General features: G+C 53.8%; 110 protein-coding genes, 1 pseudogene and 1 riboswitch (1 of these 112 running past the window's edge). Of the genes and pseudogenes, 31 read left to right on the top strand and 80 right to left on the bottom strand.

Going from position 1 to position 115,343, the window contains the following annotated elements:
• Positions 1 to 250: 250 nt before the first annotated feature.
• The 7 genes from C173_RS04010 to C173_RS04040 all read right to left on the bottom strand — a co-directional run bounded on the left by C173_RS04010 (position 251) and on the right by C173_RS04040 (position 7,149).
• Positions 251 to 550, bottom strand: coding sequence for a hypothetical protein (locus C173_RS04010; protein WP_036722712.1), 300 nt, complete (start codon positions 548 to 550; stop codon positions 251 to 253).
• A gap of 416 nt (positions 551 to 966) precedes the next feature.
• Positions 967 to 1,197, bottom strand: coding sequence for a cold-shock protein (locus C173_RS04015; protein ID WP_036722714.1), 231 nt, complete (start codon positions 1,195 to 1,197; stop codon positions 967 to 969).
• Positions 1,198 to 1,327: 130 nt separating this feature from the next.
• The gene (locus tag C173_RS04020) at positions 1,328 to 1,528 is read right to left on the bottom strand and encodes a cold-shock protein (protein ID WP_036722718.1); all 201 of its coding nucleotides are present in this window, start codon (positions 1,526 to 1,528) and stop codon (positions 1,328 to 1,330) included.
• Positions 1,529 to 1,806: 278 nt separating this feature from the next.
• Entirely contained in the window at positions 1,807 to 2,085 is a 279-nt protein-coding gene (locus C173_RS04025) for a hypothetical protein (protein ID WP_036722720.1), read from the bottom strand.
• Positions 2,086 to 2,154: 69 nt separating this feature from the next.
• Complete coding sequence (locus C173_RS04030; RefSeq protein WP_036722722.1) at positions 2,155 to 3,261, bottom strand: MBL fold metallo-hydrolase; 1,107 nt, start codon at positions 3,259 to 3,261, stop codon at positions 2,155 to 2,157.
• 38 nt (positions 3,262 to 3,299) lie between these two features.
• The gene (locus tag C173_RS04035; protein WP_036722724.1) at positions 3,300 to 4,613 is read right to left on the bottom strand and encodes a DUF3999 family protein; all 1,314 of its coding nucleotides are present in this window, start codon (positions 4,611 to 4,613) and stop codon (positions 3,300 to 3,302) included.
• Positions 4,579 to 7,149 carry a DUF2339 domain-containing protein gene (locus tag C173_RS04040; RefSeq protein ID WP_036722725.1) on the bottom strand — a complete coding sequence of 857 codons (2,571 nt, stop codon included), beginning with the start codon at positions 7,147 to 7,149 and terminating at the stop codon, positions 4,579 to 4,581. The genes C173_RS04035 and C173_RS04040 overlap by 35 nt, the downstream gene beginning before the upstream one ends.
• Before the next feature lie 184 nt (positions 7,150 to 7,333).
• Between C173_RS04040 and C173_RS04045 the strand changes: the two genes are divergently transcribed.
• On the top strand, positions 7,334 to 8,527 hold the full coding sequence (locus C173_RS04045) for a polysaccharide deacetylase family protein (RefSeq protein ID WP_081751002.1): 1,194 nt from the start codon (positions 7,334 to 7,336) through the stop codon (positions 8,525 to 8,527).
• On the opposite strand, the gene C173_RS04050 is transcribed toward C173_RS04045, so the two are convergent.
• The 18 genes from C173_RS04050 to C173_RS04135 all read right to left on the bottom strand — a co-directional run bounded on the left by C173_RS04050 (position 8,517) and on the right by C173_RS04135 (position 30,256).
• The gene (locus C173_RS04050; protein WP_036722726.1) at positions 8,517 to 10,091 is read right to left on the bottom strand and encodes a sensor domain-containing diguanylate cyclase; all 1,575 of its coding nucleotides are present in this window, start codon (positions 10,089 to 10,091) and stop codon (positions 8,517 to 8,519) included. The two genes, C173_RS04045 and C173_RS04050, sit on opposite strands and share 11 nt — an antisense overlap.
• A 172-nt stretch (positions 10,092 to 10,263) precedes the next feature.
• Positions 10,264 to 10,512 carry a type B 50S ribosomal protein L31 gene (locus tag C173_RS04055; protein ID WP_036722727.1) on the bottom strand — a complete coding sequence of 83 codons (249 nt, stop codon included), beginning with the start codon at positions 10,510 to 10,512 and terminating at the stop codon, positions 10,264 to 10,266.
• Between the two features lie 277 nt (positions 10,513 to 10,789).
• Positions 10,790 to 11,644: a diguanylate cyclase domain-containing protein gene (locus C173_RS04060; RefSeq protein ID WP_036722728.1), complete on the bottom strand. Its 855-nt coding sequence runs from the start codon at positions 11,642 to 11,644 to the stop codon at positions 10,790 to 10,792.
• Positions 11,641 to 13,725 (bottom strand): cellulose biosynthesis cyclic di-GMP-binding regulatory protein BcsB, encoded by a 2,085-nt coding sequence (locus C173_RS04065; RefSeq protein WP_051477810.1) that lies wholly within the window; start codon positions 13,723 to 13,725, stop codon positions 11,641 to 11,643. The genes C173_RS04060 and C173_RS04065 overlap by 4 nt, the downstream gene beginning before the upstream one ends.
• Before the next feature lie 42 nt (positions 13,726 to 13,767).
• Positions 13,768 to 15,018, bottom strand: a complete 1,251-nt coding sequence (locus C173_RS04070; protein WP_036722729.1) for a glycosyltransferase family 2 protein — start codon at positions 15,016 to 15,018, stop codon at positions 13,768 to 13,770.
• Positions 15,019 to 15,052: 34 nt separating this feature from the next.
• Positions 15,053 to 16,609, bottom strand: a complete 1,557-nt coding sequence (locus C173_RS04075) for a hypothetical protein (protein ID WP_036722731.1) — start codon at positions 16,607 to 16,609, stop codon at positions 15,053 to 15,055.
• Positions 16,606 to 18,153: a glycan biosynthesis hexose transferase WsfD gene (gene wsfD, locus C173_RS04080; protein WP_051477811.1), complete on the bottom strand. Its 1,548-nt coding sequence runs from the start codon at positions 18,151 to 18,153 to the stop codon at positions 16,606 to 16,608. The genes C173_RS04075 and wsfD overlap by 4 nt, the downstream gene beginning before the upstream one ends.
• 23 nt (positions 18,154 to 18,176) lie before the next feature.
• Positions 18,177 to 19,337: a hypothetical protein gene (locus C173_RS04085; protein ID WP_036722732.1), complete on the bottom strand. Its 1,161-nt coding sequence runs from the start codon at positions 19,335 to 19,337 to the stop codon at positions 18,177 to 18,179.
• A gap of 188 nt (positions 19,338 to 19,525) precedes the next feature.
• The gene (locus C173_RS04090; RefSeq protein WP_036722733.1) at positions 19,526 to 20,542 is read right to left on the bottom strand and encodes a potassium channel family protein; all 1,017 of its coding nucleotides are present in this window, start codon (positions 20,540 to 20,542) and stop codon (positions 19,526 to 19,528) included.
• 100 nt (positions 20,543 to 20,642) lie between these two features.
• Positions 20,643 to 21,035 carry a DUF350 domain-containing protein gene (locus C173_RS04095; protein WP_036722734.1) on the bottom strand — a complete coding sequence of 131 codons (393 nt, stop codon included), beginning with the start codon at positions 21,033 to 21,035 and terminating at the stop codon, positions 20,643 to 20,645.
• Positions 21,032 to 21,685 carry a hypothetical protein gene (locus C173_RS04100; protein ID WP_036722736.1) on the bottom strand — a complete coding sequence of 218 codons (654 nt, stop codon included), beginning with the start codon at positions 21,683 to 21,685 and terminating at the stop codon, positions 21,032 to 21,034. The genes C173_RS04095 and C173_RS04100 overlap by 4 nt, the downstream gene beginning before the upstream one ends.
• Positions 21,672 to 22,895, bottom strand: coding sequence for a glutathionylspermidine synthase family protein (locus C173_RS04105; RefSeq protein WP_036722738.1), 1,224 nt, complete (start codon positions 22,893 to 22,895; stop codon positions 21,672 to 21,674). Before C173_RS04105 ends, C173_RS04100 begins: the two co-directional genes overlap by 14 nt.
• A complete protein-coding gene (locus tag C173_RS04110; protein WP_036722739.1) occupies positions 22,892 to 23,575 on the bottom strand; it encodes a hypothetical protein in 684 nt (227 codons plus the stop codon). Before C173_RS04110 ends, C173_RS04105 begins: the two co-directional genes overlap by 4 nt.
• 29 nt (positions 23,576 to 23,604) lie before the next feature.
• Entirely contained in the window at positions 23,605 to 23,823 is a 219-nt protein-coding gene (locus C173_RS04115) for a hypothetical protein (RefSeq protein ID WP_036691939.1), read from the bottom strand.
• 146 nt (positions 23,824 to 23,969) lie between these two features.
• Positions 23,970 to 25,106 carry a response regulator gene (locus tag C173_RS04120; RefSeq protein ID WP_036722741.1) on the bottom strand — a complete coding sequence of 379 codons (1,137 nt, stop codon included), beginning with the start codon at positions 25,104 to 25,106 and terminating at the stop codon, positions 23,970 to 23,972.
• Positions 25,107 to 25,149: 43 nt separating this feature from the next.
• Positions 25,150 to 28,221, bottom strand: coding sequence for an ATP-binding protein (locus C173_RS04125; RefSeq protein WP_036722742.1), 3,072 nt, complete (start codon positions 28,219 to 28,221; stop codon positions 25,150 to 25,152).
• A gap of 137 nt (positions 28,222 to 28,358) precedes the next feature.
• Positions 28,359 to 29,657, bottom strand: coding sequence for a nucleobase:cation symporter-2 family protein (locus tag C173_RS04130; RefSeq protein WP_036722743.1), 1,299 nt, complete (start codon positions 29,655 to 29,657; stop codon positions 28,359 to 28,361).
• Positions 29,651 to 30,256, bottom strand: a complete 606-nt coding sequence (locus C173_RS04135) for a xanthine phosphoribosyltransferase (RefSeq protein WP_036722745.1) — start codon at positions 30,254 to 30,256, stop codon at positions 29,651 to 29,653. The genes C173_RS04130 and C173_RS04135 overlap by 7 nt, the downstream gene beginning before the upstream one ends.
• 183 nt (positions 30,257 to 30,439) lie before the next feature.
• Positions 30,440 to 30,543, bottom strand: a riboswitch (purine riboswitch).
• A 305-nt stretch (positions 30,544 to 30,848) separates the two neighbouring features.
• Here C173_RS04135 and C173_RS04140 point away from each other — a divergent pair.
• From C173_RS04140 to C173_RS04155, 4 genes are all read left to right on the top strand, one after another.
• Positions 30,849 to 34,394, top strand: coding sequence for a response regulator (locus tag C173_RS04140; RefSeq protein WP_235191762.1), 3,546 nt, complete (start codon positions 30,849 to 30,851; stop codon positions 34,392 to 34,394).
• Positions 34,395 to 34,402: 8 nt separating this feature from the next.
• Entirely contained in the window at positions 34,403 to 35,578 is a 1,176-nt protein-coding gene (locus C173_RS04145) for an ATP-binding response regulator (protein ID WP_036722748.1), read from the top strand.
• Between the two features lie 146 nt (positions 35,579 to 35,724).
• Positions 35,725 to 36,585 carry a helix-turn-helix domain-containing protein gene (locus C173_RS04150; protein ID WP_036722750.1) on the top strand — a complete coding sequence of 287 codons (861 nt, stop codon included), beginning with the start codon at positions 35,725 to 35,727 and terminating at the stop codon, positions 36,583 to 36,585.
• 80 nt (positions 36,586 to 36,665) lie between these two features.
• Positions 36,666 to 37,052 carry a VOC family protein gene (locus tag C173_RS04155; protein WP_036722752.1) on the top strand — a complete coding sequence of 129 codons (387 nt, stop codon included), beginning with the start codon at positions 36,666 to 36,668 and terminating at the stop codon, positions 37,050 to 37,052.
• Between the two features lie 64 nt (positions 37,053 to 37,116).
• On the opposite strand, the gene C173_RS04160 is transcribed toward C173_RS04155, so the two are convergent.
• The 3 genes from C173_RS04160 to C173_RS04170 form a co-directional block, all read right to left on the bottom strand.
• On the bottom strand, positions 37,117 to 38,043 hold the full coding sequence (locus C173_RS04160) for an AEC family transporter (protein ID WP_036722754.1): 927 nt from the start codon (positions 38,041 to 38,043) through the stop codon (positions 37,117 to 37,119).
• Between the two features lie 247 nt (positions 38,044 to 38,290).
• A complete protein-coding gene (gene greA, locus C173_RS04165) occupies positions 38,291 to 38,773 on the bottom strand; it encodes a transcription elongation factor GreA (protein WP_036691918.1) in 483 nt (160 codons plus the stop codon).
• 116 nt (positions 38,774 to 38,889) lie between these two features.
• Entirely contained in the window at positions 38,890 to 40,356 is a 1,467-nt protein-coding gene (locus C173_RS04170) for an MDR family MFS transporter (protein WP_036722755.1), read from the bottom strand.
• Between the two features lie 225 nt (positions 40,357 to 40,581).
• On the opposite strand from C173_RS04170, the gene C173_RS04175 reads away from it, so the two are divergent.
• The 3 genes from C173_RS04175 (at position 40,582) to C173_RS04185 (ending at position 43,045) form a co-directional block, all read left to right on the top strand.
• Positions 40,582 to 41,013, top strand: coding sequence for a MarR family winged helix-turn-helix transcriptional regulator (locus C173_RS04175; protein WP_036722756.1), 432 nt, complete (start codon positions 40,582 to 40,584; stop codon positions 41,011 to 41,013).
• A gap of 96 nt (positions 41,014 to 41,109) precedes the next feature.
• Entirely contained in the window at positions 41,110 to 42,279 is a 1,170-nt protein-coding gene (locus C173_RS04180; RefSeq protein ID WP_036722758.1) for an ATP-grasp domain-containing protein, read from the top strand.
• A gap of 13 nt (positions 42,280 to 42,292) precedes the next feature.
• Positions 42,293 to 43,045 carry an esterase family protein gene (locus C173_RS04185; RefSeq protein WP_036722761.1) on the top strand — a complete coding sequence of 251 codons (753 nt, stop codon included), beginning with the start codon at positions 42,293 to 42,295 and terminating at the stop codon, positions 43,043 to 43,045.
• A gap of 101 nt (positions 43,046 to 43,146) precedes the next feature.
• Here C173_RS04185 and C173_RS04190 read toward each other — a convergent pair whose 3' ends face one another.
• From C173_RS04190 to C173_RS04235, 10 genes are all read right to left on the bottom strand, one after another.
• The gene (locus C173_RS04190) at positions 43,147 to 43,434 is read right to left on the bottom strand and encodes a DUF6509 family protein (protein WP_036722763.1); all 288 of its coding nucleotides are present in this window, start codon (positions 43,432 to 43,434) and stop codon (positions 43,147 to 43,149) included.
• Positions 43,435 to 43,467: 33 nt separating this feature from the next.
• Complete coding sequence (gene rlmN / locus C173_RS04195; protein WP_036722765.1) at positions 43,468 to 44,556, bottom strand: 23S rRNA (adenine(2503)-C(2))-methyltransferase RlmN; 1,089 nt, start codon at positions 44,554 to 44,556, stop codon at positions 43,468 to 43,470.
• Positions 44,557 to 44,748: 192 nt separating this feature from the next.
• On the bottom strand, positions 44,749 to 45,105 hold the full coding sequence (locus C173_RS04200; protein ID WP_036722768.1) for a nucleotide excision repair endonuclease: 357 nt from the start codon (positions 45,103 to 45,105) through the stop codon (positions 44,749 to 44,751).
• A gap of 211 nt (positions 45,106 to 45,316) precedes the next feature.
• On the bottom strand, positions 45,317 to 46,504 hold the full coding sequence (locus tag C173_RS04205) for a nitric oxide synthase oxygenase (RefSeq protein ID WP_051477812.1): 1,188 nt from the start codon (positions 46,502 to 46,504) through the stop codon (positions 45,317 to 45,319).
• Positions 46,505 to 46,551: 47 nt separating this feature from the next.
• Positions 46,552 to 47,400, bottom strand: a complete 849-nt coding sequence (locus C173_RS04210; protein WP_081751003.1) for an EcsC family protein — start codon at positions 47,398 to 47,400, stop codon at positions 46,552 to 46,554.
• A gap of 162 nt (positions 47,401 to 47,562) precedes the next feature.
• Positions 47,563 to 47,844 (bottom strand): hypothetical protein, encoded by a 282-nt coding sequence (locus C173_RS04215; protein ID WP_036722771.1) that lies wholly within the window; start codon positions 47,842 to 47,844, stop codon positions 47,563 to 47,565.
• 559 nt (positions 47,845 to 48,403) lie between these two features.
• Positions 48,404 to 49,825, bottom strand: coding sequence for a hypothetical protein (locus tag C173_RS04220; protein WP_036722772.1), 1,422 nt, complete (start codon positions 49,823 to 49,825; stop codon positions 48,404 to 48,406).
• A 161-nt stretch (positions 49,826 to 49,986) separates the two neighbouring features.
• Positions 49,987 to 50,532, bottom strand: a complete 546-nt coding sequence (locus tag C173_RS04225; RefSeq protein WP_036722773.1) for a hypothetical protein — start codon at positions 50,530 to 50,532, stop codon at positions 49,987 to 49,989.
• Between the two features lie 76 nt (positions 50,533 to 50,608).
• On the bottom strand, positions 50,609 to 52,600 hold the full coding sequence (locus C173_RS04230; RefSeq protein ID WP_036722774.1) for an FAD-dependent oxidoreductase: 1,992 nt from the start codon (positions 52,598 to 52,600) through the stop codon (positions 50,609 to 50,611).
• 139 nt (positions 52,601 to 52,739) lie between these two features.
• Positions 52,740 to 53,561, bottom strand: a complete 822-nt coding sequence (locus C173_RS04235; protein ID WP_036722776.1) for a MerR family transcriptional regulator — start codon at positions 53,559 to 53,561, stop codon at positions 52,740 to 52,742.
• Positions 53,562 to 53,646: 85 nt separating this feature from the next.
• On the opposite strand from C173_RS04235, the gene C173_RS04240 reads away from it, so the two are divergent.
• Positions 53,647 to 54,870, top strand: coding sequence for a UvrB/UvrC motif-containing protein (locus C173_RS04240; RefSeq protein WP_235191763.1), 1,224 nt, complete (start codon positions 53,647 to 53,649; stop codon positions 54,868 to 54,870).
• Between the two features lie 96 nt (positions 54,871 to 54,966).
• Positions 54,967 to 55,794 carry a GNAT family N-acetyltransferase gene (locus C173_RS32655; protein WP_051477813.1) on the top strand — a complete coding sequence of 276 codons (828 nt, stop codon included), beginning with the start codon at positions 54,967 to 54,969 and terminating at the stop codon, positions 55,792 to 55,794.
• Between the two features lie 17 nt (positions 55,795 to 55,811).
• Here the strand turns inward: C173_RS32655 and C173_RS04250 are convergent, their stop codons facing one another.
• From C173_RS04250 to C173_RS04295, 10 genes are all read right to left on the bottom strand, one after another.
• Positions 55,812 to 57,047 carry an alpha/beta hydrolase family protein gene (locus C173_RS04250; RefSeq protein ID WP_051477814.1) on the bottom strand — a complete coding sequence of 412 codons (1,236 nt, stop codon included), beginning with the start codon at positions 57,045 to 57,047 and terminating at the stop codon, positions 55,812 to 55,814.
• Between the two features lie 132 nt (positions 57,048 to 57,179).
• Positions 57,180 to 57,614, bottom strand: coding sequence for a DUF3021 family protein (locus tag C173_RS04255; protein ID WP_036722777.1), 435 nt, complete (start codon positions 57,612 to 57,614; stop codon positions 57,180 to 57,182).
• A 16-nt stretch (positions 57,615 to 57,630) separates the two neighbouring features.
• Complete coding sequence (locus C173_RS04260) at positions 57,631 to 57,951, bottom strand: LytTR family DNA-binding domain-containing protein (protein ID WP_235191764.1); 321 nt, start codon at positions 57,949 to 57,951, stop codon at positions 57,631 to 57,633.
• A gap of 316 nt (positions 57,952 to 58,267) precedes the next feature.
• Positions 58,268 to 59,068, bottom strand: a complete 801-nt coding sequence (locus tag C173_RS04265) for an ABC transporter ATP-binding protein (protein WP_036722782.1) — start codon at positions 59,066 to 59,068, stop codon at positions 58,268 to 58,270.
• Entirely contained in the window at positions 59,068 to 60,099 is a 1,032-nt protein-coding gene (locus tag C173_RS04270) for a FecCD family ABC transporter permease (RefSeq protein WP_036722783.1), read from the bottom strand. The genes C173_RS04265 and C173_RS04270 overlap by 1 nt, the downstream gene beginning before the upstream one ends.
• Positions 60,096 to 61,136, bottom strand: a complete 1,041-nt coding sequence (locus C173_RS04275; protein ID WP_036722784.1) for a FecCD family ABC transporter permease — start codon at positions 61,134 to 61,136, stop codon at positions 60,096 to 60,098. The genes C173_RS04270 and C173_RS04275 overlap by 4 nt, the downstream gene beginning before the upstream one ends.
• On the bottom strand, positions 61,133 to 62,224 hold the full coding sequence (locus C173_RS04280; RefSeq protein ID WP_036722785.1) for an iron-siderophore ABC transporter substrate-binding protein: 1,092 nt from the start codon (positions 62,222 to 62,224) through the stop codon (positions 61,133 to 61,135). Before C173_RS04280 ends, C173_RS04275 begins: the two co-directional genes overlap by 4 nt.
• Positions 62,225 to 62,821: 597 nt before the next feature.
• Complete coding sequence (locus C173_RS04285; RefSeq protein WP_036722788.1) at positions 62,822 to 64,450, bottom strand: copper amine oxidase N-terminal domain-containing protein; 1,629 nt, start codon at positions 64,448 to 64,450, stop codon at positions 62,822 to 62,824.
• Between the two features lie 353 nt (positions 64,451 to 64,803).
• Complete coding sequence (locus tag C173_RS04290) at positions 64,804 to 65,658, bottom strand: SDR family oxidoreductase (protein WP_036722790.1); 855 nt, start codon at positions 65,656 to 65,658, stop codon at positions 64,804 to 64,806.
• 128 nt (positions 65,659 to 65,786) lie between these two features.
• Entirely contained in the window at positions 65,787 to 66,371 is a 585-nt protein-coding gene (locus tag C173_RS04295; protein ID WP_036722791.1) for an NAD(P)H-dependent oxidoreductase, read from the bottom strand.
• A gap of 121 nt (positions 66,372 to 66,492) precedes the next feature.
• Between C173_RS04295 and C173_RS04300 the strand changes: the two genes are divergently transcribed.
• Positions 66,493 to 66,927 (top strand): MarR family winged helix-turn-helix transcriptional regulator, encoded by a 435-nt coding sequence (locus C173_RS04300; RefSeq protein WP_036722792.1) that lies wholly within the window; start codon positions 66,493 to 66,495, stop codon positions 66,925 to 66,927.
• 34 nt (positions 66,928 to 66,961) lie between these two features.
• Here the strand turns inward: C173_RS04300 and C173_RS04305 are convergent, their stop codons facing one another.
• The 5 genes and pseudogenes from C173_RS04305 to C173_RS35610 all read right to left on the bottom strand — a co-directional run.
• Positions 66,962 to 67,870: an MFS transporter gene (locus C173_RS04305; RefSeq protein ID WP_235191765.1), complete on the bottom strand. Its 909-nt coding sequence runs from the start codon at positions 67,868 to 67,870 to the stop codon at positions 66,962 to 66,964.
• Positions 67,871 to 67,881: 11 nt separating this feature from the next.
• Complete coding sequence (locus C173_RS04310; RefSeq protein WP_051477816.1) at positions 67,882 to 68,631, bottom strand: ABC transporter permease; 750 nt, start codon at positions 68,629 to 68,631, stop codon at positions 67,882 to 67,884.
• Positions 68,628 to 69,554: an ABC transporter ATP-binding protein gene (locus C173_RS04315; protein WP_036722794.1), complete on the bottom strand. Its 927-nt coding sequence runs from the start codon at positions 69,552 to 69,554 to the stop codon at positions 68,628 to 68,630. Before C173_RS04315 ends, C173_RS04310 begins: the two co-directional genes overlap by 4 nt.
• A gap of 69 nt (positions 69,555 to 69,623) precedes the next feature.
• Positions 69,624 to 70,094: a hypothetical protein gene (locus C173_RS04320; protein WP_036722797.1), complete on the bottom strand. Its 471-nt coding sequence runs from the start codon at positions 70,092 to 70,094 to the stop codon at positions 69,624 to 69,626.
• A gap of 9 nt (positions 70,095 to 70,103) precedes the next feature.
• Positions 70,104 to 70,295 (bottom strand): annotated as a pseudogene (locus C173_RS35610) (TetR/AcrR family transcriptional regulator); the annotation flags it as partial.
• Between the two features lie 178 nt (positions 70,296 to 70,473).
• Here C173_RS35610 and C173_RS04325 point away from each other — a divergent pair.
• Positions 70,474 to 71,508, top strand: coding sequence for a C40 family peptidase (locus tag C173_RS04325; RefSeq protein WP_036722798.1), 1,035 nt, complete (start codon positions 70,474 to 70,476; stop codon positions 71,506 to 71,508).
• A gap of 65 nt (positions 71,509 to 71,573) precedes the next feature.
• Here the strand turns inward: C173_RS04325 and C173_RS04330 are convergent, their stop codons facing one another.
• Complete coding sequence (locus C173_RS04330) at positions 71,574 to 71,915, bottom strand: zinc ribbon domain-containing protein YjdM (protein WP_036722800.1); 342 nt, start codon at positions 71,913 to 71,915, stop codon at positions 71,574 to 71,576.
• Positions 71,916 to 72,050: 135 nt separating this feature from the next.
• On the opposite strand from C173_RS04330, the gene C173_RS04335 reads away from it, so the two are divergent.
• From C173_RS04335 to C173_RS04345, 3 genes are all read left to right on the top strand, one after another.
• Positions 72,051 to 72,536 (top strand): GNAT family N-acetyltransferase, encoded by a 486-nt coding sequence (locus C173_RS04335; RefSeq protein ID WP_036722803.1) that lies wholly within the window; start codon positions 72,051 to 72,053, stop codon positions 72,534 to 72,536.
• A gap of 72 nt (positions 72,537 to 72,608) precedes the next feature.
• Complete coding sequence (locus C173_RS04340; RefSeq protein ID WP_036722804.1) at positions 72,609 to 73,577, top strand: catalase family peroxidase; 969 nt, start codon at positions 72,609 to 72,611, stop codon at positions 73,575 to 73,577.
• A 128-nt stretch (positions 73,578 to 73,705) separates the two neighbouring features.
• On the top strand, positions 73,706 to 74,593 hold the full coding sequence (locus tag C173_RS04345; RefSeq protein ID WP_036722805.1) for a diacylglycerol/lipid kinase family protein: 888 nt from the start codon (positions 73,706 to 73,708) through the stop codon (positions 74,591 to 74,593).
• Between the two features lie 63 nt (positions 74,594 to 74,656).
• On the opposite strand, the gene C173_RS04350 is transcribed toward C173_RS04345, so the two are convergent.
• The 3 genes from C173_RS04350 to C173_RS04365 form a co-directional block, all read right to left on the bottom strand.
• A complete protein-coding gene (locus C173_RS04350; RefSeq protein ID WP_036722806.1) occupies positions 74,657 to 75,532 on the bottom strand; it encodes a phosphotransferase family protein in 876 nt (291 codons plus the stop codon).
• A gap of 314 nt (positions 75,533 to 75,846) precedes the next feature.
• Positions 75,847 to 76,329 (bottom strand): DinB family protein, encoded by a 483-nt coding sequence (locus tag C173_RS04360; RefSeq protein ID WP_036722810.1) that lies wholly within the window; start codon positions 76,327 to 76,329, stop codon positions 75,847 to 75,849.
• Positions 76,330 to 76,406: 77 nt separating this feature from the next.
• Entirely contained in the window at positions 76,407 to 76,952 is a 546-nt protein-coding gene (locus C173_RS04365) for a hypothetical protein (protein WP_036691837.1), read from the bottom strand.
• Between the two features lie 118 nt (positions 76,953 to 77,070).
• On the opposite strand from C173_RS04365, the gene C173_RS04370 reads away from it, so the two are divergent.
• Positions 77,071 to 77,985 carry a phosphatidate cytidylyltransferase gene (locus C173_RS04370; RefSeq protein WP_036722812.1) on the top strand — a complete coding sequence of 305 codons (915 nt, stop codon included), beginning with the start codon at positions 77,071 to 77,073 and terminating at the stop codon, positions 77,983 to 77,985.
• Positions 77,986 to 78,059: 74 nt separating this feature from the next.
• Here the strand turns inward: C173_RS04370 and C173_RS04375 are convergent, their stop codons facing one another.
• The 3 genes from C173_RS04375 to C173_RS04385 are packed head-to-tail and all read right to left on the bottom strand — an operon-like array spanning position 78,060 to position 81,696.
• Positions 78,060 to 80,249 carry a carbohydrate-binding domain-containing protein gene (locus tag C173_RS04375; protein ID WP_036722813.1) on the bottom strand — a complete coding sequence of 730 codons (2,190 nt, stop codon included), beginning with the start codon at positions 80,247 to 80,249 and terminating at the stop codon, positions 78,060 to 78,062.
• 27 nt (positions 80,250 to 80,276) lie between these two features.
• Positions 80,277 to 80,960, bottom strand: coding sequence for a DUF4956 domain-containing protein (locus C173_RS04380; RefSeq protein ID WP_036722815.1), 684 nt, complete (start codon positions 80,958 to 80,960; stop codon positions 80,277 to 80,279).
• Positions 80,953 to 81,696, bottom strand: coding sequence for a polyphosphate polymerase domain-containing protein (locus C173_RS04385; protein ID WP_036722816.1), 744 nt, complete (start codon positions 81,694 to 81,696; stop codon positions 80,953 to 80,955). The genes C173_RS04380 and C173_RS04385 overlap by 8 nt, the downstream gene beginning before the upstream one ends.
• A gap of 165 nt (positions 81,697 to 81,861) precedes the next feature.
• On the opposite strand from C173_RS04385, the gene C173_RS04390 reads away from it, so the two are divergent.
• Both C173_RS04390 and C173_RS04395 read left to right on the top strand, forming a co-directional pair.
• Positions 81,862 to 82,539 (top strand): response regulator transcription factor, encoded by a 678-nt coding sequence (locus C173_RS04390; RefSeq protein WP_036722818.1) that lies wholly within the window; start codon positions 81,862 to 81,864, stop codon positions 82,537 to 82,539.
• On the top strand, positions 82,539 to 83,822 hold the full coding sequence (locus C173_RS04395) for a sensor histidine kinase (RefSeq protein ID WP_036722820.1): 1,284 nt from the start codon (positions 82,539 to 82,541) through the stop codon (positions 83,820 to 83,822). The genes C173_RS04390 and C173_RS04395 overlap by 1 nt, the downstream gene beginning before the upstream one ends.
• Before the next feature lie 62 nt (positions 83,823 to 83,884).
• Here C173_RS04395 and C173_RS04400 read toward each other — a convergent pair whose 3' ends face one another.
• On the bottom strand, positions 83,885 to 84,103 hold the full coding sequence (locus C173_RS04400) for a hypothetical protein (RefSeq protein ID WP_036722821.1): 219 nt from the start codon (positions 84,101 to 84,103) through the stop codon (positions 83,885 to 83,887).
• A gap of 71 nt (positions 84,104 to 84,174) precedes the next feature.
• Positions 84,175 to 85,440 carry a YncE family protein gene (locus C173_RS04405; protein ID WP_036722822.1) on the bottom strand — a complete coding sequence of 422 codons (1,266 nt, stop codon included), beginning with the start codon at positions 85,438 to 85,440 and terminating at the stop codon, positions 84,175 to 84,177.
• A gap of 146 nt (positions 85,441 to 85,586) precedes the next feature.
• Between C173_RS04405 and C173_RS04410 the strand changes: the two genes are divergently transcribed.
• Positions 85,587 to 86,234, top strand: a complete 648-nt coding sequence (locus C173_RS04410) for a Vat family streptogramin A O-acetyltransferase (protein ID WP_036722824.1) — start codon at positions 85,587 to 85,589, stop codon at positions 86,232 to 86,234.
• 69 nt (positions 86,235 to 86,303) lie between these two features.
• Here the strand turns inward: C173_RS04410 and C173_RS04415 are convergent, their stop codons facing one another.
• Entirely contained in the window at positions 86,304 to 87,371 is a 1,068-nt protein-coding gene (locus C173_RS04415; RefSeq protein ID WP_036722825.1) for a polysaccharide deacetylase family protein, read from the bottom strand.
• A 339-nt stretch (positions 87,372 to 87,710) separates the two neighbouring features.
• On the opposite strand from C173_RS04415, the gene C173_RS04420 reads away from it, so the two are divergent.
• On the top strand, positions 87,711 to 89,366 hold the full coding sequence (locus C173_RS04420; RefSeq protein ID WP_036722826.1) for a cellulase family glycosylhydrolase: 1,656 nt from the start codon (positions 87,711 to 87,713) through the stop codon (positions 89,364 to 89,366).
• Between the two features lie 138 nt (positions 89,367 to 89,504).
• Here the strand turns inward: C173_RS04420 and C173_RS04425 are convergent, their stop codons facing one another.
• Positions 89,505 to 90,089 (bottom strand): TetR/AcrR family transcriptional regulator, encoded by a 585-nt coding sequence (locus C173_RS04425; RefSeq protein WP_036722827.1) that lies wholly within the window; start codon positions 90,087 to 90,089, stop codon positions 89,505 to 89,507.
• 219 nt (positions 90,090 to 90,308) lie between these two features.
• Between C173_RS04425 and C173_RS04430 the strand changes: the two genes are divergently transcribed.
• Positions 90,309 to 91,418 carry an NADH:flavin oxidoreductase gene (locus C173_RS04430; protein WP_036722829.1) on the top strand — a complete coding sequence of 370 codons (1,110 nt, stop codon included), beginning with the start codon at positions 90,309 to 90,311 and terminating at the stop codon, positions 91,416 to 91,418.
• A gap of 191 nt (positions 91,419 to 91,609) precedes the next feature.
• Here C173_RS04430 and C173_RS04435 read toward each other — a convergent pair whose 3' ends face one another.
• Together C173_RS04435 and C173_RS04440 are read right to left on the bottom strand one after the other, a co-directional pair.
• Complete coding sequence (locus C173_RS04435) at positions 91,610 to 92,356, bottom strand: nucleotidyltransferase family protein (RefSeq protein ID WP_036722831.1); 747 nt, start codon at positions 92,354 to 92,356, stop codon at positions 91,610 to 91,612.
• Entirely contained in the window at positions 92,353 to 93,048 is a 696-nt protein-coding gene (locus tag C173_RS04440; protein ID WP_036722832.1) for a TetR/AcrR family transcriptional regulator, read from the bottom strand. The genes C173_RS04435 and C173_RS04440 overlap by 4 nt, the downstream gene beginning before the upstream one ends.
• Positions 93,049 to 93,363: 315 nt before the next feature.
• Between C173_RS04440 and C173_RS04445 the strand changes: the two genes are divergently transcribed.
• On the top strand, positions 93,364 to 94,173 hold the full coding sequence (locus C173_RS04445) for an SDR family NAD(P)-dependent oxidoreductase (protein ID WP_036722833.1): 810 nt from the start codon (positions 93,364 to 93,366) through the stop codon (positions 94,171 to 94,173).
• A gap of 122 nt (positions 94,174 to 94,295) precedes the next feature.
• On the opposite strand, the gene C173_RS04450 is transcribed toward C173_RS04445, so the two are convergent.
• The gene (locus C173_RS04450; protein ID WP_036722834.1) at positions 94,296 to 94,667 is read right to left on the bottom strand and encodes a RidA family protein; all 372 of its coding nucleotides are present in this window, start codon (positions 94,665 to 94,667) and stop codon (positions 94,296 to 94,298) included.
• Between the two features lie 155 nt (positions 94,668 to 94,822).
• Between C173_RS04450 and C173_RS04455 the strand changes: the two genes are divergently transcribed.
• Positions 94,823 to 95,026, top strand: coding sequence for a hypothetical protein (locus tag C173_RS04455; RefSeq protein ID WP_036722835.1), 204 nt, complete (start codon positions 94,823 to 94,825; stop codon positions 95,024 to 95,026).
• A 2-nt stretch (positions 95,027 to 95,028) separates the two neighbouring features.
• Here C173_RS04455 and C173_RS04460 read toward each other — a convergent pair whose 3' ends face one another.
• Positions 95,029 to 95,877 carry a hypothetical protein gene (locus C173_RS04460; RefSeq protein ID WP_036722836.1) on the bottom strand — a complete coding sequence of 283 codons (849 nt, stop codon included), beginning with the start codon at positions 95,875 to 95,877 and terminating at the stop codon, positions 95,029 to 95,031.
• A 165-nt stretch (positions 95,878 to 96,042) separates the two neighbouring features.
• Here C173_RS04460 and C173_RS04465 point away from each other — a divergent pair, with 165 nt between their 5' ends.
• Complete coding sequence (locus C173_RS04465) at positions 96,043 to 96,393, top strand: helix-turn-helix domain-containing protein (RefSeq protein ID WP_036722837.1); 351 nt, start codon at positions 96,043 to 96,045, stop codon at positions 96,391 to 96,393.
• Positions 96,394 to 96,424: 31 nt separating this feature from the next.
• Positions 96,425 to 96,556, top strand: coding sequence for a helix-turn-helix domain-containing protein (locus C173_RS35300; protein WP_081751006.1), 132 nt, complete (start codon positions 96,425 to 96,427; stop codon positions 96,554 to 96,556).
• 84 nt (positions 96,557 to 96,640) lie between these two features.
• Here C173_RS35300 and C173_RS04470 read toward each other — a convergent pair whose 3' ends face one another.
• The 4 genes from C173_RS04470 to C173_RS04485 all read right to left on the bottom strand — a co-directional run bounded on the left by C173_RS04470 (position 96,641) and on the right by C173_RS04485 (position 101,138).
• The gene (locus C173_RS04470) at positions 96,641 to 97,567 is read right to left on the bottom strand and encodes a stalk domain-containing protein (protein WP_036722838.1); all 927 of its coding nucleotides are present in this window, start codon (positions 97,565 to 97,567) and stop codon (positions 96,641 to 96,643) included.
• 132 nt (positions 97,568 to 97,699) lie between these two features.
• On the bottom strand, positions 97,700 to 99,430 hold the full coding sequence (locus tag C173_RS04475) for an Imm51 family immunity protein (protein WP_036722839.1): 1,731 nt from the start codon (positions 99,428 to 99,430) through the stop codon (positions 97,700 to 97,702).
• A gap of 285 nt (positions 99,431 to 99,715) precedes the next feature.
• Positions 99,716 to 100,564: an anti-sigma factor gene (locus tag C173_RS04480; protein WP_036722840.1), complete on the bottom strand. Its 849-nt coding sequence runs from the start codon at positions 100,562 to 100,564 to the stop codon at positions 99,716 to 99,718.
• Complete coding sequence (locus C173_RS04485; RefSeq protein WP_036691711.1) at positions 100,557 to 101,138, bottom strand: RNA polymerase sigma factor; 582 nt, start codon at positions 101,136 to 101,138, stop codon at positions 100,557 to 100,559. Before C173_RS04485 ends, C173_RS04480 begins: the two co-directional genes overlap by 8 nt.
• Positions 101,139 to 101,340: 202 nt before the next feature.
• On the opposite strand from C173_RS04485, the gene infC reads away from it, so the two are divergent.
• Positions 101,341 to 101,859, top strand: coding sequence for a translation initiation factor IF-3 (infC, locus tag C173_RS04490; RefSeq protein ID WP_081751009.1), 519 nt, complete (start codon positions 101,341 to 101,343; stop codon positions 101,857 to 101,859).
• A 443-nt stretch (positions 101,860 to 102,302) separates the two neighbouring features.
• Here the strand turns inward: infC and C173_RS04495 are convergent, their stop codons facing one another.
• The 4 genes from C173_RS04495 to C173_RS04510 all read right to left on the bottom strand — a co-directional run bounded on the left by C173_RS04495 (position 102,303) and on the right by C173_RS04510 (position 106,749).
• On the bottom strand, positions 102,303 to 102,896 hold the full coding sequence (locus tag C173_RS04495) for a GNAT family N-acetyltransferase (protein WP_235191766.1): 594 nt from the start codon (positions 102,894 to 102,896) through the stop codon (positions 102,303 to 102,305).
• Positions 102,897 to 102,968: 72 nt separating this feature from the next.
• A complete protein-coding gene (locus C173_RS04500) occupies positions 102,969 to 104,675 on the bottom strand; it encodes an ABC transporter ATP-binding protein (RefSeq protein ID WP_036722841.1) in 1,707 nt (568 codons plus the stop codon).
• A 326-nt stretch (positions 104,676 to 105,001) separates the two neighbouring features.
• Entirely contained in the window at positions 105,002 to 105,469 is a 468-nt protein-coding gene (locus C173_RS04505; RefSeq protein ID WP_051477817.1) for a tetratricopeptide repeat protein, read from the bottom strand.
• A gap of 86 nt (positions 105,470 to 105,555) precedes the next feature.
• Positions 105,556 to 106,749, bottom strand: coding sequence for an ATP-binding protein (locus C173_RS04510; RefSeq protein ID WP_235191767.1), 1,194 nt, complete (start codon positions 106,747 to 106,749; stop codon positions 105,556 to 105,558).
• 268 nt (positions 106,750 to 107,017) lie between these two features.
• Here C173_RS04510 and C173_RS04515 point away from each other — a divergent pair, with 268 nt between their 5' ends.
• Positions 107,018 to 107,815: an AIM24 family protein gene (locus C173_RS04515; RefSeq protein WP_036722844.1), complete on the top strand. Its 798-nt coding sequence runs from the start codon at positions 107,018 to 107,020 to the stop codon at positions 107,813 to 107,815.
• Between the two features lie 57 nt (positions 107,816 to 107,872).
• Positions 107,873 to 109,378 (top strand): GNAT family N-acetyltransferase, encoded by a 1,506-nt coding sequence (locus tag C173_RS34435; RefSeq protein ID WP_063830874.1) that lies wholly within the window; start codon positions 107,873 to 107,875, stop codon positions 109,376 to 109,378.
• A gap of 99 nt (positions 109,379 to 109,477) precedes the next feature.
• On the opposite strand, the gene C173_RS04525 is transcribed toward C173_RS34435, so the two are convergent.
• Together C173_RS04525 and hprK are read right to left on the bottom strand one after the other, a co-directional pair.
• A complete protein-coding gene (locus C173_RS04525) occupies positions 109,478 to 109,762 on the bottom strand; it encodes an alpha/beta-type small acid-soluble spore protein (RefSeq protein ID WP_036722845.1) in 285 nt (94 codons plus the stop codon).
• 72 nt (positions 109,763 to 109,834) lie between these two features.
• Entirely contained in the window at positions 109,835 to 110,752 is a 918-nt protein-coding gene (hprK, locus tag C173_RS04530) for an HPr(Ser) kinase/phosphatase (RefSeq protein WP_036722846.1), read from the bottom strand.
• Positions 110,753 to 110,900: 148 nt separating this feature from the next.
• Between hprK and C173_RS04535 the strand changes: the two genes are divergently transcribed.
• On the top strand, positions 110,901 to 112,562 hold the full coding sequence (locus C173_RS04535) for a histidine kinase N-terminal 7TM domain-containing diguanylate cyclase (RefSeq protein ID WP_051477818.1): 1,662 nt from the start codon (positions 110,901 to 110,903) through the stop codon (positions 112,560 to 112,562).
• 161 nt (positions 112,563 to 112,723) lie between these two features.
• A complete protein-coding gene (locus C173_RS33320) occupies positions 112,724 to 114,127 on the top strand; it encodes an S-layer homology domain-containing protein (protein WP_063830875.1) in 1,404 nt (467 codons plus the stop codon).
• 61 nt (positions 114,128 to 114,188) lie between these two features.
• Here the strand turns inward: C173_RS33320 and C173_RS04545 are convergent, their stop codons facing one another.
• Complete coding sequence (locus C173_RS04545; protein WP_036722848.1) at positions 114,189 to 114,695, bottom strand: GNAT family N-acetyltransferase; 507 nt, start codon at positions 114,693 to 114,695, stop codon at positions 114,189 to 114,191.
• Positions 114,696 to 114,858: 163 nt separating this feature from the next.
• Here C173_RS04545 and C173_RS04550 point away from each other — a divergent pair, with 163 nt between their 5' ends.
• On the top strand, positions 114,859 to 115,227 hold the full coding sequence (locus C173_RS04550) for a DUF1304 domain-containing protein (RefSeq protein ID WP_036722850.1): 369 nt from the start codon (positions 114,859 to 114,861) through the stop codon (positions 115,225 to 115,227).
• Positions 115,228 to 115,269: 42 nt separating this feature from the next.
• Here the strand turns inward: C173_RS04550 and C173_RS04555 are convergent, their stop codons facing one another.
• Positions 115,270 to 115,343 carry the 3' end of a methyl-accepting chemotaxis protein gene (locus C173_RS04555; RefSeq protein WP_036722852.1) on the bottom strand. Its footprint extends 748 nt past the window's final position, so 74 of the gene's 822 nt are visible here — the last part of the coding sequence; its start codon lies off the right edge, out of view — the gene reads right to left on this strand; it ends in the stop codon at positions 115,270 to 115,272.

The following is a 115,343-nucleotide window of genomic DNA, read 5'->3' on the forward strand; positions in this document are numbered from 1 at the left end:
CGCAATCCCGAGGATACCCTACTTTTTTGGTGCCTGACTAGGCTCCAAATCTTGGTACACAACTTACTTTACGCCATCCGCGCCGCCACAATGTATGCTGTTTTCCGTATACATTCGGCCCATACGCCTGCGCGCCGCCACAATGTATGCTGTTTTCCGTATACATTTGGCCCATACGCCTGCGCGCCGCCACCTCGCCATCCTTTGTAAGCAGTGCGAAACCTATAAATTATATTTCAACAAAAAACCCTTAGCACAGTTCTCCCGGTTCGAGGAGCTGCCCTAAGGGCTTACACAGAAGACTACTTAGATGAACATTAACGGAGTGATCCATTCGAAATGCAGGGCCGCCCACAGCAGAGCCAGCAATACCGCGCCGATGCAGTAGCTTATCACCTTGTCGGCGGGTCGGCTCCAGATAAATATCCAGCGGAATCAAGATCAGAATCAGACCAATCGCGATAATGTTAAGCATAGGCTTATGATAAAAAATCCCCGCTGCATTTAAGGCAACCGCAAGTAACGTCAGGAGCAGAAAATATTTTCTCATAGCTCCATCATCCCTGTATTATCCATTATTGTCAACCCGCTGATCCGCCGGCGTTTAAGAATGGCTTTGCCGTCTTTTTCATGGATAGTACCGTTTTATAAAAGAGGTACTAAAGAAATTAACGAAAAGCAAAAAAAAAACGGAGGGGAAATTTGGAACTGTAGGAGCGATAGCGTCCGCCTTTGTCACCGGATTTCCACCGCGATTAGCGGTTAAAATCAAGAAATCTGGTGACAACAGCGGCCGGAAGTCCAAATGTTCACCGCAGTGACGACCAAGCTTCGAGTTCAAACTTTAAATGCCTTTTATATAGAGGTAAAAATCCAAAAAAAATAGCCCATTGCGGGCAAGAAACGGACAGCGGTATAGGGTTACTCTCCTCTAATTTCGTATAAACCGGTCAAAGAGCGACAGCCTTAGTGGATAGTCACACTCTTCTTAATAGCCTTCGCGTCCAAATTCTTATTAACGAGCGTAGGCAGCATCTTCATGCTCCGGGTCATGGGCGAATTACATTGCCAGCAGGTAGGCACATGTTGAAAGGCAAAGTTGTCGCGTATCCATCCGGTGCATTCTTCCTTGGTGCAGGACCAGATAGCCGTCTCTTCCTGCGGAAGATCTACCATTGCTTTTTTACGAAAATACATAAGTACCCCTCCTAATAGCTTGGTTAGTGCGTCCAACGGACTGTTATGGCAGAACGGAAGCTTGTTCTCTACTACATGGTCATAAAAAAAACTACCCTCAACTGGTGTTAAGGGCAGCTTATTTGTGGAATTACAGTTTTACAACGTTCTCAGCCTGTGGTCCACGAGCGCCTTGAGTTACGTTGAACTCAACGCGTTGGCCTTCGTCCAAAGACTTGAAGCCTTCGCCAGTGATTGCGGAGAAGTGTACGAATACGTCGCTTCCGCCTTCAACCTCGATAAAACCGAAACCTTTGTCTGCGTTGAACCATTTTACTGTACCTGTTTGCATGATATTACCTCCAAAGTTTATTTAACACATGTCCTTTTATTCCTACGTATTGTACGAACAAATAAAAATTCACACATTGGAAAAGGCTTCATACACAAATGCTAACCTTTTACAATATGTGAATTAAGGGTTAAATTTATGATTAACTTCATTGTAGCACACTATTTTCCCAAATGCAAAGGGTTACTGCCAATAACACAAAATAAATTTTAAATTTTAGAGAACCTTTGCCAGGGGCACGGCTTTGGGGGATCAGCCGCGCACCACCGGCTAAGGCTTCAGTCGATATATCCGGCCAGTCCCTTGTCCATCAGGTAATCCATTTCCGCATCCAGAATGGTCTCCACCGTCAGCTCGTCCAGCTTCACATCGCGCTGCGCAGTCACATAGTCAACCAGATCATCATTATCGATATCAACCTCGCCTTTGGCATTGGCCTTGGCCTTATTAATGAACGTCTGCTCATGCTTCAGCACCAGCCGGATAACGGCCGGATCCACCTTCGTCTGTGCAGACAATACCTCCACCAGTTCCTGCTCGTTCACTTCATTGCTCATCTTCGTTCGTCAGCTCCTTGGTATATATGAACCCTGATTGTACCACAAGTCCACTTCAGGCGGGCAGCCTCATCTCCACCAAGGAAGAACCGGATATCCGGCGGCCCCCGCGGTTACAGTCTCCCCGATTCTCGGCGTGGCCAGCCGTACCCCTCTCAGCGCCGCAGCAGCCGAGATCCGTTCTGCCGGATCAGTCCAGTCATGCATCGACAGGGTGAATGCACCCCAATGGATGGGGATCAGCAGACCTCCCTGCACATCGATGTGCGCCTCAACAGTCTGTTCCGGCAGCATATGGATATCCGCCCAGCGCGGATCATATTGGCCGCATTCCATCAGCGTAAGATCGAAGGGTCCATGAGTACGTCCGATCTCGGCAAAATGCGGACCATACCCGCTGTCTCCGCTGAAGAAGACCTTGGTCTTCTCCCCTTGAATAATCCAGGAGCACCACAGCGTGGTATTGCGGTCCAGCAGACTCCGCCCCGAGAAATGCCGCGCCGGAGCGCAGGTGAAGGTTATCCCCTCATAGGTAAGCGTATCTCCCCAGTCCTGCTCGCGGATCTTCTCTGCGGCCACCCCCCAGCGGCGCAGATGAGCGCCGACACCCAGCGGTACAATGAACAGTCCTACCTTATCCTTCAGCTGGCGGATGGTTCCATAGTCCAGATGATCATAATGATCATGGGAGAGCAGAACCGCATCCAGCTGCGGCAGGAGGGCAGCCTCCAGCGGAAGCTGCTTGCTGTAGCGGCGGCCGCCGATGAACGGAAACGGGGATGGGGCACGGCCCAGCATAGGGTCGAGGAACAGGGTCAAACCGTCCATCTCCAGAAGCACCGCTGAATGCCCGAACCAGGTAACCCGGGTGTCGCGTCCTGCTCCTATAGAGGACGGCAACAGCGGCTGCGGCTGAAGAGGCTCGGCAGGTCGGGAGTGGGGGTTACCCTTAATGAAGTCCTTCAGAATGGAGAGTCCGCTGCTTCCAGCCTTGTCACCGCTCAGTTCCGCAGTCTGCGGATAAGCAAATTTGCCCTTGCTGTAATGGGCGGAGCCGAGGTTACGGGCCCTCTCCTGCTCCCCGGCCCTGCGCCCGAACGCCGGATAGACAGTCATGATAAGATACGCAGCAGCAATAAGCAGGAGCAGTATAACGCAAATGGTAATCAGGGTCATGCAGTAATCCTTCTTTCTGCGGACTTGTGCCGCATCTCCTATTTCGCCTGGCCCAGCTTGCGGGCTACGATAAGAATAAGCAATAGCGAGACCACAATAATAATGGCATTGAAGCCCCAGCGGCCCTGAAGCCACCAGCTTGTGCCGGGCGGCTCTGCTGCCGTTACCGGTACCCGGGTCTCTGCGCCAAGCGCAGCCTGCACAAGCTTCTCCCCGCTGATCCGGTCTTTGAAATTAATAATATCATACTGCGGAGCGGTTGCCAGCGTGTTGCCATAGCGCAAGGAATACGGCGTCTTCTCCCCTCCCGCAAATACAAGCCGGTCTACCAGATATTCGATCTTAAGGTCCGTGATGGAGATGGGGGCATCGTCCAGATTGTAGATAACCACCCGCAGGGAATCAGAAGAGGCTGGCGTAACCGGCTGAATCTCTGTCCGGGAGATCTGGGTATCCTTGAAATCCAGCCGGTACAGCTCCCCGCTTCCGGTGACCGGGAGCTTGCTCCCGGCGCTGTCATACACCTCATAGCGCCGCAGGAAATTCCCGGTGCTGCCGAGCATCACCTTCCCAATCTTCAGCCGGTCCGTGTTGCTTATTATGATCTCGGTACGGTTCTCCACCTGCGTAATCTCCGTCTGCGGTGTCTTCTGCCGCATGAATGCAGCCGTGCTCCACTCCCGGCTGCTGTCCACCAGCGTCAGGCCGGGGAACTCCAGCCCCTCCGGGTTGTTCTTCACTACAAGCCGGTAATAGCCGAACTTGTAGCTGCGCTCCAGCGTAATGCTGTCCGCACTCAACCCGTTCGTGGCATACAGATCCCCTGTACCAAGCTGCTCCCAGGCCTGCCCGTCATAGCCGCCCCACACCTCCACATGCTTCAGGAAGGATTCTGCGGGCAATTCGAACACCAGGCGGTTCCCCTGAATATCGGCATGCTCGGTAAGCGGCTTAATCTGATAATCCAGCAGGGTATCCGTCCCTTTCACTGCCTTGTGGATCAATTCCGAGGCATAGATCGCGCTATGCTCCTTCACCGTCTCCGCTCCGCTCTCCATATAATAGGGAACCGGAGCGCCGGTGCTGTCCTGTATACGCAGATCGCGCAAGTCCTCTGCCGCCGAGCGGTACACCGCTTCATCCAAGTACAATTCATAGTAAGGAGCCGTCTCCGGGACGGAGATTTCGCGTGAGAACTTCCATTGTCCGCCGCCCGTCTTCTCCGCTTCGCCGGATGCCGCTGCTGCACTGTGCGGCGGGAAAGCGGCGGGACCCAGCAAGAGTCCGCCCAATACAGCGAGCAGCACAGCCGCCACTCTAGCTCTCTGTCCTGTCTTTCTCTTCGAGTGCATAAGCTTCCTCCATTCTGACCGATATCCGCTGGTAGAGGTAGGATATTCCCAGCAGGCAGAGTCCGAAGCTGAAGTACGCGATGATCTTGCTGCCGGTGTTCAGCAGGGTCAAATCATAGAGCAGCAGCTTGCCGGTTGCCAGCAGGGATAGCGCCAGTCCGAAGCGGCGGATATACAGGTATCTTTTCCAGAAGCCATACATAATGAACATCACAGCCAGCAGCAGATAGAGCAGACTGAAGGCCAGCCCGCCGTCACGCACCTGCATCTGCACCCCCAGGAACGCCGTAACCATCACCAGCAGATAGATGCCCATAGCTACCGGGTACAGCTCTATATTCTTGTAATCGCGCAGCAGCGTTGTCCGCAACAGCCTTGCACTGCTGAACCACACGAACACATTGAACAGAACAAGCAGACCCAGCGCCACAACATCTGCGGCAGTGCTGCCGGACCATCCTTCCGGAAGACTGGGCAGACCGAACGTGATGCCGATACAGACCGCATAGGCGATCCCGTGCAGCACCAGTACTATGATGCCGACCACCTTGTCATACAGAACGTTCACCTTCGGCAGCGCATAAGCGAGTCCAGAGGTAAGCAGACCTGCCAGCAGCAGCTTGTAAAAGGCATTGTGCGCCATATCCCCCGGCACCATCCAGTCATACAGGCGCAATGCTTCATACACCACATACCCGTAGAAATTAACGATAGCCGCATATTTGAACCAGACGGTAGCCTGCACCTCCGCAGGCGTGCTGCGGAGCAGCGTCTCCTGATTCGAATAACGGATGGCATACAATAAGGCTACAATCACCATACCCGCGGTAATAAATGTATACTTCAGATCGAAATAGGAGTTCGTGTAGTAGATTACCGCATGATAATCCGAGAGCTGCAGCAGAACGTCGAATCCGAAGAAGGTTAGCAGACAGAGGGAAAGGATGCCCCAGCCTGCACGTTCTACCATTTTGAAGCGGTACAGATGTCCGTAGACCGTAAGCGCCACGCCTTCCACCAGCCAGCCGATGGACCACCAGGCCGCTCCCAGCTGGAACGGAATCATCAGAATGGCGAAGGTCAGTGAGGTGACATAGAACAGCAGACGGCTCTCGCGTTCCTGCGGCATCTGTTTCTCCAGAAGGACACCAAGCCCCAGATACATCAGGCAGAAGGCCAGCGCCAGCGCGCCTGTAAAATCATCCAGCCCGGCATTCAGGAACAGAAGATACAGTGTCATGCAGCTAACGAGCGTGTTACAGCCCAGCAGGCCGAAGTCCAGCCAGGTAAGCTTCGTCTTGAACTTGAACGGATACCAGAGTGTAATCCCCAGATACATGGCGAAGGTCAGCACAGTGCAGAGAATGCCCGCAGCGTAGCTGTCTGCCAGATAAATCAGCACCAGGATAGACGGCGTGTTGAACAGGAAGCTGATGTAATTGACCACCACCCAGCGCTTGCGCAGAGAGATCAGCAGAATCAGCAGGTTCAGCACAAACAGATACCCCATCGCCGCATACACTGCACTGCCCTCCAGCCCGAAGGCTCCCATATAAGAGAAGAGCGGCAGATAACCCCCTACAAGCCCCATAGAACAGATCGTCCGTGACTCATAGCGCAGCGACAGCAGCACAGCGGACAGCGTGACCAGCACCGACAGGCCGATCCCGGCCCATAACCCGATAATCTCCAGCAGAAAATAACTGTAAAATATCGAGCCGTACAGCACCGACACCCCGCCGCCAATCAGCCCCAGTGCGAAGGCTCCCCGCCCCTTGCGGAACAGCCACTCCCCGCCCGCCAGCATGACTGCCCCCAGCAGGAAGAAGGCACTGCCCTTCATATAATCATTGAACCAGGTGGAGTAGGTGTATCTGAACCCGGCGCCCACTGCCAGGATCAGCAGCAGAATCCCCAGGCGGTTGATCCAATTCAGGCCAATCTTCATTTCGATCCGGTTCTGCTTGCGGCGGCGCAGCAGGGTCTCCTCGTCAACCCCTTCAGCAGCCAAATCATCCAGCCCGCTGTCCATCGTCCCCCTGAGCGAACGCTCTGCTTCCCGCTGCCATTGCCTGCGCAGCAGGATACTCTCATTCAGCTTCGCCTGCACCTCATCCAATATATAAGTGATCTGGGTCTTCTCCTGGCCCAGCTCGCGGGCCCCGATACTGTACATCTCCTCTATCCGCCGCTTGGCGTCCTGCTCGAAGGACGTAAGCCGGTCGAGGTACGCATGATCCCGTGAGGAAAAATAAGTCTGCAGCTTCTGCCGCGATACCCGGAGAATGCCCAGCTTCTCATCCAGAATCTGCTCCGCCAGCGCAGTCCGCAGCTCCGAGTTGTCGCGCTCAAGCCTCGCGGCCTGCGCCTTCAGCTCCGCCAGGCTCTGCCTGTTTGCCCCATTTTCCCTTCTTAACACTTCGTTCTCGCGGACGAGATCATTACTCTCGTATTCTTCAATCAAAGACTGGTATTCCTTCAAAAGCCCGTCCTGCTGCTGCTGCACAGCCCTCATCCGATCTCTGAAATCCTCCATAGCCGCCCCCCAGTATCTGCTAATCGGCAAATTGTTAATATATTGATATTACTATATTTCTAATTACCACCACAGACCTTACAAAAACCACACCGCTTAGTTAAGATCCTGTCACATTTTTGTCTTGGCAGACGTTATAGGTTTATTATTATCTTAATATTCGAGAGATGGGGAGAATCGGACATTGAAACTGAACCTGCACAAACCGCAAACACGTTATATCCTCATCCTGCTGCTGCTGGTGGTGGTCTTCCTGCCTGTGCCTTTTAGACATAAAGCAATGACCAAGCTGAGCATTACCGGCCTTGATGGAGTCGAATTCAAGACAGATGCCTATGCACTGACAGCGGATCATAAGCTGATGGTGGATAAAGACCTCGCTGAACGTATTCTTAATGCGCGTATTGGCTGGGAAAAGGAGGCTCCGCTCCCCAAGGGGGTGTACTATAAGGATCATGTGGCGGTACTCATGTATCACCATCTGGCGGAAACGCCGTTAACGCTCTATCCCGGCGTATTACCCGCCGCACAGTTCGATGAGCAGATGCAGCTCCTGAAGCAGGAGGGCTTCCATGTCATCACGATGAAGCAATACCGGCAGTTCATGCTGGACCGCGCGCCGGTTCCCGATAATGCAGTTCTATTGACGTTCGATGACGGCTATGAGAGCTTTTACAAGCTGGCGTTTCCCATTCTGCAAAAGTACGGCTACACCGCAGTGAACTTCATCATTGTCTCTGACGTAGACAACACTAGTAAGCGTCAGGTGCCCAAGCTGACCTGGGAGCAGATGCGGGAGATGAAGCGCGCCGGAATGGGCTTTTATAATCATACGTATAATCTGCATTATTACGCCGAAGTCGATGCAGAGGGCGGCACCCGCCCGGCGGCGAGCTCCCTGCTGTACATTCATGATGAGAACCGGAATGAACTGAATGAAGAATACTACAGAAGAGTAACCGGGGACCTGGCTCATGCAGAGCGCAGGCTGAAAGAAGAATTGGGCAATACCGATTCGGCTATCGCTTTCCCTTACGGCTCCTATAACGACAAGCTGCTGGAAGTCTGCGATTCACTCGGTATCCGTCTGAAATTCAATATCGGGCTGGGCCTGAGCTCCAGAACCACACTGAACGCTCCACGAATCAATGAAGGGAACCGGACCCTAACCCCAGAGCTGTCCATCCAGCAGCTGAAGCAATTCGAGCCGCCGATGATTCTGACCGTGAATGGGAAGAAGGTTCTCCTTACCGGAACTCCGCCGGAGCTGCGGAACGGGAAGGTCCTGGTTCCGCTGGATGCGCTATGCTCCGAGCTAGGCGTAGCGATGCATTACGACCGCAGCAGCGCGGTCCTGAAGCTGACGCCTACCCCTTAGCTGCCTGACGCACCATAGGCTCACGGCCTAAGGTTACCCGGTTCTTCCCCGTGGCCTTGGACAGGTACAGCGCCTCGTCCGCCTCGCGGTACAGGTCCTCGAAGGTCACATCTGCCTGATCCGTAAAAGCGATGCCGATGCTCACCGTAAGCTGGATGTGATGCCCCCCGTCCAGCTCCACGATGTGCTCGCCCATAGCGGTGCGGAAGCTCTCCGCCTCCTTCAAGGCCGCGGCTTCGCTGCCGGCGAAGAAGCAGACGGCGAACTCTTCGCCGCCTACGCGCCCGGCAATTCCTTTGTCATGATATACCTGCATAATCTTGCCCGACAAATCCACCAGTGCCTGATCACCGGCCATGTGTCCGTATGTATCATTAATTAATTTGAAATCATCGATGTCGAATAGCAGCAAGGCCATGCCCGCGCCGATCTGTGCGGAGTAACTCTGCACCAGCCTCATGAAATGCCTGCGGTTGTACAGCCCGGTCAGATCGTCCACCGTGGCCTGATGCAGCAGCTCCCGCTCATACCTCTTCTTCTCGCTAAGATCACTGAAGACCAGCAGCATTCCCGTACTCTTCGCCCGGACCTGCTCTGTGGCAATGAGCGCAACCCCATAACAGGACCCGCTCCGGCCGGGAGGCTCGATTTCGAACTGTCCCTCCCTCCGCTGCGCATAGCAGGCCGACAGCTGCCCGTGCTGCCTCAGCAGCGGCTGAATGCTTGTGCCCATCCAGGTCTCCGGCTTCTCCTCCAGCAGCTCGGAGAGCATAGCATCCGCCGCCTCATTGACATCCATTATGTAATCGTAGCGGTCTGTCAGGACGATGCCGTCCTTCATATTCTCGAAGATTTTATTCTTAGCCAGCGGATATAAGGACAGTCTGGGATCGCGGAACAAGGTGAGGTAAGCGGCCACGATGGGCGGCAGGTAAGTGAAGGCCGTGAAGCCTGTAATCGTAATCTGCAGCAGCGGAAGCAGGAACACCGACAGGACCGGGACCAGCAGACTGAATAACAGCAGCGCATTATGGCGGAAATAATACTTAGGCCCATTCAGGAGAGAGATGGCCAGCAGATATACAGCATACAGTCCGAATAACTGATCGTACGCGATGAGGATCATGCTGAGCACCGTGGGCTTCACTACGATTCCGGTAACACCGGCCACCGTAGCCAGTCCGACCTCACTGCGCATCAGATGATGGTAAGAGTCGGTGAAGATCAGCAGCACATCCACCGCCACCGGGATACAAAAATAAATAAGCCTCTTGGACAAACCCTCAGAGGAACGGGATACATACTCTTTAATAACCGCATAAGTGAAGATCGCACTCAAAAAAAGCGGGCCCTGCTGCACATTCTTCCACCATAGCTTCGCCTCGAAGGAATCCGTTAGAATCTCTCCGGCCGTAGCCGCGAAGATCATGCTGACCAGCAGCATCAATATCCATAAATAGCATCTTCCTGGTGTATGACGGTGCTTGTAAGAACCGATGCCCATGTAGAGACTTAGAACGCTGCCCATTACCAAGTAAAACGGATAACCCTGCATCCACGGCATGTCATATTTCTCCTATTTTTGAGATTGCTTTGCCTTATTATATCCTACTCTTTCGCACAAATGAATCATTCTGCCAAAAAATACTACCGGTACCTAAGGTTCCGGACAAAACAAAAGAGGATACTCCTTCACCATCTGCATGGATGCGGGAATATCCTCAATAGCAATACCATTATTTCTTCTGAGCGAGACGTTGTTTGAACTTGTCAACGCGGCCGCCAGTTTCGGTATCTCTTTGTTTACCTGTGTAGAACGGGTGGGATGCAGAGCTGGAGTCTACACGGATCACCGGGTAAGAGTTGCCGTCTTCCCATTCCATAGTTTCACCGGATGATTTGGTGGATGAGCTAAGGAATTTGTAGCCTACGCTAGCATCGAAGAAAATAACCTGGTTGAACTTAGGGTGTATGCCTTGTTTCATTGTAGTAACCTCCTTTCCATACGGATACAACTTATGAAGAATTATTGAAGCCATCTCTTGGTCTATTTAAAAATCCGGTTAGACAAAGGGAGATGCGTAAATCTTCCGATTTTTACACGCCATACTATCATACGTGAAATGAGCCGCTGAGTCAAGAGCCTGTCCTAGAGGGATTTCACCATTCCGCCGTCGATCAGCAGGGACTGTCCCCTCAAGACCCAAATCCATCGTCCATTCCTCCTGTCAGATTGGTTGCAGGACTTCCTGCTCCCACTCATTATACATCGTATTCCAGTTCCTTTTTGGCCTGGACGATGAAATCCAGCGGATTCTCGATGGTGTCCGCCGCATATTCCACTGCACCGATCTTCAGCCCCAGGGTGACCTTGTACTTGCCGGAGAACTCTGAGTCATTCAGCTCCTGCAGCCGCTGTTTGATCCGCTCAATGACAATCTTGGCCCCTTCCCGGTCCGTGAAGAGCAGAAGGCCCCAGGTAGCATCCTCCTTGTCCAGCAGATACAGCGCATCATTGGTACGAATGCTCGACTGGCTGAGCTGGGAGACATCATAGATGGCTTCGGACAGCTGCTCTTCCGGAATCAGGCGGCGGATTTCATTCCAGTACTTCACCTTCACCACAAGCAGCGTCAGCGGGATTTTATAACGGACCGAAATTCCGGTGAACAGGCTGGCGTCCTTCTGAAAAGAAATACTGTTGCGCAGATCCGTATTCTCATCCACCGCAGCCAGATTATTCGTGCGCTTCAGCAGCCGTTCATTCTCCGCCTGCAGCTCACGGGTGCTTGAGGTGAAGACCCACAGCACCACCGTAAGCAGCGGGGTCATAACCAGCCAGAAATACGTCTCTACACCGATCGATGCGCCCTGCGATACCGTCTGATAGACCACGAAGAAGCCGTAGCCGAAGACAAACGCCAGATTCAGCGTCAGTCCCGCCGTGACCGTGGTGAAATACGTGACCAGCGCCAGGATGAACGATACATTCAGAATAATAATGTTCTGGACGTAGTTATCCGGTGAGCCCGCGATATATACGATGCAGGCGAAGATCAGAACCAGAAAGGCCAGGAAGCCCAGATCCGAGGTTAGACTGCTGCGGTTACGTCTCACGCTTGATCACCACGTTTCTTCTTATGTTTGCGCAGCATCAGAATCAGCGCCACGACCACCAGCGTCACGATCATCACCGCTGCGGTCACGAAGCCCAGTACATCGCTGCGCTCCATCACCCGCGAGACCAGAGAGTCCGGCTTAGCGCCGGAGACCGTCTTGAAGCGGTAGGCATTCACCGTGCCGTCCTTATCCGCCACAACGCCGTCACCGTACACCCTCCACCTGTCCTTCTCGCTCCCGATCAGCTTGGAGACTACGAAGTAGCTCTCAGAGCTGACCGCAGTGACCGCAAGCAGGCCGCGTCCGCTCTCGTAAGGGGATTCCAGGAGCTGGAGCGTGCCGATGGCGGCTCCGTACTGCTCGTCGAGGGCGATTTTCTCATTGGAGAGGAGGGTTGACCCGTCCTTGTTATACTTGAAAAAGAGCTTGCCGTTGTTGTCACGGATCACCTTATTATTCTTATAGCTCCCGATCGCAATAATATTGTTGTCCTTCAGGTTATCCGCTCCTGCGTTATCGCTGTAAAAGTGGACATCACCGGTATTTCCTCCGGCAAACTGCCCGAGCATATTGAAGACATTCCCGAGGCTCCTGTAGGTGTAATCATCCCTCTCCTTCGGCAGCACCACCGCCACACGGTTGAAGATGCCGTCCCGCAGGAACGGATACGGGTAATTGCTCAGCAGGAGGTCGGTGCGGTCCTTCGTGTTCAGGCGCATGAGCGATTCCTTGCTGATATAAGCCCACGGCATCTCCTCTTTGTTCGGAGTACAGAGCATGCTCGCAAGCTCCAGATCGAAAGCCACCGTCACGGTGAAGTTGCCGGAGATATTCAGACTCTGCGGCACATTCAGATTCAGCACATCACCGTTGGCCAGCTCCTTCGTCAGCTTCTTGCTGCCGATGGGCGTATTATTGATGCTCACCGTCACCAGGGAACGGTTAAAGTCCAGATTCGCCGCATACCGGAAATCCAGGCTGATTCTGCCGTCATCCGCAATGGAGCGGTTGGACGGGAGAGAGACGAAATACGTCTGCTCCTGATGGTTGGGCCCGGTGAGCTTGTCCCCCGTCTCCGTGAACGTAATGTTCGAGCTGATGGCCGGCGCAGGGTTCACTACATCGGTAGCATTAGTAACAACCTTCAGATCCTTGCGGAGCTGGCTCATCAGCTCCCGGCTTGCCATCAGCCGTCCGGCCTTGATCAGCAGGCTCTCGTCCCTCGAGGTCACCACCAGTGTAGGCAGGGAATCCTTGTTCACCAGCTGAATGACCGCATGGGTGCCGAGGTCGTCCGCCGTACTCACCAGCTTCTTTATTCGTTCCGGCAGATGATCATACGTAGCTACCAGCACTACTGCACTCTTGTCCTTGACGGTATCTTCGCGATAAGGCAGCAGCGGAATGGTTCTGTCGTTCAGCGTGTTGCCTTTGGCGAATCCCGAGAGGGCGTAGGTAGCACTTTCCAGTTCTGCCCCGCTGGCATTCTGCGGGACGGCGAGCAGGCTTTGTTCATTTTTTACCGTATCCATTCCTGAGAATCTGGCACTGAAATCCTGAATGCCTCCAGTAATGGGCTTCGGTGTATAATTCACAGCAATGTTCGAGGTGTTGAACAGATGCAGCCAGCTGTCCTGCATATCATCGATATTACACAGTTCATAGCCGCCCGTCGTGGTTCTTAAGCTCCCTTGTATCCGCAGCGTATTGCTGCCCTTCGTCAGGAAGCCTTTGGGCGCCTCTACACTCAGGCTCTGCTGCCCGTTATTGTCCAGGGACGGCCGGAAGGAATAGAACGGAATGCCGTTCAGCGACAGTGTTACGCTCGACAGCTTATCCTCACTGATCTGTGAGGTCTGGAATTGCAGATTGATCATCACTTGATCCACATTCCAGTAATCCATGACTGTGAAGAACTGCTGCTGGGAGCTGGAGCCCCTCAGCGAGACATCGCTGGTGAACAGCGTCTCATACGTTGCTCCCGCTTCACCGGGAAGCACCGCCGCCTGTGCAGCAGGGATTTGAACCAGGAAGAGGGAGAGGCAGAGCAGCACTGTTAGGATCTGTTTTTTCATCATGTTCCGTATCTCCTGACATCTTATTTCTGGACCTCCGGCGCACTAGTACCGCTCGGTTTTGTACCACTTGGCTTCCCGTTTGAAGATAACGTCTTTGAAATAGTTGTACAGCCCGTAAGCGGCCACTACCATCCAGAGCTGGCAATACGAGACGTACATCAGCAGAATGATCCACAGGTTCGACAGGCTCATCTCACCCTTCTCTGTGGTCAGGGTAACGAAGATCCCCACCACGAACAGCACAATAGCGAGCAGCCACAGGAAGCTGCTGAGCCCGGCGATGGTGGTATGTACATACCCCATGGCATGCAGCACGAGCAGAATATCCGAGGTGACCAGCGAGATCAGCAGGAGGAAGTAGATCGAGACATAATACAGAATATCGAAGCGGATCTTCGCCGCCTTCCGGTCGATGAGGAGCGGAAGGTTCTTCACAATGACATAGATATTGCCCTTCGCCCAGCGTGTCCGCTGCTTGAACCATACCTTCACCGTCTGCGGCTCCTGCTCCCAGGTGACCGACTTCGGCTGGAACTTGATCCGGTAGCCCATCATATAAATGCGGAAGCTGATCTCTGTATCCTCGGCAATTGCCTTCACATCCCAGCCGCCGATGCTCTCGACAATGGTCCGGCGCATAATGAAGTTCGTTCCCGGGATCGTACAGAGCTTGAACAGCTTCCAGCGCCCTGCTTGCGCCATCCACTGGAAGGATAGAGTCTCGATATTAATGAACCGGGTCAGCAGGCTGGCATCCCGGTTGCGGGTTCTGAACTTGCCGATAACCGCCCCCAGGGAGGCATCATTCATAATCTCTGCCACCAGGTATTTCAGCGCCGTGCGCTCCGGCGTATTGTCGGCATCATAGATCGCAATCAGCTCCCCGCTACTGCGGGTGAAGCCGATGTTGAGCGCATTGGATTTCCCTTTGCCGCCTGTGACGGCGTCCGTATTGATAATGATCAGCTTGCGCTGCGGATTCCGCTGCTGGATAGCATCCAGCAGCTCAGCGCTGTTGTCTGACGAATTATCATTGATGACGATAATCTCATACCGGTCATGCGGGTAATCCAGTGCCAGCAAGGATTCCACGGTTTTGCTGATGACGACCCCCTCATTGTGGGCAGGAACCATAATCGTCACCATGGGATGCTCCCCGGTAATCTCAGGCACCGGTTCGTTTTCCGTTTGAATGTAGTACAGATACCCCGCTATAATCAGCATCACATTCACCAGCAGCAGGGACCAGATACAGATGACCGCGATCACCATCAACACGTCTGAGATCGTCATAGTATTCTCCTAAACTCGCTATATTTTTCCCGGATTACTTGTTCAAATATTTCCTGCGGTACATTCTGTAGCCGATAGTGAGCAGGCCGCCGAACAAGAGCAACGCAGCCAGGATCACGATGATGAAGAATTGATTCTGCACGCTGAACAGCCTGTTGAAGCTTGTCGCCTGCTTCTCCTTGTACTGGAAATCAACGGCGACCTTCTGCGGGGTATAATCGACATCCAGTGTGTTGCCATCCAAGCGGATCACCCCGTCAGCAGATTCAAGAGTGTGCTTATCCGTGCGGACCGTATGCGCCTCCTGCTTATAGTCTGCGAAGGTATACCATTCCGCATTCAGATTCTGCAGAAGTTCCTCCAGCCCGCGCTCATCCTCCGGCAGGTCCAGCGTCACCGCCGTATTCAGCGGAAGCTCCGGCATCGCCTTTCCTGTTCTGCCAACTCCCTGCAGCAGCGCCGGGGGCAGACTGTACAGAGAAGAAGAGAAGGCCGCTGAGGTGTCTGTCTGCTCCATATAATGGGTCTCTCCGTCCGGGAAGAGCACCGCCGAATTGAAGAACCCCATGCCTGCGGCCGAATACTCCTTGTCATACGTCCAGTAGCTCTCGGCAGCAACGCCGAGCGGTGCCACGCCCCCTTCCGCCAGCACATTAATGAACTGATTCATCTTCCCGCGCAGGGACCGGTCATTCGAATTAATCGGCGGTCTGACCGCAGGGGCATTGACCACGATGCTGCCGTTGCGGGACTGGACAGCTCTGAGCGCCTCCAGATACCGCTTCATAGCGGGGAAATCCGTATTCGCGAATACCGGACGGACACTGGCGATGAAGGGAATACCGCTTCTATACAGGCGGTCTGACATCTGCTCCAGCAGATTCAGATCCGAGAAGGGATAGATCTCCTTGATGACCAGATACATCTGCGGCTGTGCGGTATAGTGCAGCCAATCCTTCAGCACATAGGCCGCAGCTATGGCTGTGAAATCGCCCTGCTTCAGATAAGGCAGGTAAGCGGAGCGGCCGCTGCTTACCGCAAACGGCACCTGTGCTCCCGCATCTGATGAGGACCACGTTCCATAAGAACGCCCAGCATCGGAAGCTGTTATATAAGGCATCCCTTCGACCTCCAGCGGAATGCCGGTGAATCCGCCGATGGAGAGGCTTGCGCCCGCTTTATGCCATACCCCGGTCTTCAGCCGCAGCGTCTGCTGCATCCGGGCAGGCGGTCTATATCCAACATGCAGCATAGCCCCCTTGTACTTGGCTGCTTCCTGAAGGTAGGCTTGATTCGTAATCTCAAGCTCATCATTGTTAATCACAGTGATCACGCCGGAATAGCCCTTCATGCCGCCCGGCTCATAAGAGGAAATAGGCTTCAGCGTGACCTGTGCGCTGTAGGCGGCAAGCAGCCGTTGCAGCTCGGCCACATTCCCCTGCTGGCCTGAATTCTTCGCCAGACTGTCGAACAGCAGCAGAATCCGCTGCGCCGGAGCCGGAGAAGCGGCAGCGGATGCCGGACCGGCAGACGGCAGCAGATCGCCCGCCAATACAATGAACAGCAGAATGACGATTCCTCTGCGTCTCACATGCCCACCCCTTTATTCAGTGCCGGATATTCCTTGAGCGGCCGTGCAGACGGCGCAGACGGCACCGATCTGCGTGATGAGATTCCGCGGCCGATTACGCTCGCAGCCGTCTGGAAGATGATCAGGTCGAAGGCCAGGGTGAACAGGAATTCATGCTTGGCAATATCCGCGTCACCCGCCCCGATAATGGAGACTACGATACCCGACAGTCCGACCAGCATCGTTGCCAGAATCACCAGCAGACGCTGCATCCCCCGGAAATCCCGGGTACGGATGGACCGGACGAACGATGGCATATAGACCCCTATCGTTACGGCCATCCAGAGAAGAATGAAGGCGAAGGGACGAGGGGCCAGCTTCTCCTTAAGTGTGCTGTACAAGCTGAAGAAATGACTCTGTGCCCGGAACTCCTTGCCTGCGGACAGCTCATAGTTCCCCATAGCCGCCGGCTTAATTTTATAGGCACTCTCAGCAGCCGTATCCAGGATTGAGCCCAGCTCATTCGGGTGAGAAGCATAATATTTCAGAATGGAGACGAAGCCGTAACGGCTGTAGAAATTTTTATCCAGCAGCTCGGATTTCACATCCACCGTCCCGTATTGGTCATAGTACGTATTCTCTTTGAGAATCGCGTACTGTTCATTGATCCCGAAGGACCCGAGCGCGGTCTCCGGATTCTTGGATTCCATCAGCACCCCGCGCGTCATCGCATGATACTGGTTAATATTCACGAACTCTTTGGAGATATTAAGATACGTTGCAATTCCGGCGAACATCATCAGACCGGCCGACAGCAGTGTCACCCAGCGGAACAGCTTGTCCCGGCGGATCAGCACCAGCGGAATCGAGAGCAGGGAAATGACCATCCCCACCGGAGCATTCTGCTGCTTGGAGGTGGTCAGGATCAGGGTACTGATCAGCAGGATCGCCAGCATGGCATAATCGTTGTATCTCTTCCGGTACAGCAGCAGCCAGGAGGCGAACACCAGAATCATAGTCACCATCACCAGGCTCTCGCCGAAGAAGGAGCTGAAGTAGTTGGTGTAGCCTGTATCCCCAAAAATGAACACCGCAAGCGCCGCGACTGCCATCCCCCGCTTAAGTGACATTTTCAGCGTGATCGCTTCAACCAGCAAGTACACTGCGGCAACATACAGCACGGTGTAGATTGCAGCCTGGAAGCGGATATCGAAAACCTCGCGGCTGAAAAACAGCTTGTTAACGAAGATCGCCAGCTTGATGAACAGAGACTGGGAGGAGACCACCATCGTGCTGTTCTCGTTGAAATATTGAAAGATTCCGAACTGCTTCACGAAATAGCCGAAGTACTGGCTGTCATAGTCCGGAGCATTGAAATAAAGGCCGTTGCTATAGATAATCCGGTAAAAGTCTCCATTATCCGCCATGCCGATATAAGGGGAGGTAAACAGCGAAATAGCCGTCACCAGCAGCACGCAGAACGCGGCGGCAAAGGCCGGAGTAATCCGAAAGCCAGCCAACGTGATACCGGGCCGGGTCGATGTAAGCTCTAGGTTGTTTATCATTCCGATTCCCCTTTTTGGTTATATTATGGAGCCTTATAGGAGTACGCCAGCAGTGCCATCAGGTTGTCAAAAGAGTAGGCCTGCCCGGAGGCAGGATCACCGAAGCCGCCATATAGCGGACTCAGAGGATCTGTCACCCTGAATTCATTCATCCGGTCCATACTGGACTGATAGAGCTCACCATCCTCCAACACAGCTCCAATCATGGCTGTGAGCGCGTAGACCGCTGTTGAACGAATATCATTAGCCGGCTTGCCCTCACGTGTATATTGTCCGAACAAGGTTCCCGCTGCGACCTGAGCTTTGATGTAGCTGATGCTTGCCGGCCGCTCGCGGCCGATCTCTGCCAGATGAAGAATTGTCAGCAGAGATTCTACCGAGTTGATGCCTTCAGAGCTGTACTGTCCGCTCTTGTAATCGAAGCGGGTCTCATAGAATGGAAAAGAATCGGACAAATATCCCTCCTCCAAAATACCGCTCATATTCTTCAATAATTTCTCTTGTAATTCGCTAGATATCGACAATTTCTGCAATACACTCAGATCAATATAACACAAAGTTACGAATCCGTTGACCACTTTCAAATAATTGTCATAGATGTCATAAATGTAACTTTTTTTAGTGTTGTTTTTATAGAAACGTTCTCCATATTTATCGGCTTCTCTGGTATATTCCGGCTGGTTAAATGCCTGCCCCGCCTCATATAGCGCCCCGATCATCCGCAGGTCATCCACCGCTGCATTCACGGGGTAACGCTTCTGCTGCCTGGGACTGTAGCGGTAGCTGAAGCCGCCCTCCATATCGAAGATTCTGCGGGCCGTCTTCCACTGCCGGTCGAACAGCTCCTGATTGCGGGTCCGGACCGCAGTCTCCATCAGGAGAGAAGCGGACTCGCTCAGAATCTCATGACCGGTAGCCACCTCTGCCGATTCAGAGGTCTCCTTCAGATTCGTATATACCCCGTCGGGTCCTGTAAGCTGCGTATTTATGAAATGGTATAATTCCTGCTGTTCCAGTGTAGGCTCAAGCTGCGGCGCTTCATCCGGCCGTGTAGTCCCTGCGGGAGAGACCGCCGGAGTATAGACGGGAGAGGATGGCGCCGGTCCGGCCTGATTGCCGCCGCAGGAGGTTAGCAGGAGCAGCGACATCCCCAGAACAGCAGCCTTGCTATATCTGCTTTCCAATCGATCACATCCTTAAATGACAACTACCAATTGATCCATACTAATATAACGGTAATTATTGTCACATTATTTACTGTTTGTCCGAACATTATGTGTCGCCTTCACATATTTCTCCTTTTCCGCCAAAAAAAGAGCCGCTCCATGTCTTAACGACCGGAACAGCTCTTATGAATGCTTAGGTATTATCTCTAGCTCTCTTTAATTCTCCGGTACGTGGCCTCATCGGCGACGATGTAGAGTCTGGCGTCTGCCGGAATCGGCCGGTCAAGCTTGCGGTTAATGCCCAGGTCACCCCGGTCGGACAGCAGAGTCGCCCCCTGGCGCAGCAGATCCTGAAAGGCCTCCCCATAGGTTGTCCAGCCGCTGCGGCGGGGAATCTCATAGATATCATCCCCGTGCTCGCGGCTGAGCAGCTGGGTGATCACCTCAGAATTGCCCTCCTGCAGCGCAGAGCGCACCGCCAGTCTGGAGATCGCATCATGGGAGAGCACGAACTCGTTCACCTGCACATGCTTGAAGTTCTTAATGTTCTTCTCCTGCATAATCTCTACGGTAGTATGTACCTGCGGGGCAATCCGCTCAATGCTGGAAGCAATCAGCAGCGACTTGCCGTCGCTTAAGGAAGCTTCGTCGATACGGGTGTCGCTGAACACAATCGCTGCTCTGGCGCTCCCGATATTCGCCTTCAGCAGAATGTCATCGCTTGCCGCATCGCCGCTGATGAAGTGGACCTGCTCCATGGCTTCCAGCGGATGCCGTCCGTTCTCATCGATAATGACCACTTTGCATTCCCTGTCGTAACACAGAATCTCATCTACTGCCGCCTGTGTCTTGCGGTTCCAATTAATCAGCACGACATGATGTTGTCCGTGAAAGGTCAACGTTCCGGCTCCTCTCCTGCGCTGCATCTCGCCCATGGCCTCAACAACCTTGCCGATCACCAGACTGAGCAGACCGATGCCAAAGATATATAAGAAAATCGTAAACACCTTGCCGGTGACGGTAGCGGCAAAGTAATCGCCATACCCGACGGTAGCCATGGTGGTCATCACCCAATAAAAGGCGTTGAACCAGCTATGAAACGTGTCCGGCTCCAGCAGGAAGGCGATGGTTGCGCTGAGAAGAATGAAGGCCAGAATAATAAAGGCAATGGACTTCTTCTTGAGATGAAGCAGCTTGCCGGATAATTGGATTAGAAAATGCAATGCCCATCCCTGCCTCCCGGGTGAATTGAGCCGGCGGGCAGCAGCCTGCGCCGAGTCCCTTGCGGGGCACAGCCGCCGCCCGCCTGCCAATCGAGTCTACCTAAATAATCAGACTGCTGACCGCGAAGGCCGTCCCGATGAACACCATGCAGAGCATGACGCCGACCGCAACATTTCCCTTCTCCAGCTGCTCTGAAATCCGGAAGCCGGGCGTGAACAGCTCGAAGATCCAGTAAGAAGCGATCAGGCAGACATACCCCACAGCGAACCAGAGCATCATGAACCAGATGGAGGTATTGGTGTAAGCGGCCACGCCTAGAATTACCGCCGTAGCCAGGAACTTGCCGCCGAACGCCAGGCCTACCGCAATATTTCCCTTTTTCAGCTCCTCCATATCCTTGAATGGAGTCATGAGCGCGAAGATCACCATACCCAGCACCTGAAGCAGAACAATGGTCAGAATACTAACCACCAGATTAATTACGATCGTCATTTAGCCCACCCCCGAAATTTCGCATAGGCCGAATCATAGTCGGCGAAATCATGTACTTCCTCCAGCACCACTGAGACTTTCTTCTGCTTCTCCAGCGCGGTATAGCGCTTGTCGTCAATCGGCTGCTTGATCCGGTTGCCGGAAGGCAGCTCCAGCACTGCGAAATTTCTGGTCTTGCTCTGGTATTCCGTCTTGTACACCCCAACCAGGTCCACATCCGTTGTGATGGATACCTTAAGATTAGCCAGATCCTCCGTGGCCGCCTTCTGGTCGGCGTAAGACTTAAGCGTCGTCCAGGCGGACAGCTTGATCTCATTCTTCTGGTCAGCGTCCGTTATCAGCTCGGCGTCCACGAACTGGAGCGTCCAGACGGTGTCGCCTGTAGCATAATTCCCGTCGTTCGGGAGCAGCTCATTATCCGGCAATATAGTCATATCGCTGCCGACCAGATCGCCAACCTTGCCCTCCACCACCCGGTAATCCCAGGGTACACGCGATACGCTATCCGACGTATCAGTGCCGGTATGAAATACACTGCCGCTGTTCGCTGAGCATGCACTCAGCACCATAACCGCCAGCAGCAGCACTGTAGTCAGCAGGGTGCCCCGGGCTCTGCGCCCGGCAGCATGCCCCTCTCTATCCTTGAACATCTTCAAGCCCCCTCACTCCTAGCGCGATAAAATGACTGGCATTGCCTGTAATCGGCCCCCCGGCCCGGCCAAGCAGCCCGCAGGGCGTTCCGTTAATGACGAACATGCCGGTCAGCAGGTGCAGCTCACCCTCCGCCGTCATGATCCGGGCCATTTCGGCCCTTTTCTGATAGACCACGGGGAAGAGCTGGCTGCTGTCGTAGCCCTCCTCGTCCTCGATCTCAAGCGCGCCGCTGTCATCAAAGATCCGTACCGATCCGCCTTCGCGGCCGAATACAGATTTGGATACAAAGCTCTCTGAGAACACCGCCTTATTGTACGTCGGCAGGATGTACCGGGAGATTGCCTCGCGTTCCGGCTCCGTGAACAGCAGGCCAAGCTCATACATTCCCCAGACAGCGGCCATCAGCCCCTTGGACTGGAGGATGATGCTATGCGGTCCGTTGAACAGCTGGAGCTTCCCGCTCTCAATGGCGTAGGCCAGAGCCTCGCCGCCTTCATCTACGGCCATCCACTCCTTCGGATACAGCGCGAACATCCGCTCTATGATCCGGTTCTCTCCGTCCTTGACCACACCCTCATCAATCGACAAATCCAGGCAATCAACACAGCGGACATCCAGTCCGCTATGCGCGGCCAGAGCCTCAATCGTTCCGCTGTCCTCCTCATGGCTGCCATAATCCACACAGGCTACCGTGTCGGGGCGCTCCACGCTCCAGGCTGCGGCAAGCTGCTGCTTCATGGCCGCATTCGCGCTTCCGACGCCTGCTTCCGCGCAGATCCACGGCGTAGCAATGGATGCTTCCACATAGCCGGTCGGAGTATCCGCATTCAGCTCCAGCAGCTTGATCGTACCATCCCCTGCCACGGCAAAATCGAACCTGGCATACCGGCTGATCAGTCCCGGCTCCGGCAATGGGCAGTCATCCAGCATCTGCCACAGCACCGGAGGAATCCCCAGGAGATCGTACAGATCATGTCTGAGATGGACATAACGCACGGCCTTATCCAGAATCGCCCAGAGCGCGGCGGCGGCTTCCTTCAATTCCTGATAGGTCTCCCTGCGCATCACAGCCACCGCATCCAGCCAGTATTCCTCGTCCTCCAGATCGGCCCAGGTGAAGCCCAGCTCATGCAGCCGCTCAACACGTGGAGCACGCTCCAGACCAGACTGGTCTATATACTCGAATGCCTGCTCCGCCCGGATCATCCGCCGAACCCGCTCTTGCCGGAGCGCACCGAGCTTTTGCCGGAGCTTTTAGAGCCGGATTTGGATTTGCTCGAACCCAGCCCGCTGGAGGTGCCGCCGATACCACCCGATTTGGAAGAGGTATTCCTTCTGGTAATGGAGCCGGTGGATGAAGTTGAGGTCTTCGGCTTCACCACCGAGCCGGCCACCGGCTTGTTCTGGAATCGTCCGCTATTATAGGAGGGCGGCTTATAGGTATTGCGTGTACCTCCATAATAAGTAGGCCGGTCATTGTACCAGCCTCTGGAAGAGTAGAACGAACCGCTATTGAAAAGCATGTGGTACAGAAGCACATCATCCCAGCCGAACCCTGAGTTATACCCGCCGTAGTTGTTAATTACTGTCGTGCCGCCGGAGGTTACAGCCCCCTGCCCTTCCTGGACCTTCTCTTCCTGGTCTTCCGGATATGGAATACTCCAGTCTACATTCTTGTCGAAATATTGCTTAACCTCCTCGGTAGACCAGGAGACCAGCTTAGGCTCCTCGCCGCCTGTGCCGCTTGCGCCTGCGCCTCCCGGAATGAATAAAGCGTTAGCCAGCAGCGCAATGCCGAGCGAGGTGGATAATACGCGGACCGGTTTGCCGTCCGGCGTGAACAGCCTGCTGATCGCGGGTTCTTTAGCACTTTCGTCTTTTGCCAACTTGGGACCTCCTTTCCTGGTATTCATCCTTAACCTTCCGTACGCATGGGAACCAGCAGAAGCTCTAGCTTCCCTTCATCCACATTTAGTCTTCCCTCTACCGCCTCGAACTCACGTCCGCCAACGACAATATAATTGACATGCTCCAGTGCTGTAACCATATTCATGCTCCAGACGCGCTCTTCAATCATTTGCAGGTCGCCTTCAGGCAGCTTCTCGAACAGGATGACCTTCAACCCGTTATCCATTCCCACTCCATCTCCTCTTGAATATTCGTATGCTTCTGATACGCTGTCATTACGCTTTCGTTTCAACTCCCGCAGCCTTGAATATGTATACCACAGCATATAAATAATAATGACAACAAGCAGTTTTGCAGTGGCCGGCTACGGGCTTACAATACCTTCTGGACCCAGCTGTCCATGACCTGGTCAGGGCGGATGCCCAGCTCATTCTCCAGGAGCTCCTTGTATTTATCGTAGTGTGTCCTGAATCCGATGAAATCCCCCAGGTCGGCGTAACTTCGCAGAATCAGCCTGCAGAGCTGGTCGGAATAAGGATCGGCTGCCTGCAGATCTAACAGCCTCTCCAGTGCCAGCCGGGGCCGCCCGGAAGACAGCTCATATTCGGCGGAATGCAGCGCCATGCGGATATACCGGACCTGCAGCTCCTTGCGCCGGATCTCTGCCCAGTCGTAATGATGCTCCTGCAGGTAGTCTCCACGGTACAGCTTCAGTATCTTTTCCCGGCGCAGCCATTCCTCTTCTGACTCCACAGGCGTACCGGCATAGCCCAGCTCGAACTCCTCCACATCCAGCAGCACCTGCTCCTTGGTCAGCCTGTACCGCTCCTGCGAGAATTCGACGAGCACCTCCATATTCCAAGCCTTCAGCAGCTTGCGGATATGGTATACCGTGGTATGCAGGTTCGTTACGGCCTTCTCGGGCTTGAAATCAGGCCAGACGAGATCCACAATGGTGTCCTTGAGTATCCACTGGCCGCGGTTATGCAGCAGCAGGGCGAAGACCTCCTGCGCCTTGCTTGTTCTCCACTGCATTTTGCGCCCCGGCTCCGTGCTGTCTGTGAATTCAAGCCGGTGAAAGCAGAGGATTGACAGCTCCTTGACAGGCGCCGCAGACGCCGGTGTAGGCGGCATCTTCACTTCAGCGCTCTCCTTGCCGACTTCCAGCCGCTCAAGGGTCTTGCTTAACCGCTGGGAGGTCACCGGCTTCAGCAAATAATCCGCTGCATTGAGTTCAAAGGCTTCGATCGCATACTCGCTGTATGCGGTAATATAGACAATCCGGGTGTTCCGGTCCATACCGGCAATGTATTCACCTGCTTCCAGCCCGTTCATCTCCGGCATCCCGATATCCAGGAATACAATATCGGCCTTCTCCCGTTCCAGATGCGCAAGTCCCAGGCGTGCCGAGGTGAATTTCCCGGTGATTGTAAGACGCCCATCCTTCAGGAGCATACGCTCCAGATGCTGCAGCGCCGGCTTCTCATCGTCAATCAATATGGCCTTCATCAGTCGGACTCACCTCCTCTTCGTTCGTAGTTCTCAAATGCCTTTAGGTGGGGATGGTATATGATATAGCGGTTCCCCTTCCCGGTACACTGTCGATATTCAGGCCTGCTCCGTACATCTTGAGCAGACGGTGCTGAATATTGCGCAGCCCTATGCCCCCCTCTGTCCGCTCTTCCGAGAGGACCTCCGCAATCTTCTCCGGAGTCATTCCTACACCGTCATCCGTGACTGCTACCTTGAGGCAGCCGGGCAGCAGCTCAACTGTCAGCCGTACCGTCCCTCCGGCCTCCTTCTGCATCAGGCCATGATTAACGGCATTCTCCACAATCGGCTGGATGCTCAGTGGCGGAACCATCGCCATCACATCCTCCGGCACATCGAACTCGATGTTCAGCCGTTCATCGAACCGTGCCTGCTCCAGCGCAAGATAGGATTTGACGAGGCCCAGCTCCTTCTCCATAGAAACCGTCTGTCCCCGGTTCTGGAAGTCGAAGCTGCTCCGCAGGTATTGGCTGAGGTCCAGCAGCAGCTCCGTGGCCTTGTCCGGGTCCTCCGGACAGACCGAGATAATGGCATTCAGCGCATTATATAAGAAATGCGGCTTAATCTGCGCCTGCAGGAAGGCAATCTCCGACTGGACGGATACCCGGATCGACTTGCGCATATCCAGCAGGGTCTGCATCCGTGCCTTGAATTCGCGCACTTCCACCGGCTTGCTCAGATAATCATTCGCTCCGGCCTCGAAGGCTGCGAGGATATCATCAGGACGGCTGCTCGCCATCAGCACCAGAATCGGCAGCTCGGATAAGGTGAACCGTTCACGGATGGCCTTGCATAACAGAAGCCCGGGCATTTCCGGCATTACCCAGTCGGCAATCACCAGATCAAGCTCAGGATGCTGCTGGATGATCTGGATCGCCTCAGCCCCGCTGCTGGCGGTAATCACAGAATGGTTATCCAGCTGCAATACGCCTACCAGCACGCGGAGGTTAACGGGATCATTATCCACTACCAGAATGGAGCAGCAGTCTTCAGACGGCAGCTGCACAGGTTCTTCTCCGGGAAGCGGGTACGAAGGCGCTGTCTCCCAGCCGTGAAGCTCTCCGAATTCCTCCTCCAGCAGTGCATTACTCCTCTGCAGGATCGGCTGGGTGAAGCAGAAGACGGAGCCTTGCCCCAGTTCGGAATGTACCTCAATCTCCCCGCCCGTCAGTTCTACCAGCCTCTGGGTAATGCTGAGGCCAAGCCCGTTCTCACGGTAGACCTTACTGGCGGCAGGACCGCTTGGATCATTGGCATCGAAAATCGTACGCAGACGCTCAGGCGCGATACCCTGGCCAGTGTCTGTTATGATGATGGCAACATACTCTTCTTTAACCTCAGCAGACAGCGTTATCACGCCTCTGGGCGTATAATTCACTGCACTCGCGAGTAAATTATGCAGAATCTGAGCGAACCGCTGCTCATCCGTCTCCAGTAGCGGAAGCTGCTCCGGCAGACTCAGCTGGAATTCCAGCTGGCTGTTGCCGTAGACCTGACGGGTGACCGCCATAATGGAGGAAGCTGCCATGCGGAGATCGACGGCCTGCCGGCGCAGGAAGAGCGAGCCGTGATTCAGCTTCGCGAAGTCCGACATATCATGGATCAGGGCTGTAAGCCGCTTGCCCGTGGAGACAATCGTGAGCAGCTGATCCTGCTGGGCAGCGCTGATGGAGCCGGCCGTCCCCTGAGCCAGCACCTTGGCCATGTTGACAATCCCCTGCAGCGGCCTCCGCAGCTCCTGCGAGGTATCAGAGATGAAGTCATCCTTCAAGCCGTCAAGCGACAAAAGGCGGCGTGAGAGCTGTTCCACTTCGCGGAAGGAAGCTGCGTATTGCCGGGTCATAAGGATCGCCTGCACGAACCCGAACAGGAGTATCTCGTAGGAGATGATGAAATAGCTGAAGGTCATGCCCATGAAGCTGACCAGATAATAGATAATGACCACGCTCAGGCTCTCGATACTGACCATCATCAGGAACATATTCTTGGGATTTCGCCGGGTGCCCTGGACCATGGAGTAGAGCACGAAGCCCAGGCTCACCGAGCCCCAGGTCAGCAGCAGCACCTCCAGATAGCTGAACAGATAGGCCGGGACGAAGACAGCAATCAGCAGCAGGAATGCCGTAACCAGCCTGGAGGCCTTAATCATCCCAATGGACATCGGGTAGTTCACTGAATTGGCGACATAGTGCAGCAGATAATAATAGACCAGTGTAGAGGACGCAAGCTGCAGCTTGAGTACAATCTCGTAAGGGAAGCCGGGCAGCGCTGCCAGGATGAGCTTTTCGCCATGCGTAAAAATGTAGACAAAGGCCGCTATGCAGAACAAGCCCAGATACAGTGTGACCCCCCGGCTCTCCCTTACCTTGGAGAACATCAGCAGGAAGAGGGCTAGCACGAAGAATCCGATCAGTGCAGCCCCGTCTACAAACAGGGCAAATTCCCTGTGCTTCAAAATAGCGGCCTGATTACCGATCACAATCGGCTGAACGATCCCGCCTGAGGAGTAGCTGTAGTTAGCTACCTGCACAATAATCTCCATGGTATCCCCGGTTACCGAGGCGAATCCCATAAAAGGCATGTTATTCTGTCTGCCCTCAGAGGCCGAGGCTGCCGGGGTTCCGCTGCTTCCAATCTCCTGCCCGTTCAGATAGACCTTGCCGGCACTGCGGATGTTGCTGGTGCGCAGGCCGTAGACCATGGCTTCCCCTGGGGTAATCTTCGCCTGGAGGCGGTATGTAGCATAGCCTTTGGCTCTGCGCCCGCCCTGTTCAGAGATATCGTCGTTCCACTTCCCTGGGACCTGAATCATCGTAGAGGCGGCGGGGACCTCCTTACCAGCGTTCACCGGATGGAAATCCTCAGGCGACAGCAGCACATCCCGGTACAGCTCCCACTCTCCATCCAGCTTCATAATCCCGTCGTGGCGGGCGTCCCAGGAGCGAAGGTCAATCACACCCTGCACCGCCTGCGGCCTGTCTCCCTTAATCTGATGTGTCTGGAGGACCGAGAGCAGCGGAACGATCAACACCAGCACCAGACTGCCGAGAATGCTCAGCCAATACTTTCTCATGTCCTCTGCCAGTCCCTTCTAGTTGTCATTGTATAAATTATACAACAGGCTCCGTTCATATGAAGCAAAAAAAAGCCGAGTTCCATTTATTTCGGAATCGGCTGTTCATCTTATTAGAGCTACGCGGATGGAATATTTTACTTCGTTTCCGGAGCGGCTGCGGCAGGAACCGCACTCTCCTGGGTCTTCGACAAGAAGATATTCAGAATGATCGCTGTCAGCGACCCGGACACGATTCCGTTCTGCAGCAGCATCCGAGCGAATTCCGGCAGCTGGTCGAACATGGACGGAAGCACTGCAGAGCCGAGGCCCACCGCGATGCTGCAGGCAGCGATCAGCAGATTGCCGTCCTTGCGCAGATCCACATCGGACAGAATCGACATGCCGGAAGCAGCGACCGAGCCGAACATGACAATCATCGCCCCGCCCAGCACCGCATTCGGCACCACTGTAGTCAGTGCCGCCAGCTTAGGCAGCAGACCAAGTACGATCATAATTCCGCCTGCTGCAAAAATAACATTCCGCGTCTTCACCCGCGTTAGCGACAGTAAGCCGACATTCTGGGAGAATGCGGTGTACGGGAAGGCATTGAACAGGCCGCCCAGCATGATGGCCAGTCCCTCAGAACGCAGGCCGTTCACGATCTGCTTCTGCTCCACCTGCTGGTCCGTCGCCTTACCAACGGCAAAATAGACCCCGGTCGATTCGACCATAGACACGATATTCACGATAATCATTGTGAAGATTGCGGTGATGCTGAACTGCGGCCAGCCGAAGTAGAACGGCTGTGCAACGCTGACCCAGGAGGCTGTGGTCACGGTAGAGAAATGCACGATGCCCATGCCATAGCCGATTACTGTACCCACTACAAGTCCTACCAGCACCGATACGGAACGCAGGAACCCTGTAGTCAGCCGGTTCACGGCCAGAATAACGAGCAGAGTAATCAGAGCCAGCAGCAGATTGCGGGGCTGCCCGAAGTCGGCGCTTCCCTGGCCGCCGGCCACATTATTCATCGCAACAGGAATCAGCGACAGCCCGATAATTGTGACTACCGAGCCGGTGACCACGGTCGGGAAGAACTTCAGCAGCTTCCCGTACACCGGGGCTGCCAGCACCACGAACAACCCGGAGATAATGATCGCGCCGTAAGCTGTCGCCAGATTGGAGCCTGAAGCGATGGCGATAATCGGGCTGACCGCCGTGAAGGTACAGCCGAGCACCACCGGCAGCCCGCTCCCGAAATATTTGCTGCCCATAATCTGCAGCAGGGTCGCCAGCCCGCAGGTGAACAGATCCGCTGCTATCAGATACGCCATCTGCGTACCGTTCAAATTGAGTGCTCCCCCGACAACCAGCGGTACAATGACCGCTCCGGCATACATCGCCAGTACATGCTGAAGCCCTAGGGCCAGTATCTTCTGTTTGCTTAACATCCTGCACGCTCCTTGATTAATCCTTCATTATCTATGAAATGAATCTCACCCGGCGACATGGAAGCAATCCGTGCCAGGGAATACACCGGAACTCCGCGCTGCTCCAGCAGACCGCGTCCCTCCTGGAAGCTCTTCTCAATGACACAGCCGACCCCGGCCAGCTGCGCCCCGGACTCTGCTACGATATCGCATAGCCCTACAAGCGCCGCGCCGGTAGCCAGGAAATCGTCAACGATCAATACGGTATCGTCCGGCCCGAGATATTTCTGTGAGATGCTGATCTGGTAGTCCTCTTGACGGGTGAAGGAGTGAACCGGTGCCGAATACACCGCTTCGGACAAGGTGACTGCCTTCTTCTTCTTGGCATAGATGAACGGCACGCCCAGCGCAATTCCCGCCGCCATGGCGAACTGGATGCCGCTGGCCTCCACAGTCAGCACCTTGGTGATCTGCCGGTCCCCGAAGACCGCTGCAAATTCCTTCCCGATCGCAAGCGTCAGCGCCGTGTCTACCTGATGGTTCAGAAATGAGTCCACTTTCAGTACAGTCTCCGATAGAATTAAGCCCTCTTGTCTAATGCGTTCTTCCAATACTTTCATTACAGCGGATCTTCCTCCTTAGAAATAAAAAAGACAGATAAAATAAAAAGGACAGATTCCCTGAGTGTTTCTCTCAAGTGAATCTGTCCTTCTGGGTTTTTGTCCCTTGGTGGTGTAACACATATACGTGTCCGCATCGCTTGGACCAGTCTTTCCCGTGCCGCAGTACAAGAAACGGAACCCTAGATGCGCTATTTCACTCATAGTCGGATAATTACAGTGGCTATCCGGTAGAAACTTATGGGCCATATTCCCAAGATTATATGAGTTATATGAAATCTGTTATAAGAAATCTAATATGAAGCATGTCTGTTATCTTACACGCTCTACCCGCTGCTTACAAGCAAAATTTTAAGTAAATTGCGGTGATTTCAAAGTTTTCATGAAACCTCCTGCAAAAGCGGGCCCGCCTCCGGGAAGCCTTGTAAATTTTAGGTTTAAGGTGTTTTCTTCATGTCTTCTATATCACTGAAGCTCCATAAAAGCTATAATTATATAGCTAAACATTCTAACTGAACAAAGGCGGCGAACAATGAGAATAAAACAACAGGTTTGGTTAGCAACTTCAGCTACTATACTGCTGTTAGGCAGTATGATTACTATATCTTTCCTCTTTATGGAGGGAGGCTCGCGCCTGCTTGCAGCAGGATTAGGCGCAGGCGGCATTCTGGTCAGTATTGGACTTCTTTACAGTATCGGACGGAATGTTGACCGCGGCCTGAAGCAGATCAAGGAGATCTCGCAGGATATCGCCGCAGACCGTCTCAACCCTGCGGCGGCGGCTACTGTGCGGACGGATGAATTCGGGCAGCTGGCCGCTTCCTTTTTCAGGCTGGCGGCTGACCTTCACCATAGAACCGCCGATGAGCGCGAGCTGCGGCTTAGAGCCGAAGAACAGGCCTGGATTAATACCCAGGTATCTGAGATGGCGCTGCTGCTTCAAGGCTCTGTCCAGCTGAGGACGGCCTCGCGTGTGTTCATCGGCAGGCTGGCTACCGCTGTCGGCGGAAGCTACGGGGCGGTCTATCTGAAGCAGGGCGGTCAGCTGAACTTCGCGGCCGGCTATGCCTTCGATGATTCCGCCGGACAGCAGGAGTCCATACCACTGGGCAGCGGCCTGGTCGGACAATGCGCACTCGATGGGCAGATGATTGTTCTGCAGGATCTTCCAGAGCATTATATCAAGGTCCGTTCCAGTCTGGGGGAGGCTGCGCCTGCCTCACTGATTATAGTTCCTATTAAGCATGAGCAGGAAATTGTTGCTGTCATGGAGCTGGCGGCACTACGCCCGTTCAGCTCCAAGGAGATGCAGCTGATTGAACGCACCGGACAGAATATGGGCGTGCTGATTAATACACTGGCGGATGTCGCCCGGATCGAAGATCTGTTGAGTGAGACTCAGCTGCAGAAGGATGAACTGGAAGCCCAGACGGAAGAACTGACCGCCCAGACCCAGGAACTGGAAGCCCAGACCGAAGAGCTGATGGCCCAGACAGAGGAGCTGCGCCTGCAGACCGACCAGTTACAGGACCAGAAGACTGAACTGGAGGCGCAGTCCGAGAGCCTGCTGACCTCCAATGAACAGCTTCAGACACAAATGAAGCTCACAGAGGCCCAGAAGGACGAGATTGAAGCCCAGACGGAGGAACTGCGGCAGCAGACGGAAGAGCTGCATGCCTCCAACCTGGAATTGCAGAATCAGATGGAGATCTCCCGCCGGCAAACCATGGAGATCAAGGCCCAGGCCGACGAGATCTCTGCGGCAAACCGCGATATGCAGAAGCAGCTTCAAATCACCGAAATGCAAAAGTCCGAGATCGCAGATCAGGCCGAGGAGCTGCAAGCCCAGACGAGTGAATTGCTGGAGCAGAAGGAGCAGCTTCAGGCCCAGACAGAAGAGCTTCAGTCTCAGACGGAGGAGCTTCAGGCCCAGACCGATACATTGCAAACTCAGGCCGATGAACTGCTGATCCAGAAGGAGGAGCTGGCTGCCTCCCATGATCAGCTGCTGCTTCAAGTCGAGCTTACTGAGAAGCAGAAGGAGGAGATCCAGGCACAGGCGCAGGAGATCTTCATGGCCGCGCAGTACAAATCGGAATTCCTGGCCAATGTCTCCCATGAGCTGCGCACGCCGCTGAACAGCCTGCTGATCCTCTCGCAGATTCTTGCCGAGAACAAGGACGGCAATCTGGAAGCGAAGCAGCTGGAATACGTTCATACGATCTTCTCGGCAGGCAAGGATCTCCTGCAGCTGATCGATGAGATTCTCGATCTGGCGAAGCTGGAGGTCGGCAAAATGACCCCTGTCATCGAGCCGGTCTCCCCACAGGATCTCAGCAATCATGTCTTCCGCCACTTCGAACAGCAGGCCAAGAAGAAGAACCTGCGGTTCGATGTCCATTCCGACAACCGGCTGCCGGATTATCTGATGACCGACGGTCACAGATTGCAGCAGGTCTTGAATAATCTGTTATCCAACGCCATCAAATTCACACCGGAGCAAGGCTCCGTCTCCCTGTCGATCCGCACCAGCGGCGAAGAGGCCATCTTCGCCGTCAGTGATACCGGTATCGGCATTGCCGCTTCCAAGCTGGAGAGCATCTTCGAAGCGTTCCAGCAGGCAGACGGCACCACCAGCCGCAAATACGGCGGCACCGGTCTGGGCCTCACGATCTGCCGGGAGCTGGCAACCCTCCTCGGAGGAAGAATTGAGGTGGATTCCGTGGAAGGCAAGGGCAGCACCTTCTCCCTCATTATTCCCGCTGTGGAACCGGGAGAGGATGCCCAGACCCTTGCTGCCGCAGCCTATTCAGCAGCAGCCTCTCCGGAGATTCCAGCTTCCGAGCCTATCCGCCGTGAGAATCCTGCCTTCCGCGAGTCCTTCGTGCCCGACATTTCCATCTCTAATCCGAAGCTGCTGCAGTATGCGGAAATGGATGATGACCGCAGCAATTTGCTAAGCGGGGATATTACCCTGCTGATTATCGAGGAGGACGCCGAATTCGCCGCCCGGCTGCTGGAGCTGGCGCGCAGCCGGGGCTTCAAGGCCATCGTCGCCTTCCAGGGCGATCAGGGGCTTGCCCTGGCCCATGCCTACAAGCCTGATGCAATCCTGCTGGATCTGCATCTTCCCGTTCTGGACGGCTGGTCCATTATCAGCCGCCTGAAGAGCCGGCCGGAGCTGCGGCATATCCCTGTGCATGTGATTTCAACAGCCGAGGAGAACCAACAGAGCCTGTCGATGGGCGCTTTATCCTTCTGGAAGAAGCCGAATGATTATGCAGAGCTGGAAGCAGCCTTTCTCCAGATTGAGACTTATATCCGCCGTCCGGTGAAGAGTCTGCTGATTGTCGAAGACAACAAGGTTCTGCGCGGCAGTCTTGTCGAATTCATCGCCCATCCCGATGTGAACATTATTGCAGTGGGCACCGGAAGAGAAGCGATGGAGCATCTGGCCAGCCATCATTTTGACTGTATGGTGCTGGACCTGGGTCTCTCGGATATTTCCGGCTTCGACCTGCTGGAGCAGGTCAAGACCAACCGCAAGCTGCAGACCCTGCCGGTGATTATTTATACAGGCAAGGATCTCAGCAAGACAGATGAGCAGCGCCTTAAGCACTACGCCGAGAGTATTGTGATCAAGAACGTGCGTTCAATGGAACGTCTCTATGACGATACGGCCCTCTACCTCCACCGCAAGCATGCAGACCTGCCTTTGGATAAGCAGCGCCTGATCGAGAACCTGCATAATCCGGAGTCCGCTTTTGCCGGGAAAAGCATTCTGCTTGTGGATGATGATATGCGTAACATTTTTGCGTTATCCAGTGTGCTGGAAGGTTATAATATGGAGATCAGCTTTGCCCAGAATGGCAGAGAAGCCCTGGAGCATCTGGAGACCCACCCGGGCGTAGAGCTGATATTCATGGATATTATGATGCCGGAGATGGATGGTTACGAGACGATGAAGCATATCCGGCTAAATCCAGACTATGATCAGATCGTCATTATTGCGCTGACCGCCCGCGCCTTGGAGGAAGACCGGGTCAAATGCCTCGAAGCTGGGGCGAGCGATTATATATCCAAACCGATTAATACCACACAGCTGGTGAGAGTGCTGAAATTATGGTTGATTCAATAGGAGGCAGCATGGAGTATCCGATTAATATTTTGGTTGTAGATGACCGGGCAGACGAGTTCCTGTCCATTCAGGCATTGCTGGCCGATTCACCCTACCGGCTGGTTCAAGCCCTCTCGGGCATGGATGCTCTGAAATGTCTGCTGGAGCAGGAATTCGCCCTGATCATTATGGATGTGCTCATGCCTGGCATGAACGGATTTGAAACGGCGAAACGGATTAAGATGCGTCAGAAGTCACGGGATATCCCTATTATTTTCTTAACCTCGCTGACCTCGGAGCTGGAGAACTATATGTTGGCTTACTCGGCCGGGGCCATTGACTATCTGACCAAGCCGTTCCATCCGACCGTGTTAAAAAGCAAGATTGACGGCTTCGTCCGTCTCTACCAGACCCGCAAGGAGCTGCAGCTCAAAACGCAGGAGCTGGAGAAGGCCAACGGCATCCTGACCGAGCTGAAGGAGACGGCCGAGTTGGCGTTACGGATCAAGAGCGGCTTCCTTGCCATGATGAGCCATGAGATCCGCACCCCGCTGAACGGGATTATTGCCATGTCGGATGTGCTTCGTTCCTCCGAGCTGTCCGCTGACGACCAGGAGATGGCCGAAATCATTCATACCAGCGGTCACGCGCTTGTCTCTGTCATTACGCACATCCTGGACTTCACCAAGATCGAATCCGGTAAAATGGAGCTGGATTACGAGCTCTTCAATCTTCACTCCTGCATCAAAGAAACGGTCGATCTGTTCAGGGCTCTGGCGAAAGAACGCAGCCTGACCCTGGAGACCTCTATTGATTCTGACATTCCTGCCCTGCTTATCGGTGACCCCAACCGTCTGCGCCAGGTACTGAATAACCTGATCGGCAATGCCATCAAGTTCACGATCACCGGCGGCGTCAAAGTGCATGTCCATCTCCGGCAGGCTAGGGATAAGCTGCTGGAGCTGGAATTCATTATTGAAGATACCGGCATTGGCATTCCAGCGGATAAGATGAACTATCTGTTCCAGCCGTTCACCCAGATCGGAGCCACCATCAACCGCAAGTTCGGCGGAACCGGCCTCGGGCTGTCCATCTGCAAAATGCTGGTCGACCTCATGGGCGGAACGATCTATGCCAAGCCGGGTCTAGTGGGCGGAGCTACCTTCATCTTCACCATCCAGGTCGCTGAAGGCCAGCCGGATTGAGGGTTCAGCCTATTGTTCAGCATGAAGCAGCCTCACTGTATACAAGAAGCTCCCCCTTCAGATCATGAAGAGGGAGCTTCTTTGTTATTGCTGTGGACTATTGTAGAATGGAATGAACCAACTGTGGAAGGGGATGAACTCTATAGATGGGAACCTCCAGATTCCCTTTGTTCCAACGGAACTTCGTGCTGCAAGCGCGAAGTACAACTCATCATTGGGAAGGCACCGGCCCCCTTTCCTTAAAGACATTTCGGAATGGCCGAGCCTATTACAAAACAAAACTCGGCCATTATGCTGTTGAGCGAGAGGGCTACCTCCTGCTAAATGAAGGGGAGCAGTACGCTATAGCTATTGAGTCAGAAACCGAAGTCGACTCTTTTTGTGTATTTTTCAAGAATGGCTTTGCTGAAGAGATTCATAGAGCCGTTCATCTAGGAATAGAGAAGTCCTTAGACGATCCATTTTCAGAAACAACGCACCCGTTGCAATTTTACACCAAGTCATACCGCAATAGTCATCTGATAACTCCGCTTATCGAGAGCTTTAAGCACTCCTTACCTGTACTCGGCAGCGAGAATCTCTGGGTCGATGAACAGTATCAAAATCTAATTCAAGCACTGCTTAACGTCCATCAGAAGATGGCTCAAGAAATTAATACCGTCCCCGGCACGCGCCCGGCCACCAGGGAGGAGCTGTTCCGGCGGTTGACCGTAGCATACGAGTACTTACATGCGTATTACAGTCAAAACGTGTCCCTTGAAGAAGTCTCAAAAATCGCGTGTCTCTCTAAAAACCATCTCATCCGCAACTTCCGCCACTTTTTCAAAAGAACGCCACACCAGTTCATCCTCGAAAAAAGGATACTTGAAGCGCAGCGTCTCCTTGCTCAAACGGAAAGCAGTGTAACCGAGATTAGCCTAAGTGTTGGCTTCGACAATGTCTCTTCCTTCAATAAGGTTTTTAAACAAAGAACGGGACTCTCACCCCGGATGTTTAGAAAAAAGTGATTTTGGAAAAGTAACGATTCATCCGCACATGTTACATTTACTGCGTGGAACATACAATATAACAAGGGAGCGATATTCACATGAATTCAGAATTTCAAATCAAAGGCATTGGGCAAATATCCATTCGTGTACATGACATTGAAGCTGCCACCCGGTTCTATCAAGATACTCTAGGACTAAACCTGTTATTTCAGATCCCAAACATGACCTTCCTGGAGTGTAACGGAATTCAGATGGTCTTGAGTATTGCTGAAGACCCGCGGTTCGATCATCCCAGCTCGGTGTTCTATTTCAAGGTTGACGATATTCACGCATCGTACGAAACGTTAGCCGGGCGGAATGTGCATTTCCTGGACAAGCCGCATAAAGTGGCTGAGATGGGTCAAACCGCAACCTGGATGACGTTCTTTCAGGACCCCGATCAGAATGTACATGCACTGATGAGTGAAGTACCTGTGTCTAAATAATTACTTCCAGGGGGGCACTATTGCCCCTCTATTCGGTTATTCGCATACATTCGGCCCGCGCACCCTATCCCCCCACCACCGCAATCAGCACCGGCAGGACCAGGAAGGAGGCCAGCGTCGTCCAGACGATACAGCGTGAGACCAGCGCAGGCGAGCTGCCGAAGCGTTCAGCCAGGACAACGGAATTGACAGCCACCGGCATGGAAGCCAGGATCAGCAGCACCGAGAACAGGGTGCCTGTGATGTTCAGGGCGAGCAGCACCAGCGCGGCCAGCAGCGGAGCCAGTACCAGCCGGACGGTCAGCCCCGTCCAGAAGGCCAGCTGCACATTGCGCTCCGTGTGCGCGGCTCTGACCTTCACCATCTGTGCGCCGAGAATCGCCAGCACAACTGGCGAATACGCACCGGCGACCATTGACACTCCCGAAGCCAGCTCATGCGGCATATGCAGGCCAAGCGCCCGCAGCAGCAGTGCCAGAATGGCGGCGTAGATGGCCGGCAGCGAGAAGACTGACTTCAACGCGCTGCGCACGGAGAACTGTGACCGGGCGGCAAAATACACGCCGATCGTATTCACGATCACCATCTGGGCGATGACATAGACTGATGCCTTGTCCAGGCCCAGCTGGCCGAAGGCCAGCAGCACCAGCGGCAGGCCATAATTGACGCTGTTCGTAAAGGTGGAGATGAGCGTAAGACCGGCGGCCTCCGGCGGAGCCAGCTTCAGCATTTTACCGATTAGGGTCGCCACACCCCACAGCAGAAACAGGTTCATGAGCGAGAAGGCCAGTGTCTTATAGACATCATCGAAGGAGATATCCGCCGTAGCCAGCGTGTCCAGAATAATAGCCGGACTGAGAAAATACAGGTACAGCGTCAGCAGAGGCTTCGTATCGAGCTGCTTATACCGTCCAAGCAGCGCTCCGGCGGCCACCGGAATGGACAGCGGTACGATGACCTCAACAAGTGTCGTGAGTACATTCTGAATCACAAGCCAGGACTCCTCTATGTAGTAGTTATTTTCTACTATAACCCTCCTTGGCAGGGAGCGTCTAAGACAAGGAAGCAATATCCTTGATAGCAATTGCCTATGACTCCCGCCGCGTGCAGACAAAATACTCCCACAAAGTGGAGCTTTAGCGTAGGTGTTGACTCAGGTACTTTGCGGGGACCCCAAAACATAAAAAAATCCCGCACCCTTAAATTAAGGGCCACGGGATTCCGGTTAGGTCTTCCTTTTACAGCATTTTGATCTCAAGCAGCTCGTATTTGATGATCCCCATCGGGGCATTGACGCTGATGATATCGCCTACCTTTTTGCCGATCAGCTCTTTGCCGAGCGGGCTCTCGTAGGAAATCTTGTTGTCCAGCACATCGGCTTCCGCCGGGCCAACCACTCTATATTCAATCTTCTCCGAGTACTCCACATCGTTGAGGATAACGATGCAGCCTACGCTGACTGTACTCAGATCCATATTGCTGGCATCCACGATCTGCGCCTTGATCAGCATCTTCTCCAGAATCATAATGCGGGTCTCCATGAAGGATTGATCCTCCTTGGCGGAGTGGTATTCGCTGTTCTCCTTCAGATCGCCGTAGCTGATCGCCAGCTTAAGCCGGGCTGCAAGCTCCTTGCGCCCTGCTCCCTTCAGTTCCCTCAGCTCTTCCTCCAGCTTAGCCAAGCCTTCTTTGGTCAAAAATACTTCGTCATTATTAGACATGTATACAACTCCTATTATTTGCTCACTTTATAGTATTCTAACTCATAATCGCCCAACATGCGAAGAGAAAGCGCTATAACGCATTATTAAAGAGTATTTACGGCAGAGTCCCGGCTTCAAGCCTCTGCCTGCGGAGCAGGGGCCGCTGCAGGCTTGCCGCTGCCGCTTCTCAGGAGAAAGGTCAGCGGAATAGCCAGCAGCCCCACTGCCGTAGCGATTAGGAAAATATCCTGCACGCCCATCGTCATCCCCTGCGCCTTCAACAGAGAACCGGCTGCCCGGGCTGGCCCATCCGCCAGCTCCTGCTGGTGGGCCAGCGATCTGGAAGCGAGCAGCGAGCTGAATACGGCAATGGATAAGGCACCTGTAGCCTGGCGGACCCAGTTGGTCACGGAGGAGGCGTGGCCGGTGATGGCCCTTGGCACCGCCGACATTCCGGCATTGGTCACCGGCATGAAGGCCAGCGCAATGCCGACATTGCGCACCGCCATAAGCACCGCGACACGGGTATGGGTCACGGCCAGCGTGATGTGGGCAAGCTCCCAGGTTGAAGCGCTCAGCAGCAGAATGCCGCCCAGGATCAGCCAGAACGGTCCGATCCGGGAGTACAGCTTGCCGACCACCGGTGACAGTACAGCCATCACGATAGAGCCTGGCAACAGCACCAGCGCGGTCTTCAGCGGGGTAGACTGCTGGATATCCTGCAGGAAGACCGGGATCAGAAAGGTCCCCGAGTATAACGCAACGGTAATAACACAGTTGATGATCAGGCTGTAGGTGAACCGGCTCTGCCGGAATACCTTCAGATTCAGCAGCGGCTCCTGGATCGACAGCTCCCTGCGGATGAAATACGTTAAGGCCGCCGCCCCAACCAGCAGCAAGGTCAGGGTATTCCATGACGTCCAGCCCCAGGCGCCCCCTTTATTGAACGCCAGAATAATGAAGGCGCTGCTTAGAATGACTGTGACAAAGCCCGGCAGATCAAAGCTTCTGCTCCCGGTGTTCTGCCGCTGGAAGGGCAGGCACTTGAGAGCTACGCCAATGGCAATCAGGCCAATCGGCAGATTGATTACGAACAGCGATTTCCAGCCGAAATATCCGGTCAGCCAGCCGCCGAGTGTCGGGCCGAAGGCAGGCGCCAGCATCGAGGACAGGCTCCAGAGACTCATAGCGAAGGCCTGCTTTTCTTTGTCAATAAACTGATAAATCATCGTCATGGTGGTAGGGATGATCAGACCGCCGAATATCCCTTGGATAATGCGGAAGGTAATCAGTGAATGAATATTCCAGGCCACCGTACACAGTGCCGAGAACAAGGTGAAGCCCGACAGGGCGAATACGTACAGAACCTTATAGCTCCATTTATCCCCGAAATATCCCACCACAGGCGCAATGACGCCGGTAGCCAGCAGATAGCCGGTAATCATCCACTGTACGGTGCTGATCCCGGCGTGGAAGTCCTTCAGGAAGACCGGGAACGCTACGTTAATGGTGGTTGTACTGAGAATAGCCATGAAATTGCCGAAAAAGATGGCCAGAATAATCAGCCAGAATGATGAATGTTTTGCCGCCGGACTGCTCAAGGGCGCTCTCTCCTCTATTTTGCGGTTCACCCCAATATAGGTGTATGATACAATTAATTTAATATATGTGTATTATACAACTATATGTTTGAAAGTCAATGTGACTTATTTCATGATTCTTTCATAACAAGGCGGCAATATCCGGTGACTTAGCATAAGGCCGGTGTTATCACTTATACTAGGGAGACATATGACAAAGTAACCGGTAAAGGACGGAATCTAACTATGGCTGATAAACAGAAGGATAAGCACCTCGAAGCTCTGAACCAGGAGCTGATCACGCTGATCCGCCTCGGCTCGCTGGATAAGAAGCATGGCGGGCTGGACCGCTCCTCGTATACCCTGCTCCACCATCTGTCGATACACGACAAGGTAGGCGTTAAGGCGCTTGCCGAACAATTCGGCCTCGACACCTCTACCATCAGCAGGCAGACAAGTGTCCTGGAGGCGAAGAACTATGTGGAACGGGTGCCTGATCCGCAGGATGGGCGCTCCAGCTATTTTCAGCTTACTGCGCTTGGTGCACAGACCTTCGCCGAGGCCCGGGACATCCGGCTTGCGCGCTACGGGGAGATCTTCGGGGATTGGTCCCCGGAGGACTGCGGACTCTTCAGCGGGCTGCTCGCCCGGCTCAACCGCACCCTGCAGCCAAAATAGCACCAAGAGGATTGACGGATGCTGGCGAAGCTGGTAGATTGAATTAATCATACAAAACAACTCGGAATTATATTTTAGCCAAAGGGGCCGGTCTGCATGAACTTTATTTTCTTTTCCCCGCATTTCCCTAAGAACAGCGCTGAATTCTGTACACATCTGCGGGAGCAGGGAGCCACGGTGCTTGGGATTGGCGATGCAGCCTATGACCAGCTGGAGGACAAGCTGAAATCGGCATTGACCGAGTACTACAGGGTAAGCAACCTCGAGAGCTACGAGGAGATTCTGCGGGCTGTCGGTTATTTCACCCATAAGTACGGCAAGATTGACCGCTTCGAGTCGCTGAATGAATACTGGCTGGAGCAGGATGCCGCGATCCGTACGGACTTCAACATCTACGGCACTAAGTCGGATTTCGTCCATAATCTGAAGCAGAAGTCCAAGATGAAGGAATTTTTCCGCAAAAGCGGGGTAAGCACCGTCCAGTTCTCCACCGGCACAACGCGTGAGAGCGTCGAGAGCTTCATCCAGAGCGCCGGCTTCCCGCTGGTGGTGAAGCCCGATCTCGGCTCCGGGGCCAGTAACACGTATAAGATCAATAACGAAGAGGAGCTCCAGCACTTTTTTGACACGAAGCCGGAGGATGTAGCCTTCATTATTGAGGAATTCATAGACGGGGTCATCCTCACCTATGACGGGCTGGTGGACAGGGACGGGAATGTACGCTTCGCGGTCAGCCACCTGTTCGAGAACAGTGTGATGGATGTCGTCAATACGGACAATCACCTCTACTACTTCTGTCTGCGGGAGATCAGTCCAGAGGTCGAGGAGGCGGGCCGGAGCATTTTGCAGGCTTTTGACATCCGGGAACGGTTCTTCCATATCGAGCTGTTCAAATCGCACAAGGATGGCCGGATCATTGCCCTGGAAGTAAATATGCGCCCGCCCGGCGCTTGGATGACTGATGCGATTAACTTCGCCTATGATGTGAATGTGTATAAGGAATGGGCCAGCATGGTTGTGCATAATGAGGTCGGCGGTCCATACGAAGGAAAATATTATACCGGCTATGCCAGCCGCAAGAATCATAAGCATTACGCTCACAGCCATGAGGACATCTACCATGCATTCGGAGGGAAGATCGTCAATTATGACGAGATTGAAGAGGTCTTCAGCAGAGCAATGGGCAACCGCGCTTATCAGTTCCGTTCACCCGAGCTTTCGGAGGTCAGAGACATTAGAGGCTATATTCAACAAGAAGAGGGATAGGATGTGTTAACGGATGAGGATAAGCTACCATAAGGAGTACAGCCACAACCTGGGCAGAGACATGGAGTATAAAATTTACGGCCACGCCGGCAAACCGATGCTCGTCTTCCCCACCTCGCTTGGACGCTTTTATCAATATGAGGATTCGGGCATGATCGATACGCTCTCGTCCTTCATTGAAGCGGGCAAGCTGCAGATCTGGGCCTGCGACAGTCTGGACGAGGAGACCTTCTTCTCCACTCACTGGAACAACGAGGACCGGATACACCGTCATGAGCAGTATGACAAATATATTGCGCACGAGCTGATTCCCGGCATCCTCCATGAGAGCAAGCACAACAACGGCGGGACCGACCAGCGCATTCTGATCTCCGGCTGCTCGATGGGTGCTTATTACAGCGCCAGCTTCTTTTTCCGTTATCCGCACTATTTCGATACCTTGATCGCCCTGAGCGGCGTCTACTCCACCTACTACTTCTTCGGCGACTATATGAGCGGGAACGTCTATCTTAATTCACCGCTGCATTACCTGCCGGGCCTGACGGATGAGCATTATCTGAACCAGTACCGCAACAGCAATATCATCCTCTGTGTCGGTCAAGGGGCGTATGAGGACGAGATGCTGCATGAGACCCGGCTGCTTCAGGAGGTGCTGGGGCAGAAGGACATTCCGGCCAGGATTGATTACTGGGGCCATGATGTCAGCCATGACTGGCCATGGTGGAACAAGCAGATTCATTATTATGTGGAAGGCTGCCTGGGATAGTGAAGCTGGGGCTTGAACGCGAATCTATTTGTAGATTTGCACAAAAAAAGGAACTGCTGAAATCAGCAGTTCCTTTTTCTTAAGACCGCTGCCGCCCTGTCCTATGCAGGAACATGCTCCGAACAGAATTGAAGCAGCGCGGCTTGCTCATCTTCTTCCATATCGAAATCGAGCAGCTGGCCTGACGAGGTCTCCAGCAGATCGTAGCTGACAATGCTTGTCTGCTCTTCTTCCACTTTGACAATCACGCGGGCGGACACGCCGTTCTCCACGTACAGCTCATCATCCTCGGGCACATCAATATTCACGACGAACTCATATCGCTTGCCGCTTAGGATATTAAATGGATCTCTTACGTTCTCCACGGTGTAGCTTGTAAATGTCAACAAGTTGCATTCCTCATTTCTTAATTCACTGCCAGATTATTGTAACACAGTATCTGCGGCTTTGCCTTTGGTCTTCTTAATCTGCTTGCTGCGCAGCTGTCCGCAGGCCGCATCAATATCGACGCCCTGCTCCAGCCGGGTGCTGACACTGACACCCTGCTTCTTCAGCGTATCGAAGAACGCACGCACCGACTCCCGACTGCTCCGCTGATATTGGCTATGCTCATCTACGGGATTATACGGAATCAGGTTGACGTTCGCCAGCTGGCGGCGGTCTCCGATCAACTCGGCCAGCTCCAGCGCATGCTCCTCGCGGTCATTGATATCCTTGAGCAGGATATACTCCAGCGTGATTCTCCGGTTCGTCTTCTCCAGATAGTAATCAATCGCCGGCATTAACTTCTCTATAGGAATCGCCCGGTTAATCTTCATAATCTGTGTCCGCAGCTCATTATTCGGGGCATGCAGCGAGATCGCCAGATTGACCTGCATATTGGCGTCGGCGAATTCTCTGATTTTGTCCGCCAGGCCGCTGGTGGATACGGTGATTCCTTTGCCTGCAATCGCCAGACCCTTGTGATCCTTGATGGTAATCAGGAAGTTCAGCAGATGCCGGAAGTTATCAAACGGCTCGCCGATCCCCATAACTACGACATGGGTGACCTTCTGGCCCAGACCAGCCTGATCCAGATAATGCTGGACCTTCATAATCTGCTCCACGATCTCGCCGCTGGTCAGGTCCCGGCTCTTCGCCAGCAGCCCGCTTGCACAGAAGCTGCACCCGATATTACAGCCGACCTGAGTGGTGACACATACGGACAAGCCGTACTTCTGCCGCATCATCACTGTCTCAATCAGGTTGCCGTCCTGGAGGCGGAAGAGGAACTTTACCGTACCGTCGGCCGATTCCTGCTTGACATGCTCTTCCATCGTCTGAAACACATAATGCTCTTCCAGCAGCTCTATGCATTCCTGATTCATTCCGTCCATCTCGGCGAAGCTGGTGATCCGCTTGCGGTACAGCCATTCCCAGACAGCAGCGGCCCGGGATTTCTTGTGGCCATGCTCCAGCAGCCATGCCGTCAATTGCTCCAAGGTCAATCCATAAATGGATTCTTTATTCATTTCATATCCTCTTTTCAAAACATTAAAGTTCAATCTATCTATTCTACCTTGACAGGGACATTAGCAGCAACAATACCTTATTGTCTCAAATTTCGTTTATTAAAACAAGAGGAAAACGCTGCGGAGTTGGGTGCTTGAAGCAGGAAAAATAAAAAGCGCAGTCCGCAGGGACCACGCCTTTTCCATCAAACCTTATTTATACAGAACCTTCTCGACATTGTACTTCGCGCGAAGCTTGTTCACGATGTAAGTCTCATAAATCTCTCTGTCCACCGGATCTTCGACGAGGCAGACTTCGATGCGGGTAACCTCATCACGGTGGGGCTTCATCACGGATACATTATCCTCGAAATGCTTCTTGATCCGCGGTCTTAGCTTGCGGGCCTTGCCCACAAACAACAGCTCGTCCTGATCATTGTAGAACATGAAGATGCCGCCGGCTTCGCGGGTAATCAGGTGGAAATCGGTGAATCCGTAAATATGGCTCAGCTCAGGGTTAGCTTGCTTGTAAATAATAACTTCCGGTGACGGAATGGTAATGCTGATCATTAAGCTTCACTTCCTCATTGGATATAGAAATAAATAGTATCACAGAATGGGTAACGTGACTATTTCTATCTTGCGCAAATTGGCCCATAGGTTACTTGCGCTTCGGCTTCAATTCCGGCATGTTCAGCGTAAGCGCCATATTGCACAGCATCGAATTAGCCAGAAAGGTGCTCACCTTCACCTCAGGATGCGCAAACCCGGCAGCTATTGATCAATCACTCTTCATGGACTGATGGAAAGGGCAGCCCTTCACTTCTGCAGCCTCAGCGCCATGCTGCTGAGAATCAGCCTCCTTCTTCCGGTAGACGAAGCGCGGGCTTAGCTGCAAATCGCGCAGCTTGTTGTCATTCCAGATCGGCGTGGAGGAAGGCGACATCGGCGGAATCAGCCAGCCCCACTTGCCTGACACTTCCCGACCCTGCTGCTGCTCCTGTTCCTGGAAGCGGACGAACTGGTCTGCGGCTGTATGATGATCCACAATACTGACCCCTGCCTGCTTGAAGGAATGGAGGACCGCCCGGTTCAGTTCCAGTAGGGCCCGGTCTTTCCACAGCGAGGTGTTCGTAGAGCGGTCCAGGCCCAGAAGATCAGCCACCGCAGGCAGGCGGTTGTAGCGGTCCGTATCGCCGAAATTCCGCGAGCCGATCTCCGTCTCCATGTACCAGCCGTTAAATGGCGCTGCCGGATAACGGATGCCGCCGATCTCCAGGCACATGTCCGAGACAATCGGAACGGAATACCAGCGCAGGCCCAGCTCCGTGAACTGCGGGATCTCCGGGTGGCTGAGCGGCACCTCCTGTACAAGTCCTGCCGGGATAGGGAAGCAGCGGGGTTCCTCCCCGCCGATGCTGATTACGAGCGGCAGAATGTCGAAATCCCCGCCCGTGCCCTGCCAGCCCAGCTTAAGGCAGACGGCGGTGAATTCATCCGAAGCCGGATCACCGGCACGCGGATGCTCACCGTCCCCGGGATAACCGGCATAGCGGATCAACTGATGATTCCAGATCCGGATAGCACGGCCTTGCTCCTCTTCACTGCGGAAGACGGTAATGACCGGCCGGATACGGCCACCGTTATTCGCATGCTTCATATGATGCAGCAGCGCCTCCGCGACCTCCTCTACCGTCTCTGCTCCGCGGGCGTCAATCACATCTAAGGAATGCCAGAACAGTCTTCCGATGCAGCGGCTGTTATGGCGCCAGGCCATCCTTGCCCCGTGCGCCAGCTCTTCCCCCGTATGCTTGTATGTACCTGTGTGTTGCACCTCTTCGCGTATGTCCGCCAGACGCAGGTCCCGTTCATCCTCTGTTAACCCCAGTTCCTGATAGCAGGCCGTAATGAAAGACTCCGCCTGCCCGATCAACTCCTGAGTGTTATGCTGTGGAGCTGTGTGTTTCATCTTCTCTCTCCTATCCAAGCGTTGCCTGCTACAGTACCCTCAGCGTATCATCTCTGTTCCAGCTCTGCCAGCCTGGAGATAATCCGTCTTTTGCGGTAGAGCATCCTTGCAGCCTCCGTGACCTCCTCCAACGTCTTCCTGTTGAGGTAAGCGCCGAAGAACATACCAGCGACAGGAACGGTCTGGAGCAGTTTTTTCCAACCCCAATTGTCGCGGTATACAGTCACTACCTCCTTCCAGCCCTGAATCCTTGATACGGTCTCCTGGGTCGCGGCGAGAATGTTGCCGTCCCCGCCTGCCTGCAGATTCAGCTCCTTCAGCAGCGTGCGCTTTCCGACCACATCGGAGGAGGCGAACTGCATCACCTTCACGGTGAAGATCCGCTCGGCCTTATCGGTCGGATCGTAGCCATAACACAAGCCGATCTCCTGAATCGCCTTCAAGGAGAGGCCCAGGACAGCCGGAATATCCGCAGCCAGTGTAAAAATCCCGCCGAAGCCGGTGGTCGCCCCCTGAGCCGTAGCCGTATTCCGGCTCCGCTCCGCGAGCTTCAGTGCCGCTGCATCCATGACAGCCAGCGGGAACGGCCCAGTAGAGGGAGCGCCCGCCGCCCGGCGTGTCTCTTCCATCAGCTTGCCCACCTTGCGCCCAGCCACCAGATAGTTGCCGCCGTTCTGGATGTAGCCGCCCAGTTCATCGAGCAGCCGGCCCACCTTATCGTGGATAACCTTTGGCGTAATTGCATCTAGCAGCTTGAACGGCAACCGGGTAATCCGGTCCCAGATCATCAGCCTATTCTGCTCTTTCTCCCACCTGGTAATTTCCTTAAGCGCAGCATGCAGCATCTCCGGTGTCTCCGGAGGACTCCATGAATCAGTGTTATCCGCTTCCGGCATAGATATGTACCTCCTCTGAATGGTCTCGTCATTACCTTATAACCTATTTCCCGGCAAATGATTGCACAAGCTCCCCCCATTGCCCCTCGGGTACCATTAAAAGCAAACAGGCACCCCGGATCAACTCCGGGAATGCCTGTTCAACATAGCCTGTTCCAGGCTCTAATCCTGGGACTCGACAACCTGCCCATCCAGCGAAGACAATCTGCGCTTCTCTTCCTCCAGTCTCTCTTGGACCAGCTCTACCCCTTGTTTCCCGACCGAACCTTCCGGGGCATGGCGCACGGCTTCCTCAGCGTGCTCCAGGCTGTTCTCTGCCTGATCCATCATCTGCCCGGTCGGATGACTCGAAGCCTGGGTTACAGCGTTGTGCAGCTTCGTCACCGCATCGTGCGCCTGATCCACCGTACTGTTGGTGCGCAGACTGGATTCATAATGCTTCATAAGATCCTTCCCCCTCCATCACAATGTCCGTTCTTCTGTAGGATGGATTAGGGAAGGAAATCTTATGCGGATTGTAGGCGCGGGGTTCACCCGGAACGGATATTTATCTGGTTGTGGCGGGCAGCAACTGGTGCTACGTGTGATTTTGGGGGACAGGCTGGTTTCCGCAAATCTCAGTACTGGGGGCTGTATGCGCTTGGACGGGTGGAGGTCATTATCCCTTTTCGCACACTCTTGTTCCATGCGGACCGTACGGACGTTATTACTCTCAAAACCGTGGCCTTTCGCTCCATGCGGACCGGAGAGACCTTATCCCTCCATAAGCAAGGCCGAATTGGGCCAAATGGGAGCAATAAAGGCTCTGGAGTCCGCATGGGTTCGAAAACAGGCTGATTTCTGGAAATAACGGCGCTGGGGTCCGTACGTACCTGAGTGGCGGAGGTTATGAAGTTACAGCGCTCAGGTCTGTGTGTACTGGAGTGGTGGTGGCTCTGGAAATAACGGCGCTGGGGTCCGTATGCGCCCGGGCCGGTGGAGGGTATGGCACCTTAAGCGGTGCCTACACCAGGAACATGGCGACAATGGTCATTGCCGTAAGGCCCAGCAGGACCGGCTTCAGATTGCGCCGGGCCAGCTCGAACGGGCTGACGCCGCAGATCGCAGCGGCGGGAATGAGCGCCCACGGGATCAGGGTGCCGCCGCCGACCCAGATGGCGGCCACCTGCCCAAGGGCGGTCAGCGTTGCCGCGCCGGAGTGGATCGCGGCGGCGAACAGCCCGGCAATCGAGCCGGCCAGCGAGATGCCGGAGAATCCGGAGCCGTCGAGGCCGGTAATCGCCCCGATTACCGTCAGCGTTACGGCTCCCACCACCCCGTTCAGCGGCACGTGATTCGCCAGGGCCACGCCCAAGTCGTTCACGATGCCGTGCGAGCCGTCCGGCAGCACCTTGCCGTACAGCTCAGTGAAGGCGGCGTCGCCCAGATAGAAGAAGGCGGCAATCGGGATGACCGGTCCGAAGACCTTGAAGCCGAAGGTAAATCCTTCGATAAGATAGGCGGTGATCTTCTCCAGGCCCTGCCCCTGGCCGCGATGGGCCAGCAGGGTAATGACAATCAGGATCAGCACGGCGGTTCCCCCGACCAGCGCGGTAGCATCTCCACCTTGCAGGTGAAGCACGAACATGCCGATCACATCCAGCAGGAAGAGCAGCGGAATGGCGATCGCCAGCCCTTTGCGCAGACGGTCACTCATGAGCACTGGCTGGGCATCATCCGTCCCCGCATCAGCCGGCGGCTCTGCTGCTCCCGGGGAAGCGACCAGGCCGTCTCTCCAGGTGCCATTCTTCTGGTCGCGCTTCATCATCCAGAATGCGCTCACCGTCGTGACTATCCCCATCACAGCAACCAGGGGGATACTGGCTTGCATCACGCTAGACACTGGAAGACCAGCGGCATCCGCCGTCAGCTTCGGAGCGCCTTGAATAATATAATCGCCGGAGAGGGCGATCCCGTGCCCGAACAGGTTCATGGCTACCGCTGCGCCCAGCGCAGGCAGACCGACCCGGACCGCCACCGGCAGCAGAACCGCCCCGACCAGCGCTACCGCAGGGGACGGCCAGAAGAAGAACGAGGTCACCATCATAATCAGTCCGATTCCCCAGTAGGCCATCGCCGGTGTGCGCAGGAACCGGGTGAGCGGCGATACCATCGTCTCGTTGATGCCTGTTATAATCAGAATCCGGCTCATCGCCACGATAATGGAGATAATCATTATGGTGCCGAGCAGCTCCCTGGTTGCATAGACAAAAGAATTAAAGATCCCCGACACCGACCCGCTAAGCGTCGCCGTCGCCAGCAGCCCGAGCGCCAGAATCCCGGTCACACAGATCATTGTCGTATCACGCCGCTTGATCAGCAGCGCCAGAATGAACACAATAAACACCAGATACACCCAATGAATCGCAGTAAGCTGGATACCCATTAGCCATGCGCCCCCTTTCCACTTACAAATAGCAAGCAGGTGCTATATGCTATGCAGGAGGATAGGCCTTTGTTCGCCTCAGGGACGCGCAGAACCTCACAAAAAGACCCCTGCCTCCACCTTATATGGATTCAGGGATCTTATTTGCGGATTACACTCTGTTACCGGTGCCTGCCTGCTCTTCTGGCCCGGAGGAACGCTAGCTGCTTCAGTCTGTCCTGATCGTATAAGCTGCCCGCGATTTCCGGTTGCCCGGTATGTAGATGGGTAATCTCCTGTACGGCTGCTGGTCTGGGGGCGGCAGGAAGAAGGGAGGAGGTTCCGTCCCTGTGAACGATCAGACTATGGCCGGGTGAGGATTGCGGCTCGCGCACATACTCGTCAAGATAGCCATACACCTTACGCTGCATCACAGGATCTTTGCTCATCTGCTGCAGAATATTCGGAGCGATTATAAGCTCCCGCTGATCACTCCGGTCTCCTGCGCCGGTCTTCTCCCCCTTGCTGCCGTCTTTGGCTACCGCCATAATGCGGACGGACAGACTGTACCTTGCCTTGATTCTGCGTGCCTGTTCCTCAATTGCCGCTCCCACAGCTGCCATCATCTCCGGGAAGCTGAGCGAAGATGAACCGGCAGAAGTATGGTCCGCCTGTTGCGGTGAGCGGGTCAGCGAAGCGGCGTTGATTCGTGATATGGGAATATACATCGGACGCTCCTCTTCTCGCGCGTAAAGTTCAGGACAACTCTTTATCGGCAAAAAGAGGAAAATTACTTATAAAGGGCTATTCCTTAGCCAATGCGCCCGCTGCCGCATCCTCGCCGCCAAGCCGCCCGGAAGTGAAGGAGTAGCCCAGCCCAACGCCGTTGCCTACATAGGTATCATTGAAAAGCACCCCTTCAGACTCCACGCCCACGGCGTACAGCCCTTTGACCGGCAGACGCTTATCATTCAGCACCTGGAACTTGGTATTGACCAGCAGACCGCCTACTGAACAGAGGTTGTTGATCTCGGCAATAACGGCGTAATACGGCCCGTTGCTGCCCATAGGAACCAGATATTCCTTTGCCTTGCCGAACTCCGTATCGGTGCCCGTCTTCGCTGCTTCCTCATAGAGCTTGAACTCAGCGGTAAATACTTCAGGGTCCATCCCTGCATTCTTCGCCAGCTCCTCCAGTGTATTGCCCTTGAAGCCGTCGCCGTTCGCTACCATGGATTCGAAGACTTTATCGGCATCCTTCCATGGCTGCTCCAGCGTGAACTTGTCTGTATAGGAGGCATAGAATTCCGGCGGCATGCCCGGAAGCTTAGGTGCCTGAACCCCCTTCATCCCCTTGGCCTTAAGGGCATCCAGCTGCGCCTGCGAGACAATCACCAGATGATATGCTCCGTTAAAAGCACTGGTATTCGCAGCTGCAACCGCCGTCAGCGTCGCCGCCTCATCTCTGAATCTCGCGCCCGAAGGGCCGACATTCATCAGGGTTGGCAGGTAAGACAGCATCATCGGATAGCTGGCTTCAAACGGCTCATACTCCGTCTTCAGCTTATCTGTAGCTCTTGCCAGCGTCTGGTGCAGCATCTGCCCGCCGAAGTTGTCCGGCACCTTCGCGCCGATCTCCCAGGACATCTTCAGCCCTTCACCGATGTTCTGCCCAAGCCCGCCATTGACGCCTTCGAAGCCAAAGGCTTCCTTAACCATCTCTTTATTCCCGGCATACCCGCCGGTAGCCATTACAACGCTTGCCCCTGCAATCTCCAGCGTTGTTCCGTCAGACTTCTTGGCCACGACTCCGGTAACCTCTCCATTAGCGCCAGTCAACAGCTTCTGAGCGGTGGCCTCCGTGATCACCTGTCCGCCGCCCTTCTCTACGGATGCTGCAAGCATCTTACGCAGCAGCTCCTGGCGGGTCTCATAAGGAGGCAGCATATGGAGCTGTTCCCCGGCGAAGTTCAGGAAGGTGGTGGTGTAGCCCTTGCCGGTCAGCCAGTCATAGGTCTCGCCCGACTTCGTAACGTATTGGCGGATCGCCGCCGCATCCACACGCCAGTGATTGTTCACGATCCAGTCGGCAATCTCCTTCTCGACTTCTACTTTCAGCCCGCTGCTTAGCGCGGCCGAGGAGTTGTAGAATTTGCCTGCCCAGGACAGGTTGCTCGCGCCGCCGATCGTCGCTGTTTTCTCGATCAGGATTACCTTCGCGCCCTTATCCGCTGCCGATACCGCTGCCGACACACCGGACGCACCTGCACCAACCACGACCACATCTGCGGACAGCTGCTCGGTCTTGCCTTCTCCCGATTTCACTACAGCCTTTGTTTTAAAAGCCTCCACATTGCCGCCCGCCTGCTTAAGCGCATCCTCCACAGCGGTCAGAATCGCCTTGCTGGACTCGGACGCACCGCTGACGGCATCAATATTCAGGGTCTGGCCGGATAGAATCTCCTCCTTGACCTTGTTGATCGCCTCTACCCCGATTCCGGCGGTTTCGTTCTGGCTGACCACATTGATTCCGGTAATGACCGAATGATCGTCAAGAGTCACCTCAACCTGAATCTTGCCATCCTTGCCTTCAGCCTCTGCTTTATAGGTTCCCGCTTTGAAGTCTGCCGGTACAGCACTTGTATCCGCTGGCTGTGACGCCTGCGGCGAAGCGGACGGCTGCTCTGAAGCTGCCGGTGCGGCGGAATTGTTACCGCTGCAGCCGCTTAGTAGCGACAGGACCAATACCAGACATACGGTGATTAGGAACACTCGTTTTGTTGCTTGCTTACGCATCAATTTCTCCCCCTGTGTGGTTAATGCAGCCCCGTTTCTCTCTAATGGGACTGTTGACTACCGCACAAAGTGTAAACCTTGGTACTGTACCAAGGTCAATGAACAATATGTGAAACTTTTCTCAAAGTAGGGTGAACGCTTACTCCGCTTCAACCGGAATATTAATCTCCAAATACGTTTTGCTGCCGTTACCCGTGCGCTCAGTGAACAGGATTTTACCGCTGATATCCCCGCTAATCTTATAATTCCTTGCCTGCACATACTCTAGCATGAACCCGAAGGCTCCCCGCTCCAGGTAATCCTCATGGCCGCTGACAATTACGGCAGAGATGCAGGTCGCCGGCTCCAGAACCTCCACACTGTCATTCAGGCAGACCCCGAGCTTCATCTGATCCTCCGCAAGCAGGCCAAGTCCCCAGCTATACTCCAGCTCCCCTAGTCCACAGACGCATTCGCCTGCCTTATTCTCAACCCGGAAGGAATAAAAGGTGAACGGCAGCAGCTCCATCCATGCCTGGACCGTGTCTTTGAGATCCTCCTTTTGCAGCAAATGATTCTTGTTCGTCTGCTGAATCCGGTACATCCCCGGCACCTGCTTCATCTTGCACGTATATAGAGATGCGCTGACCTGCGCCAGCTCCGCCTGAATCTCCTGAATCTTGCCGAGCAGCAGCCTGCTGCGCCGGATCTCCTCCTCCAGCTGCATACCGGCGGCAGCAATCGACTCCATCACTTGCTCACACGGCGCGTCCTTAATCAATCCGGCTACATCCTGAAGCGGAATCTGCATGCTCCGGTACCATCTGCTCGTCAATAGATTCCGCGCATCCAAATCATTGAAATACCTGTAGTTATTATGCTGATCCTTCATCGGCCGGACAATATCATGTTTCTCATATAAGCGCAGTGTATCTGCCGTCACTCCCAGAATGGACGCGAATTCACCGATCGAATACTTCATCAGCAGCCCCCCAGCTTACTTGATCGCATACGCTCATGCCTATCGTTCATGCAGTTAATGATAGAGGGTTTGGCCGGGAGACATTGTGGATTATGTCACACCGCTGCTGCCGGAGCACCGGGAGGAGCTTTTCCTGTCGCAGGTGGCGGCAGCATGGTCTATACTTGAAAGATACGGAAGAAACTCACGAACGGAGGCGGCTGCCATGCCCGCACATCTAACAGACAAGGTCGCCAGCCTGCCCTTGACGCCTGGCGTATACCTGATGAAGGACGGCCTGGGCCATGTGATTTATGTCGGCAAGGCGAAGCAGCTGAGGAAGCGGGTCCAGTCTTATTTTTATAATAATAAGGGACATTCTCCCAAGGTGAAGCAGCTGGTTAAGCATATCCGTGATCTGGACTACCGGCTGACCGACACGGAGCTGGAGGCCTTCATGCTGGAATGCCAGCTGATCAAAGAGATCAAGCCGATGTATAACCGCAAAATGAAAAATCCGCTCGCCTACAGCTACATTTCCATCGTGGACAAAGCACCTTACCGGCAGATTGAGATCGGCTACGAGCCAAGTACAGAGGCGGGCAGCCTCGTCTATGGCCCTTATACCAGCCGGAGTACGGTCGAGAGAGCGGTGCTGGGCATCAAAGAATCACAGCGCATTCTGTGCAGCAGCCCCCATTCCCGCAACTCACGGTGCCTGAACCACTCGCTGGGCTTATGCATCGGCATGTGCGGAGGCGGGGAGGCAGCTGTGGCACAGTATGAAGCAGTCATAGACGAGATCATCTGCCTGCTGGAAGGCAGGGACAGCCGGATTGTAGCCGGACTGGAAGCCCGCATGGAGGAAGCTGCGCTGCGGTTCGACTTCGAGACCGCCGCCAAATTCCGCGATTATCTGGGGGCGGTTCACTCGCTGCTGCAGAAGGAGCAAGTGATCGAATTCACCGGAGCCAACAAGAATATTATCGTGCTGGAGCCAGTAGACGAGCACTCCCATAAGCTGATCCTAATCAAGGGCAGCGTCATCCTCTTCCGCACCCTGCTGGCAACGGAAGCCCTGAATGAAGGGCAGCTCACCGGGATGATCGCTGCATCCGCCCGGGAGGTCTTCCACAGCAGCAGCCAGACCGCCGCTACGGAAGAGATGAGCCGCCACAAGATCGACGAGGCACAGATCATCTACAGCTACCTGAAGAGCAGCTCCAGCCATTATCTGCTCGTCCCGCTAGAGTGGCTGGAGGATGAGGGTGTGACGAGGTTAGAGGAAGGGATAGCGGAACTCGTTCAGTCTTCTGTCTTGGATATGTAGCAATTGATTATAGAGAAACTCTACCATCAGTCCCCTGATGAATCATGTCATAATTTGTATGATCGTTGAAGATTCGTTGAGTACAGGAGGACATTGATGAACATACAGATTATTCATCCCGAAGCAGACCAGTACGGGAACAGCAGAGAGAATATCTTCATTGCTTTGGGTGAGCAAGGAGATTACCTGGGCAGTGCCTATACCTATCCGGCGATCAATCATCACCAGACACCGGACACCCCATATCTGATCTATATAAGCGTTGACCCCGCTGAACATTCGGATGAAATTGTACAGCAGGAAGTTAGCCGGGAGCTGTTTAACCAAGTACTGATCCGGGCGAGAGAGCTGCGGGCATTACGGCCGGACTTAACCGCCAGAATCTACGGCGAATTCCAAGCAGACCAGAAGCAGCGTGACTTTTACATAGGGACCCAGTTCGAAGCAAATTACAGCATAATTATGGAGGCCTCTATTGCGGAAGGCTTCACTTACAACCTGCCGGAAGAGATAACCGTGCAGCCGGAGGACCTTCATTCAGAGGACAGACGGATAGTCTACAAAGAGCGGTACGATACCATATTTATCACCCCACTCAATCTGGACACACTTGCGGAGCAAGGCAGACATCCCCATTTCCGCAATCTTTCGTTTGGGCGGGACGGCAGGCTGCTGGGAGGCTGTACCTTTTGGGCGGCAGATGGCTGCGGTTATATTGAAACGCTGTATGTTATGCCCGAAGCCCGGGGAACCGGAATCGCCAAGGTGATCATGAATTATATATTTGATTATTTCTTGGCAAATGGGATGAATCTGGCCAGACTCGAAGTCTGGGAGCTGAACACCTGCGCAGTTGCGCTGTACCGGTCCTTGGGCTTCACTAGGGTGGAGCATAAAACTGCGTTTCCCGGAATCACCTTATAGCCGCCGCTGCATCCCCTTTAATACACCGCCTGCGGCGCAAACCGGCCGGTGCCTTTTAACGTATAGTCATAGAATTCAAGAATTAGCCTGTTCATGGTCTCAATACAGTAATACTTATCGATATCCGCCTGCCCGCGCTGCAACATATTCGCCAGGATGGGGGAGAACAGCGGCAGATCGGTCAGGCTCAAGTGCTTGGCTCCCTCAAAATGAACGGTATACGCATCCTTGAAGTTCGGATTGCGAGTGTTATTCGCTGCGTAAGCCGAGTTCTTCCCGAGCTGTCTCCACACATCGTCCGTGTATATGTTCAGCAGCGGTACGCGGTAAGGCTCATCTTTGGCCGCCAGATCATTCATCTTCCGGTCATACACCAGCTCGGTGAAGAACGGGGCATCCAGATTGACAACAGCATCCACATCGCTGCGCTCCCGGCCAAGCGCGACGCTTGCCGCACCACCCATGGAGTGGCCGATTACGCCAATATGCTCCGTATCAATTAGTTGGTACACGGGGTCCTCGCTACTGGCGGCTTTCTCCAGGATATGATCGATTACCAGATTCATGTCTCCGGTCCGCAGCTTCATCCATTTTTGCGTAAGGCCGTATAGCTCCTCCATGGTGTAAATCCCGTCTTTGTTGGAATCGTTAACTTCCCGCATATAATCAGCATTAATCATAGTGACCTTCCCGTCCACGCTCTGTGTATAAAAGGAATGGTAAGGATGATCGACGGATGCCACAACATAGCCGTGACTGGCCAGCTCCGTGAAGGTTGAAGCGTTGCTCTCTCTAACCCCAAAGGCGCCATGGGAAAAGACGATCAGCGGGTACGTTCCCTCCGCGTGGCCGGGATACCAGAACTCCACATTCACCCTCCGGCGCTCTCCGGTATCCGTAAATCCCTCCATCCGGTTAGGGTCCGTATAGGTGTACACAGCCGTTCTGACCTCATATTCCCCGGTCACTTCAGGTGCACGGTACTGCGGGAATAGAATAGGCGGGATAAGTGAGATTAGCAGCGCCACAGCGGTTAGCAGCCTTTTCCACACCCGGGTTGAACGTCTGGACGGTCTCACGCCTGTCTTCTTGCGGAGCAGATCAACCGAGCCTTTCAGCGCAAAAATAAACAGCAATGCCGCCAGCAATCCCCAACTAAAACCCCACTCGATCACAGGGGACAATGTCAGAATAACGAATACGATAAATAGGGTAATTCTAATCCAGCTTAAGAGCTTGATGCGGCTGTACATAGGGATAATTCTCCTTTTCGCGTGAGGTGATGAATTCATCATAAAAAACTGCGAAAAGGGTGTATACCCATTTACGGTAAGCTGTAGCTACAGGGCAATAAGATGCATAAAAGCGCGACATTACCTACGGAATCACCCGCGAATGTCCTGCTTCACAGCCTTCAGTCTCTCATTAATCTGCTCCGCTTCCTTCTTATCCTTCTCATAGGACAGCAGACGGACAATGGCATAGACTACAGCGATTTGCAGGGCAAACAGAAGTGCAGCGGACACACTGGCTACAACTCCGATCAGGCTGGCAAGGGCAATCAACAGAATCTCCAGCAGGAGAAAATGAATCACAATTCTAACACGCATCGCCTGCTCGCTTACCTCGTTAGGAGCGTACAACATCATGCCTGTCAAGGCTCCAAGCAGGGAGAATCCCATAATCGTATAGATGGATATCAGATCAAAGGCGAGTTCCGGCATAAAAATCTGCCGCAGCACCGTAATGATAATGATGATGGATGCGAAGATAACCAGAAAATCGCGGATGATATCTTTGACAACCTCAGAACGCTTCATGCTGTGATCCCCTCCTTTATAATCCAAGTCTTTGTTTCAGTACGGGCACATACTGTCTTGAAATGACTACACGTTCCCCATTATCAAGCAGTGCTGTGAACCTGCCACTGAGGGACGGACGCACACTTTCGATCTTGGCGATATTCAGAATCGTGGATTTGGAGGCGCGAAAACAGTTCTTGTCCCGGCACAGCTCCTCCAGCTCATACAGCTTCTGCTTCACTTCATGCACCTGGTTCTCGCTGTAGACAAACACTTTGCCGTCCACGGCTTCGAAATAATAGACGTCACTGAGCTTGATGCGGCTGACCCGCTCTTCCTGGACTCCCAGGAGCACAAGGGTCTCTGCCTTAAGCTTACGTACAATCTCACTGATCTCTTCGTTTGCTTCATAGCATCTGATGATGATTTCCTCTTGCTGCTCCCTGCTGATATGCTCGATGGAAATTTTGATAGGATCACCTGCGTTAATTCAGAATGGAAGGTCTACCGCCTAATTCATGTTCATGATAAGGGAATGGATCTCATGCGGCAAATATAATTTCTATGGGTACACAAAAGGCTGCCCTCCGGTGGACCGGTCGGACAGCCTTATATGCAATGTGAAACTGCCGGGAGTATGACATCTGCAGTCCTTACTCTAGCGCATTCGCCTACCTGTTATGATACCGCCCTCTAGGCACAACCAACGGGGAACCGGAGACCGGGTCAGGGATGACTGTGCTATCCAGTCCGAAGATCTCTTTGACCCGCCCGCTGGTGATGACCTCTGCCGGTGAACCCTCCGCCACCAACCTGCCGGAATGCAGCGCAAAGATATGGTCGGCATACCGGGCGGACAGGTTGATATCATGCAGGACCATCACAATGGTGGTTCCGTGCTTGCGGTTCAGATCGGTCAGCAGGTCCAGAATCTCCACCTGGTAGGTGATATCCAGGAAGGTGGTCGGCTCGTCCAGGAACAGGATGTCGGTCTGCTGGGCCAGGGCCATCGCAATCCAGACCCGCTGCTGCTGGCCGCCGGAGAGCTCATCGATATTACGGTTAGCGAATTCGGTAATATTCATAATCTCCATCGCTTCGGCCACGGCCTCGTAATCCTTCCGGGACCAGCCTCCAAGCAGGGACTGGTGGGGGAATCTGCCGCGTCCCACCAGATCGGCAACCGATATCCCTTCCGGCACAATCGGGGATTGCGGCAGCAGACCAATGACCCGCGCCAGCGCTTTGGCCGGAATCTGCGAGATCGGCTTGCCGTCCAGCGTCACCTGGCCTGCGGTGTGCTTGATCAGCCGGGCCATGGTTTTGAGCAGGGTGGATTTCCCGCAGCCGTTCGCTCCGATAATCACGCTGATCTGCCGATCGGGGATCACCAGGTCTACCCCATGAATAATCGTCTTATTCTCATAGCCTGCTACAACCTGTTCAGCTCCAAATACATGTGCCTTGTTCATTATAACTCTCCCTTTCGATTCATGCGGATTAACAGGAAGATCAGATAAGGCGCTCCGAGTAATCCGGTAATGATGCCTACAGGGAATCTGTACTCAAAAGCAAATTGTCCAATCAGATCTGACGCCAGGACCAGATTCACGCCGACCAGACCTGCGGGGATGATGCTGGAAGCGCCGGTACCCACTAGTCTTTTGGCAATCGGCCCTGACAGGAAGGAGACAAACGCAATAGGTCCGGTAGTAGCCGTAGCCATCGCCACCATGCAGACAGAGCTGACAATCAGTGCAATTCGGGTTCGGTCGGTGCGTACTCCAAGCGAGGTAGCCGACTGCTCCCCCAGCTCGAGAATACTCAGATGCTTGCCCAGCAGGATGATGATAGGCGAACAGATCAGCACGATGATCATCAGCGGCGGAAGCTCGCGCATCTGTGAGCCGTTGAGACTGCCGGTCAGCCAGCGGACCGCTGAAGGGATGTCCTTCTCGGAGCCAATCAGCAGCAGGTAGGAGATCACGGCATCCAGCATCGCCTGAAGGCCGATCCCGATTAGAATTAACCGCCCGATGGAGAAGGTTCTTCCCCTGGAGAGCACGTAGATCAGCAGCACGGTAGCAAGGCCAGCGATTACCGAAGCAACAGAGACTACAGCTCCGCTGGCTTGAAGGATCACGATACAGTATACCGCCGCCGCACTCGATCCAGAGGTAATGCCAATGACATTCGGATTCGCCAGCGGATTGCGCAGCATCGTCTGGAAGGTGTACCCGGCAATGCCGAAGGCGAATCCGGCAAAAAGACCCGCCAGCATCCGCGGCAGCCGGATCACATTCACAGCGAAGGAGACACCCTTCAGCTCTTCGCCGGAAAGTGCGCGGATGACCTCCGAAGCAGGATAGATGGTATTCCCGAGCAGCAGCATCGCGCAGCACAGTACACAGGCAAGTACGGCAAGCAGGCTGGTAACAATCAAGCCCCGGCGCTGTCTCTGACGTCTGCCCGCCATAATGAATTCAATCGTTTCATTTCTCATAAGGACCGCACTTTCGACTTCATCGCTAATAGAATCAGGATCGGTGCCCCTACAAAGGCTGTGACTACACCGACTTCAAGCTCTCCGGGGCTTCCAATCAGCCGGCCGCCTACATCGGAGACCGTGAGAATAATAGCCCCGGTGACCGCTGACATCGGGATCACGAACCGCAGGTCCGAGCCGAGGATCAGCCGGATTACGTGAGTGGACAAGAGGCCAATGAACCCGATAGGCCCGGCCAGTGCCGTCACTGCTCCGCATAATAATACCCCGGCCAGCGCTGCTATAAGCCGCAGTGTCCCTGTGCGGACCCCGAGTCCGGTCGCCACATCATCGCCCAGGGCCAGCGCATTCAGGGCCGGAGCCGTAATGAAGGCAATCAGCATGCCGATCAGCAGGAACGGAAGGAAGGTTGTAATGCCGCTCCAGGTCCCCGCACCCACGCTGCCCACCTGCCAGAACCGGAACTGGTCCATGACGTAAGCGCGCGGAATCATGATAGCGGTAACCAGAGAGGACAGAGCCGCGCTGATGGCAGCACCCGCCAGAACGAGCTTAATGGGCGTGGCTCCGCCACGCCCCATCGAGCCGATTCCGAATACGAAGACCGCTGTAATTGCAGCTCCGGCTAAGGCTAACCATATATATTGGCCCGCAGTGCTTATGTTCAGGAAAGCAATTCCGCAGACTACGAACAAAGAGGCTCCCGTGTTCACCCCGAGGATGCTCGGATCGGCAATCGGGTTACGGGTCACCGCCTGCATCAAGGCTCCCGATACGCCGAGCGCCCCGCCGCACATCAGGCTGAACACCGTCCGGGAGATCCGCTTGCGCACCACGTTTGCCCCATAGCTGTCCACTTCTGGACGGAAAAGCCCGTCCATCAGCTCATTCCAGCCTACATGACGGGCTCCCAGTACCAGTGAGGCAATGATGCACAGGACCAGCAGGACCATGCAGCTCACCAGCACCAGGATGAAATTCTTCGGCATATGCAATTTTAGCTTGTTATCGTCCGAGACCGGTGAACTCATCATTTTATTTTATCAATAGCTCCCCCAATTAAGGCAAGGTATTCATCAATCGTATACGCAATGGACAGCGGGTTCGGTGTTCCGGCAGCAACCAGCGGAGTATCACTGTCGATAAAAGCTACCGATCCCCGTTCAATGGCCGGGATTTTGCCGATCAGTGAATCTGCCTGAAGCGTCTTAAGCAATTCGGCATTGCCATAACCTACGATCAGATCTGCATCATACAGGGCTTCCACATTCTCAGAGCTTAAGCTGAGCGAGTAGCTGGTTGGGTCTGTAATCTGTTTGGTAATGCTCTCGGGATACGTCATGCCCAGCTCATACAGGAATGCGACCCGGGAGTCCACAGGTGTATAAATATGCAGTTTCGACAAATCCTCAGCAGAGAAATTGACCCAGACTACTTTTTTGCCGGCAATTTGCGGATATTTGCTCAGCTTGTCCTTAACCAGGGCTTCGGTGTCCTTGATGAGCTGCTCGCCTTCAGGCTTCATACCCATGCCTTCTGCGTTCAGCAGCACCTGCTCACGCCATGTCGTAGCCCAAGCAGCCGTCGGGTAAGCTACCACTGGAGCGATCTGGCTCAGGGTCTCATAATCTTCCTTCGTTAGGCCCGAGTACGCGGCCAGAATAACATCCGGGTTGGCGTCAGAGATTGCCTCGAAATCAAGACCATCGGTATCCTGGAACACATTCGGAGCGGTTACATTCAGCTCCTTGAGCTTATCAGCGGTCCAAGGCAGCAGCCCGCTGCCATCCTGCACACCGAAGTTCGCAGCCGAGAAGCCTACAGGGACAACGCCCAGAGCCAGAGCCACATCATGGTTAGCCCACTGCACAGTAACTACGCGTTCCGGCTTGCTTTTAATTACAGCTTCACCAAGCGCATGCTTGATGGTAATCGGATAGGTCACAGCATCCTGCGCCGCTGGTGCTTCTGTGCTTGCCGCTTCGCTAGTTGCAGCTGCTGTCGGTGCCGGGGTAGGTGAAGCAGCTGAATTCGACTGGTTGGAGGAACAGCCTGCCAGCACTATAGTTAGCGCTAATGGAATAAATAATGTCTTGAAAGAGAACTTTTTGGTACGGTTCATGTGTGGACCCTTCCTTATCTGAATAGGTTTTTTATACGATAATGAGAATCATTATCGATAAATATATACGTGTCTGGACAGGTTGTCAATGTACAATCTGGATTCCGCGCGCAAACCTCAGCAAAATGTCCGATGGGAATTTTCGGATTACAAAAAACCTTTTTAAAAAGTGGGCTAAAGGGAGGTTGTTGGTGGTCGGGGCGGGCGGAGATTGGGATTGTTGGTTGGAATAGTAGTGGCTGTGGTGGTTGCTCGGGGTCCTTTGCTCCTCAGTTCTGCCACCCTGACCGCCTTTACCAAATGTAGTGGGATTTATCCCTTTGATCTCCTCGCAACAACCGCTTTAATCGGATTTAATGAGATTTATCCCTTTTATTAGCTTGCAACGAGCACGTTTCACCATAATTAGTTGGATTTATCCCTCTACTTGTCCGATATATCCGACCTCCGCCTAATTTAATAGTATTTATCCCTTTGAATACTCATTCTACGTGTACATTAAAAAAAGCCCCACAAGCAACCACCTTTTATAGTGGGCCGCTTGTGGGGAAGTCTGGGGGTAGTACAGAAAGGTTAGCTAAGTTAGCTTACTTACAATCACATGCTCTTAGTCAACGTAATAGACTGATCGGCGTTGCCCCATTGTACGTTCCAGCCCAGTAATTCGGTGATGAAACGAAGGGGAACTACGGTTCTGTTGTCGTCGTTCACAAAGACCTTGGCGCCGACGGATTTTCTCATGCCGTTGACTTCCATGAAGTCTTTGTTCATCCAGAATACCAGGGTGTCGCTGCCTGCTGTAATGGTAACCTGCTGCGCCTGCTTGTCCCATTTCACCTCTGCCCCGATCCCTTCACTCAGATAACGAAGCGGGATGTAGGTCATTCCGCTCCAGATGAACGGCTTAGTATCCATTTGAGTTACTTGTCCGTTAATGTTCAGGACGCCGCTGCCCACCTTCATCCAGACTTTCATCATGGAAGCAGGATCTGCTGGTGTTGCAGGTGCAGGTGCTGCTGCATCCTGGAACTTGTCGTTGAACTGCGTAACAATTGCATTGCCCAGCGCTTGGCCTACCCCGAACATCGTCTTGTAGCCCTCGCGGTTCGTCTTGTAAGAAGCGTCATAGTTGCCCGCTGCATATTGCGTAAGCATCTGCTGCACTTGATTCTCGTGGGTGGTCAATGCGGATTGTCCCGCTGACTTCGGCAGGTTGCCTGCTGTAGCCGAATCAAGGAAGGCTGCAAATTCAGTGGTGAAGCCTGCGATACGCGCTTCTACTGCCGCTTTTGCCGCTGCATCATTGTTCTTCACTGCCGCTGTGAAATCAGCCTGGGCATTCACATGATTCGTGACCCAGATCTTCTCGAAGGCCGCTGCCCCCTCTGCACCATAGATAGAAGCAATTGCTGCCTTGAAGTCTGCCGTATTCATGGCCTCGGCTGCAATCAGCGCATTGGAAGCGGCTCTTCCGTCATATTGCTCCTGCATTTGCAGGACGGACAGAGCAAAGTGTTCACCCGCTAACTGGTTGAGTGCGGATCTCAGATCAGCAGCTTTGGTATCTGCCTTGGTATTCTCGAATTTAGCAGGCATTTGCGTAGTAATCGCACTGGACAAGGCTTTGCTGATACTGAACATTTCTGCATAACCCTTACGGTAAGCTTCATACGCGCCCTTGTAGTCACCGGCTGCATAATCCTCGAACACTTCCTGGACATGGTTCTCATGACTGCGGATAACCTGCATCGCGGCAGCTGCCGGAAGCTTGCCCTCTGTTGCCGTGCCGAGGAAATTTCCGAACTCGTCTACAAAGCCGCTTACTTTATCTTCTGCAGCTTGGACGGCTGCGGTGTCCTTGTTCTTCGTCGCCTTCACCAGATCGTCGGTGTACTTGTTATGAGCGCGGAAAATCCGTTCAAATTCAGCTGCACCTGCATCACCGTAAAGTGAAGCAATGGCGGGCTGCATATCGAGCGCGTTCTGATCAAGCGCCTGGTAGGCCGCTGCCGCATCCTTAGTACCGTCATAAGCCTTTGTCATTGCGGTTACGGCAAGGGTGAAATGCTCGGAGAGCAAATAATCCAGGCCCGCTCTCAGCTCGGCTGCCGGTGTATTCACCGAAGCCTTCATCATTGTGGCTGCCGGGGCTGCCTCCGCACCTGCCAGCGCAGGTATCATCAGGGTCAAGCTTAACATCGGAACGACTAATTTCTTCATCTTCATCTCAATTCACTCCTTAGGTTGGGGTAATATGTGGTGTTCACGTTGCCTGTCTGCCTGTTTGTCTGTACATACACTGAAACGCAAGGGATTCAGGTTTGGATCACAATCCCGGCAAAAAAAATAAACACCACCCCAACCTTCGTCCCCCAACCCGCTTGTATCTCTAGCCGCGGCGCGGCTTACACCGCATTTTGCTCCCTCTGATCTACATCCGGCCCGCGCGTCTCCCGCTCAGATCATGCAAACGCAAAAAAAGGCTGCCTGCCGGTTGCCAAACAACCGGTATAGGACAGCCTCTTCTCATAGCAGGCCCTGCCAGAGTATAACTGGCGGGCTTGTTCAACCAACAGTGATTAACCCAGCAACGCGCGTACGCCTTCACTCAGCGGGGTAAGCGGACGGTTCAGCAGCTTCACGAGGTCGCCGCTCTCGATATTCAGCGCGCCATCACGGATGGCTGCCTGAATGGCAACGACGATTGGCAGCGCCGCTTCCGGCACGCCTGCACCTGCCATAATCTTCGCATAGGCGGTGTCATCCACTTGCTGCACAGCAACCTCCTGGCCTAGAACCTCGCCGACCACTGCTGCCAGCTCTGCCTGGGTAAGCGGAGTACCGGACAATTCGTAGATGACACTCTCACGGCTCTCTCCAGCCAGAACAGCAGCCGCCGCTTCAGCATAATCACTGCGCGTAGCCCAGCCTACCTTGCCATCTTCGGCAGAGGTCAGCCATGGAGCGCCGGCCTTCACGGCCTGAATGGAGCCGACTTCGTTCTCCAGGTACCAGTTGTTGCGCAGGAAAGCATACGGAATGCCGGATTCACGGATGAACTCTTCTGTGGCACGGTGTACCGGTGCCAGGAACAGGGAGCTGTTATCGGCATCGCCTACACTGGTGTAGACGATGAAGCCTACACCTGCACGGACAGCTGCGTCTACAGCTGCCTTATGCTGGCGGATACGGGTGTCGTTGTCGCCGTCAGCCGAGACGATCAGCAGGCGCTCCACTCCGGCAAAGGCGGTGTCCAGCGTCTCCGGCTGATCGAAATCACCATGACGGACATCGACCCCGCGCGCCTTCAGGGCTTCTGCCTTCTCCGGGTTTCTGACACTGGCTACAATATTCCCAGCGGGTACGGTCTTCAGCAGAGTCTCTGCTACGATGGAACCAAATTTGCCTGTTGCTCCTGTTAATGCGATTGTCATCTCATATTCCTCCATTTGGGTTCTTGTATTTCAATCTCAGCTATAAGCTCTCGTTGACATCGGTGATCATCACTCATGTAACCATTGTAGTTACAAGTTGGCCGGATGTCAAATAGATTGTTCAAGATTCACCCCACCGTCTTGAAATAGCGGTAGATCTGCTCCAGCTTCTTGCTATGCTTCCCCTTCTTGCTCTCCATGTTACCGAATTCGAAGAACTTCACCTTACGGATGCCCACGTAGTTGAACAGGGCTTTGCGCATCAGTATCTTATGCGAGTTCCCCAGCCACAGCAGCGGGTAGTGGGTCGGCCCCTTCATGCTGGAGATGCAGATCACGCTCTTCCCCTTGAGCAGCCCCTCCGGCAAAAGTCCGCCCTTATCCCGGTAGGCGAAGCCCGATGCAAACATCCGGTCGATGTAGCCCATCAGCATCGCCGGAGGGCGTCCCCACCAGATCGGATAGACCAGAACGATCTGATCGGCCCACAGCAGCTGCTCCCTGTACTCTGCCAGCTCCGGTTCCCGGTACATATCCCGTCTGCGCCGATTCTCATTGAACACCAGGACCGGATCGAATCCGGCCTCATACAGATCAAGCACCTTCACTTCCGTAATCTTCGCATTCTCCTTGCTGCCGCGCAGCACTTCCTCCAGGAAGGCGTAGCTCAGGCTCTTATGGTTCGGATGGGTGTAGATCACAAGTGTATTCATCAGTGGTATTCCCCTTTAGTTGTCATTTGATAACAAAAACATACCACAGCCGCAAAATACTTGTCAAATGATAATTGTTTTTTGATAATTATTCTGCTATTGTGACCTCTGAGGTGATCTTATGGACAACAACCATCTATTCCAGAAATTCATAGCCTTCACTGCCGCCGTCCATCAAATAACGAACGATATTTCCAAAGATGTCAATTCGGACGGCTTAACGCCGCTGCAATATAAGATTGTTGAATACATCGCCGTCAGCCAGCCTGTTACGCTCAGCGAGATCAGCGACTGCATGAACATGTCGATGCCCAATACGAGCCGGGAGCTGAAGAAGCTCAGCGAAAAAGGGTTATGTACCCGCATCACCGACCCCGCTGACCGCCGCAGGCAAGGCATTACACTCTCCGCCGCAGGCGAGGCGTTGATGAATGAGGCCTTCGGACAGATCGCTGTCCGGTTCGAGCAGCGGATTGCCGCCCTGAGCGCTGAGGAACGCAAAGAGACCGAGCGGGCGCTCGATCTCTTGCAGCAGAAGGTATTTTATTTGAGCTGAGGATACATCCTCTCTCCATACATGAGCGGTTATTTCACAGCGACGCCCTTCCGGGAATCTCCGCAGGGATCTCTTCCTTCCGCCGGATGAAGAAGGACAGAATCAGTGCAACCACTGCGGCTCCTGTGGTGACCATAGAAGCGACATTCATTCCATGAATTAAGCTATGGACATCGCCCGTCTGTTTCAGGCCACCGCCGCTGTAGGTCATGATCGTCACAAGCAGCGCTGTCCCGATGGAACCGGCGACCGTCCGCAGCGTAGTGTTCACGGGAATCCCGTGGCGGATCAGGGCAGGCGGCAGGGAATTCATTCCGCTGGTGACGACGGGCAGCAGGGTCAGGCTGACACCGACCATCCGCAGTGAATAGCCAACCATCAGGAACGTATAGGACGTATGCTCCGTCAGATTGGAGAACAACAGTGCAGAGATGACCGTCAGGCTGATTCCGGTGATTACCATCGTTCTGGCACCTATTTTGTCAAAAATCTTCCCAGCGATAGGGGACATAATACAGATCAGAATCGCACCGGGAAGCAGCATCAGACCCGACTTCAGCGCGGTGTAGCCAAGCATGGTCTGCATATAGAGCGGCAGCAGGAGCTGCGCGCTCAGCATGATAATCATCAGGATCATACTGATTACAGTAGCCAGGGTAAAAGAGGGACTGGTGAACACCCGCAGCTCCAGCAGAGGATTCTCCATCGTTAACTGCCGCCAGACGAAGAGGCCGAGCGCAATGAAGCCTACTGCGAGGGAGATCAGCACCTCGGTGCTCCCCCACCCTTTGCTGCCGGAGACGCTGAAGCCATACAGCACGCCGCCGAAGCCGAGCGAGGACAACGTCATGGATAAAGCGTCGGCTTTGCTTTTTACCTGTGGCGTAACGTTCTTCACGAGAAATACCCCAAGGAGCGTAAGCACAATAATAAAACTCTGCAATTCCACCCGACTTAGGTCTGGTCGGCATACCTCCACCAGACAAGCGTGCCTATGAGGCCAACAGCGCCGGTGAGAAACGGAAGCAAACGGCTAACCAGCTCCAGATGTGCGCTCTCCTCTCCTGAGGCACCGCTGAGCAGTCCGGGAATGGCCCACGGAATATACTCTACAATGCCCAGCGCCCCGCCGAACTGAGCGATCACAATGGTAAGCAGGACGATGCCCAGGGGATACAGGAAACCGCGCCCGATACAAGCCATCCACGCTACAGGGATGCTCAGAACAACCACCATGAGACAGATCTGTGCGTACCCGCTGAAGCCCTGAACAATGACCTCGAGACTCCATCCGTCCAAGCCAGTAAACCATGCCGTGATGCACCCAGCTATGAACATGAACAAGGATAGAACTTCACATAATAACGTAGAAACAACGATCTTCGCAGCGGCCACCCCATACCGGGATAGCGGCAGGGCCAGCAGATCCTTCACCGTGCGGTCGGAGTATTCCCGGCCGAAGCTCCAGCTGTACACGAACCCGAAGCCGATCAAGCCTCCCATGGAGACGACAATGCCCAGCTCCTTCAGAAACCCTGCCACATTGATCTCACCCTCAAAGGCGCTCTGGGAGCCAATGGTCCCGGAGAACACCAGCCCGATCATTACCGGCACCAGGATGCTGACCACAAGCGATATCACGAACAGCCTGGAACGGCGAAGCTTCAAGACCTCCACCCACAGGGCCGATAGCCATTGATTCATGGTCTCACTCCTCCTTCAGATCCAATGACTCTTAGAAAATAATGCTCCAAATCCTCTTCCTCCACCTGAATCAGCGTAGGCGGCATATCCGCATACACCAGCAGCTTGGAGATGTAATCCGGGTTCGTTACGGCACGTTCCTCCTGAAGCAGCAGTGTGCCCTCTGCATTCTGCTGCACCACATAGCCTGCCTGAGTAAGTCTGCTGCGGGCACTTGCCGGATCGCGGGTCTCTACCCGCAGACTCCTGCGGAGCAAGGGATGAAGATCCTTCACATCCGTCTCTTGCAGCAGCTTCCCTTGATGCACGATGCCGATTCTGCTCGTCAGCCTGGAGACTTCGCCAAGAATATGGCTGGAGATAAAAATCGTCACTCCCTGATCTGCCGCAAGCTCCCGGAGCAGTTCCCGCACCTCCACAATCCCCGCCGGGTCCAGCCCGTTCGTCGGCTCATCCAGAATCAGCACCTGCGGATGATGCAGCATGGCCTTGGCGAGGCCCAGCCGCTGCCCGTTACCGAGGGAGAGCGTCCCGGCTTTGCGGTCCCGGTAAGCGGTAAGCTGGAGCCTGTCGATAATACTGTCAATGGCAGAGCGGTCCGGGATACCCCGCAGCCTGCGGATAATCTCCAGGTTCTCACGGACCGTAAGCTCAGGATAGGAGTAGGGAGTTTCGACCATGTACCCTACCTCTGCCCAAAGCTTATGGCTGCCCGCATCGACCCGCCGTCCGAACAGGTAGGCCGACCCGGAATCGGGGCGGATCATGCCCAGGAGCATGCGGATGGTTGTAGTTTTGCCTGCTCCGTTCAGCCCAAGGAATCCGTAGATTTCGCCCGGCTTCACCTCGATCGACAGCTTATCCACAGCATGATGGCTGCCGAAATGCTTGGTTAATCCTTCTGTCTGAATGATTGCGTTCATCATCATCACTCCTATGCTTCTTTTAAAACTAACTAGTTGTTTATATTTAGTCCAAAGAAACAGCCGCCCTTACAGTAAAGACGGCTCCATGACGCCATGGATAATAAATTGCACAATCTGCTGTGTGGTCTGTTCTCTAATCTGCGGAGAGTCCGGGCTGCCGAACAAGTGCTCAAACCTTGAAGACGACTGCAGTGTCATAGCAATCACGTTCATGATCAGCATCGGAAAGAGCGCGGGGTCCAGATCCTGACGAAGGATACCGTTCCTCTGGGCGGCCATGGCAAGTTCATGCATCTGAGGATCATCTTCCGGACGGTAGGTAATCTGATTCCAGGTCTTCCAGCCCTCCGCAGCTTCCCAGAAGAGGATTCTCAGGTAACTCCGGTGCTCCAGCAGGAAGGAGACGGTCTGACGGGTCCAGTACTCCAAGAAAGTCTTGAATGCAGACGCGTCCTGTAGTACCTGCTCATCCTTCAGCAATTCGCTGATGAACGAGCCTGTGATCTGTTCGCCAGTCTGGTCCGCCCGCTTAACCACTTCCGTATATAGCCCTAGCTTGTCGCCATAATACTGATAGATCAGGCTTTTGTTATACCCGGATGCTTTCGCAATGGCATCGATCCGTGCTGCGGAGTAACCGAATTCGGCAAAAATCTCCTCCGCTGCATCCAGAATAATCGCCCGGGTGCGGGCGGCGTCGTATATTTTGGTGCTGCGTTTGCCCCCTGTTGTGGTTATGGTTTCCGCCTCCTTATTTCTAACTAACTAGTTGGATTATAATCTGTATTCTGGCGGACGTCAAGCGCAACTCCTGCAGCCTTGTCTGATCCTCGTTACCAACAATTGGCACAAAACCAATTCACACCAATCGCGTCTAACTGGAGAGAGTTAAATCTATCCATAAGGTGATGAATCCATGACAACAAGAACGACTATGCTGCTGTCTCTGCTTGGACTGGCCCTGTTATTACCAGACCGCGTCCATGCAGATGCAGCCCCCTCACCCCAGCCCATCTCCATCTACCTGGACGGGCAGCAGCTCCAGCCGGAGACCCAGCCGCTGAACATCAGCGGGACTGTACTGGTTCCTATGCGTGGGCTGTTCGAAGCCCAAGGGGCCGAGCTCTCCTGGGACAATGCAAGCAAGACGGTAACTGCCGTCAAAAGCGGCACTGCACTCACCTATACCTTAGGCTCGTCCACAGCTCTGCTGAACGGGAAGACCGCCCAGCTGGCAGTACCGGGACAACTGTCGCAAGGCTACAGTATGATTCCTCTGCGCTTCGTTAGTGAAGCACTGGGCAGCCAAGTAACCTGGGAGCCGGCTTCGGGCTCCGTCCTTATCTCCTCGGCGTCCGCCTATGAGACCTCGGTTACCTGGGGGGTCAACCTGCGCAGCACCCCGGATGCCGGGAGCAGCGCCACTAGCCTGGGCCTGCTGCCCGCCGGAAGCAAGATTCATGTCATCCGTGAGGTTGATGCCCTCTGGCTGGAGGTGCGGACCGCAGATCATGTGAGAGGATATGTATCTTCCAAGCCGAAATTCACGGATTACAGAAGTCCTTCCCTGCTGCAGAAGCAAGGGGAAGCCCTGATTGCCTCAGGTAAAAAATACCTGAATACCCCTTATGAATTCGGCGCTTCTCCTGACCAGACAGATACGTTCGACTGTTCTTCTTTTGTGAAGCGTGTATTCGGGGATACGCTTGGGATTGAGCTTCCCCGCGTCTCTTACGATCAGGCACAGGAAGGCCGGAAGGTTGGCGTGGGCGAGCTGCGCACCGGAGATCTGCTGTTCTTCACCGCCAGGGGTCTCGACATCGGACATGTAGCCATCTATGCCGGAAATAACCGGATCCTGCATACCTACTCCAAGGAGCAGGGTGTACATATGGAGGATTTCAGCAGTAAGTGGAAGCAGCGGTTTGTTACCGCGCGGCGGATTCTATAGCGGGGAGAGTTGGCGGACCGGAACCTGCTGCCTGCCGGGCAGCGGACTTCCGGTCCTGCTTCATGCTATGCTTTGCGCACAAACTCCGATTTCAGCTTCATTGCGCCGAACCCGTCGATTTTGCAATCAATATCATGGTCGCCGTCCACCAGCCGGATGTTCTTCACCTTGGTGCCTATCTTCAGAACGGACGAGCTGCCTTTGACCTTGAGATCCTTAATCACCGTTACAGTGTCCCCGTCAGCCAATACATTTCCGTTAGCATCCTTAATAACCTTCTCTTCCTCGCCGCCTGCACTTCCAGCATCCAAAGACCATTCATGTCCGCATTCCGGGCAGACCAGAAGCGCTCCGTCCTCATAGGTGTACACAGAGCTGCACTGCGGGCAATTTGGCAATTCATTCATGATTTCATTTCTCCATTCCTGCTTAAGCATGTTTATAGGGATAAGTCTGTCTAAGTTTAACATATAACTTGATTAAACTCAGTCATTAAATTAATATCTAATTAGATAATTATTTAATAATAAGGTGGGATTATTATGATTCAGTTAGAAGCTGTTACCGACCCGCTGTCTCAGGAGAGTCTTGAGATACAAGCCTCCATCCTGAACTCACAGCCTGAATTCAATCTGATGGTGGAGCATAAGTCTTACCTCGAACCGCTGGAGCTGCAAGAAGAGAACCGTAAGAACCTCGCCATGGGTGAGAAAATGCTGTACATCAAGTTCCGTAATCGCGTCGCCGGCCTACTCACTTATCTCCCAGACTACGGCCCGGATCACTATCCCTGGATTGGTCTCCTGGTAATTCACCGGCAATATAGCCGGCAAGGGTTAGGGAATGCTGCTGTGCATGAACTGGAGAGAAAATTCCAGCAACAGGGTACACAAGCCGTCAGACTGGCTGTCCAGCTCGAGAATAAGGCCGGGGAGATGTTCTGGACTCTGAACGGATATGGCCGGATCAGAAGTGCTACCGATAACCATGGTAACCAGGTGGATGTCTACGAGAAGCGGTTTGAATGAGCGGTGGAAGTGGTAATAATTAGAAAATAGCTTGTATATGTTATAAATCATCGTGGAGGAGTGAATGAGGACATGAATGAATCGGAATCGGAGCACAGCAGCAGCCAGTCTGCCGCAGACACCAGGGAGCATCCAGCGCTTGCCGCCGAGGCAGTAGACGCTATCGAGAACCTGTCCGGTGTCCATCCCGGATACCGCCGCGCCCATGCGGCGGGAGTCTGCTGCCGCGGCTTCTTCCGGCCGAGCGGACTGGGGAAGGAGTTCACGGAGGCGGAGCACCTTCAGGAGCAGCAGGTGAATGCCATCATCCGCTTCTCGGGCAGCTCGACTGATCCGGCACTTGCGGACCTGCTATCCCCTGCCAAGGGGATGGCTGTCCAGTTCATCCTCCCGGATGGCGGGGTTACGAATCTGGTTGGAGTGACCGTACCTGTCTTTTTTGCGCGGACCCCGGAGTCCTTCATCGACATTATACAGATGGCCCACAGGCTGCGGACCGGGACACTCGGACCGATTGAGCTGATGAAGGAAATTGTCAGCCACTTCAGCGAGAGCAAAGAGGCTCTGCTCGCGGTGCGGCGGCTCAAGCCGCCTGCCAGCTACGCCGAATGTCATTACCACTGCATACATGCTTATGTGCTGGTGGATGCAGAAGGCAGGCAGCAGCCTGTCCGGTTCGAATGGGTTCCCGAAACGGGCGTGCGCACACTGACGCTGGAAGAGGCTGCGCAGCAGCCGGACCGCTATCTGGAGGATGAGCTGGAGCTGCGCTTCAAGGATGAGCCGGCTATCTTCCAACTGGTCGCTGTTCTTGGAGAGGAAGGCGATGCTACGGATGATCCTACCCGTGCCTGGCCGGAGGACCGCCGCAGAATCGATCTCGGGCGGCTGCATATTTCAGAGATCTACCCCGATCCGACATATCTGCTCATGGACCCTACGATCCTTACAACCGGTATGCTCCTCTCGGATGATCCGATTCTTAAGTTCCGCAGTGCGGCCTACGCCGAATCTTATGGGCGGCGGATTGAAGGAAGATAGCTGCTGCCTGCTGCGGCATATGTCGTTCAGCGCCAAAGGGACACTGCGCCCTTTGGCGCTTTTGATTCAAACGCTATACTTAGTTGGTTAATGGATATTAATCCGGTTACAAGAGAGAGGAGTGCAGTATGCAGCAGGCCATGATCATCATGAACCCGTCGTCCGGCAAGGCAGAGGCGCGGGATTATATTAGAGCAGCGGAAGAGGTGCTGCAAGGCGCAGGATATCAGGTTACCGTCCAGGAGACCGCAGGGGAAGGAGATGCAACCGCCTTCTGCCTCCAGGCCTGCGCCGAGTGCTATGATCTGGTGGTTGCCATTGGAGGAGACGGAACGCTCCACGAGACGATGAACGGCCTCACAGATCAGCAGCACCGCCCTACACTTGGCATTGTGCCAATGGGCACCGTCAATGATTTTGCCCGCGCGCTACAGATTCCGCTTGTCCCTGAAGAGGCCATTCAGAGCCTGGCTTCGCCCCGGACCCGAAGAGTCGATATGGGCCGGCTGAATGACCAGCTGTTCGTCAATGTGGTGGCCGCAGGCTCTCTGGCAGGCTCCCTCTCCTCGGTTAGCTCCGAAGACAAGAGCCGGCTCGGGTTCCTTGCTTATCTAAAAGAGGGCATTAAGGAGCTGGCCAGCAATACTGCACATACCCTGACGATTACTCACGACGGTGAGATCTGGGAAGGCTCCTCCCCGCTGTTCATTGCTGCACTGACGAATTCCGTGGGCGGCTTCGAGAAGCTTGCCCCCGCTGCCGCCGTAGATGACGGCCTGCTCCATTGCTTCATCGTCAAGGACCTGCACCTGCTGAATTCCGTTACGGTCAGCATCTCCCTGCTGCTCGGCAATCTGCGGAATCATAAGGATGTCATCTACTTTACAGCCAAGGAGGTCTCCGTCCGCTCCACCGAGCCGGTACAGACGAATGTGGACGGCGAGCAAGGTCCGCCGCTGCCGATCCGCTTAAGCACCATTCCGCGCCACATTCAGGTCGTGGTGCCGGAGGACTGAGCAGCTCGGGCGCCTCAGGTGCTCCAGGCTACAGAATACAGTCATCCGGGAGAAGCCTCTTCCTTAGCTGATTCCGTGCAGCTCTGCGAAGTCCTCACCGAGTGTCCATTCCAGACGTCTGACCCATTCACGCTGCACCTCCTTGGGCGCGATCTGCAGGCGGTGCAGGATATTCCATACCCTGTACAGACTCGCCGCCTTCATCTGCTGCGGCGTGAAGGATAACGGGTTAACAGACAGATAGCCCTGCATGAAGGCAGTATTGAGCAGCACGGATTGTACGGGATAATGGTGCTTCGTGAACCAGCAGACCCAGGCTACATCATTCAGCGGGCTGCCCCATTCCGCCCATTCCCAGTCCAGCACATGCAGCAGATCATCGGCTTCACAGAGCAGATTATGTACTCCGTAATCGCCATGGGTCAGGACCCACGGAAGCTCCCCGGCCTCCGCCGCAGACAGAAAGTGAAGCGACTGTCTGCCGAGAGCGGCGGGAACGAATTCCAGCTTCTGAACCACCTGACTCAGTGCAGACCTGTTGCTGAGCCGGATCTCTGTCTCTTGCGGCTGATAAGGGCGGGAATGAATCTGGGCAGCCAGCAGCTGCCCCATTCTGCTGTAGATCCGCTCGGCTCTTGTCCAGTCCCTGGCATCCAGAACGGACTGGGCGTTCCCGCCCTGCATGCAGTCCATGATGATGATGCGCTTCCCGTCCATCTCTGTCACCTCATGCACCACCGGGGTATCACAGCTTCCCTGCACCAGCCGCATTACATGAACCTCATTGAGCGTATCTTTATTGGACAGATTTGTTATTTTGGCTACAAGCGGCGGCTCGGCCCCCGCCATCAGATAGGTTAGATTCGTATATCCCCCTGTCAGCCGTTCCAGCCGGCAGGCATATCTTGCTTCCAGACCTCTGATGATGTTCTCAATCATGATATGAATCCCTCTCTTTTCCCTTCAGTAGACCCTATGCCAAGTGGAAACGACTTTGCCATCCTTTTAGGGACGGCACCGTTTCAGCGAGAAATAGAAGGATAAGTTATCGTGTGCAACATATAAATCCTTATATTTCAAGAATATCACATGCTCCATTTCATTACAGATTAAGCTATTCTGCACAAGCAGATCTATGCTGCGGCCCTCACTGTACGTATGACAAAGAGACCGGCGGGAGAATCCCGGCCAGTCTGCTTGAGCCATGCCTCATAGCGGTCTCCTGCACAGCCAATGCCTGCCCTGGAAGGGGCTTATGCTTGTGGCCTGGCCGGGACGTACAGCTTGTGGATCAACACCATTTGACCTATATGATAGGCATTATGAGTTGCCGCATTGCTGATGATCTCCCACCATGCAGCCGGTACCGGGAACCCGTTCACCTGCTCCTCCAGCCCTTCCTCAGACAGCAGGCTCTGCCAGTTCAAGAGCGTCTGCAGCAGCCTTCCGCGCAGCTCACTAAACGCAATATCTGCCGGAAGACTGAAGCTGAGGTTATTATCCTTAACCGGAGGCACAGCGTCCATATGCCCCTTGCGGTACCGGCTCTGCCAGGCTTCATTCCAGTACAGCAAATGCTGGGTAAGCTCAGCTATGCTGCTGACTCCTTCACCGGGCTTCCAGAACGCTTCCTCCTCGGTCACGTTCTCCACAGCCTGCATATAGGGAAGATGCCAGCTGGGGTCGTTGGCCCCGGCCAGCAATTGATTGGCAAGCACATCCTTGGCATGAACCATTGCCTCACTCTCCTCTTCTTCGCATTCCGTTATATTTGAAGTGAAGCCCCCTTTCCCTACCGGGAACGAGGGCTTCTCTACTGGCTGGAGGGCTTGTATTCGCTCAGCTTGCCGTAATAGACCAGATGCAGCCGGTCGCTCTGCCGGAAGTCATCCGGGGTGACGAGCGCAGGCAGCTTGTTCCACAGCTTAATGCCGGAGCGCTCCAGAATCTCGGCAACGAACTGCGAACAGAAGTACGAGTTGCTGAACTCCACCGGCTCCTTCAGTGCAATGCCGATGACACCGAGGATGTTGTAGAGATACTTCTGGCGGCTGCGGATGAAGACCTGGAGCACCCGCTTCATTTTCTCAACCTCACGGTCCGTGACCTGAAGCTCGTAGATGACGCAGGTCGTCTCCGGGTATTTGCTGTAGGTGCCTGTGCGGATATCCTCCTTCACGAACCCGCCGTTCAGCGGATTGGCCGGATGCTTCCTTCCAAAGCTATATAGCTCTGAGAGCTCCCGGTTAAACGAGATCGACGCATGGTTATACGGCGCTTTGGTATAGCCCTGTATGAGCTTCGTAAACAGCGTTCCCGTATTGGTGAGCATGATGTACACCGATGGATCTGCTGACATTTACAATATTTCCCCTTATCAAGTCGGTTGTTTTGCTTCATAATAAGCTGGACGCTCTGTCTATTTTAGCATAAAATTCCTATATTGAAATGATACCCGAGACAAGTTGGTGATTGTATTGAACCGTTCTTTATTCACACTAGTTCTGATCTTTGCAGCTCTATCGGTGATCCATGTGCTGTATCTTGTAGTCAGCAAATTACAGAAGGACAAAGATTATACCGGAATAGGCTTCCGTATCCGAACCTGGTGGGGCATGCTGTTCATCTTCTGCCTGGCTACCCTGTCCAATTCTGTCGTGTCCCTGCTGTCCCTGATGGTCCTGAGCTTCTTCGCCCTCAAGGAATACTTCTCCATGATCCGCACCCGAAAAGCTGACCGCAGGCTGTTCCTCTGGGCTTATCTGTCCATTCCGCTGCAATTCTACTGGATCTACATCGAATGGTACGGGATGTTCATTATCTTCATTCCAGTCTATGTGTTCCTGCTGCTGCCGATTCCCCGGCTGATTAACAAGGGGACGCTCGGCTTCCTGCGCGGTGTCAGCGCGGTGCAGTGGGGACTGATGCTGATGGTCTTCGGGCTTAGCCATCTGGCCTATTTCCAGTTCGCCACGCCGGAATACGGCGCAGGGCTGGTTCTCTTCCTGGTGGTGCTGACCCAGCTCAATGATGCCGTGCATTATCTGGCCTCGCTCTATATCGGCAAGCACCGGATCGTCCCGACCGCGAATCCCCATCTGACCTGGGAGGGCTTCGTCTGCGCGTTCGCGGTGACAACAGCCGTCTCTTACCTGATCTATTCTCATCTTACACCGCTGAATCCGGCCTTTGGCTATCTCTCCGGTATGCTGATCAGTCTCAGCGGCTTCTTTGGCAGCCTGACAGTCTCCGTCCTGAAGCGGGATCTGCTGATCGGGGACGATGACAAATTCGCTGCCCTTAAGCAAAGCTATCTGAGCCGCGTAGACAGTCTTGCCTACACCGCACCGGTATTCTTCCATGTCATCCGCTACTATTTCGACTTCATGTAGCCGCTGATCACACTTATATTTGTACAAAAACAGAGACTATCCGCTAATGGATAGTCTCTGCTCTGCTGGACCGCTTAATTCGTGCTTGTACCTGCACTGTCTGGAGCTGTAGTGCCTGCATCGGCCGGCTTCGTGGTGCCCACATCGGCTGGCTTCGTAGTACCAGCGTCCGCAGGCGGCGTTCCTCCTGTTCCGCCCGGTTCGCCTCCGGCCCTGTTGCCTCTGCCGCCGCCGAAGCCTCCGCCTCCCGGCCCGCCCATCCCGCTTCCGCCTGTGGTTACACCCGATGCATTCACCCAGGTCACCGTACTGGTGATGTCAAAAGCAACGAATTTGCTGCCCCCGCTATACGTCCCGCCGGTATACAGTCCATCCGCAGCTGTTCCAGTTGAGCTGCCTCCGGTATAGACGGTATAAGAGCCGTCCGTAAGCTCTGGAGCGCTGACCACTACGGTCTGGAAGCTCTTCGCCGGAGCAAAGGTCAGAATGGCATTACCATCAGCGTCTTCCAGATGAACCATGGTTCCTGCCTGCTGAGTAGCTGCGAACTCCACGCTTACTGAATACTGGCCGGAGTCCTCTCCCGGAGCCTGTGCCATGCCGGAGGCGCCTGCGGCTACCAGGAATCCGCCTGTGATGTTGAAGACCCCGTCATAATCCAAGGCGCCGTTGCCCGAGTTCTCGGGGCCATTCACAATGACGGTGCCGCCGGTCATAGTTACCGAGCCGTTGGAGTCCAGACCATCGCCTGCGGCATCTACAATCAAGGTGCCGCCGCTGATGGTCAGCAGGTTGCTGCCGGTGCTGCTGAACGAATCCTGAGCCTGCGTTCCTGCTGCCGTATTAGTATCGTTACCTCCGGCCACATTGACGCCATCGTCTGTAGCTGTCACATGGATCTCACCGCCGGATATGGTGATGTCCGCCCCTTCTATCCCTTCATAGCTCCGCGTAATATTGACGGTGCCGCCCGATATCGAGACCAGAGCATCGGCGTGAATCCCGTCATCCCCTGTAGCGATCTGGAATTCCCCATCCGTTACAGAGAGGCTGCTGTTGCTGTGCAGCGCATCATCTGCGGCATCCACTGTGAAGCTTCCGCCATTCACCGTCAGGTCGCCGCCTGCCTTAATCCCTTTGGCGCTGACGGATTCTGTCTCCGCCGCTGCTGCGGTGCCACTCTCCGCTGCTTGGGGCTGGTCAGCCGCCGGCGCAGCATCCATCGCAGGCGGCGTACCCCCTTCTTCCCCGGGAGCAGGGAAGGCTCCACCCTCCGGACGCTGGCCGAAGCCGCCGCCCATTCCCGGCCCTCCCTGGTCGCCGGTCTTCACTTCGGCATTCACATAGCCGCCGCCAGTCACCAGTGTATACGTCCCGCCGTCGATGACAGCAGCGGTCTCCGCTTGAATCCCGTCATTACCGGCCGTAATGTCGAAGGTTCCGGCAGCAATAGCGATGAAGCCCTTGGCGGCATCCTTGTCATTCGTTGATTTGATGCCGTCGCCTTCTGCATGAATTGTAATACTACCGTCCTGTATAGCTACCAGATCCTTACCGACAATACCGTCATCTGCTGCCTGCACTTCGATGGTGCCGGACATGATTTTCAGATCATCCTTGCCGGTGATGCCGTCGTTATAGTTGCCGGTTACCGTCAGCTTGCCGGTGCCGTTAACCGTCAGGTCTGCTTTGCTGAAGACCGCCGCGCTTGGCTCATCCTCAGCCCCGTCTCCGAATACATAGGCGGCTCCATCCGTCACACTGTTATCCGTCCCTTCCTGCAAGGTGATGACCACTTTGCCGGCTTCCTTGATGTAGACCGGAGCATTATCGCTGTCCGTCAGATGAGCGCCATTCAGCACCAGCCTTACGGTCCCTTTGGCCTGCTCATCTACGATAATCTGGCCGTCACTCAGTGTGCCGCTAAGCACATAAGTGCCTGCTTCCGTAATGGTTACTGTGCCTTCTTGCGCTGTGGCGCCTGCACCGTCTACCACAGCAGCAGTGCCAGCCAGAGTTATAGCAGTCGAATCTGCTGCCGTCCAGGCGGTTACAGCATCCTCTTCCTCCCAAGTCACAAGATCCGCCGCCTTCACACTTGCCAGCTGCACAGCGGCAGAGGAACTGCTCTGCACAGCCGGAACTGATGTACCCGCGTTGTTACTTGTATCTGATGGCGTAGCAGCTTTTGCACTGCATGCCGACATGACTGCGGCGCATAGCAGCACCAGTCCTATTTTGCTAGCTGTTAATCTGTTCTTCATCAGTCATCATTCCCTTCCTGTAGCGGATTAGTATTCATTCATGACAGGTGCCATGGTTAGTGAGAGATCGAGGTTCCCGTTACGTGTGCGGATGGCATCCAGCAGCTCCTTCTGGCTCGTCTGCTCATCAATCGTTACTGCGTAGACCAGCTCATACAGGCTGCCCAGCTCCGTGGTTCTGATCTTCTTCAGCTCGTAGGCGACATTGAAGGTATTGAAGACCTCTGCGAAGGCCTCCTCATAGCCCAGATTCTCAGGGATCGTTACCTTCAGTGTCTTATGCATCGACTTCTTAAGTCCAAAGCCCGTACGGTTAAGCACAGCCATCAGAGCGCAGAGGATAAGGGTGAAAAAGACCGCGTAACCAAAGGCCCCTACCCCGCAGGCCAGCCCGGAGGCCATGGTGAACAGGACAAAAGTGATATCCTTCGGATCGCCGGGGGCGCTGCGGAACCGGATGATCGAGAAGGCGCCCGCCAGGCTGAAGGCCCGGGCCACATTGCTGCCGATAAGCAGGATGATGATCGCTACAATGACCGGCAGCAGAACCATGGTCAGTGTGAAGCTCTGCGAGTATCCTGCGGGGCTCGTCTTCATGTAGGTGAAGCTGATCAGCCCGCCGAGGATAATTGCGATGACGATGGTTAAGGCAGCATTCGTGAACGTTAGTTCCGAAGTAGACTCCGCTACGGCAAAAATCGAATCAAGCATATAGAACACTCTCTCTTTCTGATTGGCTGTTTCGCAGCATCTTTTTATATTCGTTGCCATATTTGGAGAAGCTGGTGCGGTACATCTGATGCTCCGACAGCATCCTGGCCAGCCAGACCGGTATGGTCTTCTCGGCCTTCACTTCCATCAGCCATTGCTCCGGCTCCAGCAGCTCCTCGCCATAGACGCCGTGCTCCATCTTCAGATCATACCGGCGGCAGCGGATGTTGGTGTCGAAGGTGATGCGCAGGTCCCTGTTATTTTTACAGAACATGGCTTTACGGTCATAGGACAAATACAGCTTCGGCTCCAGCTCATAGCGGGTCAGCAAGTACTTGATCTCCCCGATCACCTGCTTGTTCATATAGCTCTCGAATTCAGGCTCTCTGCCGCTCTCGATGAACGCATAGGCCTCTTTCAGCGTCAGTGAGGTTCTCCTCTTGTTGACCAGACCCAGCACCTTCTTCTTGATCTCCAGATAGACTCTGGTGTCGCCTTCAGGAATGCCGTAGGCTCTGATGCGGAGCTTCTCCTTGTATTTCGGCTTCGCCAGGCTGCTGCGGATCAGTGAGTTCTGAGGGGTGTCGTAGTACAGATTGGTGATAGAATAAAATTCGTGCTGCTTGTTGTAAGCATCGGGCTCCATATATTCCAGCAGTTCGTAATAGAGCTTCAGATAAGATTCGTGGTCGAACAGATACTTGTTCTCGTAGCGGTTGAAGACCTCGATCGCCATAGGGTTCAGATCCTTTCGGGTGAGTATTGGGTGCGCTTGCTTATGAATGTATCTTAGCCCCCGAACCTTTAATGAATCTTAAATGGATTAAGGTTGATTAAAGGTACCCTTGATATAATGTCACCAGCAGCAAGTACATTACTTAGGAAGAGGATGAGCCATCCCATGAGAATATTAATTGTAGAAGACGAGGTCCATCTGGCGGAGGCCCTAACCCAAATCCTCAAAAAACACAATTATTCGGTAGACGCGGTGCATGACGGCAGAGCCGGTCTCGATTATGCGCAGAGCGGGATCTATGACCTGCTGCTGCTGGATATTATGATGCCGGAGCTGGATGGAATCAGCGTGCTGAAGGAGCTGCGCAGGGACGGAGTCTCCACACCGGTCATTATGCTTACCGCAAAAGGGGAGATCACCGATATGGTGACCGGACTCGATCATGGTGCAGACGATTATATCGCCAAGCCGTTCGCTTCGGAGGAGCTGCTGGCCCGTATCCGGGCTGCGCTGCGGCGTAAGGGCGAGGTGATTCCTGACGATGCCCTGAAGTTCGGGGATCTGGAGCTGAATACCGCCAACCCGAAGCTGACGGTGAAGGGCCGGGAGATGAAGCTAAATCTCAAGGAGACGGAGCTGCTGGAGCTGCTGATCCTAAGGAAGCAGGCGGTCACCTCGAAGGAGCAGATCATTGAGAAGCTGTGGGGGTTCGATTCTGATGCGGAGCATAACAACGTGGAGGTCTATATTTCTTTTTTGCGTAAAAAGCTGGCCTTCCTGAACTCGGAAGTGCGCATCAGCACGATTAGGGGCGTAGGGTACGTGCTGGAGGGGAGTGCCTGATGTTCAATAAACTCCGAACCCGGTTCCTGATTGTCAATCTGGTCACCATCTCCATCATCATGCTGGTGGCCTTCGCCGCCATCTACATCTTCACGTACCGCAATGTGCAGGGAGACATCTATATGGCGCTCCACCGGATTGCGGACATGCAGCAGCGGGGTCCGGGAGATGGACAAAGTCCGCCTGGGGCAGGAGGCGGCGGGGGCAGAGGGACAATGCCCATGGATCAGGGGCCGATCGACCCTTACCAGCCGGAGCGCTCCGTCTCGTTCATGGTGCAGACCGATGCCAGCGGCACGATGACCGGCAAAGAATCGAAGTTCACGATGGACGATGACCTCTATAGCGCCGCGTTGAAGGAGGCTCTTAGCCTGGGCAAGGACACCGGCCGGTTCACGATGGACGGCAGCCGCTGGATCTTCATGGTCAAGCCGGCAAGCAGCGGGAAGCAGTTTGTCTTCATGGACATCACGGCCCAGCAGCAGATCCTGACAAACCTGATCTATACCTTCGCGGCTGTCGGCCTGCTGACGCTGGTCATCCTCTACTTCACCAGCCGCTACTTTGCGGGGCGCTCGATTGCGCCGGTGCGGGAGGCTTTTGACAAGCAGAAGCAGTTCATTGCCGACGCCTCCCATGAGCTGAAGACGCCGCTGACGATTATTAACACCAACGCGGATGTGCTGCTGGCGAACAGTGAGGATACGATCCGCAATCAGGCAAAATGGCTGCAGTATATCAAGTCCGAAACCGAGCGGATGACCCGGCTGGTAGCCGATTTGCTGTACCTGACGGAGATGGATGACGCCCGGACCAGGAAGCTCCACAGCAGGTTCAACATGAGCGAAGCGGTAGAGAATATTATTCTGACCATGGAGGCCGTTCTCTTCGAGAAGAATATCTCCTTCGACTATGACATCCAACCGGAGCTTACCGTGCCGGGCAACCCCGAGCAGATTAAGCAGGTGGTAATGATTCTGCTGGATAACGCTGTGAAATATACGAATCCTAAGGGCGCTGTCCATATCTCCCTTCATAAGCAGAACAGCGATGTCCTTCTCTCCGTCTCGAATACAGGGGAAGGCATCGCTGCGGAGCATCTGGCGCGGATTTTTGACCGCTTTTACCGTACGGATACCTCAAGAGCACGCAAGCAGGGCGGCTACGGGCTGGGTCTGGCTATCGCTAGGTCCATTGTGGACCAGCATCAAGGAAGGATTTACGTAAAAAGTGTGGTTGGAGCGTCCACGACGTTCTATGTACAACTGCCCAGAATGGCGTAAAGTCTATAATTCCATAAACCAGCCACTTCCTTACGGGAAGCGTGCTGATTTATGGACTATCCTTAAAGGTAGGGGTTCCTTGTTAACCCCGCTGCCGGCATTGTGCACTCTTCTGCCTCCGCCCCGCTGGTGCGGGCCGGGTCTTCAACGGCACTGTCGTCTGTCTTCAGCAGTACCATCATGAATTCGCCGATCCCGGGAACGTAGATCCGGGATACAGAATTCTCCTGGTCCATGCCCGACAGCTGTATCATGATATCTTCGGCTGATGTTATTTCCATCCTATGAGTCACCTCGCTCGTTAAGATAATGGCCTCAATTGGCATGAGACTGAATTCCTGTTCCTGGCTTCCTACGGATTGACGCCCACGGAGAAAGGACGCGCGCCGACCGGTATGACACTAATCACAGCCTGGGTGACCCCATCAATGACCGATACCGTATTATCATCCTGATTGGTAATATAGATGCGGTTCGTCAAGGGATTAGCGCCCGCGCCGTTGGGATTATTTCCGACCGGGATGGTAGTAATCACCGTATTCGTTAATCCGCCAATCACCGATACATTGTCGCTATCCCGGTTGGGCACATAGATCGCATTGGTAGATACGTTCACTCCCGGCTCAGCCGGAGTCGTGCCGACAGGCACGTTGGTGATCACCGTATTGGTCGCACCATCTATGACGGATACGGTGTTGCTGGTGAAGTTCGAGACATAAATCCGGTTCGTCAAGGGATCAACAGCCAAACGGAACGGGTTCACCTGCACGGGGATCTGGGTAATAACCGTATTTGTAGCCCCATCAATGACGGTAACAATATCCGAGTTGAATTCAGCTACATAAATAGTATTGGTTAAGGAATTCACACCGATCCCCGTTGGAAAAGGAGAACCGCCGGCGGGAATAATGGTAGTCACCACAGTGTTGGTTAATCCGTCAATGACAGTGACCGTATTATCATTAAAATTCGCAACATAGATGGCATTGGTAGCGGTATTGACCGCGACTCCGCCCGCTCCGTCCCCGGCAGGAACGGTGGCCAGCACCGTATTGGTTAACCCGTCGATAACGGATACGTTGTCACTGTTCAAGTTAGCGACATAAATGCGGTTGGTTAACGGGTTCACGGCAATTCCAGCAGGATTCACCCCTACAGGGATGACTGCGATCACTGCACCTGTAGCACCGTTGATCACAGAAACATCATTGCTGTTGAAATTGGCAACATAGATACGGTTGACGGAGCCTGTGACTCCCCCCTCTTCAGCACCCAGCAGCTCAGCTGAGACAAGACGGTGGGCGGTAACCAGCCGCCCGGCTGAATCCTTGCCCCACACAGAGACTTCCGTCTGCAATTCAGCAAGACCCCCCGTTGTAAAGACAAACTCATAGGCATTCAGATTGGCAAAGTAATTCCTTGTGATCACCTCGTCCGGGGAAACCGTAATAAGCTCGCTTACGTACAGCGTTCTGGTGAGGGTCAAGTTGTACCCTTGGATCAGAATCGCAGACGGATTCACCGCATCCCGGTTATCAATCTTGACCGTCACCTGTACCGTAGGCCTTACACCGTTCACTGCATTATTCTCAATAGGCCCTGTTGATAGAATAGCCATTCCAGCCAAGCCTCCCTAGATAAGAGATTTGCAAACTACCAGTCTCTCATAATATATGTAAGAACTGTAGCGCCGCTTGGACTATACTATAGCTAGATTCAAATTATGGCTCGGCTCCCCATTCATGTGAGAAAGGTGTGATCCTATTGCATGCTACAGGACCAAATCCCAATGACATCCATCCGAATCCACAGATCAAGCAAGTCCGTTTCATCAAAAATACGCTGACCCGCTCCAACATCATCGCCGGAGACTTCTCCTACTATGATGATCCTGACGAGTCGGTATCCTTCGAGAGCCGTGTTACCCATCACTATGAGTTCATCGGGGACAAGCTGATGATCGGCAAGTTCTGCGCCATCGCCCGCGGCACCGAATTCATTATGAACGGCGCCAACCACCGGATGGGCTCCGTGACCACCTACCCCTTCAACATTATGGGCGGCGGCTGGGAGCAGGCCACTCCTGCACTTGCCGACCTGCCCTACAAAGGCGATACTATCATCGGCAACGATGTCTGGATCGGCCAGAATGCCACCATTATGCCTGGTGTGACCATTGGCGACGGGGCAATTATCGCCGCTAATGCCACCGTCACCAAGGATGTTCCCGCATACCATATTGCCGGAGGAAACCCGGCCCGGATGTTGCGGCAGCGCTTCGATGACGAAGTCATCGCCCTGCTGCTGGAGCTGAAGTGGTGGGACTGGAGTCCCGAGAAGATTAGCGCCCATCTGGAGACGCTATGCAGCAGTGATCTGGAGCTGATCCGGGCTCTTGCAGGCCGAGACTGAAACGAAAATAAGGGGTGCCCCGTCAGCTATGTACTAGCTGGCTGGGGCACCCCCTTCAATATTGTTGCTTTAATTGATTTCCAGATAATCAATATAAGCATCCCAAGTCCCGTCATCGGCGGTAACCACCAGCTCAATCACCTGATTGCCGGTTCCATGGCTGACATTGCTGATCGTATAGACCGCAGGACTGCTTCCGCCGTAGTAGAAGGTCCCCTTCGTCACCCCGCCGATCTTGAGGTCCACCCTGGCCATATTGGCGTTATTGGAGGCCCCGCGCAGGGAGAAATTATGGGTGCCGCTGGTGAAATTCTGGGTGTACTTCACGGAATCATTGTTTGCATACAGAGCGACTCCGGTGAACGGGGAACTGATATTCGAGGTGTATTGACCGGCCTTGGTCATGCTCTCCGCCTCTACCTTCGTTGGAGCGGGACCAGGACCATTGCCGCCGTCAGGCGCAACCGCCCTGCCCGTGCTTGGCGAGATCATGCCTGAGCATAGGCCGCGGTTCTTGAGATTCTGTGCAATCTGCGGTACTGCCTGGAGTGTGGTCTGGTATTGGTCATGCATCAGGATGACATCCCCATTCTTCATCGTGCCCACAGCGGCCACGATCTGGGCGGTTCCCGCTCCGTTCCAGTCTTGGGAGTCCACGTTCCAGAGTACTTCGGTAAGGCCGTTCTGGGCCTCAATGGACTTAAGAGTGGCGTTGGTCGCCCCGTATGGCGGACGGAACAGCTTCGGGGCAGACCCTGTAATGGATTGCAGCGTCTGCTGGGTGTTCGTAATCTCCGATGTAATCTGGGAGGTGCCCACCTGGGTCAGATTCGCATGCGACCAGGAATGGTTGCCGATCCACATCCCTGCGTTCTTCTGGGCGAGTACGAGCGAAGGATTGTTCTGCGCATTCTGCCCGACATTGAAGAACGTGGCGCGCAGGCCATTCTGCTGCAAGGCATTCAGCAGGTTCGTCGTGTTGCTTGGATTCGGCCCGTCATCATACGTTAGAGCTACATAGCCGGCCGTGCAATCGGCGGCGAACACCTTCTCCCCGCCCGCTGCAAGTGACCCCATAAATAAAGACACGACAAGCGACCCGATAGCTGCCCATTGTATTGCTTTGCTTCTAAACATTCTTTTAATCTCCTCTCGAATGAAATAGTTTCCTGATAGGTTGTGTTATGAAGCTGGACTTTAAACCGTTAAGCCGTTACCTGTATGTATACGCTCCGTTGCTTCAAACGCTTACATTAGTAATTATAGCAATTTATCCCTTTTTAAGCTAGATGTGATTGTTGGAATTTGTGATCTTACTAGCGACTAAGGAGAGATACGGTGACGCCGGGAGTCCGCCCCTGTTTTATTCAAAAATTTTCCATAATTTAGACCCGTCCGGGATGAATAGGTTTTCATTTTACCCGTATGATATAAAGTTCGACTTTATCATGAATCATATTACGAGGAGGAAGATGAATGACCTTTGGTTTCAGGACACTGGGGACAATGCTTTTGGCTTTAACACTGCTTGCAGGTACAACCGCTATTGCCGGACAGCCGGTGAAGGCTGAGGGGGCAGCGAAGCTTTTTTATCACACCTCGGGCAGCCGGATTGTAGATTCGCAGGGGAACCCGGCCGTGTTCAACGGACTCAACTGGTTTGGCTTCGAGACGCCGAACTATTCCCCGCACGGATTATGGTCGCGTTCCATGGATGATGTGCTCGATCAGGTCCGCGCAGAAGGGTACAACTTGATTCGCCTGCCGTTCAGCAGTCAAATGTTCGATCCGGCTTCCCAGGCCAACAGCATTGATTATGCCAAAAACCCGGACCTGGCCGGTCTGACTCCCATCGAAATTATGGATACCTTAATCGAAAAAGCCGGCCAGCGCGGCATTCAAATCTTCCTGGACCGGCATCGTCCCGATTCCGGCGGGCAGTCGACGCTCTGGTATACCGCTGCATATCCTGAATCCCGCTGGATCAGTGACTGGGTGATGCTGGCTGCACGGTATGCGAATAATCCTACGGTGATCGGTGCCGACCTGCATAATGAGCCTCATGGCCCGGCAAGCTGGGGGACCGGTGATCTCAGCACAGACTGGCGGCTCGCGGCCCAGCGGGCTGGGAATGCCATCCTTGCGGTGAATCCGCACTGGCTGATCATCGTCGAAGGGATCGAGCAGAATGTGCAGGGTAACACCAGTAAGTACTGGTGGGGCGGCAACCTCACCGGGGTGCGAAATTATCCGGTAACGCTTACCGTGCCGAATCAAGTGGTGTATTCTCCGCATGATTACGGTCCCGGGGTGGCGGAGCAGCCGTGGTTCAGCGATCCGGCTTTTCCGGCGAACCTGCCTGCTATATGGGATCAGACCTGGGGTTATATCAGCAAAGAGAACATTGCCCCTCTAATCATGGGTGAATTCGGAGGCCGCAGCGTGGACACCCTCTCGGTTGAAGGGAAATGGCAGAATAAATTAGTCGATTACATCGGCACGAATGATCTCTACTGGACCTACTGGACACTGAATCCCAACAGCGGGGATACCGGCGGTCTGCTGCAGGATGACTGGGCAACCTGGAACCGGCCGAAGCAGCTCATGCTGAACCGGATTATGAAGACGGTCACCTTCCCTCCTATTGAACAACCTGGAGGCCCCGGGACAGGACCTGTAACCGCTACTCCGCTCTACCGCAGTGATGAGACCGGCAACAACGTGGGCTCCATCCGGGCAAGTCTCCAGCTGAAGAGCACTTCCACCGTCCCTGTCCCGCTCAGCCAATTCACGATCCGTTACTGGTTCACCCAGGACGGCAGCTCCGCACACACCATGGAGATTGACTACGCCGTCGTCGGCAAAAACAATATTCAGACCACCATCGTCCCGCTCGCGGTTCCGGTCCCGAACGCTGATGCCTACGCCGAAATCTCCTTCAAGGGCGGGGCTGGCAGCCTGGCAGCTTCCGGCTCGACCGGAGAGATCCAGTTCCGTATTCACAAGGATAACTATGCGAATTATAGCCAGGCCAACGATTACTCCTTCCGGCCGCTGCTGACCAGCTTCACGGCCAATGACCGGATCACTGTATACCATAATGGAACGCTGATCTATGGCGTAGAGCCGTAACCAAGCGGAAACGGCTACGAGGCTGTCCCAAAAGCAGGTTTTCTACGGCGGAAGACAGTTCTCTTCATTCTTAAAACCACAAAAAGTGAGCAGAGCAGCGATTCCCCCATTCGGAGGATCGCTGCTCTGCGTTTTTGGTCATTGGGGGCTCATGGGAAATCCGCCCGTGATCAGCGGCATTACCCGCTCCGCCAGTTCGGAGGAAGACTCTGATCTTCCCTCCAGATTCCAGCGGTAGGTTACGCCATATAAGGACCAGCTTAGCAGGGTAGCGGCAGTTGCAAGCGGCTTCGAATCTGTAGCCGCAGCTGATCCGGAGATCAGCTGCAGGATAAGTTTCTCGAGATGCAGCTTAATATTCTCCTCAAGCAAGAGAGCTACAGAATCATATCTTTTGAAACAGCGGTGGCTGTTTTCATGATAATTACATAATGCTACTATCAGCTCTTGAAGCGTTTTCTCAGTCAACGGTCCTTTTGCATCGACTTTATGGAGGACCATATTCGTAAAGGCATCTAACAAAAAGGCTTCGAACAGCGCATATTTATCCTGGAAATGTGCATAAAAGGTGGTCCTGTTAATCGTAGCTGCTTTGGTAATGTCGCCGACGGTTATCGAGTTGAAGTCCATGATATTCAATTGCCGGACGAAGGCATCCAGAATTAATTGACGGGTCCGAATCACCCGCGGGTCGTTCGGATTGGGGGGAAGTATGCCAGCCATCCAAGGAGCGCCCCTTTCAGAAGAGATTATAATCCTCTTAATTATAAACATGTGCTCTGTACACAACAAATAGGATCTGCCAATACGACAGTTTTTCCGGCTTCTAGCTTAAGCAACAACTTGGGCAGTTTGTTGGTTGAAGGGAGGATTGGAGCTTGTTACTATTGCATTCATACCCCGCTTTGAGAATAATCATTCAACCTACAGGAGGCGTTAACCATGGCTAAACAACAGGAGCAAATCCATTCACTGGAGACCTTATTTGAACCGTACACGGTTCAACAATTAACTATACCCAACCGGATTGTAATGTCACCGATGGCGCGTGCTTTTTCACCGGAGGGAGTACCGGGTGAGGATATGGCAGCGTATTACCGCCGCCGTGCTGAGAATGGGGTGGGGCTAATCATCACCGTTGGTATGATTGACCATCCGGCAGCAAGCAGTGATCCGGGACTGGCTAATCTCTTTGGTGAGGCCGCTCTGAACGGCTGGCGTGAAGTCGTTAGACAGGTTCATGAGGCCGGCGGTATCATTTTTCCGCAGTTGGCACATATGGGAATGATTCGGCCCATGGGTTCCCAGCCTCACCCGGATGCACCATCAATCGGGCCATCAGGACTCGACATGCAGGGGAACAAGATAAGCGAGCCGATGACAGAAGAAGAAATTGCCGGGGTCATTCAGGCCTATGCCGATGCGGCAGTGAATGCACAGCAAGCTGGCTTCGACGGAATAGAGCTCTCCGGCGGTCACGGCTTGTTGATTGACCAGTTCTTCTGGGAAATAACCAATCAGCGGACGGACCGCTATGGCGGCGATTTCCTGAAGCGTACCCGGTTTGCAGCCGAAGTTATCCAGGCCGTCCGCGCTGTAGTCGGACCGGATTATCCGATTTCCATCCGGTTGTCCCAGTGGAAGATGGCGGATTACACGGCGAAGCTGGTGGATACACCGGAGCAGCTGGAGCAATTCCTGGATGTGCTGGTACAGGCAGGGGTGGATATTTTCCACATCTCGACCCGCAGGTTCTGGGACCCGGAATTCGCGGGCTCGGAGCTGGGTCTCGCCGGATGGGTGAAGAAGCTTACCGGGAAGCCGACGATTGCCGTTGGTTCCGTAGGCATGGACAATGATCCCGCTGAAGGCGGGGATGCAGACCGTCAAGGGATGGAGGAGCTGCTGAAGCGGCTGGACCACCAGGAGTTCGATCTGGTAGCGGTTGGACGCGCACTTCTGGGTGATCCGGCATGGGCGAAGAAAATCCGTGAGGGCAGGTTGGAGGAAATTCAAGCCTTTACTCCAGAGGCGGCGGCCCAATTGTACTGAATCATAGATAATCTCCAAGAACCGCTCTACTACCCTTTCTCTGCCATATCCGTTTTCTGCGTCCGGAGCACCGGGAAGACACCCCTTAGGGACTCCTTCAGCGGAGGACGAATATTATTCTCTTCAAATAAAACGCACGGGATTGAGAAATTCTCTCTGTATCCGTGCGTTTTTTTGATTATTAACCCAGGTCACTCTGCCTGTTCCCCCAGCCTGGCCCGCATCTCCGCATAGGCCTCCGGGGTGCCAACATCATCAATCGTCCCCTCCGTATAATAGGCCCGCATCTCCTGACGGGAATGCAGCCACTCGGGAAAATAACTCGGCGCATCCGGGTTGCCCCCTTCAGCCAGATAACGGGAGAACAGCGGCAGCGTAGACCGTTTGTAGATGTACAGCGCGAATACGCCAATGTTCGAGCGGGGCGCTTGCGGCTTTTCCTCAAGCGACAAGACCCGATTCTGCGCATCCAGCTCCGCCACACCGATACTGCGCAGCTCTGCCGGATCATCTACCGTCCGCACCAGAATACAGTCGGTATTCACCTTGTGAAAATAGTCCAAATACCCCGCGAGGCCGAAGCCCAGCACATTATCGCCTGCCAGCACCAGCAGATCCTCCTGCGGCTGCTCCCGCTCCAGCACAAACTGGATATCGCCAATCGCGCCTAGCCGCCCCTCAGGAGAAGAAGTTCCATCGTTCAGGATACGAACCGGCTTGCTCCCCTGGTACTGCCCGGCCCACTGTTCAAAAGCATGGAAAAAGCGCTCATTCGTCACCACAAGAATCTCCGAAATCTCCTCCAGTACCTCCAGACGCGCGGCCAGCAGATCCAGAATTGTCTTGTTCCCTTGCACCGGCAGCAGCGGCTTAGGCGTGTCTAGCGTTAATGGATACAGGCGGGTCGCATACCCCGCAGCCAAGATTAATGCAATCATCCTCTATCCGCTCCTCTGTCCGGTGTAGATGCTGCGAATAAGGCTCTGGACAGCAGAACCATGGTTTGTTTGTATACGGTATGGGCGGCATCGGCATCGCCAAGGAACCCGCCCATATACAGGTGAATTACACCGTGCAGCGATGACCATATGGCGGCGACAAGAGCCCCGGTCTCTTCCTGGTCCGAAATCAGTCCCTGCTGCTGGGCGGTAATGATTAGAACTTGTAATTGGCGTATGGCGGTCAGTGTTCCCTGCATACTCTCCGCATCCGGCTTGAACTCGGCAAAAGCTCCTCCAAACATCAGCTTGTAGTAGCTGCTGTGCTCCTGTCCGAACTGCCAGAAGGCTTCGCCCAGATCCAGCAGATGCTGTAACAGATCTGAAGAAGCCGGCACTTCTTCAAACCGCTGGGCCAGTATTTTGCAGCCCTCCAGATATAATTGCTGGGCCAAACCCTCTTTATTGACAAATAAACTGTAGATGATCTTGGTGGAACAGCCCATCCTTTGCGATACTTTACGCACCGTAACGGCCTCTGGCCCCTCTTCCTGGAGAATGGCAGCGGCGGCATCCACCACCAGCTTACGGAGATTCTCCGTATTTTGCAGACGGGCTTCCTGATATGTTTTTAATACCCGCCCCGTGGAGGGTGCAGGTTTGTCTTCGCTACGGATAAGAATCACCTTCATTCGGTTATCATGTTATTGACCAGCAACAGAGTTGCCGGGTTCTAACAGGAATTCTAAACATTTGAACATAGGTTGTCAATTGAACCCTCATGCGAAAAAAACAGATTGACACAGCAGTATTCTTTTGGTTACTATGATTCATATAAGAAACAGTGTTACCAATTGTATTAACGCCGCCGAACACGAACGTATACGGCTGAGAAAGAACTTATGCCACTAAGAACGAACTTATGCCCGCTAGGATCGGTCATATTTTTTTCGCAATTCGGTAACGTTGTTTCCATTATAAAACACTGTTGTAGAAGGAGCAGAACTATGAATATTAAAGGAAAATGGTCGTTAATCACCGGAGCCTCTTCGGGAATCGGCGAACAGTTCGCCAGACAACTCGCCAAGAAAGGCAGCCATCTGGTGCTTGTAGCCAGATCCAAAGGCAAACTGGATGCGCTCGCAGCCGAATTGACCCGAAGCCATGGAATACAGTGCCGGGTAATTCCCCAGGATCTATCGCTTCAAGGTGCTGCCGGAGAGCTGTATCAGACCTGCCAGCAGCTAGGCCTGAGCATCGATCTCCTGATTAACAATGCGGGCTTCGCCACCCACGGACTGTTCGAGCAGGTCTCCGGGGAGCGCCAGCATGATGAGGTGATGCTGAACGTCGCCGCTGTAGTGGATATGACTCATTTATTCCTTCCCGCAATGCTCCACAATGGGTCAGGCGCCGTTATCAATGTCTCGTCTACGGCAGGCTTTCAGCCGCTGCCTTATATGGCCGTCTATGGGGCGACCAAAGCTTTTGTCTTGTCCTTTACCGATGCCCTCTACTGGGAGAATCGTGATCGCGGTGTGCAATTCTTCGCCCTGTGCCCAGGCTCAACAGAGACGGATTTCTTCAACGTAGTGGGTACGGAGGATGCTTCCGTCGGCGGCGCGAAGGACTCGCCTGAGCGGGTAGTGGCAATTACACTGCGCGCTATGGCCCGAGGAAAACAGTACATTGTCCCCGGATTCCGCAATTACCTGGGCGCCCAGATCTCCCGCTTCATGACCCGCAGACAAAGCCTGCGGCTGGTTGGCAGCATGCTTCGCCCTGCCCCGAAGGAGCATAATGGACAGCCGTCATAATCCTGAAGGAACATTGTATGGTATCACCGCTGCCCTAAGTCATGTATCCAGCCGCAACTTTTAGGCAACCCAAACAGCAGCTCATCCCGGCAGGAGGGCTGCTCTTGGGGTTGGAATTACCGCTACGTACGTGGACGGTACGCTACACCGTCGATCTGGACCTTCAGTCCATCCGGGCCGCCCACATGCGCGAACTCGGTGGAGATCGTTTTGCGGGCAGGGTACTTGCCTTCGAATCTGCGCTTGAACACCTCTTCCATAACCGGAATATCCCACACATCCCGCAGCAGAATGTCCACCTTCACCACATCAGTTAGGGTAAGACCTACCTGACCCAGACGGCCGCTCATATCATTCAGCGCACCGTCCACCTGCTCCTCCACTGTCCCGCCAACATTACCTACACAGAAGCTCAGGAAAATGAAGTCCCCCGCCTCTACAAAACCGGAGTATGCATATTCCTCATTCACATCATGTCTAATGATCTCGCCCATTCTGGTTCTTGTCTCCTTCTCGCCTGAGATAAACCCAGTATAGCAGGGAAAATTATACATCTGTATGACATATTTTGAGAGGAGGAATATGGTATTATTGCAAAAAGACTTATATTATCATATTTAACAGAGAAATTTCTGAATGGAGGAGAACCATGAAGCGATTCCTGAAATCAAAGTCTTTTCTGATTACATCCGCCCTGTTTAGCCTGCTGTTCATTATGAATATCATATCGACCCCCGACAGTACGGGGATGGACATTGCACTCAGTATTCTCAAATCTGTATTGGCTGGTTTAATAAGCGGCTTTATTATTGGCGGCATTCTCTTTCTTTTGCTTAACAAGAATTCAATTTGACCTTAGACTCCCACAAGCGGAGTTTCAGGAAGCTCCAAAGCAGCCTGCTCCAGACACTCTGCCAGTACCTCACGGTACCGCCGTTCCTCTTCTACCGTCACTTTCCCACGCAGCAATTCGAATAGTGCAAGACAGCGCTTGAAATTCCCGTCATGTCCGGCCTGGTGGGCCAGCCTTAAAGATTGCATCGTCCAGTTCAGCGCCTCGGGGAGTCTGGCTGCCCGTTTATGATAGAGAGCCAAATAATAACAATAGTCGAAATAATGCGAGAGATTGCCCGCATCCTCATAGTCCCCAAACCCGGCACTCTGCTCCGCGAACGTATGCAGCAGATCATCCACATCTAGTCCGTAATGCACCGCTGCCTGCAAAATAGTCCCTAACCCCGGCAGCAGCTCCTCGGGATTAGCCTGTAAGAAATGGGCATACTCCTCCAGCAATTCCGTCCTGCCAGACAGAATCTCTACCATATACAGATTGGCACGGGCCAAATATCTGAATTCTCCGGCAATTTCCTCCCCCTCTACTCCCAAATCCTCCATCCAGCCAAGCTCGGCATAGCGGTATATCATCTCTCTAGCCTCTTCATACCTCCGCTGTTGCTGATAGGCAATGCCCTGCATCATGTGACTGAACCCGAAGTAATACACGAGGGGAAGCTGCGAGTCCATAAGCGGTACCGGAAGCCCTTTAGCCTTGTGATACTGCCGCTCCTCATAGATACACTGTGCATAGCTGTAAAGAATACCCGCCGTGTTCAGCATCTTGTCCCAATCCTCTAAGCGATATGCCATTTCCAGCATTTCAACGATAATGTCCGGATGAAGTAATTTCAGGATAGAAGGGCGCATGGGTGGGGCCTCCTTTATTATCCATTTTAAGTTAATTGTATAGCTGAATGTATATTTGGTCAATACAATTAGTACTTTTAAGTACAATTTAATATTCATTAAGTTTGAGTTTAGTTATCTGTAATGGTTAGCGCGCCTCTTCTAACCTTAAGTGGAGGTGATACCATGAATTTACCAGAAAGTGTAGGAAATCGGATACGTGAACTCAGAAAGGCCAAAGGATGGACACAAGAGCAACTAGCTGAGGCAGCGTCACTGCACTACAGTTACATAGGTGGTGTTGAACGGGGAGACCGTAACATTTCTTTGGAGACACTGGAGAAAATAATAGCTGCCTTCCAAGTTCCAGCAATAGAAATTTTTCGCTTTGAGGATGAAAGTGACCGCCGCAAGGTGTTAGATGAACATATGATTTTGATTAGTGATAGGAGTATTGAAGAAATAGTTGCCCTCACTAAAATAAATCGGGAAGTGATTGTTACACTAGATATCTCTGGAAGAAAGGATACTAACTAAATTAAGCCTTACTTCTAAGAGGTGAGCCAAGATGCCAGACGAGTCCAAAACAGAGCTTGTAAAAAGAATCGGAGAACGCATCCGAAGATTGCGCAAAGAAATGAACCTCTCGCAAGAGCAGCTTGCAGAACGGTCAGGTCTACATACCAATTATGTGGCTTGATGTAAGGCTGGGCGGTTACTAACACCCAGCCTTACATTCTCTAGAGTCACGGCAATCCCAGAACAGCCACCATAGGATCACCCATCATTGTTCCTCTGGAATATCCACAATAATATAATTTTCCTTCAGTTTAGGTTGAGGAACCTCGGCTTCTTTATAAATAACCTCATTCCAGTTCTCCTTATTAATCAAACCATACCCCGTGGAAGTAATATGAGGCATCCAGCGAAAGCTTGCGAAGGTCGTAGCTGTAAAATCCGGTAAGGAACCATCCTGCTGCGTAAAAGAGCGGCCTATGAAATAAAGGTTCTCTTGCTTACCGGCCTTGTCGCCAGTGAGAGCCTGCCACTTAAGGTAAGCTGTGTTCTTCGTCAACTGATAATAACGGATTACATTATTATTAACCTCGATGAACCGGTCCTTTGTAGTTGCCGGAAAATAATATTGGAGACTGGCGGTTTCCAGCGAGGGTTCAAAGTCCTTCTTGAGCTGTGAAACTCTGGGAAGATTAATCGCAGCATTTCTCGCAGTGCTTAACTCGCTGCTCTTTACATCAGCCAACAATTTCGCACTTGGTTTTGACACAAATGCCGTTTGGGTGTCTGGATTCCAAGTTACTGAACCGTCCAACGCTTCGGCAACAAAACGTAAAGGGATCATGGTTTTACCATTATGAATAAACGGAGCAGCGCTTAAGGAAACGGAAGCTCCATTTTTCAGTGCTGTTGTATTATTTATGGTCAACTGCAGACTTGTGCCACTCCCCTTCACGGTTACTTGCTTAGTCGCATTATTCCAGGCAAACGTTAACCCGCCTAAGCTTTGGAGTGAAGTCAGGCTAAAAAACACCTGATTCTTCTTGTTAAGAATGTCTTTGGCTTCTAAATCGTTATTATTCACAACTACTTGTGTTCCTTTGGGACTCTTGCCTGCTGCAGACGCCGTATGTGCTACCGGTGCCAGAAACGCAGCACATAGAACAATAGATGAACATAGGATCAACTTCCTCATTATACACCCTCCTAAATTTTACATTCTATATATGAGAGACGCAAAAAGATCCATAAAGTTCCTCGAAAGTACTCTTATAACAATACAGGACCGCCCTATAATACAGGCAGTCCCGTTATTGTCTTATCCGCGCTAGTCCAGCTCTGCACGCGAGAACAAATCGCGGATGAGCACATCATCCTCGCAAGCCAGCTTGAAGGCAGTGGCGAAGGCAACCAGCGCCTCAGCGTCGGAGGAATAGGCGCAGAACATACCTGCCTCCGGGTCGAAGTGGATAATACCGGCCAGCTCGGGCATCTTTTCCTCCAGGAATACCGCTGCCAGCGAGCCCCAATCATATCCATTGCCCTCGAAGCCCTCCTCCTCCCGTGCAGCGAATACCTCTGTCTTATAATTGCCAACGCTCAGAATGACCGACTTGCCGCCGTTATCCTGCTCCACGATTATAAAAGGCTTCAGATCTACAGCTCCCCCTACTTCTGCTTCCTTCAGCTTCTCAAGCAATTGTTCCTTCGCCTCATCCGTGAACCTGAGCATCCCTTCAGTCTCTACAATCCTTCCCTGCCGGATCCGCTCATCCAGCCAATCCGAGATGAAGCCCGGGGCATATCCGCCTGTGCTGAATTCACCGCCGAACGCGATCATTTTGGAATAAATCTCAAGATACTGGTCACGGCTCGTATTCGGGTAAGCGCTGGTATAGAGCCAGAACTGCAAATCATACATCAGGGTGGATTCTTCGTCCACATGAAGTGAGAAATGGCCCTTCTTCTCAACAATGCGGGTACATATCTTGCGGATAACGCCCTCTATATCGTCCATTTCGGTAACCTGGTCGCACAGCTCCTGAAGCAGCGGAGAGAATGGCGCGGACCCTACCTTCCGCAGATCCTCCTGCTTATCCTCCTCCGAGGTATCATAGACCTCCTCATTCACCAGCCCGCGAATGAAAGTCTCATAGTCCGGGGCCAGGAACGTAATCTCATAGTTGCTCTCCTGGTCCACATGAATCACCTCGGGTTCCCCTTCCGGGCCGCAGTGACGGTAATCCAGCATAATGACATCATGTCCTGCGGAGGGACAGTCGCCGAAGACCACGCCGATATCGGGGTAGCCCCACTCCTCAATCATGAAACGGCTGCCCACCTCTCCGCAGAGGGAATAGAGTTTGTCGCGGCCGATCCCGGCAATTCCCGAAATTGCGACATGATCTTCTGACCAGGAAGTGGGTTCATTCACCGGAAAACACGTATTGCGGGGAATCCCGCCGTTATGCTGCTTCATCATGGCGATGTAAGAGGCCGGCAGCTTATAACCCACTTCCTGCTCCACAGAGGCAATCAGCTCGTCACTGGGCAGCGGGGACACATACTCCTTCAAGGCATAGTCACTGTCCTCCCAGAAATCCGCGCAATAGTCGAGGAATGCACCAAGGTCTCTACCACCCCCCTCTCTATTCACCTTCAAGGCCTCCAGCGCTTCGGCGCGTCTTGCCTGCTCTCTTGTCTCACGCTGGGCGCCTTCCCGGCTCCACTCCAGCATTCTTCCGGTATCCCCGTCTCCCGGCTCCAGCTCCTCCGCACGTTCAAAGGCATGAATAGCCTGCTCATACTGCTTCAGATGATAGTAGGAATACCCTATGCGGAATTGCCACAGCGGATCCTCCCCGCCTTCCTTGGAGATGCTGAGCAGCTGCTCCAGCGCCCGCCCATATTCACCCAGGTTATTGTAGGCTCTGCCTAATTGGCCGATACACTCATAATCTCTTGCATCCGGCGGAATCTCCAGAATACGGTCCACAATCTGCTGATATTCATCTTCTTCATGCCAACGCTTCACCTGTTCCAGCAACGCCTCATTCATGCCTTTAACCTCCCTAATTGGACACTGCAAAACAAGCCTGTCCCCTATTCCCAAGGACTGCTTTTTGTCAGTATATTCGCTATTACCCATTCACCGGAAAATCACAAGATTAAACAGGTCTCCGGCTACGAAGGCTGACCCCCCAGCTCAAAAAAGAGGCTGCCCAGCATTGCGCAAAGCATAGAAATTCTTAACTTCGAACAAACAGCCGGGAATCATCCTCCCGGCTGTTCAGCTTCAAGTCTATTCATTTCCGCTCGCCTGGACGCGGCACTGCCTTGCCCGCTAACCCTGCTTAATCGGCGCTGCGAGAATCATCTTCCCGCGCGGGGTAACGCCCGCACCATCCGGCTCCAGTGTAACGGCTATGGTATCATAGGCCTTCGGGTCAAAGGAATAATACAGTGCCCCGTTTCCGTCCTGTGAGATGAAGGTGCCCGCATTCACCGGCTTGTCCCCCTTGATCAGCCATACCTGATAGACCTCCGTGCCGGTAAGCTCGGGTAGCTCTTCTGCCTGAAGTACAAGATGGGTGCCGGTAGGGTCTGCGACAATCGTTGCTGTACCCTTGGCGGTAATCCCTTCTCCCGCCGGACTAAGTGCTACTGCCTCATTCACCTTAAGCCCCTGGAGCGGTCCGGTGCCGGAGGCCAGCTGCTGCTTCAGCTCAGACACATTTCCGCGCAGCTGGCCGGTGTAGACGACCAGGAGCAGTACAGCCACAGCCAGTCCAAGGCTCAGGTACCCCCAGAAGCGGGTTCTCTTGGGCTCCGGGATGTTTAATTGGGGCAAGCCCTGCTCTGCTGGAGGAGTCCTCGCTGGCTCTTGCTCCGCAGCCCGCTCTGCATCAGGCTGAATATTCAGCAGGCGGGACTCCGGCCGGGCTGCCGGTGCGCCCGCATTCCCGGACTCCAGCACCCGTGACAGGATGCGCTCCTTCATGCCGGAGGGCGGGTCAACCGGCTCGGATGCAAGCGGAAGATGGTCTAGTACCTGCCGGTATTCCCCCACCAGCTCTCTGCATTCCGCGCATTCTGCCGCATGGGCAGCGAATTGCTGCATTTCCTCCGCCGTCAATGCGCCCAGCGTATATAATTCGGCCAATTCACAGAGTTCCTCATTGTGTTCACTCATGCGCATGATCCCTCCTTCCCCAGTGCCGTAACGATTTGTGAAGCTGCTTCATCGCCAGCCGGACTCTTCCCTTGACCGTGCCCAGCGGGATTGCCGCAAGCTGTGCTACCTCCTGCTGGGTGTAGCCCTGGTAATAGATCATATCCATTACCTGTTGCTGGTCGCGGCTTAATCCCAGCAGCGCCTCTCTGATCTGTTCCCCCGCCATCTGCAGCTCAACGAGATCCTCGGTGAGCGCGCTGTGGTCCTGAACCTGCTCCAGATTCCCGGAATCGGCGGATTGCCGCGGCAGCCTGGCGTCCCGCTTACGGAGATAATCGATCGCCAGATTGCGGGTCACCGCGAACATCCAGGTGAGCAGCTTGCCTTTGCCGAAGTCAATCTGCCCCGCATTCTTCCACAGGCGCAGGAACAGCTCCTGCATAACCTCCTCGGCAGCCATCGAATCCTTCACGATCTGGTAAGCAAAGCTATAAATGACCCGTTCATACCGGTCATAGAGCAGTTCGAGGGCATTCGAGTCTTTCTGTGCAATAAGCAGAATTAACTGCTTATCGTCAGCTGTGTCATTCAATTGCCATCCCCCATTCAACAGACAATATAGTAGTACCAGTGGTGCCATACTGAAAAACCTGCGTCCACTGAGTATAACCGCTTTGCACAACCGTCTCAACCTGCCGGGCTGACAGCTGCAGGCATTCGGCAGCCGTTATTGAAGCCCTGCCCGCTTCCATATATGATAGCTATATCATATCCGCAAAGGGAGGATCATTACCGTGGCCGTACTGATGAATGAACAGATTAAGGCAGCCGAGGTGGAGCTGACCGGGCTGAAGGGCGAGAAGCTCGGCACCGTATCCAGAAGCGAGGCGCTGTCCAAGGCCAGAGCCGCAGGGGCCGACCTGGTCTGCACCTCGCTGATGAGCAGCCCGCCGCCCTGCAGCCTGGTCGCCAAGGGCAAAGGCAAGGCGGCTGCGCAAGCGGCCCGCAAGAGCGATACCAGCCGCCCGCAACAAGGCGGCGGAAGCACCCGGGAGAAGGTGAAGGAGCTGCGCTTCACCGCCCATATTGAAGAGCATGACTACGACACGAAGCTGCGTCAGGCGGACAAGCATCTGCGCTCCGGCAAACCGGTGCAGCTCGTTGTAAAGTCCTCCGGCGCCAAGGAGGCCGCCGCTGCGAAGGCAGTGCTGGAGCGGCTCGTGGCCGATCTGAAGGAAGCCGGAACCAAGGCCTCCGGCCTGCAGACCAGCGGCAAAGGCGCACAGGTTAGAGTTAATCCGCGGACGAATTAGCTGCATCCAATAGAAGCATAGTAGAGCACCAGAGTAACATTTGTGATAGCTACTTTAACCAACCGCTTGCTAAGCGTATGCCATACCCTGATTAGGGGCAAACGGTATGCTTTAATTGTAATTCGTACAGCTAAATCATCAGATGTACCGCCAAATGTACAGTTAGCTGTATTTCCTACAACTAAATCGCCCAATTTACCCGGATCTCCCCCATTCGAGCAGATTTAGTTGTACAAACTACAGTTAGAAGAGGAAAACCATCCTTATCAGGGTTTTTAAATGCACGGAATACAACTATCTCTGAATGTTCAATTCGAACGTGCCAGATTCCGCCGATTAATCAAAACTACTGCATTCTATACAGCTGCATCCATCACGCATAAACGGGTGCTATCCCCCTCAGGGACGGCACCCGTTATTTGTTCCAGCTAAATTTGTTCCAGTTACTCCAAGTCACCTTTAAACCGCTCCACAAACCACTCCTTCCTCAGCACATGCAGCAGCTCCCCATTGCAATCCTCATAATCGCCGGTCAATCCGGCCAGCTCCTGCTCCACCCGGAAGCCCAGCTTCCGGAGCACCCCGAGCGACGCGGTGTTGCGCGGATCTGCCTTGGCATATAACTGCTCCAGTCCGATCACACCGAAGGTGTAGTCCGCCATCGCCGCAGCAGCTTCGGTAGCATAACCCCGGCCCCAGTGTTCGCGCCCGATCAGATAATACAGCTCCGCATCCGGCGCCATGAACTCCAGCACGCCGGTCCCGCACCAGCCGATCAGCCGGCCGGTGGCCTTATCGCAGACGGCGAACGAATATTTGAACGGCAGCTCGAACGGCGTATGATAGCTGAACATCAGCCAGCGGAACATCCCCTCATACTCATGCATGGACATGACCTCCATATGCATGAAGGCCAGCACCTCCGGGTTCTGCATCAGCTCGAACGAAGCCATAAGATCACTTTCCATATAGGGACGGATGATTAACCGCTCCGTTTCGAGCCTCATCCTGGACAGTACCGGATTCATAATACGCATACCCTCACCTTCAAGTTCTATCTGCCCCCAGCATAGTTCAGGCACAGGATCGTCCACAAGGTAAAAGATAGTTTAATCCGTTTGCCCCCTGCCGTTATTCCACAGCGTACGGAAGGACGGGCAGTCCCGGATCAGGGAATCGAAATCCCCTTCCCCCGCCAGCCTGCCTTGCTCCATGACCAGAATCTGGTCCACGCCGCTGATGAAATTCAGCCGATGCGCGATAATAATGACCGTCTTATGCCTGAACTCCGCGAACACCGTCTCCATCAGACTGCGCTCCGTAATATTATCCAGGGCCGATACCGGCTCATCAAGGATGATCAGATTCCGCTTTTGCAGGATCGCCCGGGCAAAAGCCAGCCGCTGCCGCTCCCCGCCCGACAGCTTCAGCCCGCGCTCCCCAACCCGCGTCTCCAGCTTCTCCGGCAGCTCCAGTACCTTCTCCTTCAGATGAACCTTGTCCAGCACTGCATACAGCTCCTCATCCGGGACCTGCTGCTCAAACACCATGTTGCCCCGGATAGTGGTGTCGAAGATCGGACTGTCCTGCGACAGATATGAGATGTGATCATAGTAGCTGTCCAGACTCAGCTCATCAATATCCGTGCCGTCTACCAGCAGCTGTCCGCCGCTTTTTTTGAGCAGGCCCGTAATCAGCTTAATGACTGTTGACTTCCCGCTGCCGCTTAAGCCCACCAGGGCAACTGAGGTTCCGGGCGCGACTGAGAAAGACAGCCGGTCCAGCACCTGCACCTCTCCATAGCTGAACGATACCTCCTTGAATTCGATGCTGCCCTGTAGCAGCGCAAGCGCCTTGCCCTGCTCCAGATTCCGGTCCTCGGGGGCATTCAGGAATGCCTCGAACCGCTGATAGGTCACCCTGTTCAGCTTATAGCCGACGAATAATACGTTGAAGATGGCGATTGGCGTATAGATTTTCTCAATGAACATGAACAGCGCGACCATGACCCCGACAGAAGCCTGCCCGGAGACCACATTCTTCACGCCGTACAACAGCACAATCACCTTAATGACCGTAATGAATAATTCGAATAAGGCGAAGAAGGATTCATGAATCATCTGCAGCTCCGCGCTCTGCCTGATAATCTGCTGTGCCGCCTTGTTCAGTCTGCCGATCTCCTGCGCGTACTTCTTGTTGGTGCGGAAGACGACCAGCTCCATGAAGCCGCGGACCCCGTACCGGGACATGGCCTCCTGCTGTATAAGCACCGATTCCTTGATCCGGTAGAGAACTTTCAGCAGAACATTCGTTAACAGGAAGATGACCACGTACCCGCCCGCAATTACCAGCATGATCCTGAGGTCATAGTAGCTGATGAAGAGCAGGCTGAAGAGAATGGTGGGCAGCAGCTCATGCAGCGTCTTCAGGATAAAAGAAAACAGAATGCTGTTCCCGGCCGCCGCGCCGTTCTCAATCACCTTGATCATCTGGCCTGTGCCCATGTTCTGATAGGCGGAATAATCCATTCTGGAGATTTTGGACAAGGCCATAATCTTCAGTCTTTCTGTGATGCTGTTCGATAGATAGGCGCTGGGATATTCATCCGCATAATTCAGCAGGACATTCAGGCCGAGCAGCATCCCGTAGAAGACAACCCCGTAGAGGATTTCACGGAAGCCCGTTCCCGCCACCGCCTGATCCAGAATCCGCTGAAAGACAACAATACCCAGGCTGCTTAAGAGCTGAATGGCGAAGCCGAGACCTATATACAGAGCGGCCCACCCTCTGAGGTGGACAAGACATTTTTTTAACATGATCACAATCTCCAATCTTATTCATAAGAGTATGGCAAAAAAGCCGGGAACTCTCCTCGCCACTCCGCGCCAAATACTCCTGCCTCAGCAGTGTAGTCTTCAAGCGGAATAACTCAGTGTCCCGGCTCACAAAGAATGACCTTCCAGGCACCGTTCAAGAATCCAGTTAACTGTGACCAAGAGGACAGACCTCCCCCTTGGTGGCTGGTACGCGTTCTACCCAGCCCGATAACTAGTTCCTTGCGACGGTACGGAATGGCATCCATTTCACCTCTTTGATAAGATTGACTTTCATTGTATGCCTCGGCCAGACCGGCCGTCAAGCCCTAGTGCTTCGTTTCTTTTGCCGCATCCGAATCCGCATCGGAACTGGCATCTGAAGCGGAATCCGCTTCGGCAGCTTCTTCTGCATCCTCGCTCTCCTCGTCCGCAGCGGCCAGCGCCGCCTTCTCACTGCGGCTCCATTCCAGGAATTCGAGGGTATCCTGATCCTCAGGGTCCAGCTTGTTCGCCTTCTTGAACGCTTTGATCGCCTGATCGTACTCGTCCAGATAATAGTGGGCGTAGCCGACGCGGAAATGCCACAGCGGGTCTTTTTTACCCTGATCTGCCGCTTTGTTGAACCATTTAAGCGCTTCCCGGTAGCGGCCCAGATTGTTGAGCGCCCGGCCCAGATGTACCGCCAGCTCTTCATCGATCAGCGGTGTCGGCACCTCTTTGATGCGGGATACGATTTCTTCATATTCGTCCGCCTCATGCCAAGCGTTCAATTGCGCGATTAATTCTTCTCTCATTACCCATAGCCTCCCGGTTAATAGTTCCAAGTTCTCTTAGAGATACTTTATCATTTTCACACCAAGTTTCCCACTGTTGCCGTGCGCTAGGCCGGGATAATGATCCGGAAGACAGTTCCCTTGCCCTTCTCGCTGGTAACCTCAATACGGCCCTTGAGCTTGTTAATCGTGTTATAGGCCATGACCATTCCGAGCCCTGTCCCGTCTGCCTTGGTGGAGTAATACGGCTTGCCCAGGCGCGAGATCTCATCCTTGGTCATTCCGACACCGGTGTCGCGGATGGTAATGATAATACTCTGTCCGCTCGCGAAGACAGCAATAGACAGGACCGCATCCTCCACCCCATCCATCGCTTCAATCGCATTCTTGTACAGATTAATCAGGCATTGCTGCATCTCATTACTGTCATAATGGGTGCTAAGCGGGTTGTTGAAGCTGAATTCAACCGCAACCTTGTGGATCGTGGCATACGGCAGGATCACATTCTTGGTGTACTCACATTCAGCCTTCAGGTTGGAGTAGACCCGGCTCTCCGACTGCGGCTTGGCAAAAGACAGATAATCGCTGATAATCTTCTCCGCCCGGTTCAGCTCCAGCAGTGACAGCTCAACATACCCCTTCTCCTCCGGGGAGAGGTTCTTGGAGAGATTCAGCAGCTGCAGGAAGCCGCTGGTCACGGTTAACGGATTGCGCATCTCATGGGAGACACTGGCCGCCAGCTCACTGACCACATTCAGCCGCTCCGACTGCATAATCCGCTCACGGTTCCTGAGATTCGCCAGGATCTGCTCCAGCAGGATCATTAGGATCGCCATGACCACCGCGTGCGTAGTTAAGGCATAGAAGGCAAGCGTCCAGAACTGGGTATCCAGCTTATTCATGATCTGGCCCAGAATGATCAGATAACAGCCCATCGTCAGGACCGCGATAGAGGTAGCCCACAAGATCCGTCCCTTGGGCTTAGAACGGAGAAATCTGGCGCTTATGGAAGGAACCAGAATGAGGACTGCTGTCGAAAAAAGTAAAGATTGGACGGTTCCCTCACCGCCTATGTAGAAACGGTACACATTCAGAATCACATATAAGGGCAGGGTATGTTTGTACCCTCCATACAAGGCCGCAATCACAAACGGAACATACCGCAAGTCAAAGATGAACCCGGTCTCCAGCCGGATCGGCTTGGCGATACACAGGATCATGGTGGCGGCGATGAGCAGTACAAGAATCTTATGATTGTAGGCGTGGGGCCTGTTCTCGAAGAAAATCAGAAATATCAGCACCGGAAACAGCATAAACAAAAAATTGAGCAGCAGCGTCTCAAACAAGGCTAACTTCCTTTCGGTTCTAATGCTGGTGTCAAGAGATACGTTTGTATTCTGAGCACTATACTTAGAACATTACGCTAACCTGATATTAGAAGTAAAGGATTATTGTATGCGTTTTTTCTCCCGGAATTCAAGGAACCCCGCGAGAAGTGTCGAATACGTATGCTTTGAAGGCTTGATGCACAGCATTGCATAACTACAGCAACCGAAGGAGCGGGTATCGATGGCTTTTACCATTAATAATCTGAAGGACAATTCCAACGTAATCATTAAAGAGCAGCTAGGCGGCTTCAGCATCATCGAATACAAAGAGGATCTCAGCACCACTACCCGGTATGAAGCAGAGACCAACTTCTTCATGAGTAAGAGCAATATGCGCAACAAGCAGCTGATGATTGAGCTGAATAACAATGAGGTGATGCTGAGCGCCGGAGCCATGCAGTATATGATTGGCAATATCGAGATGACCTCCGGCATCAAAGGCGTAGGAGGACTAATGCGTAATATGCTGTCTGGGGCGGCAACCGGAACCAGTGCCGTCAAACCGCTCTACAAGGGAACCGGAACCATCCTGCTGGAGACCACCTACAAATACCTCTGGCTGATTGATGTGGACAACGACCATATCGTAATCGATGACGGCATGTTCCTGGCTTGTGAGACTACGCTCGACATCTCCGTTGCGGCACGCAAAAACATTTCCTCTGCCGTCCTCGGCGGTGAAGGGCTGTTCAACCTTAGCGCGCGCGGCAAAGGGATTCTTGCCCTCGAAGCCCCCATTCCTTCCGAGGAAGCTGTCGTGGTCGAGCTGCAGAATGATGTGCTGAAGGTGGACGGGAACTTCGCTCTCATGTGGTCCAACTCTCTGGACTTCACGGTCGAGAAGTCAGGTAAGACCCGTCTGGGCTCCGCCGCCTCAGGCGAAGGCCTGGTCAATGTGTACCGGGGAACCGGCATGGTCTGGCTGGCCCCGCTCATGAATTACAGAAACAGCCTGCTTCAGGGCACGCCTACTTCATAATAATGCTGGGGTACCGTCCCACCCGCATGAACCCAATCGAAAGGAGGCCCTGTCTTTATGTCCATTCAAGCTGTGCTGTTTGATTTCGATGGAACTCTGGCAGACACCCTGCCGTTATCCTTTCGTGCCTTCCAGGCTGTATTTAAGCAATACGACCAGAGAGAGGTCACCCGCGATGAGCTTGTCGCGATGTTCGGTCCCACCGAGGAAGGCATCATCGGCGGAAATTTCACAGATCCGGCTTCGGTTCCACAAGCAATAGAGGATTATTATTCAATATATAAGCAGGGGCATTTCGAAGAATTCCAGAATAATGAGCACATCCTTGGATTACTTCAAGCCTTGAAGGCTCAGGGAATGAAGCTTGGAGTCATTACCGGTAAAAGCAGACGGGCCTATCACATATCGGCCGGAGCGCTGGATCTGGAGCGTTTCTTCGATATCTCGATTACCGGCGATGATGTGGCAAAGCCAAAACCTGATCCCGAAGGTATACATTCGGCATTGCGAACACTGGGCATTGAACCATCCCAGGCCATATTCGTAGGGGACAGCAATGCGGATATTCTCGCAGGCAAGGCTGCCGGAATGAAGACCTACGCTGTCCGCTGGCTACCCACCTTCCAAAGTCAGGCTTATGATCTTGCGCCGGACGGCATTCTGGAGAATGTTGCGGAGTTCCAGCGGCTTCTCCAATTGAATAACATTATACCAATGACCTACCATTCCAAGCAGCAGGCAGCGGACATTAAAGCGTTGGAGCAGCAGTGCAGCCAGGCCGATTCTATCCAATTAAGCTCAGACCTGGAGCATCTCGTCAAGGAAGACGGCGACCATGCCCTGCTCTGCTACCGCGAAGATCAGCTCATTGGCCTGCTTAGCTGGTTCTCTGCGGACAGTGATTATGCGCAGATCAATGCCATGGTCCATCCGGATTACCGCCGGCAAGGTGTGTTCCGCAGCCTTGTGAAACGTGCCAGAGCAGACATTGAGCCTCTTGGCGTACACCGGCTCAGCTACAAAATTCCCGCCAGCTCGCAGACAGGACTATTGGCGGCGCAGGCCCTGGGCGGGGATTTTGACCGGTCAGAATACGCTATGTCCTACGCCGGTATGAATTCCGCCAGCCCGCTTCCTTCAGAGCTAATCCTGCTTCCCGCTGTGCCTGAGGATTTCGAATTCATGGTCTCCTGCTCCTCCCAGGCCTTCGGAGAACCGGAAGACGATACGCGCAAGTACTTCACACAGACAGATGAGCCAGAGCGGATAACGTATATCGCTTGGACAGGGAGTGAACGAATCGGCCTGATCCGGGTCAACTATATCAATGAGGATACGGCTTTTATTCATAATTTCTGTATCCTGCCTTCCCATCAGGGGAAGGGGGCTGGCGAAAAGGTACTAAGACAGACCGTCGGTATCCTGTCGCAAAAGCCCTACCCGGTTATTCGCCTAAGTGTTGTCACCGGGAATGTCCGGGCGCTGAATCTCTATCTCCGTGCCGGATTTAAGATTAATTCAGAGTATAAATATTACAGCGGCAGCCTGTACCTTGAACCGTAATTGCAGCTTTAACTACAGTCAGCACATGCCAAAAAAGATCCTCTTTCTGATTAAGAAAGGGGATCTTTTGCACGCGGGCACACATATCTTATATCGCATCTATGACTTCTGCTTACCCGCCAACTGCTCCTGTGCCAGACGCACCATCTCGCGAACCATCGAGCCTCCGATGCGGCCGCCAATCTGTCCCGCCGACTCAGTCGTCAGCTTGCCGTTGTTTCCGGCCTGCAGCGGAATGCCCAGTTCCTTCGCCACCTCGTATTTCACATCGTCCGGGTGATTCGGATCTACGTGATATCCTTCCTGCCTCATAACCTCCGCTTTGAACGTCTGCATTCCCTGGGCGGAACCTGGTACAGCATATTTTCTGCTTCTTCTCGCCATTTAAGGACACACTCCCTTGCTGTCTTTCCCCTAAGTTGCCCAGGAGTGTGGACCTTCATTCCCTGTCGTCCTTTAAGACTGCATCCCGTCCTCAATCCGCTGCATGAATTCTTCCACCGCGCTGTAGCCCAGCTGCTTGAGATACCAGTTGTTCGCAGCCGCTTCAATCAGACCGGCTACATCGCGGCCCGGCTGAAGCTGGACCTCGATATGCGGGATTTGCACCCCGAGATATTCGGTGAACTGGGGCACCAGCTCCAGCTCATTGTTGAGCGAATTCTCCTGCCAGGGGGCAAGCTCGATATCGAGCACGATCCGCGTCTCATCCTGGAACGCCCGCCGCCCATACTGCCGTACGACGTTGATCAGGCCGATGCTGCGCAGCGCCAGGAATTCACGTGTGGTCTCATTATGGGTCCCGAGGAGAGTCGCCGGACCCAGCTTCTTCAGCACCACAATATCATCAGCCACGAAGCGGTGGCCCCTGCGGATCAGTGTATGCGCCGTCTCGCTCTTGCCGATCCCCGACTTGCCCCGCAGCAGAATCCCTATTCCCGATACGTTAACGCATACCCCGTGTATAGACAGTTCGGGCGCCAGCGTCTTCACCAGGAAGCTGTCCAGCTTGGCGATGAACTCGGTGGTCACCTCCGGCGTCCGCAGCAGCGGAATGCCTTCCTGGTCACAGAACAACTTCAGGTAAGGAATCTCCTGCTGGCCGCTGGTCACGATGAAGCAGGGCGGATGGTATTTGACGATGTTGCCGATATGCAGCATACGCTCCTCTACACTCAGCGTTAACAGGTAGTTGATCTCTTTACGTCCAAGGACCTGCACCCGCTCCATCGGAAAAAAATCAAAATAACCGACAAACTCCAGACCCGGTCTGTGCGTCCTTGGACGGGTGATGTTCCGGTCCATCCGGCCCGCTCCGGCGAGCACCTCCAGATGGAATTTCTCTACAAGACTCTGCACGCTAATAGATTTCATGAGATCCCCTCCCAATCCAATATTTCCCGATAGATTTATCTAAAAATCTTGTAATCTGCACACGCTAATTATATATTAAAAACAATATATAAGACCTAAGACCCACAAAAATCTATAAATACTATTAAAATCAAGAAGGTGTAACATATTGGCCTTAGCCTCTTGGATTGACCTGATTATGTGCTTCCTTCTGTTCCTGCTGCTCATCTATATCGTGGCTACGGTCACCATTACCAAGCTGCACAAGGTCTATTTAGGGTTCCATTTCTCCATGCTGATCTGGCCCTACTGCCAGTTTGCCATAAGAACTGTGGATGATCCTCTCTATCAGCTCTTTTATGTGAAGCTTGCCTTCGTGGATGCTTCCCTGCTGGGCCTGGGCTGGATCTTCTTCACGATTCTGCTCGCGGGACAATCCCAGTTCCTTAACAGAAAAATAGTGTCCGCGCTGGTGATCCCTGCAGTACTGACCTCCCTTGGAGTGGTGCTCAATCCTTATGGATGGTTCGTCCGTCCGGTGAACGGAGGGTATGTGGAGCGCATCTACGGACCTATTTTCTGGATCAGCATGACCTTTCTTGTCATTAACGCCCTCGTGTCCATGTATGTCATCTACGTGGCTCTGACCTCTAATCAGGCTGCACGGGTCAAGAATCAGGTTATGTATATGCTCAAAGGCATTACAGCCCTATGCGTCTTCCTTATGATCGATGTGCTTCTCAATGTCATTCTGGATGACTATCTGCCGGTAATTCCGGGCTTCACTTCGCTGGGTATCGTGGTGTCGGCTACATTCTTTGTGATTACGATCCACCAGGACAAAGTATTCGATATCGTAACTATCGCCCATCAGGATATTATCAATACCATGGAATACGGAATTCTCGTGCTGGATGACCAGGAGCAAGTGGTAGAGATCAATCATGCCTTGCATCCCTATATCCCTCTTGTGACGGGTGCGGCGTTCAACATGAGCAGCTATCTGCCAGATGAACCTGCCATGAAGATCGAGTCCTTCCTTGAGAAATACCATGAGCATCCGCTGGAGACGGCCGAGCTGGAAATTCTGCATCCCCTTATCCAAATGGTTGTCAGTATTCATGCAGCACCCATTATGGTGAGCGGCAGCCGGGTCGGACGGATTGTCACCTTCCAGAATGTTACCGAGATCCGGCGTCTCATCGATGAGACGAACCAGCAGAATGCCATCCTGAAGGAACGCAACGACTCGCTGGTGAAGGTACAGGAGGAGCTGTTCCAGACGAACGGCAAGCTGAGGAAGCTGGCGATCACCGACAGCCTGACCGGCTGCTACAACAGGCATTATCTGATGCAGCAATTGGAGCAGGAGGCGCTGCGGGTCAGCGACACCCGGACACCTTCGACTATTATACTGATCGACATCGATTTTTTCAAAAAAATCAACGACCAGCACGGCCATCTGGCCGGAGATATGGTCCTGTGTAACACAGTGGAGCTGCTGCAGCGCAGCCTGCGGCCCTCCGATATTCTGGCCCGCTACGGCGGAGAGGAATTCATTATCTATTTGCCGGATACGAATGGAGCCGAGGCGCGCCGTCTGGCCAAGCAGCTGAAATCCGAGGTTGAGCACAATACCATCCACATCGATTATATCGATGAGCCTGTGTCCATCACCATCAGCATGGGACTGCTCAGCATCGCTGAATTCAAGATCCCGCCTGCCATCGAGGCGAACACCTACTTGAACGACCTGTTCAAGTCTGCCGACAAAGCCCTGTACGCCGCCAAGCATCAGGGCCGGAATCAGATTGTTGCGGTGGAGGTATAATTGGATATTATCCTTGTATCATGAGCACTAGCCGCATAGGCAGTGCTTTTTTTGCGTTTATTTATAATTTTGATTATTTTATTTTTGCTGGAACCTTTTTGACTAAGCCGCCGTCTATGATCACAAATAAACCACAAACTACTCTTACGAGGTGACTGGACATGAAGAATACATTCAAGATGATAACCCTATCCGCAGCCGCCGCTCTGGCGCTCAGCTTCACCGGACAACAATTCGCCTCGGCCGCAGCCTTCAAGGATATCCATAACGTGCAGGATAAAGACAAGATTATCGCGCTTCAGAACAGCGGCCTGATTAAAGGCATCAGCGCGGATCTGTTCGGCCCGAACCTCAGCATCACAGCAGCCCAGGGGGTGCAGATGATCGTGAGCGCGCTTGATCTGAATCTGGATACGATCCGGTTCGTGAAGGAGCCGCATGCCACCGACTATTTCAAGAACGCGAGTGACTCCGCCTGGTATGCGCAGGCGCTGATTATTGCCGGTGTGCACGGCTTGGACCTGCCTGCCGATCTGAAGCCTGGTGAGAAGCTGAACCGCGAAGAATTCACCTACCAGCTCATTGATGCGATGGAGAACACGAACCGCCTGCCGCTGATTAAGCCGGTGGCGGTAGAGTACGCCGATCAGGATCAGGTGAAGGTAGAATACTCCGGTGCCCTGCAGCGTGCGCTGAATTACGGTGTCCTGAAGCTGGATACCAGCGGTAAGCTTAACCCGAAACAGGAGATCACCCGTGCGGAAGCGGCTGTAGCCATCAGTAATGCACTCGCTTATCTGAAGGCACATCCGGCACCTGTTGCTGCGGATGAGGTCCTGACCGCAGAACAAGCTGTGCAGGTTATTAAAGAAGCAGTCGGTCCTGAAGCCGGCCTGCAGATCAAGATTGCTCCGGCGGCCAGCATGTCACGTGAAGCCTTCACGTATCTGTTAATCCATACCTTACAGACCAGCGGTCAACTGCCGATGATTAATGTCATTCCAGAAGACGTGAAGGACGGTGATCAGATCGACATCCTGAACTCGGGAGCTATCCAGACCGCCCTTGCCCTTGGCTTCGTGGAGCTGGATGCCGACGGGAACTTCAATCCGAAGGCGGCAATTACCCGTCCTGAGGCTGCTTCCATCGCCGGAAATGCCGTGAATTATCTGAAGGCCCATCCGGCACCCGGTGCTGTAAGCAAGACAATCACCGCAACCGAGGCCGTCCAGTTCATCAAGGACGCTGCCGGACCTGAGGCGAATCTGCAGATCAAGATTGATCCGAACATGAGCGTAACCCGCGAATCTTTCACGTATCTGCTCATCAACACGCTCCAGACCAGCGGCCAACTGCCGATGATCAAGCTGATCCCGGTGGAGATCAAGGATAATGACAAGATCAATATCCAGAGCTCGGGAGCCATTCAGACCGCGCTTGCCCTCAAGATCGTGAAGCTGGATCAAGACGGAAGCTTCCGTCCCCAGGACGGCGTCACCAGCGCTGACGCAGCGGCAATGATTAGCCAGGTGAAGGCCATCCTGAGCGGAAAGTCTGCGAAGTAAGCAACATATGCGATTTATCTTACCCCTTCTGCAAACATGCGGGAGGGGTTTGTGCTGTGTTTTACAGCAGCAGCACCATCAGATCCTCGTCCAGATACTCGCCGTCAAGCTTCATCGCCCTTGGCTCTGTGCCGTAGCAGACGAATCCAAGGGATTCGTAGAGCCTTTTGGCAGACAGATTACTGGAGGTTACGGTCAGCGTAAGCTGCTCCAGCCCCGGCGCGCCCTTCGCCCGCGCAATCAGCTCCAGCATCAGCGCGCGGCCCACGCCATGTTTGCGGGCAGCCGGATCTACATATACTGCATAGACATTAGCTTTGTGCTGAATCTTGGGCCTGCTCTCCCGGAACAAGGTTGCCATTCCCGCCAGCCTCTGTTCCCCCTCCAAGAAGGCGCCCAGGGTGAAATGCTCATCGGAGGAATCCAGCCTAATCCGGGTAGTCTCGATAGACAGCTTCGCTTCCGATTCATAAGAGCTAAGGAAAGCTTCCGGGTGCTGCTGCAGCGACTGCAAACGAAGCGCCCGGTAGCCTTCGGCGTCTGAGGGGGTCAGTGTTCTGATGTACATTTCCTTCCTCCCTTACAATATGGATGCAATAAATTGACAAAAGGCAAGTATTTGGTTATATTTAGGTTTGTAAAATTATATTTTGCGCAATATAAATCAATGAAACACTAACACTCAGATTCACATTACTTAAATTCCTATCACTTGAAAAGAGGGACTTCTTATGATGACTGTAAGTTTAATTCTTGTTGCCTTAGTAGCACTAGAGCATGTGTACATACTTGTACTGGAGATGTTCCTGTGGACCACCCCGAGAGCACAGAAGGCGTTCGGATTGACCCCCGCCTTCGCACAGGAGACGAAATCGCTGGCAGCCAATCAGGGCTTATATAACGGCTTCCTCGCAGCCGGTCTAATCTGGGGGCTGCTGCATCCAAGCGCGGACTTCGGGTACCAGCTGCAATTGTTCTTCCTGATCTGTGTGGCGGTTGCGGCCATCTACGGCGGACTTACCTCCAAGCGATCCATCCTACTGATGCAAGGCCTCCCGGCCTTTCTGGCGCTGGCGGCCACATTGATCGCCCATCTGTAAAATTCGCGGACCGATGCAGGCAGCTTCCTCTCCGCTCAAGCCTTACAGCTTCTGCGCGAACTCGTTCAACTGCTCAGACATTGCCCGGATCTCCTCAATGAAGCTGGAGATCTCAT

The sequence above is a fragment of the Paenibacillus sp. FSL R7-277 genome (genome assembly GCF_000517965.1).
GTDB classification, from domain to species: Bacteria; Bacillota; Bacilli; order Paenibacillales; family Paenibacillaceae; genus Paenibacillus_AQ; species Paenibacillus_AQ silagei.

Bases quoted from the DNA above. Each gene is read 5' to 3' on its own strand.
- C173_RS04330 (WP_036722800.1), bottom strand. From the start codon at position 71,915: ATGAATGAATTGCCAAATTGCCCGCAGTGCAGCTCTGTGTACACCTAT.
- C173_RS04360 (WP_036722810.1), bottom strand. From the start codon at position 76,329: ATGGTTCATGCCAAGGATGTGCTTGCCAATCAATTGCTGGCCGGGGCC.
- C173_RS04505 (WP_051477817.1), bottom strand. From the start codon at position 105,469: ATGAGAGAAGAATTAATCGCGCAATTGAACGCTTGGCATGAGGCGGAC.
- C173_RS35300 (WP_081751006.1), top strand. From the start codon at position 96,425: ATGCCAGACGAGTCCAAAACAGAGCTTGTAAAAAGAATCGGAGAACGC.
- C173_RS04405 (WP_036722822.1), bottom strand. From the start codon at position 85,440: ATGGCTATTCTATCAACAGGGCCTATTGAGAATAATGCAGTGAACGGT.
- rlmN (WP_036722765.1), bottom strand. From the start codon at position 44,556: ATGAATAAAGAATCCATTTATGGATTGACCTTGGAGCAATTGACGGCA.
- C173_RS04205 (WP_051477812.1), bottom strand. From the start codon at position 46,504: ATGAAACACACAGCTCCACAGCATAACACTCAGGAGTTGATCGGGCAG.
- C173_RS04020 (WP_036722718.1), bottom strand. From the start codon at position 1,528: ATGCAAACAGGTACAGTAAAATGGTTCAACGCAGACAAAGGTTTCGGT.
- C173_RS04365 (WP_036691837.1), bottom strand. From the start codon at position 76,952: ATGTCAGCAGATCCATCGGTGTACATCATGCTCACCAATACGGGAACG.
- C173_RS04250 (WP_051477814.1), bottom strand. From the start codon at position 57,047: ATGTACAGCCGCATCAAGCTCTTAAGCTGGATTAGAATTACCCTATTT.
- C173_RS04460 (WP_036722836.1), bottom strand. From the start codon at position 95,877: ATGCGCCCTTCTATCCTGAAATTACTTCATCCGGACATTATCGTTGAA.
- C173_RS04300 (WP_036722792.1), top strand. From the start codon at position 66,493: ATGGACAACAACCATCTATTCCAGAAATTCATAGCCTTCACTGCCGCC.
- C173_RS04515 (WP_036722844.1), top strand. From the start codon at position 107,018: ATGGCTTTTACCATTAATAATCTGAAGGACAATTCCAACGTAATCATT.
- C173_RS04290 (WP_036722790.1), bottom strand. From the start codon at position 65,658: ATGACAATCGCATTAACAGGAGCAACAGGCAAATTTGGTTCCATCGTA.
- C173_RS04010 (WP_036722712.1), bottom strand. From the start codon at position 550: ATGAGAAAATATTTTCTGCTCCTGACGTTACTTGCGGTTGCCTTAAAT.
- C173_RS04175 (WP_036722756.1), top strand. From the start codon at position 40,582: ATGGCTGATAAACAGAAGGATAAGCACCTCGAAGCTCTGAACCAGGAG.
- C173_RS04210 (WP_081751003.1), bottom strand. From the start codon at position 47,400: ATGCCGGAAGCGGATAACACTGATTCATGGAGTCCTCCGGAGACACCG.
- C173_RS04230 (WP_036722774.1), bottom strand. From the start codon at position 52,600: ATGCGTAAGCAAGCAACAAAACGAGTGTTCCTAATCACCGTATGTCTG.
- C173_RS04235 (WP_036722776.1), bottom strand. From the start codon at position 53,561: ATGAAGTATTCGATCGGTGAATTCGCGTCCATTCTGGGAGTGACGGCA.
- C173_RS04400 (WP_036722821.1), bottom strand. From the start codon at position 84,103: ATGGAAATAACATCAGCCGAAGATATCATGATACAGCTGTCGGGCATG.
- C173_RS04280 (WP_036722785.1), bottom strand. From the start codon at position 62,224: ATGAACCGTACCAAAAAGTTCTCTTTCAAGACATTATTTATTCCATTA.
- C173_RS04115 (WP_036691939.1), bottom strand. From the start codon at position 23,823: ATGGATAACGGGTTGAAGGTCATCCTGTTCGAGAAGCTGCCTGAAGGC.
- C173_RS04440 (WP_036722832.1), bottom strand. From the start codon at position 93,048: ATGAAGGTGATTCTTATCCGTAGCGAAGACAAACCTGCACCCTCCACG.
- C173_RS04420 (WP_036722826.1), top strand. From the start codon at position 87,711: ATGACCTTTGGTTTCAGGACACTGGGGACAATGCTTTTGGCTTTAACA.
- C173_RS04315 (WP_036722794.1), bottom strand. From the start codon at position 69,554: ATGAACGCAATCATTCAGACAGAAGGATTAACCAAGCATTTCGGCAGC.
- C173_RS04435 (WP_036722831.1), bottom strand. From the start codon at position 92,356: ATGATTGCATTAATCTTGGCTGCGGGGTATGCGACCCGCCTGTATCCA.
- C173_RS04495 (WP_235191766.1), bottom strand. From the start codon at position 102,896: ATGCGTATTATGAATCCGGTACTGTCCAGGATGAGGCTCGAAACGGAG.
- C173_RS04030 (WP_036722722.1), bottom strand. From the start codon at position 3,261: ATGACCCTGATTACCATTTGCGTTATACTGCTCCTGCTTATTGCTGCT.
- C173_RS04465 (WP_036722837.1), top strand. From the start codon at position 96,043: ATGAATTTACCAGAAAGTGTAGGAAATCGGATACGTGAACTCAGAAAG.
- C173_RS04550 (WP_036722850.1), top strand. From the start codon at position 114,859: ATGATGACTGTAAGTTTAATTCTTGTTGCCTTAGTAGCACTAGAGCAT.
- C173_RS04265 (WP_036722782.1), bottom strand. From the start codon at position 59,068: ATGAACAAGGCACATGTATTTGGAGCTGAACAGGTTGTAGCAGGCTAT.
- C173_RS04015 (WP_036722714.1), bottom strand. From the start codon at position 1,197: ATGTATTTTCGTAAAAAAGCAATGGTAGATCTTCCGCAGGAAGAGACG.
- C173_RS04200 (WP_036722768.1), bottom strand. From the start codon at position 45,105: ATGATCAGCATTACCATTCCGTCACCGGAAGTTATTATTTACAAGCAA.
- C173_RS04325 (WP_036722798.1), top strand. From the start codon at position 70,474: ATGACAACAAGAACGACTATGCTGCTGTCTCTGCTTGGACTGGCCCTG.
- C173_RS04270 (WP_036722783.1), bottom strand. From the start codon at position 60,099: ATGAGAAATGAAACGATTGAATTCATTATGGCGGGCAGACGTCAGAGA.
- C173_RS04340 (WP_036722804.1), top strand. From the start codon at position 72,609: ATGAATGAATCGGAATCGGAGCACAGCAGCAGCCAGTCTGCCGCAGAC.
- C173_RS04545 (WP_036722848.1), bottom strand. From the start codon at position 114,695: ATGTACATCAGAACACTGACCCCCTCAGACGCCGAAGGCTACCGGGCG.
- C173_RS04295 (WP_036722791.1), bottom strand. From the start codon at position 66,371: ATGAATACACTTGTGATCTACACCCATCCGAACCATAAGAGCCTGAGC.
- C173_RS04525 (WP_036722845.1), bottom strand. From the start codon at position 109,762: ATGGCGAGAAGAAGCAGAAAATATGCTGTACCAGGTTCCGCCCAGGGA.
- C173_RS04395 (WP_036722820.1), top strand. From the start codon at position 82,539: ATGTTCAATAAACTCCGAACCCGGTTCCTGATTGTCAATCTGGTCACC.
- C173_RS04180 (WP_036722758.1), top strand. From the start codon at position 41,110: ATGAACTTTATTTTCTTTTCCCCGCATTTCCCTAAGAACAGCGCTGAA.
- wsfD (WP_051477811.1), bottom strand. From the start codon at position 18,153: ATGATAAACAACCTAGAGCTTACATCGACCCGGCCCGGTATCACGTTG.
- C173_RS04475 (WP_036722839.1), bottom strand. From the start codon at position 99,430: ATGAATGAGGCGTTGCTGGAACAGGTGAAGCGTTGGCATGAAGAAGAT.
- C173_RS04150 (WP_036722750.1), top strand. From the start codon at position 35,725: ATGGGAACCTCCAGATTCCCTTTGTTCCAACGGAACTTCGTGCTGCAA.
- C173_RS04120 (WP_036722741.1), bottom strand. From the start codon at position 25,106: ATGAAGGCCATATTGATTGACGATGAGAAGCCGGCGCTGCAGCATCTG.
- C173_RS04285 (WP_036722788.1), bottom strand. From the start codon at position 64,450: ATGAAGATGAAGAAATTAGTCGTTCCGATGTTAAGCTTGACCCTGATG.
- C173_RS04140 (WP_235191762.1), top strand. From the start codon at position 30,849: ATGATTACTATATCTTTCCTCTTTATGGAGGGAGGCTCGCGCCTGCTT.
- C173_RS04345 (WP_036722805.1), top strand. From the start codon at position 73,706: ATGCAGCAGGCCATGATCATCATGAACCCGTCGTCCGGCAAGGCAGAG.
- C173_RS04350 (WP_036722806.1), bottom strand. From the start codon at position 75,532: ATGATTGAGAACATCATCAGAGGTCTGGAAGCAAGATATGCCTGCCGG.
- C173_RS04215 (WP_036722771.1), bottom strand. From the start codon at position 47,844: ATGAAGCATTATGAATCCAGTCTGCGCACCAACAGTACGGTGGATCAG.
- C173_RS04455 (WP_036722835.1), top strand. From the start codon at position 94,823: ATGAAGCGATTCCTGAAATCAAAGTCTTTTCTGATTACATCCGCCCTG.
- C173_RS04070 (WP_036722729.1), bottom strand. From the start codon at position 15,018: ATGACGATCTCAGACGTGTTGATGGTGATCGCGGTCATCTGTATCTGG.
- C173_RS04390 (WP_036722818.1), top strand. From the start codon at position 81,862: ATGAGAATATTAATTGTAGAAGACGAGGTCCATCTGGCGGAGGCCCTA.
- C173_RS04255 (WP_036722777.1), bottom strand. From the start codon at position 57,614: ATGAAGCGTTCTGAGGTTGTCAAAGATATCATCCGCGATTTTCTGGTT.
- C173_RS04375 (WP_036722813.1), bottom strand. From the start codon at position 80,249: ATGAAGAACAGATTAACAGCTAGCAAAATAGGACTGGTGCTGCTATGC.
- C173_RS04310 (WP_051477816.1), bottom strand. From the start codon at position 68,631: ATGAATCAATGGCTATCGGCCCTGTGGGTGGAGGTCTTGAAGCTTCGC.
- C173_RS04105 (WP_036722738.1), bottom strand. From the start codon at position 22,895: ATGATCCGGGCGGAGCAGGCATTCGAGTATATAGACCAGTCTGGTCTG.
- C173_RS04100 (WP_036722736.1), bottom strand. From the start codon at position 21,685: ATGTTCAAGGATAGAGAGGGGCATGCTGCCGGGCGCAGAGCCCGGGGC.
- C173_RS04430 (WP_036722829.1), top strand. From the start codon at position 90,309: ATGGCTAAACAACAGGAGCAAATCCATTCACTGGAGACCTTATTTGAA.
- C173_RS04035 (WP_036722724.1), bottom strand. From the start codon at position 4,613: ATGCACTCGAAGAGAAAGACAGGACAGAGAGCTAGAGTGGCGGCTGTG.
- C173_RS04225 (WP_036722773.1), bottom strand. From the start codon at position 50,532: ATGTATATTCCCATATCACGAATCAACGCCGCTTCGCTGACCCGCTCA.
- C173_RS04220 (WP_036722772.1), bottom strand. From the start codon at position 49,825: ATGGGTATCCAGCTTACTGCGATTCATTGGGTGTATCTGGTGTTTATT.
- C173_RS34435 (WP_063830874.1), top strand. From the start codon at position 107,873: ATGTCCATTCAAGCTGTGCTGTTTGATTTCGATGGAACTCTGGCAGAC.
- C173_RS04055 (WP_036722727.1), bottom strand. From the start codon at position 10,512: ATGAAACAAGGCATACACCCTAAGTTCAACCAGGTTATTTTCTTCGAT.
- C173_RS04415 (WP_036722825.1), bottom strand. From the start codon at position 87,371: ATGTTTAGAAGCAAAGCAATACAATGGGCAGCTATCGGGTCGCTTGTC.
- C173_RS04130 (WP_036722743.1), bottom strand. From the start codon at position 29,657: ATGTTAAGCAAACAGAAGATACTGGCCCTAGGGCTTCAGCATGTACTG.
- C173_RS04450 (WP_036722834.1), bottom strand. From the start codon at position 94,667: ATGGGCGAGATCATTAGACATGATGTGAATGAGGAATATGCATACTCC.
- C173_RS32655 (WP_051477813.1), top strand. From the start codon at position 54,967: ATGAACATACAGATTATTCATCCCGAAGCAGACCAGTACGGGAACAGC.
- C173_RS04275 (WP_036722784.1), bottom strand. From the start codon at position 61,136: ATGATGAGTTCACCGGTCTCGGACGATAACAAGCTAAAATTGCATATG.
- C173_RS33320 (WP_063830875.1), top strand. From the start codon at position 112,724: ATGAAGAATACATTCAAGATGATAACCCTATCCGCAGCCGCCGCTCTG.
- C173_RS04480 (WP_036722840.1), bottom strand. From the start codon at position 100,564: ATGAGTGAACACAATGAGGAACTCTGTGAATTGGCCGAATTATATACG.
- C173_RS04135 (WP_036722745.1), bottom strand. From the start codon at position 30,256: ATGAAAGTATTGGAAGAACGCATTAGACAAGAGGGCTTAATTCTATCG.
- hprK (WP_036722846.1), bottom strand. From the start codon at position 110,752: ATGAAATCTATTAGCGTGCAGAGTCTTGTAGAGAAATTCCATCTGGAG.
- C173_RS04040 (WP_036722725.1), bottom strand. From the start codon at position 7,149: ATGGAGGATTTCAGAGATCGGATGAGGGCTGTGCAGCAGCAGCAGGAC.
- C173_RS04050 (WP_036722726.1), bottom strand. From the start codon at position 10,091: ATGCCGTGGATGCAGGGTTATCCGTTTTACTTGGTAATGGGCAGCGTT.
- C173_RS04470 (WP_036722838.1), bottom strand. From the start codon at position 97,567: ATGAGGAAGTTGATCCTATGTTCATCTATTGTTCTATGTGCTGCGTTT.
- C173_RS04335 (WP_036722803.1), top strand. From the start codon at position 72,051: ATGATTCAGTTAGAAGCTGTTACCGACCCGCTGTCTCAGGAGAGTCTT.
- C173_RS04385 (WP_036722816.1), bottom strand. From the start codon at position 81,696: ATGGCGATCGAGGTCTTCAACCGCTACGAGAACAAGTATCTGTTCGAC.
- C173_RS04500 (WP_036722841.1), bottom strand. From the start codon at position 104,675: ATGTTAAAAAAATGTCTTGTCCACCTCAGAGGGTGGGCCGCTCTGTAT.
- C173_RS04155 (WP_036722752.1), top strand. From the start codon at position 36,666: ATGAATTCAGAATTTCAAATCAAAGGCATTGGGCAAATATCCATTCGT.
- C173_RS04145 (WP_036722748.1), top strand. From the start codon at position 34,403: ATGGAGTATCCGATTAATATTTTGGTTGTAGATGACCGGGCAGACGAG.
- C173_RS04185 (WP_036722761.1), top strand. From the start codon at position 42,293: ATGAGGATAAGCTACCATAAGGAGTACAGCCACAACCTGGGCAGAGAC.
- C173_RS04125 (WP_036722742.1), bottom strand. From the start codon at position 28,221: ATGAGAAAGTATTGGCTGAGCATTCTCGGCAGTCTGGTGCTGGTGTTG.
- C173_RS04445 (WP_036722833.1), top strand. From the start codon at position 93,364: ATGAATATTAAAGGAAAATGGTCGTTAATCACCGGAGCCTCTTCGGGA.
- greA (WP_036691918.1), bottom strand. From the start codon at position 38,773: ATGTCTAATAATGACGAAGTATTTTTGACCAAAGAAGGCTTGGCTAAG.
- C173_RS04380 (WP_036722815.1), bottom strand. From the start codon at position 80,960: ATGCTTGATTCGATTTTTGCCGTAGCGGAGTCTACTTCGGAACTAACG.
- C173_RS04095 (WP_036722734.1), bottom strand. From the start codon at position 21,035: ATGACGATCGTAATTAATCTGGTGGTTAGTATTCTGACCATTGTTCTG.
- C173_RS04425 (WP_036722827.1), bottom strand. From the start codon at position 90,089: ATGGCTGGCATACTTCCCCCCAATCCGAACGACCCGCGGGTGATTCGG.
- C173_RS04025 (WP_036722720.1), bottom strand. From the start codon at position 2,085: ATGAGCAATGAAGTGAACGAGCAGGAACTGGTGGAGGTATTGTCTGCA.
- C173_RS04065 (WP_051477810.1), bottom strand. From the start codon at position 13,725: ATGATGAAAAAACAGATCCTAACAGTGCTGCTCTGCCTCTCCCTCTTC.